This window comes from Pseudomonas sp. SR18, from assembly GCF_023701505.1.
Classification (GTDB): domain Bacteria; phylum Pseudomonadota; class Gammaproteobacteria; order Pseudomonadales; family Pseudomonadaceae; genus Aquipseudomonas; species Aquipseudomonas cyclaminis.
The window spans coordinates 115343-228491 of record NZ_JAMQAU010000004.1 but is presented as its reverse complement, the minus strand read 5'-3'; the positions used below and the strand labels follow the sequence as shown (position 1 = coordinate 228491).

Here is a 113149-nt window from a genome sequence, read left to right as displayed (position 1 = left end):
ATCCACGGCGAACCGGCTGCCTGGCCTTTGATCTGCGCATCAATGCGCTGCGCCTCAAGCAACAGCTGCGCCCAGCGTTGCGCTGTGTGCCGTTGCAGGGCCTTGCTCATCAGGGGTTTGCGCTTGTCCCACACCGGCGGCCGGGCCTGGCTGAAACATTTGTCCAGCGGTGTGCCCTGGCTGTATTGCAGGGCAATATTGGCCAAGACCCGCAGCTCACGGGCCAGGGCCCAGAGAATCACCGGCGGCTCCACCCCTTCGCCGCGCAGACCTTCGAGCATGCGCAAGGCGTGGGCGGGTTCGCCGTTGAGGATTGCATCCACCAGTCCAAACACGTCAAAACGCGCGCTGTCTGCCACGGCACCTTGAACGGTCTCGACAGTGATCTGTCCGTCTTCGGCCATCAGCTTGAGTTTTTCGATCTCCTGGGCGGCGGCAAGCAAGTTGCCTTCGACCCGAGCGGCGATCAACTCTACGGCGTCTTGCGTTGCAGACAACCCTGATTGAGACAGGCGCTGGCGAATCCACTGTGGCAACTGATTGCTGTCCACCGGCCAGATCTGGATGAACTGGGTCTGAGCCCCTTCTACCAGGGCCTTGCCCCACTTAGTCTTCTGCGCACTGCCGTCGAGTTTGGGCAGGCTGATCAGCAAGACCGTGTCCTCAGCGGGCCGCGAGCAGTATTCCATCAACGCCGCAGCGCCCTTGTCGCCGGGCTTGCCCGAGGGCAGGCGCAGTTCCAGCAGGCGTTTTTCGGCGAACAGCGACATGCTCGCACCGGCTTGCAGCAGCGTGCCCCAGTCAAAGCTGGCGTCGGCACTGAAGACCTGGCGTTCATCAAAGCCCTGCTGGCGCGCGGCGGTACGGATGGCGTCGGCAGCTTCCTGGCACAGCAACGGGTCATCACCGCTGACGATGTAGACAGGCGCAAGGCTACCTTGCAGGTGTTTGGCGAGTTGGGCGGGGGCGAGTTTCATAGGCAGGTAGAGCGGGGCGCCTGGGGCGCCCCGTCCGGCTTACTCGGCAGGCACTTCAACAGGCGACTGTTTCGGCGTGTTGTCTTCGTACTCTTTTGCGGCTTTAAGTGCGTCGGCGTCAGCCTTGGCCTTGTTGTCAGCGGCTTGCTGCAAGGTTTCCAGCTGTTGCGGGGTCAGCATCGACAGGCGCAGGACCATGCGTTGCACCAGATCCCGACGCATTTCCTGGCGCACCTGGGTGATTTCGGCGTCCGAACCTACCAGGTTGTTGCCGTCGTGGCTGACGATTTTCTGCACCTGGATGTTGTCACCCATCAATGGCAGGTGATCACGGCCCTGGACTTCAAAGCTCAGTACGGTGCTCAGTTCGATATCGGACGCACGGCCGGCGCTGGCGTAGCTCAGGTTGCGCTGGGTTTCTTTCTCGTTCGCCAGGAACAGCTTGTAGGTTGCGCCGGTGTAGACGTGTACGCCGTTGTTTTCCAGGACCTGGCGCAGCTGGGTCACGGTTTCGCTGTAAGCGTCGCGTGCGCTGACATCCAGTTCCTTGATCGTCAGTTCATTGGTTCCGGTGCCGCGCAGCTGGAAGCCGCAAGCGCTCAGTAGCACGGCAAGGCCCATAACCAGCAGATTGCGTTTGATCATTTTGTTGCTCCCCTTGAAACCATGTGGGCCTTATCGAGGCCCTGAAGGCTTTGTTCGGCGCAGGGCTCAAGCCCTGCGCCCGATCCGATTAGCTAGCGACGATATTGACCAGTTTGCCAGGCACCACGATCACTTTGCGGATCGTCAGGCCTTCGGTAAAGCGCAGCACGTTCTCGTTGACGCGTGCGGCGGCTTCGACTTCTTCACGGCTGGCAGTGGCCGGCATGTCGATCTGGCCACGCAGTTTGCCGTTGACCTGGATCACCAGTTGCAGCGTGTCCTGTACCAGCGCGCTGTCATCCTGCACCGGCCAGCGCGCATCGATGACAGCGTCGCTGTGGCCCAGACGGCTCCACAGGTCGTGGCTGATGTGCGGGGTGATCGGCGCGAGCAGCAGGGTGACTGTTTCCAGGCCTTCCTGTACCAGGGCGCGGTCCTGTTCGGTCACTTGCGGGGCTTTTTCCAGCACGTTCATCAGCGTCATCACCTGGGCGATGGCGGTGTTGAACTTGTGGTTCTGGCCCACATCCTGGCTGGCTTGCTTGATGGCCAGGTGGGTGCTACGGCGGATGAGTTTCTGCTCGTCGCTCAAGGATGCCACGTCCAGCTTGCCCGGCAGGCCTTGGCTGACATGGGCGTGAGCCAGGCGCCAGACACGCTTGAGGAAGCGGTGCGAGCCTTCGACGCCGGAGTCGGACCATTCGGCGCTCATGTCAGGCGGCGAGGCGAACATCATGAACAAACGGCAGGTGTCGGCGCCGAACTGGTCGATCATCGACTGTGGGTCGACGCCGTTGTTCTTCGACTTGGCCATTTTCTCGGTACCGCCGATTTCCACCGGCAGGCCGTCGGCGATCAGCTTGGCGCTGATGACCTTGGCTTTGCTGTCACGCTCAAGCTCGACGTCAGCCGGGTTGAACCAGGTGTAGGCGCCATTGGCTTCGCGGCGATAGTAAGTCTCGGCGATCACCATGCCCTGGGTCAGCAGGTTCTTGAACGGCTCGTTGGAACTCACCAGGCCTTCGTCGCGCATCAGCTTGTGGAAGAAGCGCGCATACAGCAGGTGAAGAATGGCGTGTTCGATACCGCCAATGTACTGATCCACCGGCAACCAGTGGTCGGCTGCGGATTTTTCCACCAGGCCGCCCTCGTAGTGAGGCGAGGCGTAGCGGGCGTAGTACCACGAGGACTCGACGAAGGTGTCCATGGTGTCGGTTTCACGCTTGGCCTGGGCGCCGCATTTCGGGCAGCTGCACGCGTAGAACTCGGGCATGCGCGCCAGCGGCGAACCGGCGCCATCCGGCACCACGTCTTCGGGCAGTACGACCGGCAGTTGGTCTTCCGGTACCGGCACGTCACCGCAGGTATCGCAGTGGATGATCGGGATCGGGCAGCCCCAGTAGCGCTGGCGGCTGATGCCCCAGTCGCGCAGGCGGAACTGCGTGCGCGAGGCGCCGAGGTTCTTCTTGATCAGTGCGACTTCGATGGCGTCGAAGGCGCCCTGGAAGTCCAGGCCGTCGAATTCACCGGAATTGATCAGTGTGCCGTGTTCGTTGTAAGCGTCCTGCCAAGGCGTCGGGGTGGTGTCACCGGCGCTGGTACGCACGACGGGCTTGATCGGCAGGTTGTATTTGACGGCGAACTCGAAATCGCGCTCGTCGTGGGCCGGCACAGCCATTACCGCGCCGTCGCCGTAATGCATCAGCACATAGTTGGCGACCCACACCGGCAGTTTTTCGCCGGTCAGCGGGTGCTCGACGAACAGCGAGGTCGGCAGGCCTTTTTTCTCTTGGGTGGCGACGTCGGCTTCGGCCACGCTGCCGCCTTTGCATTCGGCGATGAACGCCTGCAGTTCAGGATTGTTCTGTGCGGCCAGGGTAGCCAGCGGGTGTTCGGCGGCCACGGCGACGTAAGTCGCTCCCATTAAAGTGTCCGGACGGGTGGTGAAGACTTTGAGCGCGCCCGCTTCGCCGATGGAATCGACGTTGTACGGGAACTGCACTTCCATGCCCTTGGACTTGCCGATCCAGTTGCGCTGCATTGTCTTGACCTGTTCAGGCCAGCCCGGCAGATCGTCGAGGCTCGACAGGAGCTCATCCGCGTAGGCGGTGATCTTGAAGTAGTACATCGGGATCTGGCGCTTTTCGATCACCGCGCCGGAACGCCAGCCGCGACCGTCGATGACTTGTTCGTTGGCCAGCACGGTCTGGTCGACCGGGTCCCAGTTCACGGTACCGTTCTTGCGGTAGATCACGCCTTTTTCGAACAGGCGAGTGAACAGCCATTGTTCCCAGCGGTAGTAATCCGGCTTGCAGGTGGTCACTTCGCGGGACCAGTCCACCGCCAGGCCCAGGCTGCGCAGCTGGGTCTTCATGTAGGCGATGTTTTCGTAGGTCCACTTGGCGGGAGCCACGTTGTTTTTCATCGCGGCGTTTTCTGCCGGCATGCCGAAGGCGTCCCAACCCATGGGTTGCAGAACGTTTTTGCCGAGCATGCGCTGGTAGCGGGAAATCACGTCGCCGATGGTGTAGTTGCGCACATGCCCCATGTGTAGCTTGCCGCTGGGGTAAGGGAACATCGACAGGCAGTAGAAAGTTTCCTTGCCCGGCTGTTCACTGACTTCAAAGGACTTTTGCTCGTCCCAGAAGGTTTGGGCGGCATTTTCTATTTCACGGGGCTGATATTGTTCGTGCATGGCTACTTTTGAACTGGATAGGGGTGGCCTAATCCTCTTCGGTGCAACGTTCAGGTTGTTCGACACCAAAAAGCGGCGCGTCCGTGCCCAAACCCTGCGGGAAGTGGAGTTACAGGAAGCGCCGTAGCATACATGACCCCACTCTATCGAGGGAAACCCTGATTGCGCAGCCGAGGCCGTCTGTCGCGGCGCCGGGCAGGCGTAGCTACGGGGGCTACGCTGTTTATTGGGGAGCAAGTCTTTCTTCAATGAGGTGAGGGGATGGTTGAATCGCAGCGAATCGCAACGAAACCGGAAGTCTACGAAGGACTGATCGACCGATTGGGTCGTGCATTGGATGCAGCGAGAACAGCGGGCCGATTGCGTGATGAACGGCCTGTCGAGTTGGAACTGCGCGGGTTGAGCCGTGCAGAGCTGGAACTGATCAAGGCTTATTTGGAACGCAACAAGCGCAGTGCGCCCCCTTGGGTGGCAACCCCGCCAGCCCAGGAGCCTACGCACTCTGCCAAGGTGGTGTGGCTCAAGGACTTGCCGGCCGGTCGTGGCCCGGAAACATTCCGGTCCGCCCGCTACAAGTAGTTCACTCCCCGCAGAACCACACCACTGCGCTATGTCACTGTAGAGATTGTCGCTAAACCCCGTTACACCTTAGGCTTCGGGCATCTATGGAGATGCCCGATGCCTATTCGTTATTTCATCAAACAACTGCTCCTGCCTCCCGGCATTCTTTTGCTGCTGCTAGCCCTTGCCTGGTGGTTTCGTCGCAGCCGTCCACGTTTGGCCGGATGTTGCTTCGCCTTGGGCCTGGGCGGCATGTGGTTGATCAGCCTGCCGGTGGCGGTGGAGTGGGGCGCGCGCGCTCTGGAAACCTCACCGCCCTTGGCTCGTGAAGACTGGTCGACGTTGGCCCAGCGCGCCGATGCCATCGTGGTACTGGGCTCGGGGCGTGAGCGCGGGGACCCCGCATGGGGCACTGACCAGCCTACCGGTGTCGGCCTGGAGCGCCAGCGGTATGCCGCCCGATTGGCCAAGGCGTCCGGCCTGCCGGTGCTCACCACCGGTGGATTGCACTACGGCACGCCGCCCAGCGAAGCTGAGCTGATGGCGGTGTCGATGCAGGATGATTTCGGCGTGACGGTACGCTGGAAGGAAGAGCGCAGCCGCACCACCTGGGAAAATGCGCAAATGAGTGCCGAGATTCTACTGCCCGAGGGGATCAAGCGCGTGGTCGTGGTGACCCAGGCCTGGCACATGCCGCGTTCAGTGTGGAGTTTTGAAAAGGCCGGTTTTACCGTGGTGCCGGCGCCCGTGGGCTTCCTTGGCGTGGACAACGCCCGGCCACTGGGCGGCTGGATGCCGGAGTTCAAGTCGGTGTGGCAAAGCGGGCAGTTGATCAATGAAGCGGTGGGGCAGGTGGGGTATCGGCTGTTCTATCAATAACACCATAAGTCAAAAATGTGGGAGGGGGCTTGTCCCCTCCCACATTTGTTTCGGTGTTGGTCTGTTAGACGGTTTTCGACATGCGGGCCGCGAGCAACGCCCAACCAAACAGCATCAGGCACACGATGATCAGCGGCCACGAGCGCCATTGCAGGTACGGCGTGAGGTTATGCATCGGCACCACTTCCCCGTAGAGAATGCCGCGTTCGAATTGCGGGATCTGCACGGTGATCTGGCCATACGGATTAATCAGCCCGGTCACGCCATTGTTGGTGGCGCGGATCATCCAGCGCCCCGCTTCCAGCGCGCGCATCTGCGCCATTTGCAGGTGCTGCAACGGGCCGATGGAGCGGCCAAACCAGGTGTCATTGCTGATGGTCAGCAGCAGATCGCTCCGGGCCGACAGGCCGGCGGCAAATTCCGGGTACACCACTTCGTAGCAAATAAACGGCGCTATCTGATAGCCCTTGGCCTGCAACATCGCCTGGTCGGCGGGGCCGCGGGCGAAGTCCGACATCGGCAGGTCGAAGAAGGCAATCAGTCCGCGCAGCACGTCTTGCAGCGGAACGTACTCGCCAAAGGGCACGAGCTTCTGCTTGAGGTAAGTCCCATCACCTTCGCCCACCACGGTAATCCCGTTGAAGTAGCGCTTCTGGTGGTGCACTTCCTGGCGAATCGGTACGCCGGTGATCAGCGCGGTGTGCCGGTCGGCCGCGAACTTGCCCATCATGCCCAGGTAACCCTCGACGGATTCCTTGAGCACCGGCACCGCCGTTTCCGGCCACACCAGTAAATCGACGGGCTTGGAGTTGAAACTCATGTCACGGTACAGCGCCAACTGCGCGGTGAGCTGCTCCGGATCCCATTTCATGCTTTGTTCGATGTTGCCCTGGATGGCGGCCACGGTCAGCGGCGCGCCGGACGGAGCCGTCCAGGCGTGATGCTTGAGCGCCAGTCCGATGGCCCAGGGGGCGACCAGCAACACCAGCCCTGCGCCGATAAAGGCATTGCGCTTGCCCGCCAACAGGCGCGGCAGGTTGCACAACAGGGCTGCAGTCAGCGCAAGCGCGAAGGAAATCAGCCACATCCCGCCGATGGGCGCCAGGCCTGTCAGGGGGCCATCGAGCTGGCTGTAACCGGAGTACAGCCACGGGAAACCGGTGAGGAACCATCCGCGAAAGGCTTCCTGGCCGACCCACAATGCGGCAAACGTGAGTGCGTCCGCCAACGGCGCTTCATTGCGGCGCAGCCAGCGCGCCCACAGCCAGGCGGGCAGGGCGAAGAACCAGGCAATGGCGGCGGTGAACAGCAGCATCAAGAACCCCGCCAGCAGCACCGAAGCGCCGCCGAAGTGGTGGATGCTGTAGTAAATCCAGCTGGTCCCCGCGCCGAACAGACCGAAACCGAAACACCAGCCACGGCCCAGGGCCTGGCGGGGTGTCAGTTCCCGCAGGCCGATATAAAACACTGCGACTGCGACCAGTGCAAACGGCCACAGATCGAACGGCGCCAGCGCCAGGGTGGTGATGGCGCCGGCCACCACGGCCAGCAAGTTACCGGGCCAGCCGGGTGCGATCAAACGGCGCATGTCAGTCCTTAGCGGGCAATCGGAGTCAGGCGGATCAAGTGGATACGACGGCTGTCCGCATTCAGGATGCGGAAGCGATACGCGCCGATCTCAGTGGTCTCGTTACGTTTTGGCAGGTGACCAAACGCACTCATCACCAGGCCGCCAACGGTATCGAACTCATCATCGGAGAATTCGCTGTCGAAGAACTCGTTGAAGTTCTCGATCGGTGTCAGGGCCTTGACCAGGAAGTCACCGCTCGGCAGCGGCTTGATGTAGCTGTCTTCTTCGACGTCGTGCTCGTCTTCGATGTCGCCGACGATCTGTTCCAGCACGTCCTCGATGGTCACCAGGCCAGCCACGCCGCCGTATTCGTCGATCACAATGGCCATGTGGTTGTGGTTGGCGCGAAACTCGCGCAGCAGCACATTCAGGCGCTTGGATTCGGGCACGAAGGTGGCCGGACGCAGCAGGTCCTTGATGTTGAAGCTGTCGCCGTTCTCCTTGAGGATCAGCGGCAGCAGGTCCTTGGCCAGCAGGACGCCCATGACGTCGTCATGGCTTTCACCGATGACCGGGTAGCGCGAGTGCGCCGAGTCGATCACGGCCGGGAGGAATTCCCGTGGGGTCTGGGTCGCCTTGATGCTGATCATCTGCGAGCGCGGGACCATGATGTCCCGGACTTGCAGGTCAGCCACCTGGATAGCGCCTTCGACGATGGCCAGCGCTTCGCTGTCCAGCAACTTGTTCTGGTGGGCCTCGCGCAGCAGCTCCAGCAGCTCCTGGCGGTTTTTCGGCTCGTGGGCAAAAGCCTGGGTCAGTTTACCCAGCCATGACTTTTGCCCGTTGCTCGATCGGTCTTCGCTCATAGCGATTACTCTAAATCCTTTGTTGTGTCAGTTAGGTTTCGTCGTCTGCATACGGATCAGGGTGACCCAATTCGGCAAGCAACGTTTGTTCCAGTGTTTCCATTTCCTCGGCTTCGTCATCGTCTATATGGTCGTAACCCAAGAGATGCAAGCAGCCGTGGATGACTAGATGAGCCCAGTGGGCTTCAAGTTCCTTGCTTTGTTCCTTCGCCTCGCGCTCAACCACCTCGACGCAGATCACCAGATCGCCCAGCAACGGGATATCCAGCAGCTCGTCGGGGACGTCGGCGGGGAAGGACAGCACGTTGGTCGCGTAGTCTTTCTGGCGCCAGGTGTGGTTCAGTTCGCGGCCTTCTGGCTCGTCCACCAGACGGATGGTCAGTTCCGAGTCGGCAGTGCGCTGGCGCAGGGCCAGGGCGCACCATCGGCGGAACTGGTCTTCGCTGGGGGCAGGCGCGTCGGTGGCCAGTTGCAGGTCAAGCTCAAGCATCGCGGCGAACGTCCTTTGACAGTCCATCGTCGCGGTGTTCGAAGCGCTCGTAGGCTTCGACAATGCGCTGCACCAGCGGGTGGCGCACCACGTCCTTGGGCATGAAGTGCGTGAAGCTGATGCCCGGCACGTCCTTGAGTACCTCGATCACCTGGCCCAGGCCGGACTTGGTGCCCTTGGGCAGGTCGACCTGGGTGATGTCGCCGGTGATTACGGCGGTAGAGCCGAAACCAATACGGGTGAGGAACATCTTCATCTGCTCGACGGTGGTGTTCTGGCTTTCGTCGAGGATGATGAAACTGTTGTTCAAGGTGCGACCGCGCATGTAGGCCAGCGGGGCGATCTCGATCACCTGGCGCTCGATCAGCTTGGCCACGTATTCAAAACCAAGCATCTCGTACAGCGCGTCATACAGCGGGCGCAGGTACGGATCGATCTTCTGGGCCAGGTCGCCGGGCAGGAAGCCGAGTTTTTCACCCGCTTCAACCGCCGGGCGCACCAGCAGGATGCGGCGCACTTGCTCGCGCTCCAGGGCGTCGACCGCACAGGCCACGGCCAGGTAGGTCTTGCCGGTGCCGGCCGGGCCGATGCCGAAGTTGATGTCGTTGCCGAGGATTTCCTTGACGTACTTCTGCTGATTCAGGCCGCGTGGGCGAATCATGCCTTTTTTGGTACGCAAGGCCACGCTGGCTTCGGCCACAGGGTTGTTGGCCAGGTCTTCTACAGCGGACTCTTGCAAGTACAGGTGCACCGTTTCCGGTGACAGTTCACTGCCCTTGGTCTCGCGATAGAGGCGACGCAGCAGGTTTTCTGCAGACGTGGTGTGTTGGGGTTCACCAATAAGCTCGAACTGATTGCCGCGATTGCGGATTTCGATGCTCAGGCGTTGTTCGATCAGGCGCAGGTGCTCGTCGAACTGTCCGCACAGATTGGCGAAACGGCGAGCCTCAAAGGGCTCAAGGATAAAACGATGGGGTTCTACTATGGGTGCGTTCAAGGTCGCTTTTAGCCGCCCTTTGGCAATTGAGGTGAAAGAGAGAATAACGCCAGTGACCTGTGTGCGAAAGCACTTACGTTATCGGAATGTGCACGTTTCAAATGTGGGAGGGGGCTTGCCCCCCGATGGCGGAGTGTCAGAAACAGGTGGGCCATCTGATCCACTGCCATCGGGGGCAAGCCCCCTCCCACATTTTGAGCGGTGCTGATCTGAAAATTATTGGATCAGCGAGCCACGCAACGAGTGCGGTTGCGCCGCATCGATGTGCACATCGGCAAACTGGCCGATCAGGGTCGGGTTGTCGCAACGGAAGTTGACGATTCGGTTGTTCTCGGTACGGCCTTGCAGCTCGCCCGGGTCTTTCTTCGAATAGTCGGTGACCAGGATGCGCTGGGTCGAGCCGACCATTTGTCGGCTGATTTCGAAACCCTGCTGATTCAGGCGGTGCTGCAGCGCGTTCAAGCGTTCTTTTTTCAGCGCTTCCGGGGTTTCGTCCACGAGGTCAGCGGCCGGTGTGCCGGGGCGCTGGCTGTAGACGAACGAGTAGGAAAAGTCGAAACCAACGTCTTCAATCAGCTTCATGGTCTGCTGGAAGTCTTTTTCGGTCTCGCCGGGGAAACCCACGATAAAGTCCGAGCTGATGCAGATGCCCGGCACCGCTGCGCGCAATTTGCGCAGTTTGGATTTGTACTCCAGGGCGGTGTGGTTGCGCTTCATGGCCGACAGGATGCGGTCCGAGCCCGATTGCACCGGCAAGTGCAGGTGTTTGACCAGCTCCGGCACGTCGGCGTGGGCCTGGATCAGGCTGTCGGAGAATTCCAGCGGGTGCGAGGTGGTGTAGCGGATGCGCTCGATACCGTCCACAGCCGCCACCACGCGGATCAACTCCGCCAGGTCCGCGAGGCGGCCGTCTTCGGTCAGGCCGCGATAGCCGTTGACGTTCTGGCCCAGCAGGGTCACTTCGCGTACGCCGTTTTCGGCCAGGTGGATGATTTCCGCCAGCACGTCGTCGAATGGCCGGCTGACTTCTTCACCGCGGGTGTAGGGCACCACGCAGAAGGTGCAGTACTTGCTGCAGCCTTCCATCACCGACACATAGGCGCTTGGGCCGTCGATACGCGGCTCGGGCAAGTGGTCGAATTTTTCAATTTCCGGGAACGAGACGTCTACCTGAGGCAGCTTGGTGACACGGGCGGCGTCGATCATTTCCGGCAAGCGGTGCAGGGTTTGCGGGCCGAAGACCACATCGACATAGGGCGCGCGGTCGCGAATCGCGGCGCCTTCCTGGCTGGCCACGCAACCGCCGACGGCGATGACCATGTCCGGGTTGGCCAGTTTCAATTCACGCCAGCGGCCCAGCTGCGAGTACACGCGGTCCTGGGCCCGTTCGCGGATCGAACAGGTATTGAGCAGGATTACGTCGGCATCTTCGGCGCGGGCGGTGACTTCCAGGGCCTGGTGTTCGCCCAGCAGATCGACCATGCGCGAGCTGTCGTACTCGTTCATCTGGCAACCGTGGGTTTCGATATAAAGCTTCTTGGCCATGGGAATCGTCAACTGGTGGTAAAGAACCGCGCATTATAGGGGGCATGCCCATTGGTTCCTAGCGTTGTGCATCGGGTGCCATGCTATAGTTCGCGCCCTCTTTTATATCCCCGATGTGTTGCTCGCCCACCATGACCAAACGTGAAGCTCCAATCTACAAGGTGATTTTCCTTAACCAGGGCCAGGTGTTCGAAATGTACGCCAAGCAGATCTATCAAAGTGATCTGTGGGGTTTCCTGGAAGTGGAAGAGTTCGTCTTTGGCGAGCGCACCCAATTGGTCGTCGACCCGGGCGAAGAAAAGCTCAAGGCTCAGTTCGAAGGCGTGGTGCGCAGTTTTGTGCCGATGCATTCGATCGTGCGCATCGATGAAGTCGAGCGCCTGGGCACGCCCAAGATCAGCGAGGCGCGGGGCGTGAGCAATGTGATGCCGTTTCCGATGCCTATGCCTGAAAAGTAAGGCGGCTGTCAGGGCAGGGGGGAGAAGGGCGAGCGCCCATCGGCACTCTGCAATTCCTGAAGATAGTTGCGGAAAATCTGGCCCAGCACCTGGGTGGCCACTTCCAGTTCATCGCGCTGCATGTGCTCGGCGACTTCGTCGGCGGTGTCCAGCGCGTCTTCGGCGCCGTTGACCGCGGCCATTTTCAGCACGATATACGCCTGAACGTTATTGGCCGGCACGCCTTCGCCTTTGAAGAACATGGTGCCGAGCTGAAATTGTGCCTGGGCGTGGCCCTGCAACGAAGCTTTCTCGAAGTAGCTCAAGGCTTTGTTGAGGTCGCGTGCCGGGTTTTTACTGTCGTGGAAGTACTCGCCCAACTCGTATTGCGCCTGCGCATCCCCGTCGTCGGCCTGTTTCTGGCACGCGCTCAGGGATTCGGCCTGGCTGTCTGGCTGGGTATTGAGGGTGCAACGACCCATCGCTGGAATTAACAACGAGTTGCCGCCTGCCTGGGCATGTGCCAGCAGCGGCTGAAGGAGCAACAGGCAGCCCAGTACCAGGGTGCGGCCGGTGCGTTTCATGGGAATCGACTTACCTCTGACGGGGCGCGCGGACCCTCACGGGATCCAATAAGCGCGCATTATGAAATAAGCAGGCCTCTGCTTACAAAGTCTTTACTCGTTTTTCTGCTGCTTGGGCAAGTTATCTGCCGGATTGCAGGTAAATTCTCGAAAAAATAAGGAAAGCTCTGTCAGAAAAGTAGCAAATCTGACGCCACCTATGGCGACGCCAGATTTTTGCGACCGTTTATTTCAGGGCAGCGAATGCGCGCTCGGCGGCGTCCAGGGTCAGTTGCAACTCGGTTTCGCCATGGGCAATCGACGTGAAACCCGCTTCAAAGGCACTCGGGGCAAGGTAGACCCCGCCTTCCAGCATCAGGTGGAAGAAGCGCTTGAACAGATCGGCGTCGCTGCCCATCACGTCATCAAAGGTGACGATATCGTCGGCACCGCTGAAATACAGGCCGAACATGCCGCCCGCCTGCGTGGTGACAAATGGGATGCCGGCCGCGTCGGCGCGCTGTTGCAGGCCATCCAGCAGACGCGTGGTGTAGTCGGTCAACTCGGCGTGGAAGCCGGGACGACTGATCAACCGCAGGGTAGTCAGGCCAGCGGCCATGGCCAACGGGTTACCGGACAACGTGCCAGCCTGGTACACCGGGCCCAGTGGTGCGATGTGTTGCATGATTTCGCGCTTGCCGCCAAAACAGCCCACTGGCATGCCGCCGCCGATGATTTTGCCGAAGGTGCTCAGGTCCGGCGTCACGCCGTAGTGCGCCTGGGCACCGCCGAGGGCGACGCGAAAGCCAGTCATCACTTCGTCGAAAATCAGCACCACGCCATGCTTGTCACACTGCTCGCGCAGGCCTTCGAGGAAGCCCGGCGCCGGCGGTACGCAGTTCATGTTGCCGGCCACGGGCTCGACGATGATGCACGCCACGTCTTGGCCGACTTCGCTGAGCATCTGCTCGACGGCAGCGATGTCGTTGAACGGCAGCGTCAGGGTGTGCCTGGCAAATGCCGCCGGCACACCGGCCGAGCTTGGCACGCCCTGGGTCAGCAGGCCGGAGCCGGCTTTGACCAGCAGGCTGTCGGAGTGGCCGTGGTAGCAGCCTTCGAACTTGATGATGCTGTCGCGGCCGGTGAAACCTCGGGCTAGGCGAATCGCGCTCATGGTGGCTTCGGTGCCGGAGCTGACCATGCGCACCATCTCCATCGACGGCACGATTGAGCACACCAGGTCCGCCATCTCGGTTTCCATGGCGGTTGGGGCGCCGTAGGACAACCCGTGCTCCAGCTGTTTACGCACGGCATCCAGCACGTCCGGGTGGCTGTGGCCCAGGATCATCGGGCCCCAGGAGCCCACGTAATCCACATAACGCTTGTCGTCTTCGTCGGTGACGTAGGCGCCTTCGGCATGCTTGAAGAACAACGGCGTGCCGCCCACGCTCTTGAACGCACGCACGGGGGAGTTCACACCGCCGGGGATGTGTTTCTGGGCATTGGCAAACAGGGTTTCGGAACGAGACATGGTGAGGGCTCTCTGAATTCAGGATGTGATTAAAGCGTTGAAGGCGCGGGCGCGGCGCGTAACTTCCTGGGTGCTGTCGGCGCCGAACAAACCGTGGACCACGGCCAGCAGATCGGCACCATGGGCCACCAGGGGCTCGGCGTTCTCCAGGGTGACACCGCCGATCACGCAGATCGGCAGGTGCAGGCGCTTGCGGGCCTCGGCCAGCATTTCGACGGTGGCGGCAGGTGCGCCGGGCTTGGTAGTGGAATTGAAGAAGCGACCGAAGGCGACGTAACTGGCGCCTTCCTTCGCGGCCTGTTCGGCCAGTTCGATCTGGCTGTGACAGGTGGCGCCGATGATGGCTCTGGAACCGAGCAGCGCACGGGCTGGCGTCAGTGGGCCGTCGGTCTGGCCCAGATGCACGCCGACGCCCAGGCGCGCGGCCAATTCGGCGTCATCGTTGATGATCAGTTGGGTCTTGTAGCGCGAGCACAGCTCCCGCAGCTTTTCGGCTTCGCGCAGGCGACGGGCTTCGTCGCTGCTTTTGTCGCGGTACTGCAACAGGGTCACGCCACCGTCCAATGCCGCTTCTACATAGGCGAGGAATTTGCCGGCCAGCAGTTGGCTGTCGGTGATGGCGTAAAGGCCACGTAGTTTCATCGGGCAGGCCTCTTGCTTCTAAGAGCAGAAAGTTACGAACAGAAATCCAGCGGCAAACGGCGCGGTACAAACTGACCCTGGCCGAGCTGTTCGGCGTCACGCAGGGTACGCCACGTGTAGTTGAGCGCCGATTGCACCGCGCTCACCAGCCCTTCGCCCTGGGCGATCCGCCCGGCCAGGGCGCTGGCCAAGGTGCAACCCGAACCGTGATAACTGCCGGGCAGGCGCTGGCAGGTAAAGGTCTGCTGGGTGCCGTCGCGGCTGTAGAGGCGATTGTGCACTTCATGCTCGTCGCCATGGCCGCCTGTGATCAACAGGTGCTTGATAAACGGCAGCAGCTTTTCGGCGCACTCGTCCGCCGTGCCTTCGGGCAACTCCGCAAGGATGCGCGCTTCGGGCAGGTTGGGCGTGGCAATCAGCGACAACGGCAACAGCCGCTCGCGCATGGCGTAGCCGACTTCGTCCTTGCCCAGGCTGCCGCCGCCGCCGGCACGCAGCACCGGGTCGCACACCACTGGCAGGTGCGGGTGCGCCTGCAGCAGTTCGACCACAGTGTCGACCATCGCGGTGGAGCCGAGCATACCCAGTTTGACCGCCGCCACTTCGGAATCGCCAAGCACGGCATTGGCCTGTGCCAGCACCCACTCGCGGTCGAGCACGCGGAAGTCGCTGACATTGACGGTGTTCTGCACGGTCAGGGCGGTGACGGCCGGAGCCGCATGGCACCCCTGGGCGAGCAGGGCTTCGATATCTGCCTGCAAGCCGGCGCCACCACTGGGATCATGGCCGGAGAGACAGAGGACAACAGGGCGAGAGCTGTAGATATTCATGGTGCGCGAGCTTACCACCAAACGCTTTTGGCGTGGCCGTCGGGCGATGGTTGAATTTTGTCCAAAGTGCGACGCTTTTTTGGCGCTTTTCTCTGCGCAAAAGTGCGCTGAAACGCTTGTTCTAGAGCCTTCAGGAAAATTATTTCAATGGTGTCCAATGGCCTTTAGCGGCTATGCTAAAGTGGATCCAAACAACTTAACTGTACCGCCGGTGTACGTCTTCTCAAAAGGAATGGGGAGCTTTTGACCTTACCGGACACGCCACGCTGGGGCTCTATGCGCTATTTGCTGATTTTATTGTTGTGCGGGCTGCCGATGCTCGCCAGCGCCATTGAGTTCAACCAGGACACCCGCAGCCTGGCGCTGGGCCGAGCTATGCAAGTGCTCGAAGACCCCACCGATTCGCTCACCATTGCCGACGTCAGCGCGCCTTCCGCCGCCCGGCAGTTCAAACCCCACGATAAAGACACCCTCAATGCCGGCTATTCACGTTCGGTGTTCTGGCTCAAGGTCAACCTGCATTACCTGCCCTACGGCCCCGAGGCCCAGCGCACCTGGCTGTTGGAGCTGGCCTACCCGCCGCTGGACCACCTCGACCTGTACCTGCCCGACAGCACCGGCAACTACCGTCTGGCCGGGCGCACCGGGGATGCGCTGCCGTTTTCCGCCCGTGAGATTCGCCAGAACAACTACCTGTTCAAGGTCGACTTCAATCCTGGAGAGGCGAAAACCGTCTACCTGCGTCTGCAAAGCGAAGGTTCGATCCAGGCCCCGCTGACACTCTGGTCCAGCACCGCCTACCTGGAGCAGCAGCCGCTGCGCCTGTATGTATTGGGCCTGATCTACGGCGTGTTGCTGGGGATGCTGGTCTACAACCTGTTTATCTACCTCAGTGTGCGCGATACCAGCTACCTCTATTACATCTTCTATATCGCTTCGTTCGGCATGTACCAACTGTCGGTCAACGGCGCGGCGGTGGAGTATTTCTGGCCGAACAACCCGTGGTGGGCGAATGCCGCGACGCCGTTCCTTATTGGCGCGGCGGCGTTGTTTGGCAGCCTGTTTGCGCGCAGTTTCCTGCACACCGCACTGCACAGTCGCTGGATCAACCGTTTTCTGCTGGCGCTGGTGGGCTGCGGCGCGGTGGTCATGTTGCTGTCGCTGATGACCAGCTACGCCCTGGCGCTGCGCCTGGCTACCGGCTTGGCGTTGGTGTTTACCGTGACCATCTTTGTCGCCGCCATCAAGGCCTGGTATTGCGGCCAGCGGGTGGCGCGCTATTTCATCATCGCCTGGTCGGCCTTCCTGCTGGGCGGGGTGGTGAATACGCTGATGGTGCTGGGCTACCTGCCCAATGTGTTCCTTACGATGTACGCCAGCCAGATCGGTTCGGCGATTGAAGTGGCGCTGTTGTCCCTGGCGTTGGCAGACCGCATCAATTCCATGCGTGAGCAACAGGCACAGATTCTCCTCGACGCCAGCCAGAAGCTCGAAGTGCTCAACCAGCAGCTTGCCCGCAGCAACCGGCTCAAGGATGAGTTCCTCGCCACACTGACCCACGAACTGCGTACCCCCATGAACGGCGTGATCGGCTCCCTTGAGCTGATGCAAACCGTGCCGCTGGACGACGACCTGGCGCAATACCAGCAAACCGCTGCCGGCTCGGCGCGAGACATGATGCGCATGGTCAATGGCATTCTCACCCTCACCGAACTTCAGGCTGGGCGCCTGAGTGCCCAGTCGCAGGTGTTCAGCCTGCGCGGGGTGCTCGACACCTTGCGCCAGCAGTTCAGTGTCAGCGCCCAAAGCAAGGGCCTGGCGTTTTCCATCGACGTGGCCGATGAACTGCCGGACCGGGTGGTGGGCGACGCCGACAAACTGATCCAGTGCCTGGATTGCCTGCTGGACAACGCATTCAAATTCACCCACGAAGGCGCCGTACGCCTGCGGGTGGTGGGCGTGCCCCACAGTGACGGTGGCTTGCGCCTGAGCTTTATTGTGACTGACACCGGTATTGGCTTCGCCTTCCTGGACGAGGCCACCCTGTACCAGCGGTTTTTCCAGCTGGATGGTTCCATGACTCGCGAATACGGCGGCCTGGGTATCGGCCTGGCGATCTGTCGGCAATTGATCGAGCTGCTGGGCGGGCGCCTTACCCATCATTCCGAGTTGCGCAAGGGCAGCCGCTTCCAATTGGAGGTGGAAGTCAGCCCGGTGGCGCCAGAAGCAAAACCAGCAGTGGACCGGCAGCGTGCGCCCCAAGACTGCGCGGTGCTGCTGGTGGATGACAACAGCGTCGGCCAACTGGCAGTGCGCGGCATGTTGCTCAAACTGGGTTACCGGGTAAAAAACGTGGACAGCGGCCCCAGCGCTCTAGCGGCCTTGCAGGGCGGCAATTTCGACGCAGTCGTGTTGGATCTACCTGAAGGCGGCTTCTCATTGTGCTGTCAGATCCGTGCTCTGCCGGGCTGCGGTGAGTTGCCGGTGATTGCCTTGAGCACGTCACTGAATGTGTCTGAACGCGAGCACTGTCATGGCATCGGCGTATCCGACCGCCTCGCCAAGCCCGTGCGTTTCGAGGCCTTGCAGGCGGTGTTGACACGCCGGGTGCTGTGTCCGCAAGAGGGTGAACGCGCCGGGTATTCGGCGGGTATGCCACTTTTTTAAGGCGGATGACGGTGCTTAACTGAAATTCAGGCCTCAACCCAACGGGGCTGTTTCCAGGAGGCCCGTCATGAATCTGCACCCATTCGCTGAAACCCACGACGTCACCAACCAGCCCCCATCCCTGGATGGCACTAACCTGTACCGCATCGACTTGCCTTTGCAAGAGTGGTCGCGCCGCTATGGCGCAGGCTGGGCAGAGGCGCGCATCGATGCCTACGGCGCGCTGGCCGGTGGGCCGTTGATGGCGGCCGGGTTCCTGGCGAACCAGAATAAACCGGTGTTCAACAGTCATGACCGTTATGGTCATCGCATCGACTTGGTGGAGTTTCACCCGGCCTACCACGAGCTGATGCGCACGGCCGTCGAACATGGCCTGCCGTCGTTGCCGTGGGCTCATCCGCAATCCGGCGCCCATGTGGCGCGGGCCGCGTTGACGTACCTTCACAGCCAGGCCGAAGCCGGCACCGGCTGCCCGCTGACCATGACCTTCGCCTGCGTCCCGGCCCTGCGCCTGCAACCCGACCTGGCGAAGACCTGGTTGCCGAAAATCCTCAGCACCGAATACGACCCGCGCAATGTCGGCATTGCCCACAAGGCCGGCGCCACCATCGGCATGGCCATGACCGAAAAACAGGGCGGCACCGATGTGCGGGCCAACACGACCCGTGCCTATGCCGTGGGCGCAGGCGGCCCGGGGCAGGCTTACGAACTGGTGGGGCATAAGTGGTTCTGCTCGGCGCCGATGTGCGATGGGTTCTTGACCCTGGCCCAGACTGACAAGGGCCTCACCTGTTTCCTTCTACCTCGGCACCGTCCAGATGACACGCGCAACGAGTTCTATATCCAACGCCTGAAAAACAAGCTCGGCAACTGCTCCAACGCCTCCAGCGAAGTAGAGTTCCGTGGTGCCCTGGCCTGGATGATCGGCGAAGAAGGCCGCGGCGTGCCGACCATCATCGAGATGGTTGCCATGACCCGCTTCGATTGCATGGTCGGCTCCAGCGCCTTGATGCGCCAGGCGCTGACCCAGGCCAGCCATCATTGCGCCCACCGCTTGGTGGGTGGCCGCGTTCTCAGTGAGCAACCGCTGATGCAAAACGTGCTGGCCGACCTGGCCTTGGAAAGCGAGGCCGCCTTGGCCTTGAGCCTGCGCATGGGCCGCGCCCTGGATCACCTGGGCGATGAGCAGCAAGCCAAATTCGCCCGGCTGGTGACGGCGGTGGGCAAGTATTGGATCTGCAAGCGCGCGCCGGCGATGATCAACGAAGCGGCCGAATGCATGGGCGGTGCCGGGTATGTCGAGGACAGCATCCTCCCGCGCCTCTACCGTGAGGCGCCGGTGAACTCGACGTGGGAAGGTTCCGGCAATGTGCAGTGCCTGGATGTGCTGCGCGCATTGTCCAAGGAGCCGGGTGTATTGGAAGCGCTGTTTGTCGAGCTGGGCGATGGCCAGGGTGACAAGCAACTGGCGCGGCACATCGAGCGCCTGAAGTCGGCGTTCATGGACACCCAGGACATCCAGTACCGCGCACGCCAGCTGACCGAGGATATTGCTGTCGCCTTGCAGGCCAAGCTGTTGCTGGAGGCGGGGAATGCGGCGGTCAGTGATGGCTTTATCGCCAGCCGGTTGGGTGAGTCGTCGGGTCGGGTGTATGGCTCCTTGCCACGCGGCATTGATGTGGCGGCGATTGTCCAGCGAGCCACACCCCATCCCCCCAAGTAAACACGGGCCAAGGGAGGGCAAGCCCCCTCCCGCATTTTAAAATGCATTCCAAACCACCTGTTTCAGTGAAGCCGGGATACAGGCAAGATAAAGGCCTGCACGTCAGAACACAGGATGCTTACCGTGACCGAAGCTTTTGTTGTCGTTCAAACCGCCGAAGAAGCCGTGGACCGGCTGGCGGCTCTGCATGAGCGTGCTACCGGCGCGCTCAACCAGGCCCTCAAGCAATACCTCAAGGACCGCGTCGAACCCGACGCCGCACAACGCGCTCTGTTTCGCTATCCGGAACTGCGCCTGACCTACCACTGCCACGGCGAAGTCCCACAGACCACCCGGGCATATGCCAAGGTTCAGTTGCCGGGGACCTACAGCGTCACCGTCACCCATCCGTCGGCATTCCGTAAATACCTGCTGGAGCAACTGGTGCCGTTGATGCACGACTTCACCGTGACGGTGGAAGTGGGCGTCAGCCAGCAGAATATTCCTTACCCGTACGTGGTGGAGCAGGGCGACGAGTTGGCCGGTTCCGGCGTGACCGCTGCGACCCTGGCCCGGGTGTTCCCGAGCACCGACTTGTCGGCCGCCACCGATGGCATTGCCGATGGCCTCTACGACTGGGAAAACACCGACCCGCTGCCCCTGGCACTGTTCGATGCGGCCCGTGTGGACTTCTCTCTGCGCCGTCTGGTGCATTACACCGGCAGCGACTGGCGACATGTGCAGCCGTGGATCCTGCTGACCAACTATCACCGTTACGTCGACCAGTTCATCCTGCATGGCCTGGAGCAATTGCGCAGCGACCCACGCTTTATCCGCATGGTGCTGCCGGGCAACGTGGTGATCGATAAGAGCATGGACCATGGCGAAGCGTCAGCCATCGCTGCGGGCGTGGTTTGGCACCGTTACCAGATGCCGGCATACCACCTGCAGGCCACTGATGGCCACGGCGTGACATTGGTGAATATCGGCGTGGGCCCATCCAACGCCAAGAACATCACCGACCACCTTGCTGTGCTGCGTCCGCATTGCTGGCTGATGATCGGCCACTGCGGCGGCCTGCGCCAATCCCAGACCATCGGCGACTACGTACTGGCCCACGCCTACATGCGCCGCGACGGGATTCTGGACCGCGTGGTGCCGCCGAACATCCCGATTCCGGCCCTGGCCGAAGTGCAGATGGCCTTGCAGCAAGCCGCTGCCAATGTCACCGGCGAAAAAGGCGAAGAGCTTAAAAAACGCCTGCGCACCGGCACCGTGCTGACCTACGACGACCGTAACTGGGAACTGCGCTGGGCTCAGGAACGGCCGCTGATCAACCTGTCCCGCGCCGTGGCGGTGGACATGGAAAGCGGCACCATCGCTGCCCAAGGCTACCGTTTGCGAGTGCCGTACGGCACCTTGCTGTGTGTCTCGGATAAACCGCTGCACAGCGAGATCAAACTGCCCGGTTCGGCCAACGCGTTCTATGAACGTGCGGTCAGCCAGCACTTGAAGATCGGCATCGAGGCGGTGGACCTGTTGCGCACCGAACTCAACTCGCTGCACTCGCGCAAACTGCGCAGCTTCGACGAACCGCCGTTCCGCTAAGCGGTTGGGATGGTCATTTAGCGGTCAGGCCACTAGCATTGTCGGTCCTGACCGTTAGATGTTCCTTTTGCCATGTCCCGTCCTACTCGCCCCGATTCGCGCCGCCCTGGTGTGAAACCTCCGCATTCCGCCGCTCGTCGTGTCGCCAAGGCGCCACCGGCCGAGCCGAAGTTAATCCTGTTCAATAAGCCATTCGACGTGCTGACCCAGTTCAGCGACGAAGGCGGACGGGCGACCCTCAAGGATTTTATCGACATCCCCGGCATCTACCCGGCGGGCCGACTGGACCGCGACAGCGAAGGCCTGTTGCTGCTGACCAACGATGGTCAGTTGCAGGCGCGTATTGCCGATCCCAAGCACAAGTTGGCGAAAACCTACTGGGTTCAGGTGGAAGGCGAGCCGACGCAAGAACAACTGCAGCAACTGCGCGACGGTGTCGAGCTTAACGACGGCAAGACCTTGCCCGCCGAAGCGCGACAACTGGAAGAACCGGAGTTATGGCCGCGCAACCCGCCGGTGCGGTTTCGCAAAAGCGTGCCGACCCACTGGCTGGAGCTGGTGATTCGTGAGGGGCGTAACCGCCAGGTACGGCGTATGACCGCAGCGGTAGGCTTGCCGACCTTGCGCCTGGTGCGCGTGCGCATTGGCGACTGGTCTATCGAAGGCCTCGACCAAGGCCAGTGGAAGGAAGTGCCGGCGCGCTTATAAGGCGCCGGACTCGATCAGGCCGATCACCACGCTCTTGATGATGAACGCGGCCACGCCCAGGCCCAGCACGAAAAACAGGATGAACGAGCCAAAGCGCCCGGCTTTGGATTTCTTCGCCAGGTCCCAGACGATAAAGCCCATGAAAATGATCAGGATGGTGACGAGGCCGGTCATCATCCATTCTTCGAAGAGGGCGGGGTCGATGTTGTTCATGGGGCTCTTCCGTGGGGCGGGCGGCAAGTATAAGGCAGCGCTACAGGCGCAACATTGACCTGAGTCCAAGCGCAATCCAAATGTGGGAGGGGGATTGCTCCCTCCCACATTTGACCTTCACTGATCTCAGGTGCGCAGGTGGGTCAATGGCAGCTCGGTGCTGTTCAATACCTGGTTGAGCACAAAACTCGACCGCACACTGGTCACGCCTTCGATCCGGGTCAGGTGCCCCAGCAGCAATTTCTGATAGTGATCCATATCCGGCACCACCACTTTCAACTGGTAGTCCGCATCCATCCCCGTCACAAGGCTGCATTCGAGCACTTGCGGCAAGGTGCGGATGGCCGCTTCGAAGTTCTCGAAACGCTCGGGCGTGTGACGGTCCATGCCGATCAGCACGTAGGCCGTGAGGCTCAGGCCGAGCATCTTGCGGTCGAGCAGGGCGACCTGGCGCGAGATGTACCCATCGTCCTCCAACTGCTTGACCCGGCGCGAGCACGGCGAAGGCGACAAGCCGATGCGCTCGGCCAACTCCTGGTTGGAGATCCTCGCGTCACGCTGCAATTCCGCCAAAATACTCAGGTCGTATCGGTCAAGCTTGCTCATTGGGTTGGCCTTTGTCGTAACTATTGCGGTGAATTATCCATGAAGGGTTAAAAATTGCGCAAGCACTGTTTATTGACGCAATCTTCGCAATCATCTGGCGGGCGCGGGCCTGTATCTTTATCAACAGAATCACCGCCTGGACAACAGTCCACAGCAGCGAGCCCAATCAGGCCTGCTGCGGCCGCCACCCCAGCAGGGTTGAGCCGGCCTCCAGGCTGCACACTGTCTACAAGACGGCGTGAGGTGAGCCAACGCCAAAAGCGTTGAGCCAGGACGAAGTTCTCAAGGGGTGGCCGACGGGTCACCCCTTTTCTTTTGCCTGCTGATAACCTGTGCCAGAACCGGGCCCCTCTTTTCCAGTCTCATGGACAGGCCCTAATCCGCAGTGAGGAATAGCATGAAGCGCATCTGGCGTATGGCAGGTGTTGGTTTGCTGGTGGTCAGTGTCGGCACGCAAGTCGTGGCCGATGAGCGCGATAACTCACCGAATCAAGGGCTGCGGCCGCAAGGCGGTGGAGGGCAGCATGAGCGGGGTCCTGAAGGCGGGCGGCCAGAAAACAATCCGCCACGACCCGAGAACAATCAGCCACGTCCGCAGAATCAGCATTTTGAACGTGGCGGCCCTAACGGCGGCGGGCAATGGCAAAGTCGTCCGCAAAACAATGAGCAGCCTCGGCCGGCACCGCAACCCCAACCGGCAAACAACCTGCCGATCCAGGGCCGGCCCGATACCGTGCGCCAGACCCAGGAACCGCGCCAGGGTTACTACCGCGATATTCCCCGGCGCAACGACGACAACCGACATTGGGAGGCCGGCGGCCCAGGTTCCCGTCCGGGCGACAACGGACGTCCCAACGATAATCGCTGGCCAGGTCGCCCCGACGGCCATGGCAATGGCTGGGGCCCAGGCCCGCAGCATCGTCCCGGCTATATCATTGATCGTTTTCCTGACCGCAACTACCGCGTGCCGTATCGCGGGCAGGACTACTTTTTCTCCGGCGGCTACTGGTATCGCCCACAGGGGCCGCGCTACGTCGTAGTGACGCCGCCGTATGGCATCCGGGTGCATTACCTGCCGGATTATGCGCGGGAAGTGTGGGTGGGGGGTTCACTGCTATTCCTTGCCGCTGGCGCCTACTACGCCTACGAGCAAAGCACCCAGCAATACGTGGTGGTCCAACCCCCGGCGCAAGTGCCTTCGCCGCAACCGGCGCCGCAGGGCAATGGCTATGACGTGGTCGCCTATCCCGCCAACGGCCAGTCACCGGCGCAAGTGCAGCAGGACGGTTATGACTGTTACCGCTGGGCGGTGCAGCAAAGCGGCTTCGACCCGCAGGCCGTCACCTACGCCCCTGACCCGGCGGTGGTGCAAGCCTACCGTCAGGCCCAGGGCAACTGCTTGAGCAGTCGCGGTTACCAGGTCCAGTATTAGGCCTTGGCGCCCGTGACCACTTCCTGCGGGTCGGCGTGCACCAGCACTTCGGCGCGCGGGTAGACGTGGTGAATGGCATCGGCGGCCTGATCGCTGATGCCGTGGGCCACTGACAGGGTCAACTCCCCCGGCAGCTCCAGGTGCAACTGCACAAACCAGTGGTTGCCCGACACCCGCGTGCGCAGGTCATGGGCCCCCAGTACCCCGGGCACCCCACGGGCGAGTTCGAGCATGTGCTGGCTCACGTCCGGCGGCAGTTCTTCATCCATCAGCACCGCAAAGCTTTCGCGGGCGATCTGGATCGCGCTCCACAAGATGTAGGCGGCAATCCCCAGCCCGAACCAGGCATCGACCTGATGGAAACCGAAGCCCGCCAGCACCAGCGCCACCAGGATGCTGCCGTTGAGCATCAGGTCGGAGCGGTAATGCAGCGAATCGGCGCGCACGGCATTGGAGCCGGTTTCGCGAATCACCCGGTGTTGCAGCATCAGCAGCGCCACCGTCAGCGCCAGCGAAAATACGATCACCCCGATGCTCAACCATGGCGCCCCCACGGGCTCGGGATGCTGCAAGCGCGTATAGGCCTGCAGCGCGATCAACACCGCACTGCCGCCGATAAACAGCGCCTGAGCCATACCCGCCAGCGACTCCGCCTTGCCATGGCCGTAACGGTGATCGTCATCGGCCGGGCGCAAGGCGTAATGCACCGCCAGCAGGTTCAACAGTGACGTCACGCCATCGAGCAACGAGTCCGTCAGCCCGGCGAGCATGCTCACCGAGCCGCTGAACCACCAGGCAATCGCCTTGGTAACAATCAGCACACAGGCCACGCCAACGGAGGCGCGGGTGGCCAGGCGCAGAAGCCTGGCGTGTTCGGGGCTGCTGGTCATGGGCAGTCCTTATGCGGCGGGTTGCAGGCCCAGGCTGGCGAGTTGCTGCACGCTGCCCTTGAACTGGATCATGCGCGGATCGTCCAGCGGCAAGGTACGGCCGGTTTCTTTCTGGATGATGCTTTGCAGCTTGGCATTGTCGACCTTGCCGTCGGCGCCAATGGCTTCGTGGAGTTTTTCCGGGGACACCTGGGCGGTCTTGCCCGGTTCGAAGTAAATGGCGCCGGTGGCGAAATCGACGCCAAACGCGATCAGGCCAGGGATCACGTAGAACAGCAGGCCGATGGCGTCGAGCGCAGCGATGGCCGGGTCGATCTTGCCATCGATCTGGCCACGGCGGTCCGGGTAGAAAATCGAACCGCAGGCCGTCAGTTGGCTCAGCAGTGTGACGGCGAGGACACCGCCGATGACACGGGAAGCGATACGCATGAAGACTCTCCTGAACACAGTTGATACGGGACTATATAGCACTGCCATTGAGACCAGCGTCGGCATCCGGCAGTTCGCCGTTATACTCGCCGCTCTGCTTTGGAGCCAGTATGAATTCGTTGCCAATCGATGATGTTTTACCCGCCCTGCGTGACGCCTTGGCGAATCGCCATGAAGCCGTGCTGGAAGCGCCGCCCGGTGCCGGTAAAACCACCCGTGTGCCCTTGGCCTTATTAAACGAGCCCTGGCTGGCCGGGCAGACCATCTTGATGCTCGAACCACGCCGCCTGGCCGCACGCGCCGCTGCCGAACGCCTGGCCAGTGAGCTGGGTGAAAAGGTCGGCGAAACCGTCGGCTACCGCATCCGCCTCGACAGTAAAGTCGGCCCCAACACTCGCATCGAAGTGGTTACCGAGGGCATCCTCACCCGTCGCCTGCAGGACGACCCGGCGCTGGACGGCGTGGGCCTGCTGATCTTTGACGAGTTCCACGAACGCAGCCTCGACGCCGACCTGGCGCTGGCCCTGAGCCTCAACGGCCGCGAGCTGTTTCGCGACGAACAGCCGCTGAAAATCCTGCTGATGTCCGCGACCCTGGAAGGTGAGCGCCTGGCCAGCCTGCTGGATGACGCGCCGATCCTGCGCAGTGAGGGGCGCATGTTCCCGGTGCAGATGCGCTGGGGCCGGCCGTACCAGGCTGGCGAATTTATCGAGCCGCGGGTGGTGCAGACCGTCCTCGAAGCGGTGCATGACGAGACCGGCAGCGTGCTGGTGTTTCTGCCGGGGCAGGCCGAGATTCGCCGGGTCCACCAGCAACTGGCCGACGCGCTGGGTGATCGCCCGGATGTGCTGTTGTGCCCGCTGCATGGCGAGTTGGACTTGAACGCCCAGCGCGCCGCCATCGACCCGGCACCTGCAGGTAAACGCAAAATCGTACTGGCCACCAACATCGCCGAGACCAGCCTCACCATCAACGGCGTGCGCGTGGTGATCGACGCCGGGTTGGCGCGGGTGCCGCGTTTCGACCCCGGCAGCGGCATGACCCGCCTCGACACCCAGCGCATTTCCCGCGCCAGCGCCACCCAGCGCGCCGGCCGGGCAGGGCGCCTGGAACCGGGCGTGTGTTATCGGTTGTGGTCCGAGGACCAGCATGAAGGCCTGGCCGCGTATGGCAGTGCGGAAATCCTCGCGGCTGACCTCGCCGGCCTGGCCTTGCAACTGGCGCGCTGGGGTGTCACGCCCACGCAGTTGGTGTGGCTGGACGTGCCGCCGACCGCCGCCTATGCCCAGGCCCAGGATCTGTTGCAACGCCTCGGCGCATTAAACGAAGACACACTCACCGCCCATGGCCAGAAAATGGCCGAATTGCCGGCTCACCCGCGCATCGCCCATTTGCTGCTGCGCGGGCAGGATCTGGGGCTGGCGGCCACCGCGTGTGATGTTGCCGCCTTGCTGGGTGAGCGCGATATCTTGCGCGGCGGCGGCGCGGATGTGCACAGTCGTCTGGCGTTGCTCTCCGGCGAAGAACGGGCGCGGGGCACCCAAGGCGGCGTACAACGGGCCAGGCAATTGGCGCGGCAATATCGCGGGTATTTGCGAGGCAAGGCGACGCAACCGGTGGCCGATCCCGAGCATCCACGTTGGCTCGGCGCCTTGCTGGCCCTTGCCTACCCGGACCGCGTCGCCCAGCAACGCCGCCCCGGCGGCGCCGAATACCGCCTGGCCAACGGCCGCGCTGCGCTGTTCGCCGAAGCCGACAGCCTGATGAAACAACCCTGGCTGGTCATCGCCGACCTGGGCAGCCGCCAGGGCCAGCGCGAAGAACGCATCTACCTGGCAGCGGATTTTGATCCAGCGCTGTTCGAGTCGGTACTCGCCGAGCAAGTGCGCAATGTTGACCAGTTGGACTGGGACGAGCGCGAAGGCGTGTTGCGCGCCGAACGCCAGCGCAAAGTCGGTGAACTGGTGCTCAGCCGCGAACCGCTGACCGGCCTCGACGAATCTGCACGCAGCCAGGCGCTGGTCAATCTGGTGCGGCGCAAAGGCCTGGAACTGTTGCCCTGGACGCCCGAGCTGCGCCAATGGCAGGCCCGCGTGATGCTACTGCGCCAGTTGGACACCGGCAAAACCAGCGAATGGCCCGACATCAGCGACAAGGCCTTGCTCGCCGGTTTGGAGCACTGGCTGATGCCCTACCTGGGCAAAGTCTCACGCCTGAGCCATTTTGCCAGCCTGGATATCTCCAGCTACCTGCACAACCTGCTGCCCTGGCCGCTGCCCCAGCGCCTCGACGAACTGGCGCCGCAGCATATAAAAGTGCCGTCTGGCTCGTCGGTGCGCCTGGACTACAGCGAACAGCCGCCGATCCTGGCGGTGCGTTTGCAGGAGCTGTTCGGGCTGGCGGATACGCCACGCATCGCGGGTGGGCGCCAGGTGGTCAAGCTGCACCTGTTGTCCCCGGCACGGCGGCCGGTGCAGGTGACGCAGGACCTGGCGAATTTCTGGCGCAGTACCTACGCCGAGGTGAAGAAGGATTTGAAGGGGCGTTATCCGAAACACTATTGGCCGGATGATCCGTTGATCGCCGAGCCGACGGCCCGGATCAAGCCGCGCAAGTAAGCGTTACGGAGATCCAAATGTGGGAGGGGGCTTGCCCCCGATAGCAGTAGGTCAGTGAAAGGTATTTCAACTGATACACCGCCATCGGGGGCAAGCCCCCTCCCACATTTGGATCTTTAGCGTTAGTTATTGCGCGGCGGGCAGTAGGAACCGTGCAATCACCGGCAGATGATTTGAGATACGCAACGTATCCTCCTGTCGCACCTTCGCCTCCACCCGCTTGATCCGCGAGCTATAGAACAGGTAATCCACCGTGCGATCCGGCCCGTCCAGGCTTGGGTCATTGGGGAAATACGTCAGCCATTTTTCACGGTTTATCCCGCTGGATTGGCTGTTGCTCGGGATCATCGGGTATTTGTCCCACAACAAATGCAGTTCGCTGTCCGGCGAATACTGCCCGCGCTTGCCAGCATCCAACCGTAGGAATTGCCCCAGTGGCAGCAGGTTGAAGTCGCCGCCGATCAGCCACGGGGTGCCGCGGCCTTCGAATTTATCCAGTAATTTCACGGTGGCTTGCACTTGCTCCTGCACGGCACTGCGCCCAGGTGCGTCGTCGTCCAGGCGGGTGTTGAGCACCGCCAGTTGGCCGCCGTCGCTCAGGGGCAGGTAGGTCAGCAGCAAGGCCGGTTTTGGCTGGAATTGGCGACGGATGATGTTGGCGTCCGGCGCCGGCAGTTGCAGGCGTTCGGCGTGTTCGATCTGGTAGCGGCTGAGGGTCGCGAGTTTGCGGCCGACGCTGCCGAAGATATGCAGGTCGGGCACAAAGTCGGCCTTCCAGTCGAAGGCCTGGGCGCTGCACGGGTAGAGGTCGACCAGGCGTTCCTGCAACAGCGCGAACTGGTCCTGGTAATGGGAGGGCTTGGCGTTTTCGTCGAGTTCCTGCAACAGCAGGATGTCGGGCTGTTCGTCGCGAATCACCCGCGCCACTTCGTCCAGGCTCACGGCCATGTCTTCCACGGTGGGGCGGTCGTCCGGGCCGTTGCCGTCGGGGGTGTCGTACCAGAACACGTAGTTCTTGCCGGCCAGGTATTGCACGTTCCACGTCATGACCTTGAGCGCCTGCCCCGGCAGCAGCGTCGGCGCACGGGGCGCGACGCAGCTCACTGGCAAGGTTTCCTTGGGCGCGGGGCGCCAGGTCAGGCTGTAGATCAGGGCGGTGAGCACGCCTGCGAGAATCAGCAGGCCCAGCAAGGTGATGCGCAATAAACGGGTCATCGGCTCGGCTTATAGCGTTTCAGGAATGGCACGGAGCATATCACCGCGCGTCGGCATCGCCACCGATCAGCATGAATAAACGGAACAGCACCACACTGGTGAACAATTGCAGGAAGCTGTGGGCACTGTCCATCAACAGCCCCAGCAACGGCGCCGGGTTGGGATACGCCGCCACGCTGGCGCCTTTGAGCAGCCACAGCGGGGTCATGACGCACAGCAGGCACACCAGGATCCGCCAGAAATGCCCACGGGTCAGACGCAAGCTTTCCTTCATCGCCTCCAGTGCCGGCATGCCGCGCAGTACCAGCAGGTACTCGGCGAAGGCCAGCACCACCATCAGCCACAGGCCCGGCAGGAAATACAGCGACAGGCCCAGCAGGATCAGCAGCGTGCTCATGGCGGTCAACAGCGCGAAACGCGGCCACAAGGCTAGCGCCATCGCCCACACATCCTTGGTGCGCGGCGACTCGCCACGGGTGCGCGCATCGAGGAACAGGATCAGCGCGCCGGTGTACAGCGGGTACACCAATAACCCCACCACCACGCTGTAGCCGGCAAACGCATCCGCGCCCAGCGTGTGGTCCAGTATCTGTTGCAGCAAGGCTTCGAGAATCACCAGCGGTAGGCACAACTGGACGATGGCGCCCAGGTTGCTGCGGGTAAAACGGAGGGAGTCGCGCAAGACGTCTAACGGATTCATCAGGTTCATCGCAGGCCTGGAAACAAGGGCGACACTTTAACCGATCACGGTCAGAGGGGCACAAACGTAAACCTTGAGTAAAGACCATTGAAACAACTCGTAACACCCCCATAACTGGAAAGCCCCCGACCTGATCACAGGCGGGACCAGAATTTCTACCGGCAATCTAACGAGGTCGCCATGAACAGCGAAGAGCAAACCCTGATCGATGGACTGTTTTCACGGTTGCAGCAAGCCGAAACGGACTCAGCCCCCCGCGACGCCCAGGCCGAAGCGCGGATCAAGGAGCACATGACTCGCCAACCGGCCGCCGGGTACTACATGACCCAGTCGATTCTGGTGCAGGAACACGCACTCAAGAGTCTCGACGCGCAGAACAAACAGCAGGCGCAACAGATCCAGCAATTGCAGGACGAGTTGCAGCGGGCCAAATCCACGCAGCCGGCGGCGTCGAGCGGCGGTGGTTTCTTGTCGAGCATCTTTGGCGGCGGCGGTTCCCGTGACGCGCAGCCGGCGCCGAGCGCGCCGAGCAGTTCGGGCGGCGGCTGGCGTGAGCCAACGCGGCCTTCGTTCGGCGGCCAGCCCGCGCCGCAGCAAAACTATCAACAGCCCCAACAACCGGCCGCCGCCGCGCCAATGGGCAGTGGCTTCCTCGGTGGCGCGATGAAAACCGCCGCCGGCGTGGCCGGTGGTGTATTGCTGGCCGAAGGCATCAGCAGCCTGTTCCATCACAACCAGCAACCGCAGGTAGTGGAAGAAATCATCGAGCAACCGGCACCGGCCAGCGATCAAGGCGGCTGGGGCAATGATGACCAGAAATTTGCCGGCAATGACAACTGGGGCGGCAACAACGCAGACAGTTTTGCCGACAGCGATTATTCCGACGATTCCTCTTCCTTTGGCGACGACGATTCCTTCGTCTGACATACCTAGTCCGGGGCGCTGCGGCGTCCCGGTCTGATTTTTTCCGGAAACTTTCTCGCGGCTGGCATACTGGCACCCTTTCCGGGCTCTGGCGCCTGGCTGTCATGAGGAAGTGCGGTGAAGAAAATTGCAGTGTTCGCCGATGTACAAAACCTCTACTACACCGTCCGCCAGGCGTACGGCTGCCACTTCAACTACGCCGCCCTCTGGGCAGACATCGGCTCCCGCGGGCAGATCGTCGAGGCGTACGCCTACGCCATCGACCGTGGCGACAGCAAGCAGCAGCAATTCCAGCAGATCCTGCGCAACCTGGGCTTTACGGTGAAACTCAAACCGTACATCCAGCGCAGTGACGGCTCGGCCAAGGGCGACTGGGACGTGGGCATCACCCTCGACATCATGGACGCCGCCGATCACGTCGACGAAGTGGTGCTGGCCTCCGGCGACGGTGATTTCGACATGCTGCTCGAACGCATCATCCAAAAGCATGGGGTTGAAGCTGTGGCCTACGGCGTACCGGGGCTGACGGCCAATTCACTGATACGCGCCGCCAGCCGCTACGTGCCGATCGAAGGCGCGCTGCTGCTCAAATAAATGCTCAGACGGAGTTGGAACAGGTTTGGAACGTATAGCGGTCATCGACTTTGAAACCACCGGCATCACGCCGAGCAGCCACTGCCGGGCCACGGAAATTGCCGTGGTCATCCTTGAGCGTGGCCAGATCGTGGACCGCTACCAGAGCCTGATGAATGCCGGCGTGCGCGTGCCGGGCTTTATCGAACAACTCACCGGCATCAGCAACGCCATGCTGCGCAGCGCACCGCCGGCGGAGCGGGTGATGAACGAGGTCAACGAATTCGTCGGCACCACGCCGCTGATGGCGCACAACGCCGCGTTCGACCAGAAGTTCTGGGACTTTGAACTCGGCCTGATCCGCCGCACCCGCCTGCAAAAATTCGCCTGCTCCCTGCTGCTGGCCCGCCGATTGATGCCGGCTGCGCCGAACCACAAGCTCGGCACGTTGAACTCATTCGCAAAACTGCCCCACACCGGCCAGGCTCACCGGGCGCTGGCGGATGCGGAAATGGCGGCCAACCTTACGGCGCACCTGGCCCAGGAACTGCGGCGTACCCACGGCTTGCGCGAGCTGTCCCACGACTTTCTGTGCACCCTGCAGAAAGTGCCGGCGGCGAAGATCAATGAGCATCTGAAAAAACATCGCGGGTTCTGACAGAACAACGCCGCTCAAAATGTGGGAGGGGGCTTGCCCCCGATAGCGGTGTGTCAGTCGTTTTTCTGTAACTGACCCGCCGCTATCGGGGGCAAGCCCCCTCCCACATGGGTTATGCGGTGTTCATCGCGGCTGTACACACTCCAACGCCCGATCCACCACGCCCTTCGCCATCTCCACCAAATGCATCACTGCCCGCTGCTGCACAGCCATCGCCTCGCCCGACGAGTGAGCAGTGCCCACCGCGCAATGCAGCAAATCTGCCGCATGGGCGAGGGCGTCTTCGAGGCTCAGGTTGTCGTTCAGGATGAAGGGCGGGGCATCTGGGGCGCAGGTTTTGAGGTAGTAGTCGATGGCTCGGCGATTGAGCAGGGCGTCTTCGCTGAGGAAACTGGGTGGATCGGGGGTGACTTTGACCATGGTGAAACTCCTCTTGTTAAGCAGGAGCTGCGTCTATTCGCTTGCACGCGATTAGGGTGGCAGCGGCACGCGGGTGTGCAAGACCGGGACAAAAGGCAAACCCAGTAGATCCGAAGATCTCCCGCGTACAGCTGCCATAACAGACCAGCGCCATCTCGCAATAAATGGGCGCTGATTTTGCGGGCATCTATAAAGCCTATGTTTGGTCGGACTTGCACGTCCGGCCACCGAACATTCGATGACTGGATGAGACTAGCTACCTGATCCGACGGAAACAAGGCTGTGGGATTCTCTCGGAAACGTCCCGCAAATGAAAGGGATCGGTCTTGCTGGCCATTGAAACAACAGTTTTTTTTGGGCTTTTATCTGCTTTCTGAATAGTCAGTAGGCTTAGCCCTGCTGTCATGTCGGACCTTTCTGGATTTTCCCTTCTCCCGTCTATAGCCCTTTGCTGCGACCTAAGATCCCGGCTGTCATTTACGTACAGGGACTACGTCATGCAGGAAAGCGATCTTCACACAGCAATCATGCGAAGCCAGTTTGAGCTCCAAGGCAACGGCATCGATTTCGGCTCAACTTCAAGCATGGCGTTTCATTTGGGAAACACGATGACAAGTTGCCCGGCAGTCATGGTGTTACCTAATTCGCCAGGCTGGACCCATGGCGCCAGTTACCAGTTACTCAAACCCGTTCATGCTGATTCCTCTGTGCCGAGCACCACGTTTGACGAACTCTGGAAATGTACACAGCAACACTATGGCTTGACGGCCGCAACGGTTCTAACTGGCGCCGCAGGCATACCTATAAGCAAAGTTGCTGTGGGCACATGGGTTCACGTTGGCTCCAGCAAAACGACGAATCTGGCGAGCCTCATTGGAATGCGCTTTTTCCCTCGTACCTTGATCAGGCAGCCCACGGTGGCCAGAATGGCGAAAGCAACGTTTGGCACAGTCCGTGTGTTTGGCATTATCGGACGAGGCATTCCTTTCGTTGCTGCCGGGCTTGCAGTCTTTGATCTAGTGAGTATTGGTAAATGTGCTTATGAGGCGAGAAATGGAAGGTAATCCGACCAGAGCCGAAATCAGCGAGAAGGTAGTTCAGCTATTCGTCGATATCATCGGCTTCATCGACCCAAGCCAGGTCACGGAGCAAACGGACTTCATCCATGATTTCAAGATTATTGATGAGGATTTGACCTGCTTTGTCATGCAGATCAAGTGGCAATTCAACCTGCAAGCGACGCAGGAGGATTGGGATCGCATCACGACCATCCAGCAGATAGTCGACTTGATTGTTGAACGCTCGAATTTGCAGTGCGGCCACTGACGTCATCGGGGGCAAGCCCCCTCCCACAGTGTTATGTGTAAGCCTTTGAGAGTTGTGTAGATACCCATGCCCCGATGACGGTAGATCAGTCACCATCATTTCCCATTAACGGCCAACTGCCCCAACGGCACCCGCCGCTCTATCGCGCTCGACAAGATGATCGAAGTCTTGCTGAAGCCAAACTTCGCCACCCGATTAATCAAGTTCTCCAACTGCGGCATTGACCCCACCGCAGCCTGCATGATCACGCACGGATCGCCGGTCACCCGGTGGCATTCGGTCAGCTCGGGGATTTCGGCCAGTGCGTCGTACACCTTCTGGCTCCCATGATTGGTCAGCCTCAGCTCAATCACACACTGGATCGGCAAACCGACCTTCGACATATCCACCTTGGCCTGGTAACCGGTGATCACCCCGCTGGCTTCCAGCTTGGCCACGCGCTCGGCCACGGCGGGGGCGGAGAGGTTTACCGTGCGCGCGAGTTGCGCGTAGGACGCGCGGCCGTCTTCGAGCAGGGCGCTGAGGAGCATGCGGTCGTATTTGTCCATGATAAGGCTCCAGTAGCGGGTGGCTTTCGAAAGCATGGGTTATAGCCTTCATAACCATGGTTTGAAAAGTGTATGGGCGGTTTAAACAGGTTTTGTAACTTATGTTTAACGACCTGCCTTTTTAGAATAAGCGTCTCTTATATCTGCCTTCGAGCCGCCCCATGCCTGGCACACGTCGCTTTCCCTTACCGTTGATCGCTGCCTTTTTTGCGTTGTATGTGATCTGGGGGTCTACCTATCTGGTGATCCGCATCGGCGTCGAATACTGGCCGCCGCTGATGCTGGGCGGGATCCGCTTTCTGCTGGCGGGGGCGGCGATGTATGGCTTCCTGCGCTGGCGCGGGGCGCCGGCGCCGACCTGGGAGCAGTGGAAGGCGGCCGCGAAGATCGGCATTTTGCTGCTCACCTTCGGTAACGGTGCGGTGAGCGTGGCCGAGCACACGGGAGTGTCGTCCGGTGTGGCTGCGCTGGCGGTGGCGACGGTGCCGCTGTTCACCTTGCTGTGCGGGTATTTCTGGGGCGCACGCAATACCCGCTTGGAATGGGCGGGCGTGATCCTGGGGATGGTCGGCATTGCCATGCTCAATATGGGCAGCACGTTGCAGTCGAGCCCGATGGGCGCGGCATTGCTGCTGTTTGCAGCGGCGTCGTGGGCGTTTGGTTCGGTGTGGAGCCGGCGCCTGCCGCTGCCGCCGGGTGCCATGGCCAGTGCCGCAGAAATGCTGGTAGCCGGCGTGACGCTGTTGATCGCCAGTGCGCTCACCGGCGAACACCTGCAAGCCATGCCGCCGCTGGAAGGCTGGCTGGCCCTGGCGTACCTGGCCGTGTTCGGCTCGATCATCGCGTTCAACGCCTACATGTACCTGCTCAAACACGTCCGCCCGGCGGCGGCCACCAGTTATGCCTACGTCAACCCGGCGGTGGCGGTGTTGCTGGGGATTGTGTTCATTGGCGAGACCATCGGCCTGGAAGAAGCCTTGGCGATGCTGGTGATCATCAGCGCGGTGCTGTTGATCAGTCTGCCCCAGTGGCGAAAGCCCAAGCCGGAAATAAGGTAAACTGCCGCGCATTACGCCCTTGCGCTGAATTTTTCCTACGGTAAACACATGACTTTCGCCACACTTGGCCTGATCGAACCCTTGCTGCGCGCCCTTGAGACGCTTGGCTACCAGACCCCGACGCCGGTGCAGGCGCAAGCCATTCCGGCAGTGCTGGCCGGTCGCGACCTGATGGCTGCGGCCCAGACCGGCACCGGCAAGACCGCCGGTTTTGCCTTGCCGCTGCTGCAACTGCTGACGATGGAAGGGCCGAAAGTCGCCGCCAACTCGGCGCGTGCGCTGATCCTGTGCCCGACCCGCGAACTGGCCGAGCAGGTACACGCCAGCGTCGCCGAATACGCGCAAAACCTGCCGTTGACCACCTACGCGGTGTACGGCGGCGTGAGCATCAACCCGCAGATGATGAAGCTGCGCAAGGGCGTCGACATCCTGGTCGCCACCCCTGGCCGCCTGATCGACCTGTTCCGCCAGAACGCGCTGAAGCTCAATCAGCTGCAAACCCTGGTGCTGGACGAAGCCGACCGCATGCTCGACCTGGGCTTCTCCGAAGAGCTGGCGAACATCTACCGCATGTTGCCGAAAAAGCGCCAGACCTTGCTGTTCTCCGCGACTTTCTCCGATGAGATCCGCACGCTGGCCGGGCAGATGCTCAACGACCCGCTGAGTATCGAAGTCAGCCCGCGCAACGTCGCCGCCAACACCGTCAAGCAGTGGGTGGTGCCGGTGGACAAGAAGCGCAAGGCCGAGCTGTTTGTGCACCTGATGCGCAAAGGCCGCTGGAAGCAGGTGCTGGTGTTCGCCAAGACCCGCAACGGCGTGGATGCGCTGGTGGATAAGTTGCAGGGCCTGGGCATCAATGCCGACGGCATCCATGGCGACAAGCCGCAAGCCACTCGCCAGCGCGCGCTGGATCGCTTCAAGAGCAGCGAAGTGCAGATACTGGTCGCCACCGATGTGGCGGCCCGTGGCCTGGATATCGAAGACCTGCCGATGGTGGTCAACTTCGACCTGCCGATCGTGGCTGAGGACTACATCCACCGTATCGGCCGTACCGGGCGTGCGGGCAACACCGGCGAGGCGATTTCCCTGGTGTGCGCCGATGAAGTGAACATGCTGTCGGCCATCGAGATGCTGACCCGTCAGACCCTGACCCGCAAGATGGAGCCCGACTTCGAACCGGAACACCGCGTGCCAGACACCGATGCCAGCGGGCAAGTGGTGAAGAAACCGAAAAAACCGAAGAAGCCTAAAAACTCGGGTGGCGGCGGCGGTAAGCGCAACCTGGGCAAGTGGGTGGACAGCGGGGAATCGGCGCCGGTGGAGCCGTCGATCAAGCCGGTGCGCAAGGTGCCGGTGTTTAATACCGGGCCGCGTAAGAAGAAGTGATTTTGCGGTTTGGCTGATGGCCCTATAGGGGGCAAGCCCCTCCCACATTTTGATTTGTGAATACATTCAACATTGTGGGAGGGGGCTTGCCCCCGATGGCGGCTTTGAACTCAGCAAAAATCTCAGCGCTCAAGCCACTCCAAAACCCCCCGCCCAGCCGCTCTGCCACTGGCAAAACACCCCGTCAGCAAATACCCGCCCGTCGGCGCTTCCCAATCCAGCATCTCCCCCGCACAAAACACCCCCGGCAATTGCTTGAGCATCAGTCGCTCATCCAACGCCTCAAACGGCACGCCGCCAGCGGTGCTGATGGCCTCATCAATGGGCCGCGTCTTCACCAGCCTCAACGGCAAGGCCTTGATATCCACCGCCAGTTGCGCCGGATCATTGAAGTGATCGGCTGGCGCCAACTCACGCAACAGCGCCGCCTTGACCCCATCCAGCCCCAACTGACTGTGCAAATGTTTGCTCATAGAGCGTGAACCGCGTGGCTTGGCCAGCGCCGCCTGCACCTTATCCAGTGGCTTGCTCGGCAGCAGATCGATATGCACCGTGGCTGAGCCACCGCGGTTGATCGCCTCGCGGATCGGCGCCGACAGCGCATAGATCAGGCTGCCCTCGATACCGGTGGCGGTGATCACACATTCGCCGAGCCGGGGTTTGTCATCCCCCAGCCCAATGGCGACGTTTTTCAACGGGGCGCCCGCGAATTTGCTGACCAGTAATTCGCTCCAGGCCGACACATCAAAGCCGCAGTTGCTCGGCTGCAGTGGCACATAAGGCACGCCTTTGTCTTCCAGCAAATTGAGCCATGCACCGTCGGAACCCAGCCGCGACCAGCTGCCGCCGCCAAGGGCCAACAGCACGGCGTCGCTGTGGACAACCTTCTCACCTTCCGGGCTGTGGATAAGTAAATCGCCCTCGGCATTCCAGCCGGTCCAGCGATGCCGGGTGTGGATAACCACGCCTTGTTCGCGCAGGCGCTTGAGCCAGGCACGCAGCAGGGGAGCAGCTTTCATGTCTGTAGGAAACACCCGGCCGGAGGTACCGACAAAGGTCTCAATACCCAGGCCATGAATCCATTCGCACAAGGCGTCGGCACCAAATCCACGCAGCAACGGCGCCATCTGCGGTGCACGTTCGGCGTAGCGCGAAAGGAAGGCCGGGTAAGCCTCGGAGTGGGTGATGTTCATACCGCCCACACCCGCCAGCAGGAATTTTCGCCCCACGGACGGCATGCCGTCATACAGATCTACGCGCACCCCGGCTTGACTCAAGACTTCGGCGGCCATCAGCCCGGCAGGGCCGCCGCCGATAATGGTGACGTGGTGAGGTACGGTCTGAGGCATGGGCAGGGCTACGGTGACGTGAATAGGCCGAGCATTCTACCCGACGTCGGCCTAACTGCCTGATCAAAAAATGTACACTTTCCTACAGGCCTTATGGCTTCTGGCTTTCAGCCGCTTACGCTCAAGTTATCCACAGGCCGCTCCACAGCCATTGTGGGTAACACCCACCACTCAATGACAACCTGATGACGTCCACACCCGTTGTGCACTGTGGTGCAGGATGCCGTGGCGGCGAGCGAGGGCCGGGCGGTCTTTGCTGTAGCCGCCGCCGATCACGCCCATTAACGGTATGTCCCGGCCCAGGCAGTGGCGCATCACGCTTTCATCGCGGGCGGCTACGCCTTCGTCTGTCAGCTTGAGGTAACCGAGGGCGTCATCCTTATGCACATCGACGCCAGCGTCGTAGAGCACCAGGTCGGGCTGGTAGAGCGGCAGCAGGTAATTGAGGGCGTCGTCGACTACGCGCAGGTAATCGGCATCGCCCATGCCCATGGGCAGCGGGATGTCCCAGTCGCTCTGGGCCTTGCGCGCCGGGAAGTTCTTTTCGCAGTGCAACGACACGGTGATGGCATCCGGCGTGTCATGCAGGATGCGTGCGGTGCCATCGCCCTGGTGAACGTCGCAGTCGAAGATCAATACGCGGTTCACTCGACCGCTGGCCAGCAGGTATTGGCTGATCACTGCGAGGTCATTGAAGATGCAAAAGCCCGCTGGATAGTCGTAATGGGCGTGGTGGGTGCCGCCTGCCAGGTGACAGGCGAGGCCGTGCTCCAGCGCTTGCTCCGCCGCCAGGATCGAACCGCCTACCGCCCGCACTGTGCGCCGGGCCAGGTCTTCGCTCCAGGGCAGGCCGAGGCGACGTTGGTCTTCGCGGGACAATTCGCCGCTCATGTAGCGTTCGATATACCCAGGTTCATGGGCCAGGGCCAGGATCTCCGGTGGGCATAGCTCGGGGCGCAGCAACAGGCTGTCTTCGGTCAGCCCCGTGGACACCAGGTGGTCGCGCAACAGGCGGAATTTGTCCATGGGGAACCGGTGGTCCGCCGGGAACTCGGGGCTGTAGTCATCGTGGTAGATCAATGGCAAAGGCATGGGATTTTCTGACGGGAACCTGCGAAGGATCTTACCAGCGCTGTACACTCACGCACATGGCAAGGGGAGGGGACCCATGGAGCCGATACTCGAATTGGAAAGTGCACGTCTGGTGATGCGCCAATGGCGCGACACGGACCTGCCGGACTTTGCGCGCATGTGCGCTGACCCGCAGGTGATGCGCTATTTCCCGGCCAGGCTGAGCCATCTGGAAAGCGCCGCGCTGATCGGGCGGATTCGCGGCCATTTTGCCGAGTACGGCTTTGGTTTCTGGGCGTTGCAACGCAAAGATACCGGCGCCTTCATCGGCCTGACCGGGCTGCAGCATGTCGGCTTTGACGCGGGGTTTACCCCAGCAGTGGAAATCGGCTGGCGCCTGGCCCGTGAGCATTGGGGCCTGGGTTATGCCAGCGAGGCGGCGTGGACCGCGCTGCGCTGTGGGTTCGACCGTTTGCAATTGGATGAAATCGTCGCCTTCACCACCGAAGCCAATCTGCCATCACAAAAAGTCATGCAGGCCATCGGTATGCATTACGATCCCCAGGCCGATTTTGAACACCCCAAGGTCGCAGCCGATGACCCGCTGCGCCCACATGTTTTGTACCGCATCACCCGCGCCCAATGGTTGGACACGCTGCACGGATAGCAGCCCGGAATGCCCCATAGATTGTAGGAGTTGCTCTATGAGCCAAGTATTGGAAGATCTGGTGAACCTGCTGACCCTGGAGCCGATCGAGGAAAACCTCTTTCGCGGCCGCAGCCAGGACCTGGGTTTTCGCCAACTGTTCGGCGGCCAGGTGCTCGGCCAGTCGCTGTCGGCCGCCAGCCAGACCGTTGAAGAAGCGCGCCACGTGCATTCCCTGCACGGTTATTTCCTGCGCCCCGGCGATGCCGCATTGCCGGTGGTGTATTCGGTCGACCGCGTGCGTGATGGCGGCAGTTTCAGCACGCGCCGCGTGACCGCGATCCAGAAGGGCCATCCGATTTTCACCTGCACCACCTCGTTCCAGTACGACGAAGAAGGCTTCGAGCACCAGACCACCATGCCCGTGGTGGTCGGCCCGGAGAACCTGCCCTCGGAACTGGAGCTGACCCAGCAGCGCGCGCACCTGATCCCCGAGCACATGCGCGAGAAGCTGCTGTGCCCCAAGCCGATTGAAGTGCGCCCGGTCACCGAAAAAGACCCGTTCAACCCGCAGCCGTCCGATCCGGTCAAGTACGTATGGTTTCGTGCCGACGGTGCTTTGGCCGACACCCCGGCGCTGCATAAATACCTGCTGGCCTACGCTTCAGACTTCGGCCTGCTGACCACTTCGCTGCTGCCCCATGGCAAGACTGTGTGGCAGAAAGACATGCAGGTCGCCAGCCTTGACCACGCGCTGTGGTTCCACGCCGACCTGCGTGCCGACGACTGGTTGCTCTACGCCATGGACAGCCCTTGGGCCGGCAATTCCCGTGGGTTCTCCCGTGGCAGCGTGTACAACCGCGCCGGGCAACTGGTGGCCTCGGTGACCCAGGAAGGCTTGATCCGCCACCGCAAGGATTGGGCATGAGCCTGAGCAACATTAAGCACTGGGTGTTCGACATGGACGGCACCCTCACCGTGGCCGTGCATGACTTTGCGGCCATTCGCGTGGCGCTGGAAATCCCGCCCGAGGACGACATTCTCACGCACCTGGCGGCGTTGCCGGCGGATATCGCGGCGGCCAAACATGCGTGGTTGCTGGAGCACGAGCGCGAGTTGGCGCTGGGTTCGGTCGCCGCTGAAGGCGCGGTGGAGCTGGTGCGTGAGTTGGCCGGGCGCGGTTATCGCCTGGGCATCCTGACCCGTAATGCCCAAGAGCTGGCTCATGTGACGCTGCAAGCGATTGGCCTGGCGGACTGTTTTGCCATTGAAGATGTGCTGGGCCGTGATGACGCGCCACCCAAGCCGGATCCAGGCGGCCTGCTGAAGCTGGCGGCGGCCTGGGATGTGTCGCCGAGCGCGATGGTGATGGTCGGCGATTATCGCTTCGACCTGGATTGCGGTCGGGCGGCGGGGACCAAGACGGTATTGGTTAACCTGCCGGAGAACCCGTGGCCGGAGTTGGCGGATTGGCATGCGCAGGATTGCGCGGTCTTGCGGCAAATGATCCAGTCCAGACATTTTGAGCCAGTTTCTTCAGGTATTACTGAGTAAACAACACCTTTTGCCCCTCGGGCGACGTAAACATCCCATCCCCGTTATGCCCCACTCCTGGCACTTCTACCAGCGTCTGGCGCAACTGCGGATGACGTTGCTTGAGGTAGTCAAAATAGTTGTGCCCACGTATCAGTCGATACGCGCCCTGCGTCTCGGCCTCACAGCTTTTATCCAGCGCCGGGTGGTTCGGGTCGGTGTCTTGCTGGCCCAGCAGGTAGGTGATGTCCCGTGACACATAGGCCTGTTCCAGCTGTTCGGCGCTCTGGCCCTTGGCATAAGCCGGCAGGTGTTGCAGACCGTATTTCCAGTCGTTGAAACCGGGGCAGTTGGCGGTGTCGAACGGCACTGGCCGCTGCGGGCTGAAGTAGGCGTAGGACGAAGGATTGGCCACCACATACCGCAGGCTGATACCTTCGTTTTGCAGGGTGGGATGATCATGGCCCGTGAGGGCGAAGCGCTGCACCACTTGGCCACCGCCGGAATGACCAGCGACGACGATGTCCTTCAAGCCCGGAAACAGTGTGCGGTTGCCCAGGTGCTTGATGATCTGGTCGAGGGCGCCGTACGAGCTGACCTGGCCGGGACCGGTGGAAGGCTCGCCGGCCATCCAGTCGTTGCCATTCCAGCGCAGGACTTGCCCGTCCAAATGGTTGCGCTTCACATCAGAAGCATTCAGAAACTGCGGCGCAATCACCAGCGTGTTCGCGCCCACACCTGCATGCTCGGCGGCATCGACACCACTTTGCAGGTAGGTCTGCGCATTGCGCAGCCGGCCATGCACGATGATCAACACGCGGGACACGTTGGGCAGCGGCTGGCGCCAGTCCTGGCTTACGCCGAGGCTGAGGTCGCCGGCGTCCAGGTGGAAACGATCGGGGCTGACGATTTTGACGCCGTGTTCCGCCGCCAGGGCGGAGCACGACACGACTAGACCCAGCAGCAAACCCAATCGTTTATTCATTTAAAGGCTCTTGGCGGTGAAGGTGTCGCACTGCGTGATCTGGCCCTGGGCGAAGCCCGTCTTGAACCAGCGAACCCGCTGCGCCGAGGTGCCGTGGGTAAACGAGTCCGGCACCACGCGGCCCTGACCCTGTTGCTGCAAACGGTCATCGCCGATGGCGTTGGCGGCGTTCAGGGCTTCTTCAATGTCGCCGGGTTCCAGCCAGTTCAGGCGTTTTTGCGCACGGTTGGCCCACACGCCGGCAAAACAGTCGGCTTGCAGTTCCTGGCGTACCAGCAGGCCACCGTCGCCTTGCATCTGCCGGCCCTGTTGGCGTGCGGCCTGGATCTTCGAGGAAATCCCGAGCAACGTCTGCACATGGTGCCCAACTTCGTGGGCGATCACGTAGGCCTGGGCGAAATCGCCGGCGGCCTGGAAGCGTTGGGACATTTCCCGGAAGAAATCCAGGTCCAGATAGACCTGCTGGTCCGCCGGGCAATAGAACGGACCGCTGGCCGAGGTGGCACCGCCACAGGCGGAATTGACCCGGCCACGGAACAGGATCAGTTTCGGGTTCTTGTAGGTCAGGCCGTTTTCCTGGAACACCTGGCCCCAGGTGTCTTCGGTATCGCCGAGCACGGCGCGGACGAAATCGGCCTGTTCATCATTGGCCGGTGGCGCCTGGCGCGACTGTGTGCTGACCGACGGTGCCTGTTCCATCTGGCCGGTCAATTGGCCGAGGATCTGCATCGGGTCCTGGCCGGTCAGCCAGCCAATGCCGACGATCAGCACAATCGCCGTCAGACTCAGGCCCTTGCCACCGCCAAAGCGCATGCCGCCACCGCCGCCGCCACTGTCATCGCGGGCATCCACCACGTTGTCGCTGCGTCGGCCTTTTTTCCATAGCATGGGGGCAATCCTCTTGATGAACGGTCCTACAAAGATGTGGGTTGAGTATGGCCGGTATTAGCGGCAATACCCTTCGCCGGTGTCGACGATCAGGCAGTCTTTTTTATCTGCCAGCCATTTCAAACCAGTGGCTTCACCGTCGCCGGCACGCAGCAATTGCGGGCCGTCCGGGCGGGTGAAAGCGATGCCGTCTTCGGAGGCCTCACCCTTGAAGGTGCCGGAATCGTCCGCATCCAGGCCGTATTGCATGGTGAGCACGTAGTGACCACGGCCGATGGCGTCGTCCTTGGCGATGGTCAGGTTCAGACCTTCGACGCCGATCCACTTGCCGACCCATTTGTCGGTCGGTGGCGTCTCCGGCACCAGGGTGGCCTGCACGGAGGCGGGTGCGGGTTTAGGTGTGTCCTGGGCTTGTTGGTTGCAGGCGGTGAGCAGGGCAAGGGTGGAAAGAGTAAAGAGGGTTTTTTTCATAGCAGCAGGCCTTGGTTGAAAAGTGTGCAGCACGGGGGCGAGCGTGCAGGGTTGGACTCGATTCCCATGATTTAGTGCGCTGTTCGCCCGGTGTTTGGTTATGCTCTTGGGGCAGACTCCGACCCGGCTGCTAGATTACCGGGTTGAGCGCTATTTCGTTCAGTGCTCGGTGTTCCGTCCGCCACGCAAGAGAATTCCATGACTGTCAGTACCCCGCTGTCCGGCGTCAACCATCCCTTCAAAGGCATTGTGCTGATTGTGGCGGCGACGTTCCTGTTCTCCAGCCACGACGCCTTGTCCAAATACCTGGCCGGGTTCTACCCGATTGTGATGGTGGTGTGGGCGCGCTACGTGGTGCACACCGTGTTGATGGCCGGGATTTTCCTGCCGCAATCGGGGCTGCGCGTGCTGCGCAGCAAGCGGCCCGGCATGCAGATGGTGCGGGCCCTGTGCCTATTGGGCACCAGCCTGTTTTTTACCTCGGCGCTGCATTACATCCCATTGGCGGAAGCCACGGCGGTGAACTTCCTGGCGCCGATCCTGGTAACCGCGCTGTCGTTGCCGCTGCTGGGTGAGCACGTCACGCGTGGCCAGTGGCTGGCAGTGATCTGCGGGTTTGTCGGCGTGCTGGTGATCATCCATCCCGGCGGTGAACTCTTCACCCCGGCGGTGTTGCTGCCGCTGTGCTCGGCGCTGTTTTTCTGCTTCTACCAGTTGCTCACCCGAATCCTCAGCCAGTACGACACACCGACCACCAGCAATTTCTTCGCCGGGCTGTGCAATACCTTGGTGATGAGCGCAATGGTGCCGTTCTTCTGGCAGATCCCGACGCTGTGGCACGGGGTGATGATGCTGGCGCTGGGCACGTGCGGGATGACCGCGCACCTGATGCTGACCCAGGCGTTCCGCTTTGCGGCGCCGGCCTTGCTGGCGCCATTCGGCTATTGCCAGATCGTGTTTGCGGGGTTGTTGGGTTGGCTGGTGTTCAGTCATACCCCCGATATGACCACGGTGGTCGGTATCGGGGTGATCTGCATGAGCGGGTTGGCCGCTGCCTGGCAGCAGCGGCGTCGATAGGTCAGGGGATAGCTCTGGGGGATGGCTCAGACGTCTACGGTAGGAATCCTGCGCGGCGCCATGAAGTACATCCAGGTCAGCGCAATGAAGTACATCGCCGGGATCAAGGTGAACAACACGGTGTAGTTGTTGTTGGTCACGGTGAGGATATGGCCGACGATCTGGGTCATGAACATGCCGCCGATGGCCGCGCACATGCCGCCGAAGCCGAACACGGTGCTCATCATGTGCTTGGGCGTGTAGTCCATCACCAGGCTCCAGATATTCGCGGTCCAGGCCTGGTGCGCGCCGATGGCCAGGGAGATGGCAAATACCGCGACCCACAATTCGCTGGAACCGGCCGCCATGATCACGCCGACGATGCAGCAGGCAAACAGCAGCATCGACAGCAACCGCGCCTTGATCGAGTTCATCCCGCGGCCGATCAGGAATGACGACAGGATGCCCCCGCCCACGCTGCCGAAGTCGGCGGTCAGGTAGATGATGATCAGCGGGATGCCCATCTGGGTCACGTTGATGCCCAGGTTGTATTGCTGGTTCAAAAACGGCGGCAGCCAATACAGGTAGAACCAGAACACCGGCGCGGTCAGCGCGTAGGCAATCGCAAAAGCCCAGGTGCCGCGCATGCGCAGGATGCGGCTGAACGGTACGCCAGGCTGTTGCGGCTCGACTTCCCGTTGCACGTAGTCCAATTCGGATTGTTTAACGCTCGGATGATCTTCCGGGTTGTAGTACTTCAAACCCCAGAACACCAGCCAGATCGCGCCCAGCGACGCCATGCACAGGAAGGCAGCCTGCCAGCCCCACACATGCAGGATCAGCGGCAGCAGCATCGGCGTCATCATGGCGCCCACGTTGGTGCCGGCGTTGAAGATCCCGGTGGCCACTGCACGTTCACCCGCAGGGAACCACAACCGCGTGGTCTTGACGCAAGCCGGGTAGTTGGCGGCTTCGGTCAGCCCGAGGATAAAACGGCAGACCATAAAGCCGACGGCCGAGGTCGCCAGGCCGTGGGCGCCGGTGGCCAGGCTCCAGAGCAGTACCGCGCAGAAGAACACGCGCTTCACGCCGACTTTGTCGATCAAGCGGCCTTGCAACACAAAGCCAATTGCGTAGCCCACCTGAAACCAGAAGTTGATGTTGGCGTAGTCCATCGCCGTCCAGCTCATCTCTTTGGCGAGGATCGGTTGCATCACACCGAGGGCGGCGCGGTCGATGTAATTGAGGGTGGTGGCGAAGAACACCAGGGCCAACATGCCCCAGCGGGTTTTCCCGACGGCCATGGCGCCGCGGATCTTGTCGCCGATGCCGGCGTGCGGGGTGCCGGGGCGCGAGGCCAGGGCGGAGTTTTGCGAAGGCATGTGGTTGTACCCGTTTTTTGAAATTTTTATGGTGTGTTCTGGGTCTTTTGTAAACGTTTGTAGCGGGATCGATGGTGCGCAGCGGCTAAAAAATCGTCAATTCGCCAAAGAGGCTTAGTGTTCGATAATCGCACCAAAAACTAACCGGTTCGTACATTTTAATTGCTGCGTGTAGGCTGGGGGCGAATAATTTGCCACAAACAACAATTGCCGGGAGTCGTCCATGCAACGTTCCATTGCCACCGTTTCATTGAGCGGCACCCTGCCGGAAAAACTCGAAGCCATTGCCGCCGCCGGGTTCGACGGGGTTGAGATCTTCGAGAACGACCTGTTGTATTACGACGGCAGCCCCCGTGAAGTCAGGCAGATGTGCGCGGACCTCGGCATTGCCATCACCTTGTTTCAGCCCTTTCGTGACTTTGAAGGCTGCCGCCGCGACCGCCTGGCGCGCAACCTGGAGCGGGCCGAGCGCAAATTCGATCTGATGCAGGAGCTGGGCACCGACCTGGTGCTGGTGTGCAGTAATGCCTCGGCCGATTGCGTCGGCGATCAACAGATTTTGCTCGATGACCTGAGCCTGCTGGCCGAACATGCCGGCCGTCGTGGCTTGCGCATCGGTTATGAAGCGCTGGCCTGGGGCAAGCACGTGAACACCTGGCAACACGTGTGGAACCTGGTGCGTCAGGTCGATCACCCAAGCCTCGGCGTGTTGCTCGACAGCTTCCATACCCTGTCGCTCAAGGGCGACCCAAGTGCCATTGCCGAGATCCCCGGCGACAAGATCTTCTTCGTGCAAATGGCCGACGCGCCGATCCTGGCCATGGACGTGTTGGAGTGGAGCCGGCATTTCCGTTGCTTCCCCGGCCAGGGCGAGTTTGATCTGGCGGGCTTTCTGGCACCGATCATCAAGAGTGGCTATACCGGGCCGTTGTCCCTGGAAATTTTCAACGATGGTTTCCGCGCTGCGCCAACCCGTGCCAATGCCGCCGATGGCCTGCGTTCGCTGCTGTACCTGGAAGAGAAAACCCGCCAGCGCCTGGCCGAAGAAGCGCCTGCCACACCGGTCGATATCCTCTTCGAAACCCCGGCGGCGAGTGAGTATGACGGCATTGAGTTCCTCGAATTTGCCGTGGATGAAAACCTCGGCGCCAAGCTGACGAACTGGCTGGAACGCCTGGGGTTCGTCAAGGCCGGGCAGCACCGCTCCAAGAGCGTGAGCCTGCTGCGTCAGGGTGATATCAACCTGATCCTCAACTGCGAACCCTATTCCTTCGCCCATAATTTTTTCGAAGCCCATGGTCCGTCCTTGTGCGCCACGGCGATCCGGGTCAAGGACAGCGCCAAGGCCCTGGAGCGAGCGGTCGCCTATAAAGGCCAACCCTATCGCGGCCTGGTCGGCCCCAACGAGCTGGAACTGGCGGCCGTGCGCGCACCGGATGGCAGCTTGATCTACCTGGTGGACCCAAGCGAAGGCGGGCTGTATGACACCGACTTCAACCTGCAAACTGCCTCGACCGACGCCGGCGGTTTGCTGCGCATCGACCATATGGCCATGGCCCTGCCGGCCGACAGCCTCGACAGCTGGGTGCTGTTCTACAAGAGCCTGCTGGACTTTGAAGCCGATGACGAAGTGGTGCTGCCCGACCCTTACGGCCTGGTCAAAAGCCGCGCCTTGCGCAGCCGCTGCAGCTCGATCCGCCTGCCGCTGAACATCTCCGAAAACCGCAATACCGCCATTTCCCACGCGCTATCGAGCTACCGGGGCTCCGGCGTGCACCACATTGCCTTCGACTGTGCGGATATTTTCGCCGAAGTGCGCCGTGCCAAAGAGGCCGGCGTGCCGCTGCTGGATATTCCGCTCAACTACTACGACGACCTGGCCGCACGTTTCGATTTCGACGACGAGTTCCTCAGCGAGCTGGCGTACTACAACGTGTTGTACGACCGCGACGCCCAGGGCGGTGAGTTGTTTCATGTGTACACCGAACCCTTCGAGGGGCGGTTTTTCTTCGAGATCATCCAGCGCAAGAATGGCTATGCCGGCTACGGCGCGGCCAACGTGGCGGTGCGTCTGGCGGCAATGGCCAAGTCCCGCAGCGGTGCGGTGCGCCAGGCACGTTTATAAGGGGTTGTCGGGTGCTTCCTTCGGGGAGCACCGAGGCCCATAATCGCGGCCTGCACAATAAAAATGGCCGTGAGCGCACCATGACCTCAAGTCCCGAACTCCCCGAGGTGCAAGCCGCACCGCGCAAGAGTCGTAAGAACAACCCGGAAAAGACCCGCGAAAACATCCTTCAGGAAGCCATTGTGGAGTTTGTCCAACAGGGCCTGTCCGGCGCGCGCGTGGACGCCATCGCCGAGCGCATCCACACCTCCAAACGCATGATCTATTACTACTTCGGCAGTAAGGAGCAGTTGTACGTCGAGGTATTGGAGAAGCTCTACGGCGATATCCGCAACACCGAAACGCGCATGAACCTGACCGAGCTGGAGCCGCGAGAGGCGATTCGTCGGCTGGTGGAGTTCACCTTTGATCACCACGATCAGAACGTGGACTTTGTGCGGATCGTCAGCATCGAAAATATCCACAATGCCGAGTACGTGAAACGCACCGACACGATCAAGGCGATGAACAGCAAGATCCTTGAGGGGTTGGGCGCGACCTTGCGCCGGGGCGCGGAAATGGGCCTGTTCCGTGAGGGCCTGGAACCACTGGATGTGCACTTGCTGATCAACTCATTCAGCTTTTACCGGGTGTCCAACCGCCATACGTTCAGTGAGATTTTTCAGATCGAACTGTCGGATGACGTGGTTAAACAGCGCCATCGCGAGATGATCTGTGAGTCGGTGTTGCGGTATCTGCAGGCTTGAGTGACCCGATTGGAATGCATTCCAATGTAGGAGGGCAAACAAGCCCGCTCACCACAATGTTATGTGTAAGCCTTTGAGAGTTGTATGGATACCAATGGCCATCGGGGGCAAGCTCCCTCCCACATTTCAGGTATTCATGCTCTTGAAGTGCGCCAGCATCCGCTGTGCATCCGCCACCTCGCCACTGAACAACTCAAACGCCTTCACCGCCTGAAACACTGCCATGTTGCCGCCATCCAGTGTGCGGCAACCCAAGGCGCGGGCATCGCGCAGCAGTTCGGTTTCCAGCGGGAAATACACGATTTCAGCCACCCATAGTTCGGCTCTCAGCAGTGCCGCAGGTACGGGAGTGCCGGGCAGTTTGGCCATGCCCATCGGCGTGGTGTTGACCAGGCCATCGGCCTCGGCCATCGAGTTTTCCAAATCCTGACCCACTTGTGCACGGCCGTTGCCGAAACGCTGGGCGAGGTTATCCACAAGGTCACGGGCGCGGCTGACGTCTACGTCGAAAATACTCAAGTGCTCCACACCTTCTGCCAATAACGCATGCGCTACCGCGGCGCCCGCACCACCGGCGCCCATCTGCACCACGCGCTGGCGCGGTACATCATTCAGGTTGCGCCGGAAACCTTCGGCGAAGCCCAGGCAATCGGTGTTGTGGCCAATGCGTTTGCCGTTCTTGAACACCACCGTATTCACCGCGCCGATGCCCCTGGCTTCGTCGGACAGTTCATCGAGCAACGGTAGGATCGCCTGCTTGCACGGGTAGGTAATGTTCAGCCCGTTAAAGTGCATCAACTCGGCAGCCTCCAGCAGATCGGGCAGGGCGTTGATGTCCAGGTGCAGGGGCTCAAGGTCAATCAGGCGATACAAATACCGCAGCCCTTGGGCGTCGCCTTCCTGCTCATGCATGGCGGGGGTGCGGGAAGCCTGGATACCGGCGCCGATCAGGCCAGCGAGGATGCGCGGTTTCATTGAGCCGATCCTTTCAGCAACTGGCTGAAGTGCTCCAGTGCCAGGTGATAGCCGTGGCTGCCAAACCCGGCGAGCACCGCTTTGGCGATGGGCGACACAAAGGAGTGATGACGAAACGCTTCACGGGCATGCACGTTGGATAAATGCACTTCGATCACTGGCACTTCACTGGCCACCAGCGCGTCACGAATCGCCACCGAGGTGTGGGTCCAGGCCGCCGGGTTGATCACGATACCGGCGCAACGATTACGGGCGCTGTGGATCCAGTCCAGCAGTTCGCCTTCGTGGTTGGTCTGGCGAAATTCGATTTTCAGCCCGAGCTTGTCCGCGCTGCGTCCGCACAGGGCGGCGACGTCGGCCAGGGTTTCGTGGCCATAGGTGGCAGGCTCGCGGGTGCCGAGCAGGTTGAGGTTGGGGCCGTTGAGCACCAGCACGATAGGCGGCATTGGGGGTATCTCCACAGTTCTTGTTCGTTGTGTGGATAAAATGTACTGGTTAGTTAATTTGGTCAATTGATGGCAACGGATGTGTTCGATTACCGAACTTTTATTCAGGCGTGTCCTACGGCTGAATCAGATTAGATATCAATTGAAAATCATTCTCGACAACGCTTAAGATGCCCGCGTGTTTCCTTTACATTCCAGGGAGTCGGTTTGTCGGACGTGGATCTCAAGGGCCTGTTTCTCAAGCACGCCGATACCCTGCGCGGGTATCTGGCCCGCAAGGTACGGGACCCGCAGTTGGCGGCCGACCTGGTGCAGGAGAGTTTCCTGCGCCTGGCGGAAAAACCGGCCGGCGAGCGCATCGACAATTCCCAGGGCTATCTCTATCGAACGGCGAGCAATCTGCTGATCGACCATATTCGCCAGGAAGCACGGCGCAAGACCGATTCCGTGCCCCATGAGGCGTTGGCCGAGATTGAAGATGACGTGGCCGGGTTGGAGGCTCAGGCAATGGCGCAGCAACAGCGGCAGGCATTGAAGCAGGCATTGGCGCAGCTGCCGGAACGAACCCAGCAGATCTTCCGTCTGAACCGTATGGAGGGCATGACCCACGCCCAGGTTGCCCGGCACCTGGACATCTCCGACAGTTCCGTGCAAAAGCACCTGGCCAAGGCATTGGCGTACGTGATGCAGCGCTTGCAGGACGGTGAGGTGACGCCATCCGACGAATGAATTACGGAAAATTGCCAGGTCAGACGTCACAGCGTTATATAACGAAAAATTCGAGATTCACACGTGAATAGCCAGGGTCCGCAGCAGCACAGCATTACCGAGGCGGCCGCCGATTGGGCGGTGCGCCTGCACGCCGGTGCCCTGACCGACCAGGAGCAGGCCGAGCTGCGCCAATGGATCGCCTGCGACAGCCGCCATGAAGGGGCATTGCGTTATGCCGAGCGGACCTGGGCGGCGTTGGGCGAGGTGCATAAGGACGAACCGGCGCATCGCCAGCGTCCGTCGTCGGCGATGCCGCCGACGCGCCGAACCCCGCGACGCAGGCCGTGGCAACGTGCGGCAGCGGTGGCGCTGGTTGTGGTGGTGGCCGGCGTGGGCTGGGTGCGCGGGCCGGACGCCTGGCTGCGCATGCAGGCCGATTACGTCACCCAAAAAGGTGAAGTGCGCACCGTGCACCTGGCCGATGGCAGCACGGTGGAGCTGGATTCCGCCAGCGCCATCCGCCTGGACTACGACGGCGTGCAGCGGCGCATCAGCCTGATCCAGGGTTCGGCGATTTTTGACGTGGCGCCGATGGTGGGTAAGGAAACCCGGCCTTTTGTGGTGCAGAGCGCCGGCGGGCAGACGCAGGCGTTGGGCACGCGGTTTGTGGTGCAGCGCGAGGACGACCGCCACGGCTGGGTCGGCGTGTTGCAACACAGCGTTGAAGTCTCCCTGCACGCCACACCGAAAAAAGGCCCGAGCGATCATGTGCTCAAGCAGGGCCAGGCCGCGCGCTTCAGCCCCGAACAGGGCATCGTGCCCCTGGATCAATTTGATGTCGACCGTGCCACCAGTTGGCGGCGCGGCGTGTTGATCTTTGATCGCCAGCCGCTGGCCAAGGTCATTGAACAACTCAACCGCTACCGGCCCGGCCAGGTGGTGTTGACCCATTCCGACCTGGGCGAGCGTGAAGTCAGCGGTGTGTTCCGCCTCGACATGCTCGACACGGCCCTCGGCACCCTGACTCGGGAACTCCAGGTGCAACGCTTGGACCTGGCAGGCCTCAGCCTCATCTACTGATGACCCGGTGGGAGTCGCGCTCTCACCCGCTTGAAACCCCTCGCACAAAAACTTTTAAAAAAACCTTACTGACTTCCTGCGCCTCGTACGTCTTGCTATGTGAGAAGCATTCGCATAAACAAAAATACGATCAGCGTAGGGAAAGCCAGAAATGTCAGCACTCACCAAGGGGCGTATCACCGGTAGCCGGTTAGCCCTGGCCATCCACTTGGGCCTGTTCGCCGCAACGTCATCCGTGTACGCGGCGGCGCCTCAAGTGGGCGCGGCCCAGCCCGCCGTGCTGACGTTCGATATTCCTGCGCAGTCCTTGGGCAGTGCCGTATTGGCCTTTGCCGACCAGGCCGGTTTGCAGGTGCTGTTCGACAGCCCGCGCCTGCAAGGTTTGAGCAGCACCGCGCTCAAAGGCAGCTTCAGTGTTCAGGAAGGCCTGGGCCGTTTGCTCGGCGCCGCGCCGGTGGAATATCGCTTTACCAGCGAGCGCCAGGTGACCCTCAACCGCGTCAGCGATGATCACGACGGCGCCATGACCGTTGGCACCACCACCATCACCGGCAACACCAACGGCCAGGCCAGTGACTGGGTGTACCAGACCCCAAAGTCCGTGGCCGTGATCAGCCGTGACATGATCGATAAACGCCCGCCCCGTCACGCCGCCGACATGCTTGAAGAAACCGCCGGCGTCTACACCGCAGTGAACCAGCGCGACCCCGGCCTCTCGGTGAACATTCGCGGCGTGCAGGACTACGGCCGCGTGAACATGAACATCGACGGCATGCGCCAGAACTTCAACGTCAATGGCCACCAGCAACGTAACGGCACCATGCTGATCGACCCGGAGTTCATCTCCAGCATCGAGATCGACAAGGGCAGCCAGTCGGGGCAGGGCGGGGCAGCGGTGTTGGGCGGAATTGCCTCGTTCAAGACTTTGGATGCCAGTGAGTTTCTCAAAGACGGCAAGGAGTACGGCGGCCGCCTGCGTGCCGGCAGCGGCATTGGTGAGCTGGGCAACGGCACCGACTTCAACGGCAGCGGCGTATTCGCCTTTGGCGATGAGCGCGGCGATGTGTTGCTGGGCTACAGCGAGCGGCATTTTGGCAACTACCGCGCCGGCAAGCACAACGACGACAACCTGGGCACCAACCTGCGGGCCCGAAAGTACGCCCCGGCGGCCTTCGACGACTGGTTGAACAGCGAAGTCGGTGACACCGGCAGCGTGACCCGCTCGCAGATCGTCAAGTTCGGCCTGAACTTGCCCAACGACCAGCGTGTGCAGTTGAGCTACCTGGAAAGCGACACCGACAGTAACGATGCCTGGGGCTATATCGCCGATGACCTTCAAAGCACCTATTACGTGCGCGCCAGCAAAAACAATCTCAATGCGAAAAACATTGCGCTGGACTACAGCTACAGCCCGGACAACGCGCTGATCGATCTCAAGGCCAAGCTCTATTACGTCACCACCCAGATGGATCGCGGCAATAGCCCCAACCAGTCGTCGCCAGGCACCGGTAACTACGTCGGTGCCTACACCGATCACTTCCAGACCGACACCTGGGGCCTGCAGGGTGACAACACCTCGCGGTTTGATTTCGGCGAGCGAGGGCATGTCACCTGGAACTACGGTGTGGAGCTGTATCAGGACGAGTTCAAGCCACGCACCAACAAAGTTGAAGCCACCAACAACCTGGGCTTGTTGCCTTACGCAGAGGGCAGTACTCCAGGAGGCAAACGCACCATCGCCAGCCTGTTCAACAACGCGCAGTACGAATATGGCGGCTGGCTGACCCTGGATGCGGGCCTGCGTTATGACCGCTATCGGCTTGAAGGCGAAACCGGCATGACGCTGTACCGGCGTGATCGCTTCTACAACAGCCTCGTCGGCGCCAGGCGTGTCGCGGAAGTGATTGAGGTTGACCGTGAAGAAGGCCAGTTTTCCCCCACCTTCGGTCTCGCGGTGAAACCGGGCGTGGACTGGCTGCAACTCTATACCCGTTGGGGCAAGGGCTGGCGGCCACCGGCGGTCACCGAAACCTTCATGACCGGCCGCCCCCATGGCGGCGGTTCGGGAGAGCGCGTCTTCCCCAACCCGTACCTCAAGCCTGAAGAATCGCGGGATTGGGAAGTGGGCATGAATGTCTTCAAGGAAGGCTTGTTCTTCAGTGACGATCGCCTCGGCATGAAAGTGGCTTACTTCGATACCCGGATTGAAAACTTCTCTTTCCTCAACACCAGCGTCAGCTTGCCGGAAACCCAGGTGGGTGGATTTCTCGGGACCATGGCGTACGTCAATAACACCAACCCGACGCGCTTTCGCGGGGTCGAATACCAGCTCAATTACGACATGGGGCGCGCATACGCCAACCTCAGCTACACCCACATGATCGGCAGCAATGAGTTCTGCTCGAAGAACTACTACATGGGCGGCGCCAAGACCACCGGGCCCAGAACCACGCGCCTGGAGCGTTTCACACTGCCGGATGGGCGCATCAGCATACGGCCGGTCACCACTTATGAAGTGCTGGATGACGACGTCGCCAACAACCAGGAAAGCTGCGGGCGAATCATGGGGAACGCCACGTACATGCCTGCCGATCGCGGCTCGCTGACGCTGGGTGCGCGCTTTCTGGAAAAACGCCTGGATACCGGTGTACGTGTGCGCTACAGCTCGGGCAACGGCGAAAACCTCAATCAGCAGGGCTACGAACTGATGGATCAGGCGATGTGGCCCAAGTACACGCTCTATGACCTGTACGCCAGTTACTGGATGACGGATCAACTGAACATTGCCCTGGCGTTGGAAAACGCCACCGATGAAGCCTATTTCGTTGCCATGGGCGACGCCAACAACCTCAGCCTGGCACGCGGGCGAACCCTGAGCGGAATGTTGGAATACAAATTCTGATCAGCGTGCGCGGGCAGCTGATTAACGGTTTTGCCCATGGGTGGGCAAAAAGGCACGCCGCACCGGCGTGTTCATCAAAAACGTTGTTTAACGAGGTTCAGTGATGACTATTTCTGTTAGCTACGATTCGGGCCTGGGTTCTCTGTCGGTATCGGACTACCTGAGTGCCTGGGCGGTGGGGTTCAACACCGCAGGTCACGGCACCAGTAACACGGGTGGTTTCAGCAACGGCACCCTCAGCGGCGATCAGTATTCGACCCACGGCGCCAACAACTCCGAATACGCGTTCATCGCCGACAGCGACACCAGCAATGGCCTGCACTATGTGTTCAACCCGTCGCTGCCTGCCAGCAGCAACCTGAACCACTACCTGTGGGGCGACCTGGATAATGTGCAACTGGGCACAGGCCTGGGCGGCGGCAGTGGCAGCGACTTCAGCCTGAGCGACTTCAAAGTCGCGTTCAACGGCCTCGACCTGAGCGCCGCCGAGGCTGCAGGCCGGGCGGGCAACGAGGTCCAAAGCGTGATCTACGGTTTGATGCAGGGCAATACCGCCGCGCTGGAAACCGTACTCAACAACCTGCTCGACGACTTTGGCCTGTCCACTGCCAGCACCTTCGACGAAGTGTCTGCGGGCCTGGCGGCACACGCCAGCGCAGTGTCCAGCGACGTTGCCCTGGTGGGTGTACAAGACGTGGCCCAGGACTGGGCACTCGCCGCCTGAACCGGCTGCTGCAGGAAAAAAGCGAATGGAAGATCGCTCTCCCATTCGCCACATGACACACCGCCGTCGCCCAAGCCTTCTAACTCTTCCGGCGACGGCGGTGCCGAATTCTGCGCAGCGTCGTATCGCCTGTCAACGCGGCGACGCTGCACGCTTAACCCCACGAGAACCTCCAGATGCGCCACGCCGGCAACGAAACCCTGGCCGCCCTCACGGCCTATAAAAGTGGCTTCTTCAACATCGGCCTGTTCTCGGCGGTGATCAACCTGCTGATGCTCGCCCCGGCGCTGTACATGTTGCAGGTGTATGACCGGGTGCTCGCCTCCGGCAATCAGATGACCCTGTTGATGCTGACGCTGATGATCCTCGGCCTGTTCGGGCTGATGGGCGCGTTGGAGTGGGTGCGCAGCCAGGTGGTGATCCGCCTCGGCACGCAGATGGACATGCGCTTGAACCAGCGCGTATACGACGCCGCGTTCGAGGCGCAACTCAAGGGCGGCAGCCAGGCGTCGGGGCAGGCGGCGGGGCAGGCGCTGCATGACCTGACCACGCTGCGCCAGTTCGCGACCGGCCAGGCGTTATTCGCGTTCTTCGATGCGCCGTGGTTCCCGGTGTACCTGCTGGTGATCTTCCTGTTCCATCCCTGGCTCGGCATGCTGGCCCTGGGCGGCGCGGTGATTTTGATTGCCCTGGCGTGGATCAATCACCATGTCAGCCAGGCACCGATGGCCCAGGCCAGCCAACTGTCCATCAGCACCAGCCAGCAGGCCACCGCGAACCTGCGCAATGCCGACACCATCGAAGCCATGGGCATGCTTGCCACCTTGCGCGGGCGTTGGTTCAGCCAGCACCAGGCATTTCTCGCGCAGCAGAACCTGGCCAGTGAAAAGACCGCCGCCGTCAGTGCCTGGTCCAAGGGCGTGCGCCTGGCGTTGCAGTCCCTGGTGCTGGGCCTGGGCGCGTTGCTGGCGGTGCAGGGCGACATCACGCCAGGCATGATGATCGCCGGTTCGATCCTGATGGGCCGGGTGCTCACGCCCATCGACCAAATGATCGGCGTGTGGAAGCAATGGGGCTCGGCGCGCCTGGCCTTTGAGCGGCTCTCGAAGATCTTGGCGGACAACCCTGCGCGGCCGGCACGCATGAGCCTGCCGGTGCCCAAGGGGCAGTTGAGCGTCGAGCAGGTCAGCGCCTGGGCCCCTGGCAGCCGTCGGCCGGCGCTGGCCAACCTTGGCTTTAATCTGCCAGCGGGTGAAGTGCTGGGTGTGATCGGGCCGTCGGGCTGCGGCAAGTCCACCCTGGCGCGGGTGCTGGTGGGCGCCTGGGCACCGCTGGCCGGCAAGGTGCGGCTGGACGGTGCCGACCTGACCCAGTGGGACAAGCAGCAACTCGGCCCGCACATCGGCTATCTGCCCCAGGACATCCAACTGTTTGCCGGCAGCATCGCCGACAACATTGCCAGGTTTGCCGAGCTGGATGCCGACAACGTCCTTGCCGCCGCGCAAATGGCCGGCGTGCATGAACTGATCCTGCAACTGCCCCAAGGCTACGACACGGTGTTGGGGGAGGGCGGCGCAGGCCTGTCCGGCGGGCAGAAACAACGGGTGGCGCTGGCACGTGCCGTGTATGGCTTGCCCGCGCTGATCGTGCTGGATGAACCCAACGCCAACCTCGACGAAGTGGGCGAGCAGGCCTTGCTCCAGGCCATCGCCCAGCTCAAGCAGCAGCGTCGCACCGTGATTCTGATCACCCACAAAGCCAATGTGCTGAGCCTGACCGACCAACTGCTGATCCTCAAGGACGGCCAATTGCAGGCCTTCGGCCCCACGGCGCGGGTGCTGGAAGCGCGGCACAAACCCGCAGCCAGCAAACCGGTGTCGGCCATGAGCATGAGTTACCGCCTCGGTGAAGGAAAACAGGCATGAACATGAATAAACCGGTGTTGGTCAGCGACGCGGCCAATAACGTGCTGGCGCTGGACGACAAACAATATTCGCGCCTGGGTTGGCTGCTGGTGCTCGGCGGATTTGTCGGGTTTGTCGGCTGGGCGGCGTTGGCGCCGCTGGACAAGGGTGTGGCGGTGTCCGGCAAGGTGATGGTTTCGGGCCATCGCAAAACCGTGCAGCACCCTACCGGCGGCATCGTCGAGCGTATCGAAGTGCGCGACGGTGAGGTGGTCAACGCCGGTCAAGTGTTGCTGCGCTTGAAGGAAACCCCGTTGCGCGGGCAGATGCAGTCGCTGCGCAGCCAGTACCTGGCGTCGTTGGCCAGCGAAGCGCGGTTGAGCGCGGAAAGCGAAGGGTTGCCTGCGATCACCTTCGGCCCTGAACTGCTGAACGAACCGGAGGCGGCCGACACCCTCAAGCTGCAACGGCAACTGTTCAACAGCCGCGCCCAGTCGCTGGCCACCGAGCAGCAAGGCCTGCGCGAGACCATCGCCGGGGCTGAAGCGCAGTTGCGCGGCACGCGCGATTCCCAGGCGAGCAAGTTGCAGCAACGGGCGGCGCTCAATGAGCAACTGCAAGGCCTGCGCGAACTGGCGCGCGACGGCTACATCCCGCGCAATCGCCTGCTCGACAGCGAGCGCCTGTACGCCCAGGTAGACGGCACCATCGCCGAAGACTACGGCCGCATCGGCCAGTTGCAGCGCCAGGTGCTTGAACTGCGCTTGCGCATCCGCCAGCTCGGCGAAGACTTCCAGAAAGACCTGCGCGGCCAGTTGGCCGACACCCGCACCCGCAGCGACGACCTGCGCAATCGCCTGGCCTCGGCCGAATTCGAGCTGGCCAACAGCCTGGTACGCGCGCCCGCGTCCGGCGTGGTGGTGGGGCTGGACGTGTACACCGAAGGTGGCGTGATCAAGCCCGGCCAGGCGCTGATGGACATCGTGCCCCAGGGCGAGCCGCTGCTGGTGGAAGCACGGGTGCCGGTGCAGATGGTCGACAAAGTGCACCCCGGTTTGCCGGTGGAGTTGCTGTTCTCGGCCTTCAATCAGGCCACCACGCCACGGGTGGCGGGCGAGGTGACCTTGGTATCCGCCGACCGCCAGGTCGATGAGCGCACGGACGAGCCTTACTACACATTGCGTGCCCAGGTCAGTGCGGCGGGCATGCAACAACTCGACGGCGTACAGATCCGCCCCGGCATGCCGGTGGAAACCTTCGTCAAGACCGGTGAGCGCTCGATGCTCAATTACCTGTTCAAGCCCTTGCTGGACCGCACCCATATGGCCCTGGTGGAAGAATGAAGGCGCTGCTGTTTACCCTGTGCTTGGGCTGTACACCCGCGGCGCAGGCGCTGGGTTTGCTGGATGCGTACGATCTGGCCTTGCGCAATGACCCGACCTTTCAGGCCGCCATTCAGGAGCGTGAGGCCGGTGAAGAGAATCGCGTGATCGGCCGGGCGGCGTTGCTGCCGAATCTGTCGTGGAGCTACAACAACTCTCGCAACGAATCTGAAGTGACGGCGGGTGATGTCACCAGCGACCGCGACTACCGCAGCTATGCTTCGACCCTGACCTTGCAACAACCACTGCTGGATTACGAAGCCTATGCGCGGTTTCGCCAAGGCACGGCCCAGGCGCTGATGGCGGATGAGCGCTTTCGTGGCAAGAGCCAGGAACTGGCGGTGCGGGTACTCAGCGCCTACAGCCAGGCGTTGCTGGCCCAGGAACGTATCGAACTGAGCCGCGCCCAGAAGCGCGCATTTGCCGAACGCCTGCAACTCAACGACCGCCTGCTTAAAGGTGGCGAAGGCACGCGCACCGATGTGCTGGAAACCCAGGCGCGCCTGAGCCTGGCCCAGGCCGAAGAAATCGAATCCCTGGACGCCCAGGACAGTGCCCTGCGTGAGTTGGAAGCCATTGTCGGCCAACCGCTGCAGATCGAGGCGCTGGCGCCGCTGACCCGTCAATTCGACATTCCGCCCCTGGAGCCGAACCGTTTCGAGACCTGGCGGGAAATGGCCATGGTCAACAACCCCGAGCTCAAATCCCAGCATCACGCGCTGGACGTGGCGGCCTACGAAGTGGAGCGCAAACGTGCCGGGCACCTGCCCAAGGTCAGCCTGTACGCCAGCAGCCGGCAGACCAGCTCCGATTCGGAAAGCAGCTACAACCAGAAGTACGACACCAACAGCGTCGGCATCCAGGTCAGCTTGCCGCTGTTCGCCGGTGGTTCGGTGTCGGCGTCTACCCGTCAGGCAGGCAATCAGTTGAGCCAGGCCCAGTACGAACTGGACGCGCAAACCTCGGCCACCCTGGTGGAGTTGCGCAAACAGTTCAACCTCAACACCAGTGGCGCGGCGAAAGTGCGCGCCTATGAAATGGCCGTCAGCTCCGCCACGGCATTGGTCACCGCGACGAAGAAAAGCGTCAGTGGCGGCGAGCGCGTCAACCTCGACGTGCTCGACGCCGAACAACAACTGTTCACCGCCCGCCGTGACCTGGCGAATGCGCGGCATGCGTATTTGCTTGCGAGGATTCAGTTGAAGTATTACGCGGGGTTACTCAGCGAGCAGGACTTGCGGGCGTTGGCGGGGTATTTCCAGCCCTCGGCATGAGTGGTTACAACCCGGCATTCGCCGGGTTTTTTATCGTCACTAGTCTGTGAAAAAGCTCCGGGAGTTGGGAGCCGGTTGTCGGGTGCCACTGGGAAAACTGTTACCTGACGGAAAATAACCTAACGGATGGGTTACGCTGAGAGTAGCGGCTTACAAGGGATATGTAATTTCGGTCTTTCTCAGGGATGAGCATTGCCCGCCTCATGTGCATGTCAGGGGCAAGGGCTGGGATGCACGCTTTCGTTTCAGTTTTCTGAATGGGGATGTGGAGCTGTGGGATGTTGAGCCTGACCGGAGGCGGCCGCCCACGGCGGTTCTGAACGAGATACGCGAGGCAATGATGCAGCGGCATTACTTGGCGCGGGCCCGCAGGATGTGGTGGGAAAACCTGCAAACGGTCTGCCTGGAAAATCATTCCTGGGACTGGGACGCGGGTGAAGTGCTTCCTGGGTTGATCATTCGGCCTGGTGTCTATGTCATCGCAAACGCCTGGCATGACGTAATCGAGCAACGGACAATCTTGAATCTGGTAAGAGCACCGGATTGCGTGGGGATTAATTTATGAAAATCATAAAAGCCAAAGTCATACCTTATGTACCGCTCACCGAAGCTGATGTCGACAAGGCAATCGCCCGTGGGCGCAAGCTCAAGCGTCTGCACGCCAACGCCAGCAATGTGCGTTACGAAGACAACTGCATCTCCATTGGCTTCAGCGACGGCAGTCGCGTCGTGCTGCCTGTGGCTGGTCTGCCGGAGTTCAAGGGGTTTTGCTTGGAGGATTTTCAGCAGTTGGAGGTCGGCTTTGGTGGCAAGGCGCTTTGCTGTGAAGCCCGGGATCTGGATGTCTCGATCACTGGCCTGATTGCCACAAGCAAGCCGTTGATGGACTTGGCCACCAGCCTGGTAGCGTCCCGCAACGGTCGCAAAAGCAGTGCTGCCAAATCCGCCGCCGCCCGAGCCAATGGCAAGAAGGGCGGCCGACCGCGCAAGAAAGAACCCGAGGACGTGGAATTACCGCCGGGTCAGTAACACCCCGGACTCCATATGGTGTGTCCACGGGAACTGGTCAAACATTGCACATTGGGTGATCCGGTGCGTGTCATGCAGTTGCGCGATATTCGCTGCGAGTGTCTCCGGGTTGCAGGAGATGTACAGGATGTTGTCGAAGCGACGGGTCAGTTCGCAGGTGTCCGGGTCCATGCCGGCGCGGGGCGGGTCGACGAAGACGCTGCCGAATTCGTAGCTCTTCAGATCGATGCCGTGCAGGCGACGGAACGGGCGCACTTCGTTCAGTGCCTGGGTGAGCTCTTCGGCAGAGAGGCGCACCAGGGTGACGTTACCCACCGCGTTTTCATCGAGGTTGCTCAGGGCTGCATTCACCGAGGTCTTGCTGATTTCGGTGGCCAGCACTTTGCGTACGCGGGTGGCTAGCGGCAGGGTGAAGTTGCCGTTGCCGCAGTACAGCTCCAGCAGGTCATCCGGACGATCGCCCAGTGCTTCGTATGCCCAATTGAGCATCTTCTGGTTCACTGTGCCGTTGGGCTGGGTGAAGGCGCCTTCGGGTTGGCGGTAGCTGAAGGTGCGCCCGCCCACGTCGAGTTTTTCCACCACGTAGTCGTGGTCGATCACATCGCGCTTGCCCTTGGAGCGGCCGATGATGCTCACGTTCAGGTCAGTTGCCAGCTTGTTCGCAGCCGTTTGCCAGTGCTCGTCCAGTGGGCGGTGATAGCACAGCGTGATCATCGCATCGCCGGCCAGAGTGGTGAGGAACTCCACCTGGAACAGCTTGTGGCTCAGGGCGGCACTGGCTTGCCAGGCGGCCTTGAGCTGCGGCATCAACTGGTTGATGCGTTGGCTGGCAATCGGGAATTCTTCGATCAGGATCGGCGTGCGCTTGTCGTCCTGGGAGAACATTGCGTAGTGGCGATCCCCGCCTTCGCGCCACAGGCGGAACTCCGCCCGAAGGCGGAAGTTCTGCAGCGGTGAGTCGAAGACCTGCGGCTCGGGCGCGTCGAACGGCGCCAGCAGGTCACGCAAGCGCGTGACCTTGTCTTGCAGTTGAGCGGTGTAGCTTGCGGCGTCAAAAGTCATGCGTTGAACCAGCCCAGCTTGATCACGAACAGAATCGACAGAATCACCAGCGCTGGGTTCAGCTCACGGTAGCGGCCCGAAAGCAGCTTGATGGCGGTCCAGGCGATGAAGCCGAAGGCGATGCCGTTGGCGATGGAGTATGTGAAGGGCATCGCCAGGGCGGTGATGACCACCGGCGCTGCAACGGTAATGTCATCCCAGTCGATTTCCGCCAGGCCCGAGGTCATCAGCACCGCGACGAACAGCAGCGCCGGCGCGGTGGCGTAGGCCGGAACGCTGGCAGCCAGTGGCGAGAAGAACAAGGCCAGCAGGAACAGGATCGCTACCACGATGGCGGTCAAGCCGGTACGGCCACCGGCGCTCACGCCTGCGGCCGATTCGATGTAGCTGGTGGTGGTCGAGGTACCCAGCAGCGAGCCGGCCATGGCGGCCGTGCTGTCGGCGATCAGGGCGCGGCCCATTTTCGGCATGTGGCCGTCCTTGCCCATCAGGCCGGCGCGCTTGGCGACGCCGATCAGGGTGCCGGAGTTATCGAACAGGTCCACGAACAGGAAGGCGAAGATCACGCTGACCAGGCCGATATCCAGCGCACCTTTGATATCCAGTTGCAGGAATGTCGGGGCCAGGGACGGTGGCATCGAGGTCACGCCAATGAACGGGGTGAAGCCCAGCACGATGGAGGCGATGGTGACTGCCAGGATGCCGATCAGCACTGCGCCGCGTACGGCCAGGGCTTCCAGCGCAACAATCAGTACGAAGCCCAGCGTGGCGAGGATCGGTGCCGGTTGTTTCAGGTCACCCAAGCCAACCATGGTGGCCGGGTTGCTCACTACGATGCCGGCGTTGTGCAGCGCGATCAGCGCCAGGAACAGGCCGATACCGGCGGCAATCGCCGAGCGCAGGGGCAGGGGAATGGCGTTGATGATCCACTCGCGGATGCGGAAGATCGACAGCAGGAAGAACAGCACCGCCGAAATAAACACCGCACCCAGCGCCACTTGCCAGGTATGGCCCATGTGCAGCACGACGGTGTAGGTAAAGAAGGCGTTGAGGCCCATGCCCGGCGCAAGCGCAATCGGGTAGTTGGCGATCAGGCCCATGACGGTCGAACCGATGGCGGCCGCCAGGCAGGTTGCGACGAACACCGCGCCCTTGTCCATGCCGGTTTCGCCGAGGATGCTCGGGTTCACGAACAGGATGTAGGCCATGGCCAGGAATGTCGTGATGCCCGCGAGAATCTCGGTGCGCACGTTCGTGTTGTGTGCCTTGAGTTGAAACAGCTTTTCCAGCATGCCTGCTCCCTGTGACGCTATCTTGCGTCGTGATTTGTTGACCTCTAAGTCAAAGCACAAACTGCGCCAAGCGCCTTTGGTTTCAGAGAGGATCGGAAAAAGCGGCGCATCATACCAGCAGCCGAGGCTGTATGGCGCATGGCCTTGAGGCATACTGCGCCGACGTTCAATACCGGGTCATCGACAGCATGAAAAAAGCCACCGCGTGGAGTCTAGCTCTGATCCCTTGTCTCGGCCTGTGGCTGGGCGCGGCACCGGTGTGGGGCGCGACTGCACCGGCCTTGAGCGAAGTGCGCGTATTCAAGGTCGAGTCGGCCAAGTGCACCGAAACCATCCCGGAGCGCACCAGCACCACGCAGATGTGCGCGCACCGTGGGCCAACCAAGGTGTCGGTGATGGAAGTGGGCCTGGGCAACAACCCTGTCGGCCTGTTCAACGGCGCGGTGCTCAATGGCCAGCGCACGCCGGTGTGCCAGGTCGGCAACGTCAGCGAGACCTGCAATGGCGCGGGCACCTTGATGGGCTACATCTATGTATTCGACCTGAATGTCGAGGCCCAAGGCTGGTTCGAATACAGCAACTCCTCGATCAATCCCCCGCGCAATACCCTGAAAACCCTGCTCAATATCCGCTGATCAATCCGCTTGAACGCTCAAAACCCCGGGAAGTCGTACCCCTGAGACGGCGACTTTCCTGAACGCCGCGGATGTACACCAACCCGTGAGGTGTTTATGAGCGCGACCCCCAATGGCGCGGCGGCCCAACCGTTCGTCGCCCACTCCATACGCTTGACCTTGAATGGTCACGATCGCCAACTGGACGTGTTGCCCTGGACCACATTGCTGGACCTGCTGCGCGAACAACTCGACCTGGTCGGCAGCAAAAAAGGCTGCGACCACGGCCAATGCGGCGCCTGCACGGTGTTGCGCGATGGCAAACGCATTAACGCGTGCCTGACCCTGGCGGTGATGTGCGACGGTGCCGAACTGACCACCATCGAAGGCCTGGCCAACGGCGACCAGTTGCACCCCATGCAGCAAGCCTTCATCAAACACGATGCTTTCCAGTGCGGCTATTGCACCCCCGGCCAGATCTGCTCCGCCGTCGGCCTGGCCAATGAAGGCCGTGCCCACGACACCGCACAGATCCAGGAGCTGATGAGCGGCAACCTGTGTCGCTGCGGCGCCTATACCCATATTCGCGATGCCATCAAAGACGGCCTGGGAGGTGAGCAATGAACCCCTTCCACTACAGCAAACCAGCCGACGTCCATGAGGCCGTGTACCTGGCCAGCGGCGCATCGCGCTTTATTGCGGGTGGCACCAACCTGCTGGACCTGATGAAAGAAAACATCAGCCGCCCCGAGCACCTGATCGATATCACCGGCCTGCCGCTGCATGAGATTGAAGAAACCGCCGACGGCGGCCTGCTGATCGGCGCGCTGGTGAGCAACGCCGACCTGGCCTGGCACCCGCTGATCGAAGCGCGCTACCCGCTGCTGTCCCAAGCCATTCTCGCAGGCGCTTCGCCGCAGTTGCGCAACATGGCCAGTACCGGTGGCAATCTGCTGCAACGCACCCGTTGCTACTACTTCTACGACGCCACGGTGCCGTGTAATAAACGCGAACCCGGCAGCGGCTGCCCGGCGCGTACCGGCCTGAACCGTATCCACGCCATTCTCGGCGCCAGCGCGCAGTGCGTGGCCACGCATCCGTCGGACATGTGCGTCGCCTTGGCCGCGTTGCAAGCGCGGGTGCATGTCGAAGGCCGTGGCGGCGCACGCGTCATCGAGTTCGCGGATTTCCATCGGCTGCCCGGCGATACCCCGCAGCGCGACAACCTGCTGGCTGACGATGAGCTGATCACGGCGATTGAATTGCCCGCCGACCACCTGGCGCGTCACAGCCATTATCTGAAGATTCGTGATCGTGCGTCGTACGCCTTTGCCTTGGTGTCTGTCGCCGCCGCCCTTGAATTGGACGGCGACACCATCGTCGACGCTCGTCTGGCCCTGGGTGGCGTGGCCCACAAACCCTGGCGTGACCGTGCGGTAGAAACCGCGCTGATCGGCCAGGCCGTCAGCCGCGAAACCTTCAGCAACGCCGCCGACGCGCTGCTGCAAGACGCCGAGCCACTGGAACACAACGGCTTCAAAATCAAGCTGGCGCGCCGCGCAATTATTCGTGCGCTCAGCGACGCCGCCGTCGCAGGAGAACAGCCATGACCGCTATCGGAAAACCCCTGGACCGTGTCGACGGTCTGCTCAAGGTCACGGGCCAGGCGCGGTACGCCGGTGAGTTTCGCGAGGAAGGCCTGCTGCATGGCAGCGTGGTGTCCAGCACTATCGCCAAGGGCCGGGTTATCAGCATCGACGCGTCCAAGGCCTTAGCGCTGCCGGGCGTGGTGGACGTGATCCATCACCTCAACCGCCCGAAAATCGCCAGTTACGACGATGCCTTCGCGGATGCTGATGCGGCGGACGGCTCGCCATTTCGCCCGCTGTATAACGACCGCGTGCTCTACAGCGGTCAGCCCTTGGCCTTGGTCATCGCCGATAACCTGGAGTTGGCGCGGCACGCCGGCTCGCTGGTGCACATCGACTACGCGCGCGAGGACTTCGAGACCGATCTGCTCGCCCAGCAGGAACTGGCCCATCCCTCGCCGCAAACCCCGCCCAAACCCCGCGGCAACTTCCAGGCCGAATGGTCCGGCGCGTCCATCAGCCTCGATCTGCACTACAGCACGCCCATCGAACACCACAACCCGATGGAACCCCACGCCAGCACTGTGCTGTATCAGCCGGATGGCACCCTGCATATCCACGACAAGACCCAGGGGCCGCAGAACTGCCAGGCCTATGTGCAAAAAGTTTTCGGCCTGGATAAAAGCCAGGTGCGTATCTTTGCTGCATTCGTCGGTGGTGCCTTTGGCTCCGGCCTGCGCCCGCAATACCAACTGCCCTTGGCGGTGATGGCGTCCCTGGCGCTCAAGCGCTCGGTGCGGGTTACGCTGACCCGCCAGCAGATGTTCACCTTCGGCTACCGCCCGCGCACCCTGCAGCGCTTGCAGATGGGCGCCGCCGCCAACGGCCGCTTGCTGGCGCTGGGGCATACCGCGATTGGCCAGACCTCACGTTTCGAGGACTTCAGTGAACACGTGGTGGAATGGAGCGGCATGCTCTATCACTGCGACAACGTGCAGCTGACCTACAAGTTGGTGCCGCTGGATGTGTTCACGCCCCTGGACATGCGCGCGCCGGGCGCCGCGTTGGGCGTGATCGGCCTGGAATGCGCGATGGATGAACTGGCCTGCGCGCTGGGCATGGACCCGGTGCAACTGCGCTTGATCAACTACGCCGAACGCAATCAGAACGAAGACAAGCCCTGGTCGAGCAAAGCCCTGCGCGAGTGCTACCACGAAGGCGCCGAGCGTTTTGGCTGGAAGCAGCGCAACCCGGAGCCGCGCAGCATGCGCGACGGCCGCCAACTGATCGGCTGGGGCATGGCCGGTGGCGTGTGGGAGGCCATGCAAATGAAGGCCAGTGCCAAAGCGCGCATCGATGCGCAGGGCAAATTGACGGTCAGCAGTGCCACCACCGACATCGGCACCGGTACCTACACGGTGATGACCCAGATCGCGGCCCAGGCCAGCGGTGTGGCGGTCGAGGATGTGGTTTTTCTGCTCGGCGACTCTTCACTGCCTACCGCGCCGCTGCAGGGCGGCTCGTTTACCGTGTCCTCGGTGGGCACTGCCGTGCAACAAGCCTGCGAAGCGCTGACCGCCAGACTGCTGAGCATCGCCCGCCAGACTTACCCGGTATTCAAGGACGCCGAGTCCGTGCGCTTTGAGGACGGTCACCTGCACACGGGGGACGTAAGTGTGTCGCTGGCGCAGTTGGTGAAGGACAGTGGCGAAGACGCATTGGAGGTTCAGGTCGACAGCGAGCCCGACAAAAAACGCGAGGGTTACGCCACCGCGACCCATTCGGCGGTGTTCGTCGAGGTCCAGGTGGACGAAGACTTGGGCACGATCAAAGTTCGGCGTGTCGTCAGCGCGATTGCCGCCGGGCGTGTGGTCAACCCGAAAATGGCGCGCAGCCAGATTCTCGGCGGGGTGGTGTGGGGGATCGGCATGGCCCTGCATGAAGAAACCCAGATCGACCATCAACTGGGGCGCTACATGAACCACAGCCTGGCCGAATACCACATCCCGGTGAATGCCGATATCGGCGAGATTGACGTGGTGTTCGTCGAAGAACACGACGAGATCGTCAACGCCCTCGGTTCCAAGGGCGTTGGCGAGATCGGCATTGTCGGGGTGGCGGCGGCGGTGGCGAACGCGATTTACCACGCCACCGGCAAGCGAGTTCGGGAGTTTCCGATCACTCTGGACAAGGTGCTCTAAAACACACCGCATAACCCATGTGGGAGGGGGCTTGCCCCTCCCACATTGACCTTATTGCCACATCGGATCATGTGGCGGGCTTGATGCTTTCTTCCACCGGCACATGCATCCGATCCCGATTGGCCAGCGTCGGGAACAGCTTGATCCACACCCCAGTCACCACCAGCGTACCGATCCCGCCCATCACAACGGCAGGCACGGTGCCGAACCAGTGCGCCGTGATGCCGGACTCGAACTCACCCAATTGATTGGATGCGCCGATAAACAACCCGTTGACCGCACTCACCCGCCCGCGCATTTCATCCGGCGTCTCCAACTGCACGAAGGAGGCGCGGATGACCATGCTGATCATGTCCGCCGCGCCCAGCACCACCAGCACCGCCAGGGAAAACCAGAACGAGGTGGACAGGCCGAACGCGATGGTGGCGACGCCGAACACGCCGACGGCGGTGAACATCACGCGGCCAACCTTGCGGTCCACCGAAAAGCGCGCCAGCCACAACGACATCAACAACGCGCCCACCGCCGGTGCCGAACGCAACAGGCCCAGGCCCCATGCGCCGGTCAGCAGGATGTCCTTGGCGAACACCGGCAACAATGCCGTGGCGCCGCCCAGCAGCACGGCGAACAGGTCCAGGGAGATGGCGCCGAGGATGTCCGGGCGGCTGCGGATAAAGCGGATGCCGGCCAGCAGCGAATCCAGGGTGGCCTTGCCTTTGTTCAGCGGGGTCTGGCGGGCGGGCAGGTTGAGGGTCAGCACGCAGGCGATGATGTACAGCACCACCGTGGGCCCATACACCCAGACACTGCCGAACGCATAGAGCAAACCGCCGAGCGCCGGGGCGACGATGGTGGCCAGTTGCTGGGCCGACTGTGAAGACGCCACCGCACGGGGGAATAGCGCGCTGGGCACGATGCTCGGCAGCAGCGCCTGGGTGGTCGGCATTTCAAAGGAACGCGCCGCACCGAGCAGGAAGGCGAGGATAAAAATCATCTCGCGGGTCACGTTGCCGGTCAGGCCGCCAATGGCGAGGGACAAGGCAATCAGCGCCTGCACGGTCTGGCAGATCGCCGCGACCTTGCGCCGCTCATAGCGGTCGGCCACGTGCCCGGTGTGCAGCATGAACAGTACGCGCGGCACGAACTCCACCAGCCCGACCAATCCCAGATCCAGCACGTTGCCGGTCAGTTGGTAGAGGTTCCAGCCGATGGCCACGGTGAGCATCTGGAAGCCGCTGGCGGTGAAAATCCGTGCCAGCCAGAACGCGATGAAAGGGCGGTGATGACGCAACAGCAACACGGGTTCACTAGGCATCGGGAATTCGGGTCGAGGCGGGAGGGAGCGTCGAGATTATCATCAAGCTGTAACAAATAGTTGCAAGATCTGGGCTGAGGCAAGCTGTCACGCGGCAAAAGACCACATAACTGGACACAGAAAATGGGACTACTCTTTGAGCAATGCTTGACCCAGATCAAAACCTGCGTGGGGATTGATCTGGCGGCCGCAAGGCCAGAATCCCTACGTGGCTGGTTAAAAAAAGAAACGAATTGAAATTCGCCACACTCCATATCCGTGGGGGCAGTGGGTGCAGGCTCCCGCCAGCAGCCGGTATTACCTGACAGAGGAAGACTTATGTTCGGTTTGGAGGCGCTAGATCTCGCCCGAATTCAATTTGCGTTCACCATCTCATTCCACATCCTGTTCCCGGCGATCACCATCGGCCTGGCCAGTTACCTTGCGGTGCTGGAGGGCTTGTGGCTCAAGACCCACAACGACACCTACCGTGACCTCTACCATTTCTGGTCGAAGATCTTTGCCGTCAACTTCGGCATGGGCGTGGTCTCGGGCCTGGTCATGGCTTATCAGTTCGGCACCAACTGGAGCCGCTTCTCGGACTTCGCCGGTGCTGTCACAGGGCCACTTCTGACATACGAAGTGCTTACGGCCTTCTTCCTCGAAGCCGGTTTCCTTGGCGTGATGCTGTTCGGTTGGAACAAGGTGGGGCGCAAGCTGCACTTCTTCTCCACCGTTATGGTGGCCGTCGGTACGTTGATTTCGACGTTCTGGATCCTCGCGTCCAACAGTTGGATGCAGACGCCCCAGGGTTTTGAAATCATCGACGGCCGCGTGATTCCGACCGACTGGCTGGCGGTGATCTTCAACCCCTCGTTCCCTTACCGCCTGATGCACATGGCCACTGCAGCCTTTGTGGCGACCGCGTTCTTCGTCGGTTCTTCGGCGGCCTGGCACTTGCTGCGCGGCAAGGACAACCCGGCGATCCGCAAGATGCTCTCGATGGCCATGTGGATGGCCCTGATTGTCGCGCCTATCCAGGCGGTGATCGGTGACTTCCACGGGCTCAATACCCTGGAGCACCAGCCGGCAAAAATTGCCGCGATTGAGGGCCACTGGGAAAACAAAGGCAATGAGCCAACCCCGCTGATCCTGTTTGGCTGGCCCGACATGAAGGCCGAAAAAACCAAATACGCGGTGGAAATCCCGTACCTGGGCAGCCTGATCCTGACCCACTCGTTGGACAAACAAGTGCCGGCCCTCAAGGAGTTTCCGCCCGAGGACCGCCCCAATTCGACCATCGTGTTCTGGTCGTTCCGGGTCATGGTCGGCCTGGGCTTCCTGATGATCTTCACCGGTCTGTTCAGCCTGTGGCTGCGTCGCGGCGACAAGATGTACACGTCCAGGCCGTTCCTATACCTGGCGCTGTGGATGGGGCCGTCCGGCCTGATCGCGATTCTCGCCGGTTGGTTCACCACCGAAATCGGCCGCCAGCCGTGGGTGGTCTACGGCTTGATGCGCACGGCGGATGCCTCATCCGGGCATAGCCTGGCGCAGATGACGATTACCCTGGTGTTGTTCGTGGTGGTGTACTTCGCGCTGTTCGGCGCCGGGTTGGGCTACATGATGCGCCTGGTGCGCAAAGGGCCTCAGACCCACGAAGGCAGCGAACCGACCCATGGCGGTCCTGGCCAGAAACGCACACCGGCACGTCCGTTGTCGGCCGCCGATGACAGTGGCGATGACGACCACGCCCACATCCAGCACAAGGGGAATTGAGATGGGTATTGATCTTCCGCTGATCTGGGCCGTGATCATCATCTTCGGCATCATGATGTACGTGGTCATGGACGGTTTCGACCTGGGCATCGGCATCCTCTTTCCGTTTATCCCCGGCAAAGTCGACCGTGACGTGATGATGAACACCGTCGCCCCGGTCTGGGACGGTAACGAAACCTGGCTGGTACTCGGCGGCGCGGCGTTGTTCGGCGCGTTTCCGCTGGCCTATTCGGTGGTGTTGTCGGCGCTGTACCTGCCGTTGATCCTGATGCTGATCGGGCTGATCTTCCGTGGCGTGGCCTTCGAGTTCCGCTTCAAGGCCAAGGACCACAAGCGTCACCTGTGGGACAAGGCATTCATCGGCGGCTCGCTGGCGGCGACATTCTTCCAGGGCGTGGCGCTGGGCGCGTTTATCGACGGGATTCCGGTGGTCAATCGCCAGTTTGCCGGCGGCTCATTGGATTGGCTCACGCCCTTCACGATGTTCTGCGGCGTGGCGTTGATCGTTGCTTACGCACTGTTGGGCTGCACCTGGCTGATCATGAAGACCGAAGGCACCTTGCAGGAGAAGATGCACAACCTGGCGCGTCCATTGGCGTTTGTGGTGTTGGCGGTGATTGGCATCGTCAGTATCTGGACGCCGCTGTCGCACCCGGAAATCGCTTCGCGCTGGTTCACCCTGCCAAACCTGTTCTGGTTCCTGCCGGTGCCGATCCTGGTGCTGGTGACCATGTACGGGCTGATCCGCGCCGTGGCGCGTAACGCGCACTACACGCCGTTCCTGTTGACGCTGGTGCTGATCTTCCTCGGCTACAGCGGCCTCGGGATCAGCCTGTGGCCAAATATCATCCCGCCATCCGTGTCGATCTGGGACGCCGCCGCACCGCCGCAGAGCCAGGGCTTCATGCTGGTGGGCACGTTGTTCATCATCCCGTTCATCCTGGGCTACACCTTCTGGAGCTACTACGTGTTCCGCGGCAAGGTCACCCACGAAGACGGTTACCACTAGGAGGGGCGTTGCATGTCCGGCAAACCTACGTTGCACGAGATCGAACAGGCCGAGAAACAGCCGTTGTGGCGGCGCCTGGGGTGGCTGGCGATGATCTGGACGGGCAGTGTGCTGGCCTTGTTCATCGTGGCCAGCCTGATGCGCATGTTCATGAATGCGGCTGGCCTGACCACTCACTGACATCCCGATCCGGGCTTTGCGGCCCGCTGCCTGCTGACTTGAGAGGCAAGCCCTGTTCTTCTTCTGGAAGGGCGGGGCTTTTTTTATTTGCGCGCTTTGAGGATGACGAATTTCGGGGTGGCGGCCACTTGCTCGACGCCTCGGAACAGTCGCGCCAATTTGCTGTGATAACCCAGGTGACGGTTGCCGACGATATACAGCGCGCCGCCCACCACCAGCGCTTCCCGCGCTTGCTGGAACATGCGCCAGGCCAGGAAGTCACCGACCACTTGCTGTTGGTGGAACGGTGGGTTGCACAGCACCACATCCAGGGAATCGGGCTCCTGGCCGGCCAGGCCATCGGCGGCACGCACGGTCACCTTGCGCTCGCCGAGGGCGGCTTGCCAGTTCTCAAGGGCCGATTGCACGGCCATGTACGACTCGTCGACCAAGGTGTATTGCGCGTCGGGGTTTTGCAGCGCGCTGGCAATCGCCAGTACGCCGTTGCCGCAGCCCAGGTCCGCCACGCGTGCACTGCCCAAGCCTTTAGGCAGGTGCGGCAGGAAGGCGCGGGTGCCGATGTCCAGGCCTTCACGGCAGAACACGTTGGCGTGGTTGAGCAATTCGATAGCGGGTGTTTCAAGGTGATAGCGGGTGGGGTAGGGCGAGACCGCCGCAGGACGTTCTTGCGCAGTGGCAATCAGCAGCCGCGCCTTCTTGACCGCGAGGGAGGCGTGCATCGGCCCGATGTAACGCTCCAGCAACTCGCCGGCCGCACGGGGCAGGTGCTTGACCATTGCCCCCGCGATGACCTCGGCGCCCGGAGCGAGTTGGCCTTGCAGGCGAATCAGTTGTTCTTCCAGCAGTGCCAGGCTCTTGGGCACGCGGATCAGGACTCGGTCAAAAGGGCCGGTCGGCAGTTGGTTGGCAGGTACAAAAGTCACTGCATCAAACGCCTTGCCATTGCGCACCAGGTTTTTCTCCAGGCCTTGGGCGGCGAGAAACGAGTCGCCGCTGGAGGTCACCTGCACCTGGCTTTCAAGGCTGGCGGCCAGGGCACCGAAGCTGTCATTGAGCACCAGCACACGCGTCGCGGCGCTCGGCTGTTGTTCGGCCAGGTGGCTGAGCAGGTACTCGTCGGCGGCATCAAAGGCTTGCAGCGGATCGTTGTGTTGTTCTGGCTGGCGGATCAGATCGAGCTGGGCGAAGGGGCTGTCGAGCAGGGGCATGGCGGGGGAGGCTCTGTAATCGGTGGGGTTCGGCAGTGATCTGCGCAACCATCTGAGTGAACAACGGGCGGCACCCTTGGGGGCTGCTCAGCACTCAGAATTGGCCGTAAATGTTACGTTTTTTCCACGGGGATTACATGGGGTGTTTCACGGTCGGTTAAAACAGCCCCGCTTTCGAGGCACAGAGCACGGCGGCGATCTTGTTGTTGACCCCCAGTTTTTTGAAGCAACTGCAGATATGAAAGCCCACCGTACGTTCGGACAGGCACAGGATGGCGGCAATGTCTGCGGCCGTCTTGCCCATGGCAGACCACTTGAGGATTTCGGTTTCGCGCGGAGTCAATTTGCTAGCAGGGTTGAGGCTGGGCCTGTCCGCGTAAGTCCGCGCCACGACTGCATGCATCGCATGGCACAGCCACAGGACCTGGCCGGCTTTTTCGTAGAGTTCTTCCGGAGTGACTTCACCGGTGCTGCGGCCCAGGGTCAGCATGCTGAACACGCCCTGGAAATCATGCACAGCTTGGGTCCAGCCCCGATGCACGCCAAACGATTGGGCCAGAGACCACAAGTTGGGTGAGTCTTTAAAGGTTTTTTCCTCCCAGACAAGCGGTAATACACAGCGTTTGCAATGTGTCACCACGGGATCAATTTCAAAGAAGTGGGCCTGGTTGTACAGCTTGTTCCATTCATCTGGATAGTTGTTGATTTGAATGGGCTTCGTTTGGTTGTTTGGTAGCTGTGAACTCATCGTAAAGGAACAGTATTGGAAGCCAAGTGCGTAGGTGTGATTGACGGCCATTTCGAAAAGACTGGTGGCCTCGCTCTCGCCTTGCAGCTTGGCAAGTCGTGTGTTGCGCCAGTTAACCATTGGTAACTCTCCATGGATTCTGTGTGACATGGGATACGTCCTGATTCCCAAAGCTGCACGGAAGGAAGTGTAGGACAAGAGCTACAGCGCAAGAGGAAATTTTCGCTCTTGCATGACGGCGTTTAAGAAGTTTTCATCCATGGCCTTGAATGAGTCGTTTAACTGATTAGTTGGTTTTTTTCGATTTTTTAGTGAGTTAAAGCGCGTGTGCCAAATCAACTTAGAGTGTGCTTGCAGCCAGGGCAAAGGGCTTAATAGCTAATTGATTAGATAGCTATTAAATTGCCATTACTTGGTCGCTGGGCGATGCCACTACAAACCACCGGTGTTTCCGTGCGCGAGTTTGAGGGACACTAGGGCACCTGTAGAACGGAGCCCCCCATGACGGCCAGCGCTGAGAAATTTACCCGCCAGACCTTACTCGATGTGCAATCGCTGACCCCCAGCCTGTTTACGCTGCGCACCACCCGTGATCCGGGGTTCCGTTTTACGGCAGGTCAGTTCGTGCGCCTGGGCGTGACCAAGGCGGATGGCAGCACGGTATGGCGCGCCTATTCGGTGGTCTCCTCGCCGTTTGACGAGCACCTCGATTTCTTCTCGATTGTCGTCCCCGGCGGCGAGTTCACCAGTGAGCTGAGCCGCCTGCGTGTGGGCGATACCTTGATGGTGGAGCGCCAGGCGACGGGGTTCTTGACCCTGAACCGGTTCGTCGATGGCCGTGACCTGTGGATGTTGGCGACGGGGACTGGGGTCGCGCCGTTTTTGTCGATCCTGCAGGACTTCGAAGTCTGGGAGAAATTTGAGCGGATCGTACTGGTGTACAGCGCGCGGGAGGCCAAGGAGCTGGCCTATCAGTCGCTGATCAAGGAGCTGGGTGAGCGCGAGTACCTCGCCGAGTACACCCACAAACTGACCTACGTTCCCATCGTGACCCGCGAGCATTATTCGGGCGCATTGAGTGGGCGTATTACCACCTCGATTGAAAACGGTGAGCTGGAGCGCGCCGCCGGCGTCGAGCTGAGCCCGGAGCATTCGCGGGTGCTGATTTGCGGCAACCCGCAGATGGTCGACGACACCCGCCAGTTGCTCAAGCTGCGCGACATGCAACTGAGCCTGAGCCGCCGGCCAGGCCAGGTGGCGGTGGAAAACTACTGGTAATAAAAAAGGCGCCTCAAGCAGGCGCCTTTTTTCCAAGCGGGGCCGGGTTAGAGCTGCTTGTTGTCGTTCTGTGCCTTGAGCAGATCGCGGATCTCGCCCAGCAACAGCTCTTCCTTGGTTGGCGTCGGCGGCAGGCTCGGTGCTACGGCCTCTTCGCGCTTGAGGCGGTTGATGGCCTTCACGCCCATGAAGATCGCAAATGCGACGATCACGAAGTCGATTACGCTCTGGATAAACTTGCCGTAGGCCAGGACGACGGCGGGTACATCGCCTTGAGCCGCCTTGAGGGTGATCGCCAGGTCGCCAAAATCCACACCACCGATCAACAGGCCAATGGGCGGCATCACCACATCGCCTACAAACGAGGAAACAATTTTGCCGAAAGCGGCGCCGATGATAATACCGACGGCCATGTCGACCACATTACCTTTGACCGCGAAGGCCTTGAACTCACTGATCACGCCCATAGGTTATTCCTTGTTACAGATTAGAAGGGTGGAACTGAGTGTAAGTCAGTCGCAGTGGGCTTGCGCGACACAACTGCTAACACTGTCTGTTTTAATCGACACATTAAAACGCAAATAGTTTGCAAAGTGCCATCAATCGCGCGCGAAATACTCGCTGTTTCAGCGGCTTACCACATTAATTTCTTAATCGCCCTGGTGGGGTTTTTCTATTTATCTTCTGACTCCCGGGTCACTAGCCTCTGGCAAGCACAACTGAATGTGCATAAAAAAACCAGAGGAAACCTTGATGAAAATTTCGATGAGCCGCAGGCCAGTGCTGGCGCGACACGCGCTGGTGCTGGCGACTGCCAGCCTGCTTTCCCTGTCGGTGCAGGCCGCCAACCTGACCCGCGATAACGGCGCTGCCGTCGGTGACAACCAGAACTCGCAAACCGCTGGCGCCAATGGCCCGGTGCTGCTGCAAGATGTACAGCTGATCCAGAAGCTGCAGCGCTTCGACCGTGAACGCATCCCCGAGCGCGTGGTGCATGCCCGTGGCACAGGTGCCCACGGTACCTTCACCGTAACCGACAACCTCAGCGACCTGACCAAGGCCAAAGTCTTCGCCGCGGGTGAAGCCACCCCGGTATTTGTGCGCTTCTCGGCCGTGGTTCACGGCAACCACTCCCCGGAAACCCTGCGTGACCCCCGCGGTTTCGCCACCAAGTTCTACACCGCTGACGGTAACTGGGACCTGGTGGGCAATAACTTCCCCACGTTCTTCATCCGTGACGCCATCAAGTTCCCGGACATGGTGCACGCGTTCAAGCCGGACCCGCGCACCAACCTGGATGACGACTCCCGTCGCTTTGACTTCTTCTCCCATGTTCCAGAGGCCACGCGCACGCTGACCGAGTTGTACTCGGACTCCGGCACGCCAGCCAGTTACCGGGAAATGGACGGTAATGGCGTACATGCCTACAAGTTGATCAACGCCAAGGGCGAAGTGCACTACGTCAAGTTCCACTGGAAGAGCCTGCAAGGCATCAAGAACCTTGATCCCAAGCAAGTCACTGAAGTGCAGGGGCGTGATTACAGTCATATGACTAACGACTTGGTCACCCATATCAACAAGGGCGACTTCCCCAAGTGGGACCTGTATGTGCAAGTGCTCAAGCCCGAAGACTTGGCCAAGTTTGATTTCGACCCATTGGACGCCACCAAAATCTGGCCGGACGTGGCCGAGCGCAAAGTCGGGCAAATGGTGCTGAACCGCAATCCGGCGAACGTGTTCCAGGAGACCGAGCAAGTGGCCATGGCCCCGGCCAACCTGGTGCCGGGCATCGAACCGTCGGAAGACCGCCTGCTGCAAGGCCGGGTGTTCTCCTACGCCGATACCCAGATGTACCGCCTGGGCGCCAATGCGTTGCAACTGCCGATCAATGCCCCACGGGTCACCGTCAACAACGGTAACCAGGATGGCGCGATGAACTTCGGCAAGAGCACCAGCGGCGTGAACTACCAGCCAAGCCGCCTGATGCCACGGGAAGAGCCGCAAACCGCGCGCTATAGCCAGTCGGCGCTGGTGGGCAGCACCCAGCAGGCGAAGATCCAGCGTGAGCAGAACTTCAAGCAGGCCGGTGATCTGTATCGCTCCTACACCAAGAAAGAGCAGCAGGACTTGATCGACAACTTCGGCGGCTCCCTGGCCACTACCGATGACGAGAGCAAGCACATCATCCTGTCGTTCCTCTACAAAGCGGACCCGGCGTACGGCACGGGCGTGGCCAAGGTCGCCAAGGGTGACCTGACCCGCGTGAAGGCGCTGGCTGAAAAACTGACTGACTGACGTTGGTAACGGTCGACGCGCTGGTTGGGGCGTCGACCCTTGGCAGGAGAATCCCATGCGTATTTCTATCGGTTTACTGATGGCCATGCTGGCCTTTGTTGCCCATGCCGAATCCCCCGAGCCGGCAGCACTCAAGGCCCAGTTGCAGGATTATTACTTCGACGCCGCCCGCCGTGGCGACCTCGATATGCTCAACACCTTTATCGACTCCGGCTACAGCCTCAACACCCAGGACGACAAGGGCTACACCGCGCTGATTCTCGCCGCCTACCACGGCCAGGGCCCGTTTGTGGCGCGCTTGCTCGATGCGGGGGCCGACGCCTGTGTGCAGGACAAACGTGGCAACACCGCGCTGATGGGCGCGATCTTCAAGGGCGAGCTTAAAATCGCCCAGCGCCTGCTGGCCACCGACTGCAACCCCGACCAACGCAACGGCGCCGGGCAGACGGCCGCCATGTATGCCGGCCTGTTCAAGCGCGTCGAGTTGCTGGATGAGTTGAAAGCCAAAGGCGCGGACCTCAACGCCGAAGACCCGATCGGCAACAGTGCGTCGCGATTGGCCAGCGGTGAAATCCGGACCCCGGCGCCGCGCTGAGCTATCATCGCGGTTTTTCGGTTGGAGGTTCTCAAATGGCAAAGGCCAAGCGCATGTACGGCTGCACCGAGTGCGGCGCGACCTTTCCCAAGTGGGCCGGCCAGTGCGGCGAATGCGGTGCGTGGAACACCCTGACTGAAACCATGATCGAGAGCGGCGGTGCTGCTGCGCCCACTGGTCGTGCTGGCTGGACCGGGCAGCAGGCACAGATCAAGACCCTGGCCGAAGTCAGTGTCGAAGAAATTCCGCGTTTCTCTACTGCCTCGGGCGAGCTGGACCGGGTGCTCGGCGGCGGCCTGGTGGACGGCTCGGTGGTGCTGATCGGCGGCGACCCCGGCATCGGCAAATCCACCATCCTGCTGCAAACCCTGTGCAGCATCGCCAGCCGCATGCCGGCGCTGTACGTCACCGGCGAAGAATCCCAGCAACAAGTGGCCATGCGCGCCCGGCGCCTTGGCTTGCCCCAGGATCAGTTGCGGGTCATGACCGAGACTTGCATCGAAAGCATCATCGCCACGGCCCGTATCGAAAAGCCCAAGGTGATGGTGATCGACTCGATCCAGACGATTTTCACCGAGCAACTGCAATCGGCGCCGGGCGGCGTGTCCCAGGTGCGCGAGAGCGCGGCGCTGCTGGTGCGGTATGCCAAGCAGAGCGGCACGGCGATTTTCCTGGTCGGCCACGTGACCAAAGAGGGGGCACTGGCGGGGCCGCGTGTGTTGGAGCATATGGTCGACACCGTGCTGTATTTCGAGGGCGAATCCGATGGCCGCCTGCGCTTGCTGCGAGCGGTGAAAAACCGGTTTGGCGCGGTGAATGAACTGGGTGTGTTCGCCATGACGGACCGGGGATTGAAAGAAGTCTCCAACCCATCGGCGATTTTTCTGACGCGCGCCCAGGAAGAAGTTCCTGGCAGCGTGGTGATGGCAACGTGGGAAGGCACTCGGCCAATGCTGGTGGAAGTCCAGGCGTTGGTGGATGACAGCCATCTGGCCAACCCGCGCCGGGTCACGCTGGGACTGGATCAGAACCGCCTGGCGATGTTGCTGGCGGTATTGCACCGCCATGGTGGCATTCCGACCCACGACCAGGACGTGTTCCTCAACGTAGTGGGCGGGGTCAAGGTGCTGGAGACTGCATCCGACTTGGCGTTGATGGCGGCGGTGATGTCCAGCCTGCGCAACCGGCCATTGCCTCACGACCTGTTGGTGTTTGGTGAAGTCGGCCTGTCCGGTGAAGTGCGCCCGGTGCCGAGCGGCCAGGAGCGCTTGAAGGAAGCGGCCAAGCATGGCTTCAAGCGCGCCATCGTGCCCAAGGGCAATGCGCCGAAGGAATCGCCGCCGGGGATCACGATTATTGGAGTCACGCGTTTGGAACAGGCGTTGGATGCGTTGTTCGAATAACCAGCACCGCCCCACATTTGATGTGTGGTGCTTTCAGGTTTCCAGCAGCGCCGCCAACTCCCGGTGGAGTTCTTCCTCGTCACCCAGATTCAATTCGATCAGCCGCCGCAAGTGGCTGATCGAATCCAGGTCGATGTCCTTGCACTCAAATCCCAACTGATCATGATCTTCATGGGTCAGGCGTACGTGCATCTTTATATGGGCTTTTGGGTCCAGCCGTATGTCGACGTCGAACGGCAGCGCCTTGTTCCCTTTCCAGTCTTCGGGGCGCTGCACCAGCAGCCCCTTGAGCGATAAATCCACCAATTTCACTGGCCATTCGTTGCCGTTTTGCCGAAGTTCGGTCTTGGCATCAAAAGCAATCCGGCGAAAACGACGGCGGTCAGACGCTTGCTCGGTCATGGTGAAACCCTCTGTGGATAAAAGGATTGTAGCCCTGCGCCATCATCGGGCCTTTTTTTCTGCTTTTTTCGTCGCTGCAAGGCTCTAGACCAACGTAGGGGGGTGGCCTTTAAGGCCAACAGCGCTAAACTCCGGATGGCTGTCCTTTCTGTCCACCCTGGCTGGAATATAAAAATGAAAAATAATAATAGCCTGCTACGCCACTTACCCTGGCTGGTGCTGGCAATCGTAGGAGCGTGCGCCCTTGGCGTAGTGGCCTTGCGCCGCGGCGAGGCGATCAACGCCTTGTGGATTGTGGTCGCGGCTGTGGCCATCTACCTGGTTGCTTATCGCTACTACAGCCTGTTCATCGCTAATAACGTGATGCAACTCGATCCACGGCGGGCCACCCCCGCAGTGATCAACAACGACGGTCTGGACTATGTGCCGACCAACAAACACATCCTTTTCGGTCACCACTTTGCGGCCATTGCCGGCGCGGGCCCTTTGGTCGGTCCAGTATTGGCTGCGCAAATGGGCTACCTGCCCGGCACGCTCTGGCTGATTGCCGGCGTGGTGCTGGCCGGTGCGGTGCAGGACTTCATGGTGCTGTTCCTGTCGACCCGTCGCAACGGCCGTTCCCTGGGGGACATGGTTCGCGAAGAGATGGGCCGTATTCCGGGGACCATCGCGCTGTTTGGCTGCTTCCTGATCATGATCATCATCCTTGCGGTGCTGGCGCTGATCGTGGTCAAGGCCCTGGCCGAGAGCCCATGGGGCATCTTCACCGTAATGGCGACCATCCCGATCGCGATGTTCATGGGCATCTACATGCGCTACATCCGCCCGGGCCGCATCGGCGAAATCTCGATCATCGGCGTGGCGTTGCTGCTGGGCTCGATCTGGCTGGGCGGGCAGATTGCTGCTGATCCGGTCTGGGCCAAGGCCTTCACCTTCACCGGGATCCAGATCACCTGGATGCTGATCGGCTATGGCTTCGTTGCCGCAGTCCTGCCGGTGTGGCTGATCCTGGCGCCGCGCGACTACCTGTCTACGTTCCTGAAAATCGGCACCATCATTGCCCTGGCAATCGGCATCCTGGTCACCATGCCAGACCTGAAAATGCCGGCGCTGACCCAGTTCATCGATGGCACCGGTCCGGTGTGGAAGGGCGGTCTGTTCCCGTTCCTGTTCATCACCATCGCCTGTGGCGCGGTTTCGGGTTTCCACGCGCTGATCTCCTCGGGCACCACGCCCAAGTTGTTGGCCAATGAAAGCCACGCCCGTTACATCGGTTACGGCGGCATGTTGATGGAATCGTTCGTGGCGATCATGGCCATGGTTGCGGCTTCGGTGATTGAGCCTGGCGTGTACTTCGCCATGAACAGCCCGGCAGCGATCGTCGGCACTGACGTGGTGACTGTCGCGCAAACCGTCAGCAGCTGGGGTTTTGCAATTACCCCTGAAGCGCTGTCGGCCGTGGCCCATGACATCGGTGAAACCACCATCCTGGCGCGTGCCGGCGGTGCACCGACGCTCGCGGTGGGTATCGCGCAGATCCTGCACAGTGTGTTGCCGGGTGAAAACACCATGGCGTTCTGGTACCACTTTGCAATCCTGTTCGAAGCGCTGTTCATCCTGACGGCGGTAGACGCCGGTACCCGTGCCGGTCGCTTCATGCTCCAGGATTTGCTCGGTTCCTTCGTGCCGGCGCTCAAACGTACCGAATCCTGGACCGCCAACCTGATCGCGACCGCCGGTTGCGTGGCGATGTGGGGTTACCTGTTGTACCAGGGCGTGATCGACCCACTGGGCGGTATCAACACCTTGTGGCCGCTGTTCGGTATCTCCAACCAGATGCTGGCGGGTATCGCGCTGATGCTGGCGACAGTCGTGCTGATCAAAATGAAACGCCAACGCTACATCTGGGTGACCATGCTGCCGGCTGTCTGGCTGCTGATCTGCACCACCACGGCGGGCTTCATCAAGCTGTTCGACGCCAACCCGGCGATCGGCTTCCTGGCGCTGGCCAAGAAATACAGTGATGCCCTGGCCAACGGCCAGATTCTGGCCCCGGCCAAGAGCATCGACCAGATGCAACACGTGATCTACAACGCCTACACCAACGCAACGCTGACGGTGTTGTTCCTGTTCGTGGTGTTCAGCATCCTGTTCTACGCGCTCAAGGTCGGTGTCGCCGCCTGGGGCAACAAAGAACGTACGGATAAAGAAGCCCCGTTCCAGGCTGTACCGGACGCATGATCGAGGATTGCAACCATGTTCAATGACATCAGTCGCCTCGGTAAATACCTCGGTCAGGCCGCGCGCCTGATGGTCGGCATGCCCGACTACGACACTTACGTCGAGCATATGCAAACCAAGCACCCGGACAAACCGATGATGGACTACAAGGCGTTCTTCCGAGAACGCCAGGAAGCACGTTACGGTGGCAAGGGTGGGCCCAAGTGCTGTTGATTTAATGTAACTCCCCTGTGGGAGGGGGCTTGCTCCCGATAGCGGTGAATCAGTGACACATCAGTGCCTGACACTCTGCTATCGGGGGCAAGCCCCCTCCCACATTTGTTTCAGTGTTTCTTCAAGGAGAATTTCTTTTGTCCTCTCCCATTCCAGTGACCGTCCTCAGCGGCTTCCTCGGCGCCGGCAAGACCACCTTGCTGCGCCATCTGCTCAAAGCCGAACACGGCCTGAAAATCGCCGTGATCGAAAACGAATTCAGTGACGCCGGTATCGACACCCAGCTTTTGGGCGAAGAGCCGGTGCAAGTCATGACCCTGTCCAACGGCTGTGTGTGCTGCACCATCCACACCGACCTGACCAAAGCCCTCTACCTGCTGCTGGAACGCCTGGACAGCGGCGAGATCGCCTTCGACCGCCTGGTGATCGAGTGCACCGGCCTGGCTGATCCGGCGCCGGTGGCCCAGACCTTCTTCATTGATGAAGAACTGCGCGAGCGCTACATCCTCGACGGCATCATCACCTTGGTGGACGCGGCCCACGCCGAGCATCACCTGACCCAGACCATCGCCCAGGCCCAGATCGGTTTTGCCGACCGCCTGCTGGTGAGCAAACGTGATCTGGTGGACGACGCCACCTTTGATGCCCTCAGCGAACGCCTCACCCGCATCAACCGCCGAGCGCCGATTCGCGTGGTGGAACACGGCAAGATTGACCTGGCGCAATTGCTCGACGTGCGCGGTTTCAACCTCAACGCCGGCATGAGCCTGCGCCCAGTGAGCAAGGCGCCGTCCATCGACCGCATCTCCAGCCTGGTGCTGCGCACCGATCAGCCACTGGACATCGACCGCCTCAGCGAGTTTATGAATGAGCTGTTGGAAGACCATGGCAAGCAACTGCTGCGCTACAAGGGCGTGCTGAACATCGCCGGGGAAGACCGGCGCATGGTGTTTCAGGGCGTGCTGAAGCTCTACGGCTTCGATTGGGACACCGAGTGGGCCGAAGGCGAGGCGCGGGAAAGTGTGATTGTGTTTATTGCCGATGAGTTGCCGGAGGACAAGATCCGCGAAGGTTTTGCTCGGATCTACCATCTGTGACCTGAAATGAGATCAGGCATAAAAAAGCCCGGCTCAAGAGCCGGGCTTCTTATTCAAGCAACTGCAATCAAGCGCCGTATACCGGCAGCTTCTTGCAGATGGCCTTGACCTTCTCACGGACCGCGTCGATCACGGTTTCGTTGTTCAGGTCGGCCAGGATGTCGCAGATCCAGCCAGCCAGTTCCTTGCACTCTGCTTCTTTAAAGCCACGAGTGGTCACAGCCGGGGTGCCGAAGCGCAGGCCCGAAGTGACGAACGGCGAACGTGGGTCGTTCGGTACGGAGTTTTTGTTCACGGTAATGAAGGCTTTGCCCAAGGCAGCGTCAGCATCTTTACCGGAAATGTCCTGCTTGATCAGCGACAGCAGGAACAGGTGGTTTTCAGTACCGCCGGACACTACATCAAAGCCGCGCTCGATAAACACGCTGGCCATAGTCTGGGCGTTCTTGACCACTTGTTGCTGGTAGGTCTTGAACTCAGGCTGCAGCGCTTCCTTGAAGCAGATCGCTTTGGCGGCGATCACGTGTTCCAGCGGGCCACCCTGGGCGCCTGGGAAAACGGCGGAGTTCAGCTTCTTCTCGATCTCGGCGTTGGCGCGAGCCAGGATCAGGCCGCCACGTGGACCGCGCAGGGTCTTGTGGGTGGTGGTGGTGACCACGTCAGCGAAGGGAACCGGGTTCGGGTAGACACCAGCGGCGACCAGGCCAGCCACGTGAGCCATGTCCACGAACAGGTAAGCGCCCACTTTGTCGGCGATGGCGCGGAAACGTGGGAAGTCCAGGATCTGCGAGTAGGCAGAGAAACCGGCCACGATCATTTTTGGCTTGTGTTCAACCGCCAGGCGCTCGACTTCGTCGTAGTCGATCAGGCCGTTGGCATCGATACCGTATTGAACGGCGTTGTACAGCTTGCCGGAGGAGGAAACGCTGGCGCCGTGGGTCAGGTGACCGCCGTGGGCCAGGCTCATGCCCAGGATGGTGTCGCCGCCTTGCAGCAGGGCCAGGTACACGGCGCTGTTGGCTTGGGAACCGGCGTGCGGCTGGACGTTGGCGTAATCGGCGCCGAACAGCTCTTTTGCACGGTCGATGGCCAACTGCTCAACCACGTCGACGTACTCGCAACCGCCGTAGTAACGCTTGCCTGGGTAGCCTTCGGCGTACTTGTTGGTCAGAACCGAACCTTGAGCCTCCATGACCGCAGGGCTGGTGTAGTTTTCCGAAGCGATCAGCTCAATGTGCTCTTCCTGGCGCACGGCTTCTTGCTCCATGGCGGCGAAGAGATCGGCGTCGTACTTGGCAATGGTCAAATCACGGCTGAACATGGCGGTCCTCAAGGATCGGGGGCAGAAAAGGAGGGCATTCTAACCCAATGGGTTTTAGATGGCATATGAAAGGACATCATGTCGCGGACAAGCGGGATTCACTTGGGCATGAGTGGTGGCTTTGGAGGCCTCATCGGGGCAAGCCCCCCCACACTTGAATGTGTTCACAGATCAAAATGTGGGAGGGGGCTTGCCCCCGATGGGGCCAGTAGCCTCACCACCTGATCTCAATCAAACATGAACAGCGCATCATTACTGAACTGCACCTCAAACCGATTGGCCGGCATCGGCCGTCCGAACAGATAACCCTGCACCTCATCGCAGCCATGCTCGCGCAGGAAGTCCAGTTGCTCATGGGTTTCCACGCCCTCGGCGATTACCGCCAGGTTGAGGCTGTGGGCCATGGCAATAATCGCCCGGGCGATCTGCGCGTCCTGCTCTCCGGACGGCAGGCCGTCGACAAAGGTGCGGTCGATCTTCAACACATCGATAGGGAATTGCTTGAGGTAGTTGAGCGAGGAATAGCCCGTGCCGAAATCGTCCACCGCAATACTCAGGCCCAGGTTTTTCAGGCTGTCGAGGATGTGCAGTGCCTCGTTGACTTCGCGCATCAGGATGCTTTCGGTCAGCTCCAGCTCCAGGCACGCCGGCGGCAGGCCGGTGTCCTTGAGGATGGTGGCAATGCGGGTGCCCAGTTGGCCGTCGGAGAACTGCCGCGCCGAGATGTTCACCGAGACTTTTGGCACGCGCACCTTGTTCTGGTGCCAGGTCTTGAGCTGGCGACAGGCTTCGCTGATCACCCAGTCACCCACATCCACCACCAGGCCCAACTCTTCCAGCACCGGAATGAAGTCCCCTGGCGGCACCAGCCCGCGACGCGGATGGCGCCAGCGCAGCAGGGCTTCGGCGCCGGTCAGGCGTTTGCCATCGCCGCTGAACTGCGGCTGGTAATACAGCACGAATTCGTTCTGTTCCAGGGCGTGGCGCAGGTCGCTTTCCAGCTCCAGGCGTTCCAGGGCGCTGGCGTTCATGTCGGCCTGGTAGAACTGGAAGTTGTTCTTGCCACGTTCCTTGGCGTGATACATCGCCGTGTCGGCGTTTTTCATCAGTTGGCTCAGCTCGTTACCGTCCTGCGGGCTGAGGGCGATGCCGATACTGGCGGTCACAAAAAACTCGCGACCCTCCAGTACAAAGGGTTTCACCAGGCTGGCAAGGATCTGCTCGGCCACGTGAATCGCACGGTTCAGCGCCATCTCACGGCTGACCCGTGGTTGCAGGAGCAAGGTGAACTCATCACCGCCCATGCGCGCCACGGTGTCGTCTTCGGCCACGCAGCCGAGCAGGCGGGTGGCCATTTCCTTGAGCATGCGGTCGCCAGCGGCGTGGCCGAGGGAGTCGTTGATCGGCTTGAAGCGGTCCAGATCGAGGAACATCAGCACCACCCACGACTTCTGCCGCTCCGCCGACTGCAACGCAGTGTGCAGGCGGTCCTGGAACAGCGTGCGGTTGGGCAGGTGGGTCAGGGCGTCGTAATAGGCCAGGCGGTGGATGCGCTGTTCGCTGGCCTTGCGCTCGCTGATATCACTGAAGAAGCACACATAGCTGGCCAGGTCGCCTTCGTCGTCGAACACGGCGGTAATGCCGACCCACGCCGGGTAATGTTCGCCATTGCGGCGCTTGAGCCACACTTCGCCTTCCCACGTGCTGTGCTGGTGCAATTGCTTGAGCACGTAGCGCAGGTGGGCTTCCTGCTGTTCATCGACGGTGAGCATGTTCGGCAACTGGTCGAGTACATCCGCGACGGCATACCCGCTGACCCGGCTGAACGCCTCGTTAGCCTGCACGATATAGCCCGCCGGGTCGGTGATCAGGATCGCCGAGGTGGAGTGCTCGAATACCGTGGCCGCCATGCGCAGGTCTTTCTCGGCGCGGCGTTGTTGGCTGATATCGCGGCCGACGCCGAGAATGCCTTCGAAGGCGCCATGCTCGTCCCACACCAGGACCAGGCGCAGCTCGATCGGCACCTTACGGCCGTCGGCGCGCAGGCAGTCAAACAGGAACAGCTGGGTCTGCACTTCATCGCGCAGCTTGTTCAGCACCTCGACATCACCCAGTGCGCGGCTGACCTGTTCCACCAGGCTGTAGATACCGGCCAATTGCGCCGGATTGGCGATGATCGACTGCCAGCCGTTCTTGAACACCCAGTCCACGTCGTACCCGAGCACCGCGCTGACCGACGGGCTGATGTAGTTGAGGGCCAGTTTGCTGTCTGTGGAGCAGATCACGTCGCTTATGCTTTCGGCCAGCATGCGGTAGCGTTTTTCGCTGTCGCGCAGGGATTCGCTGGCTTCGATCTGGTCGGTAATGTCCTTGGCCACGCCAATGATGCGGGTGACCTGGCTGGTTTTATCGCGGGCCAGGGCCTGCTCACGAATGTCAAAGCGCCGCCATTGGTTGTTGCGATGGCGGAAGCGCAATTGGCAATGCAACTGCGTTGCGTAGCCGGCCTGGCGTTGCTGCAGGCGCAAGTCGTGGTAATGCTCGGCGTCGTCGGGGTGCAGCAGGATTTCCCAGAAGTACTCGCCCATTTGCTGCAGTTCGGCCTTTGTGTAGCCGAGGGTGTGGCCCAGGTGGTGGTTGCTGAAGATCATGCGCTGGCTGATCACGTCCTGCACATACAGATGATCAGGCACCGTGCGCACCACGTCCGACCAGAAACTCTCACGCTCCACCAGCGACAGCTCGATCAGCTTGCGGCTGGTGATGTCGCTGATACTGAGGATCACCGCCTTGAAATCGTCCTTCTGCTCCGGCAGGCGCATCACCAGCCACAGGTATTGCTCGTTACCAGCCACATCGTTGAGCTGGATTTCCAGTTCAAGCTGGTTCTGCTGGGTCAGCACGGCTTCGAGTATCTGATGGCCAATGGACGTGCTGTTGCTTGGGCAGTCATCGATCAGCCGTTCCCAAGCCTCCTCGCACGAGTCCACGTTCAGCAGGCGCACCGCTACCTGGTTGATCTCGGTGATGCGCAGCTCGGCGAGCAACTGCCTGCTTTCTTCGGGCTTGTGTTGCAGCCAGGCGTGCAGTTGCTCGCGGGTCTGCACGTGCGTCCTGGCAAAAAACGCATTCAGGCCTGACAGGTCAAGCACGCACAAGGCCACGCCGGTACCTTCGAAAATATCCTGATAACGCCGTCGGCCTTCATGCACCTGGCGCTGACGGCGACGCATATTCAGCAGCACGATCACCGGGATCAACGAGAACGCCAGGCCCAGCAGGCATTTGCCGATAAACGCCGGCAGCAGTTGTTCCAGCACAGCGGCGCGGTCGAACATGCCACGCAACTGCCAGTCGCTTTTGCTCAGAGGCGTGACCAGTACGCTTTTATTCAAGTCATCCGGCGTCAGGGCGCCGGACCATTGCGCCGGCGAGCCATTGTCACGGCTGACCACGCGGTGGTTCAGGCGGTTTTCGATGGCCCACATCGGGCGCGTGCCCTGGCTGTCCTGGCGGGTGAGGTTAACCAGGTAACCGGGCGCCAGGCGCAGCGCCCAGTACATCCTTGAATCGCCGCTGGGCTGGTGCAGCAGCAGGTAGATGATGGTGCCGTCGTTGTTGTTGCTCAGGTAATAGGACTGGCCGTGACTGCGTTGCACCAATTCTTCCAGCCAGGCGCTGTCCTCGCTGTCATTGGCGCTGTCGCTGATCATCGCGCCGCTGGGGGCCAGCAGGGCGAAACTGCGCAGCTCCGGCAGGGAACGCTGCAAGGTGCGCATCAAGGCCTGTTGCTGTTCGCTGTCGCGGGGCGGTTCGACGATCGGTAGCAGGTTGAGGGCAATTTTTGCGCTCAGGGCCATGTTCAGGCTGAACTCTTCAGCCAGGTCGGCGCTGTAGTCGATGGTGTATTGCTGCTGGTTTTTCTGGTTTTGCTGCAACTGGTCCAGCAGCTGCCAGAACAATAACGCGAGCAGCATGAGGACGAGCGTCGCCAATGCGCCTTTAAGGGTGCCGTGCAGGGGCGCTCCCGGCGCTATATGAGCGGCGCGTAAAGGCGTTGGCGGCGTGACTTTGGACAAGCTGTGATCCTGCGGTTTGGCTGGATTGGCGCGCGACGTGCACTATAAGCCGGACGCCCGGAGGGCGGCTAGCATGCCTTGACTTGTGGCAAAGTGCCAGCCCCGCTTGGCTGGACTGACCAAGCGCATTCAGGTAGCTTTGCCGGTTACGCGGGGGCGTTCCAGCCCCAGAGACTCAGGCTTTTTCCGCTCGCTGGCATTGATGATAGTCAACGGCCCGCGCGGCGCATGGTCTGGCACGGGCTTCGCCCGCTTAATTCATCAGTCACTGACGCTAGGTTCACCATGGCTCAATACGTCTTCACCATGCATCGGCTGGGAAAAGTTGTTCCGCCGAAGCGGGAAATCCTGAAAAACATTTCGCTGTCCTTCTTCCCCGGCGCCAAGATCGGCGTGCTCGGCCTGAACGGTTCGGGTAAGTCCACGTTGCTGAAAATCATGGCTGGCGTCGACACCGAGTTCGAAGGCGAAGCCCGCCCGATGCCGGAACTGAACATCGGTTACCTGCCGCAAGAGCCAATCCTCGATCCGACCAAAACCGTGCGCGAAGTGGTCGAAGAAGCCGTCGCCGTGATCAAGAACGCCCAGGCGCGCCTGGACGAGGTCTACGCGGCTTACGCTGAAGAAGACGCCGACTTCGACAAACTCGCCGCCGAACAGGCCAAGCTCGAAGCCATCCTGCAGGCCGGCGACGGTCACAACCTGGAGCGCCAGCTGGAAGTCGCCGCCGATGCGCTGCGCCTGCCGGCGTGGGACGCCAAGGTCGAATTCCTGTCCGGTGGTGAAAAACGTCGCGTGGCCTTGTGCCGCCTGCTGCTGTCGGCCCCCGACATGCTGCTGCTCGATGAACCCACCAACCACTTGGACGCCGATTCCGTCGCCTGGTTGGAACACTTCCTTCACGATTTCCCGGGCACCGTGGTTGCGATCACGCACGACCGGTACTTCCTGGACAACGTCGCCGGCTGGATCCTGGAGCTCGACCGCGGCGCCGGCATCCCTTACGAGGGCAACTACTCCGGTTGGCTGGAAGCCAAGTCCGACCGTCTGGCCGCCGAATCCAAGCAGCAATCGGCCCACGAAAAAGCCATGAAGGAAGAACTGGAGTGGGTGCGCAAAGGCGCCAAGGCCCGCCAGTCCAAATCCAAGGCGCGTCTGCAACGCTTTGAAGAAATGCAGTCGCAGGAATTCCAGAAGCGCAGTGAAACCAACGAGATCTACATCCCGGCCGGTCCACGCTTGGGTGACAAGGTCATCGAGTTCAAGAACGTTTCCAAAGGCTATGGCGACCGCGTGCTGATCGATAATCTGTCGTTCTCCATGCCAAAAGGCGCGATCGTCGGCGTAATTGGTGGTAACGGTGCGGGTAAATCCACGCTGTTCCGCATGCTGATGGGCAAGGAAACGCCGGATTCGGGCACCATCGAAGTCGGCGAAACCGTGCAACTGGCCTGTGTGGACCAGAGCCGTGATGACCTGGATGGCAGCAAGACGGTGTTCCAGCAGATTTCCGACGGCTCCGACCAGATCCGCATCGGCAACTATGAAATCCCGTCGCGCACCTACGTCGGTCGTTTCAACTTCAAGGGCGGCGACCAGCAGAAGTTCGTCAAGGACCTGTCCGGTGGTGAGCGTGGCCGCTTGCACCTGGCCCTGACCCTGAAAGAGGGCGGCAACGTGTTGCTGCTCGACGAACCGTCCAACGACCTCGACGTAGAAACCCTGCGTTCCCTGGAAGAAGCCCTGCTGGACTTCCCGGGCGCCGCCATTGTGATCTCTCACGATCGGTGGTTCCTTGACCGCGTCGCGACCCACATCCTGGCGTACGAAGACGACTCGCAAGCCGTGTTCTTCGAAGGCAACTACACCGAGTACGAAGCCGACCGTAAAAAGCGCTTGGGCGATGCTGCTGCCCAGCCGCACCGTGTACGCCACAAAAAACTCGCCTGATCCGGCGGGTTTGAAAAAAAGCGGAGCCCTCGGGGCTCCGCTTTTTTTTGCGCATTTTTCCTGACCCACACTGATCAAATATGGGAAGGGGCTTGCCCCCGATAGCCATTTATCTGTTGGTGCATGTGCGTGATTTGAAATCCCCTTTTAAGTGCATAAAACACGGTAAAACTGGATACAGTTATATCCAATGCACCATTTAAATTCACAAAGGCGACATTTTGCCCTGTCGCAGTGCGACATGAATTGATAAAGTCCGGCCCAATCTCCCTTAAAAACAATCAATTTGCCGAGACTTTTCATGATCGAATCCGTCGAATCCTTCCTTGCCCGCCTGAAAAAACGCGACCCAGACCAGCCAGAATTTCACCAGGCTGTAGAAGAAGTCCTACGCAGTCTGTGGCCGTTTCTTGAAGCCAATCCTCACTACCTGAACTCGGGCATCCTGGAACGCATCTGCGAGCCGGAGCGTGCGATTACGTTCCGGGTGTCATGGGTCGATGATCACGGCAAGGTCCAGGTCAATCGCGGTTTCCGTATCCAGATGAACAGCGCCATCGGCCCTTACAAAGGCGGCCTGCGCTTCCATCCGTCGGTCAACCTGGGGGTGCTGAAATTCCTCGCCTTCGAACAGACCTTCAAGAATTCCCTGACTTCGCTGCCCATGGGCGGCGGTAAGGGCGGCTCGGACTTTGATCCAAAAGGTAAGAGCGACGCAGAAGTCATGCGCTTCTGCCAGGCATTCATGAGCGAGCTGTACCGCCATATCGGCGCGGATGTGGATGTGCCGGCTGGCGATATCGGCGTGGGCGCCCGTGAGATCGGTTTCCTGTTTGGCCAGTACAAGCGCCTGAGCAACCAGTTCACCTCCGTGTTGACCGGCAAGGGCATGACCTACGGCGGCAGCCTGATCCGCCCGGAAGCCACCGGTTTTGGCTGTGTGTACTTCGCTGAAGAAATGCTCAAGCGCGACGGCCAACGGGTTGAAGGCAAGCGCGTGGCGGTGTCCGGCTCCGGCAACGTGGCGCAATACGCGGCACGCAAAGTCATGGACCTGGGCGGCAAGGTGGTCTCCCTGTCCGACTCCGAGGGCACCCTGTACGCCGAAAGCGGTTTGACCGAAGAGCAATGGTCAGCCCTGTTGGAGCTGAAAAACGTTCAGCGCGGCCGCATCAGCGAATTGGCCGAGCGTTTCGGCCTGGAGTTCCGCAAGGGCCAGACGCCTTGGGAGCTGGCCTGCGATATCGCCCTGCCATGCGCCACCCAGAACGAACTGGACGCCGCAGCCGCCCGCACCTTGCTGCGCAACGGCTGCATCTGCGTGGCCGAAGGCGCCAACATGCCGACCACGCTTGAGGCGGTGGATATCTTTATCGAGGCAGGCATTCTGTTTGCACCGGGCAAGGCATCCAACGCCGGTGGCGTAGCGGTGAGTGGCTTGGAGATGTCGCAGAACGCCATGCGCCTGCTGTGGACCGCCGGTGAGGTGGACAGCAAGCTGCACAACATCATGCAGTCGATCCACCACGCGTGTGTGCACTACGGCGAAGAAAACGGCCGGATCAACTACGTGAAGGGCGCGAACATCGCTGGCTTCGTGAAAGTCGCCGACGCGATGCTGGCCCAAGGCATCGTCTAAGTCTCGGCTTCGATACGCAGCACCTCGATCAACTGATCGCCGACGGGGCGCTTCCACAGCACCTCGTCGCCGATCTGGGCGCCCAGCAATGCGCGACCCAGAGGTGAACCCCAGTTGATCAGGCCTGCAGTCGCGTCGGCCTGGTCTTCACCGACCAACTGGATGCGCTGCTGCTCGTCCTGTTCATTGGCGAACGTGACCCAACTGCCGATCTGTACCTTGTCGGTGGAAGTGGCTGATGCCACTACTTGGGCGCTCTGCACCCGCTGGTTGAAATAGCGCAAATCCCGCTCAAGATCGGCCTGGCGCTGCGTATCGGCCTGTTCGCCCTTGGTGGACTCGGCGCTGTATTCGGCCTGTAGTTGCGCAACCTTGGCCTGTAACTGCGCCAACCCATGCGCGGTCACGCGATTGGGCTGCTCGCTGACCTGCCGCTCCACCGGCTGATCAGCCTGGGCGGCGGCGCTGTCTTCATTCACAAAAGCTCGGCTCATGGTGTTCTCCCTCTATGAAGCTTGGGCCATGGTCGCCGTGCTTTAGTTTCGATGGATGTCTGAAAGCGACCTATTGCGAGTGATAGGCCCTGGCGGCATCGCGATCCTTTTCCTGCTGCCAGGCGCGCTCACGGTCGTCCCAGTGATTGTCCTTGTAGTCGCGCAGTTCTTCGTTCTCGCGCATGGCCTTGCACTGGCGAAAACCGTCTTCCCAGCCTTCGGCGTACTCCCGGTCTTTCAGATAGCGCGGCACGTTCTTGCGAAATGTCCCCGTGATCACCCCGGCCGCCTGGCGACCGCTGCTGCAGCCGTCGTCAAAGCCATCGGCAAAAGCCGGTGGATAGCCTTTGGCCAACAACTCCTGGTGAGTCGATTGACAACCCGCCAGCCACACCATCGCACACAGCATTACCGCATACCGCCACATGGCGTACTCCCTGGCCGTTTCACGGCTGATAGGGGAAGTCTAGAAGGGGATTCGTCGGGGGGATGTGAAAGGCGTGTGAGAAATCTGTAGACCGCTATGGGCTGTGCAGCAGCCACAATACCGGCAATGGAGATTATCCAGAAAAATTGCGGTGCCTGGTTTCGGGGCTGCTGCGCAGCCCAACGGGAGCAAGCTCCCTCGCCACAGGGGGTATCATCCGCCCCTAGTCGTAATAACCCACTGTCTTTTTCAATTGATCCGCATACTCGTAAATCTCATCAATGGACGAAATCGCATGTCGGGTTTCATTTTTTTCCTCGTCGAATATCCCGAGGTACTTCTGACTGCGGTTGAAGTGGAGGCGACAAATCGGCTTGCGATTGTTGTCGTCCAGCAAAATTCCAAAATAGCTTTGAGTATCTCGCTGAACAATTCGCTTGGCATCTACTACCGATCTCACTACTGCCCTGACGATGTGATAACCCTCTAACTCTTCAAGTGTCGTCAGGATCTTGTCTTCTGATTCATCGCGGTCCTGCGTATCAGAATTCGCGCTGTTTGCCACTGGCATCGAGGCGATAGTCGGTTGAATTACGCCGCTCATGGCTGACTTGAGTCGATCATTGATTTGATCATTCAGAAATTGCGCTAGCGCTTTTCGAGTCAGTTCAAAAAACTGTTCACGCACTTTCTGCGTGATGACGCCGTCATAAACGCGGGATGCAAAAAATTTCACGAATTCGTCTTCGGGTTTACTGACCTGAGCGCCGATAATTTTCTTGAGTTGGCTGACGTACTTCAGCTCTCCTGCAGCATTGATGATCGAATCTACGTCGAAAGCCGACTTAGTAAGCTTGATCAATTCCGGCACGGAATATTCGTCAATGTCCAGCAAGTCCAGTTCCAGGAATGGCTTTTCGTCCATTTTGTTGGGGGCGTCCAGGTCGGTAAAAAACCTGTAGACCTGGCCGTTTGTGAGAATGGAGATTCTCGCGCTTGTCACATGGAAGTATCGAAAAAGCTGAGAGGCGTGATTAATGCTCAGTGACTCACCGATTTTTTTGCATTCGATGAGAATTTGAACCTCACCGTTTTTCATGATTGCGTAGTCGATCTTTTCGCCTTTTTTAGTCCCCACATCGCATACGAACTCAGGCGTCACTTCCTGGGGATCAAACACGTCATAACCCAGGACAGTGTTTATGAAAGGCATTACGAAAGCATTTTTTGTAGCTTCTTCCGTTTGAATGGCAGGGCCTTGTAACCGAACTTTTGCTGCCAGACTGGTAAGCTTTTCAAAAAAATCCATAGTCAGCCTCTACCTATTCAGATCCGTGGATAGACTTGGTGGCAATTTGATTGCTATCCGAGACTAGCCACAAATTCTCATAAAGCGAGGGCAGTAACAGCAAGTTGGTATCAATTAGAAAAAGCTAAAAAATAGGCTGAGGTTTCCTGCTTATTAATCAGTGGCTTGAAGATGCCTAAAGGATTTCTATATCAGCGAATAAATTTGCCAATTTTTACCCCGCTCGACCGCGTGCCGCATGCTCAGCCAACTCTTGCTCAATAAACGCCGAAATCATTGCGCGATAGACCTGCTCGGTGACTTCTGGATTGGCGCCCAGCGTGTGCGCCAAGCCCCGCACCTTGGCGATCACCTGTTCAACCCGTTGTGGTGCCTTGACCGCATCTGCATCCTTTTTAAAGCGGGCTGCCTGGGATACGTAGGCGCCACGTTCAGCCAGTAGGCTGACAATTTGCTGGTCGAGGCGGTCGATGTTGTCACGGACTTCTTCGAGAGTGTTGCAGTTAACTGCCATGTTGATTGGAACTCCCTGAGATGGAAACTGAATAAATACGGGCAAATGTGGGAGGGGCAAGCCCCCTCCCACATTTTGATTTTCGCCAGGCTGGGTCAGTAGTGATACCACTTTACTTCGAGCATCACTTCATTGACCGGTGTCGACAAGTGGCTGTATTCGCGCTGTGCACTCAGGCGCAGCCCCAGGTTGCGCGACAGTTCCCACTGTTGGTTGAGGCTGATGCTGCGACGCACTTCACCATTGGTGAAGAAATCGCCCTTGGCCTCCAGGCTCAAATTGCCCAGCGGGTTTTTCCACAGTACGCCGGTGTTAAAGCCGGCCGCGGGGGAGATGGCTTCGTTGAAGTCGTTGTTGTGTTCCACACGCACGGTGCCGAGGGCGAAGCCGAGCATGTCGTCGCGCAGTTGCCAGGTGCCGCCGGCGCCGCCGTTGACGTGGGCGACCAGGGTTTCATCGTCGTGCTTGCCCGGCACGCGTTCCAGGCCGCCGGTGACTTGCCATGACCACGGCTGCAGCAGGGCGTTGCGCGGGGTCAGGGAGCGGATGGTGGCCAGGTCCAGTTGCTGCAGTTGCCAGTGGTTGCCTTCGTACTGGCGCAGTTTCATTTGCAGGATTTCGATCTGCGCGCCGAGGGGGAAGCCTTCGGCATTGTCGTTGAGGTCGTGGTAGGCCATGCGCAGGCCGTATTCACCGAAGGCCTTGTCGCCACGAGTGCCGAGGCCGGCTTGCCAGGTGCGCGATTCGTGACCGTTTTCCGGCAGGCCGGGCGGCGTGATCTTCAGGTCGGGCGCGGGGTTCTGGTTGATGGCGCGCAGCAATTCGAAACTGCGTTGGGAGCGTGCAGTGTCGCGTTCCAGGCCGTTGGCGCGGTAGCGGCCCAGGCGATAGGCGGCGTCGATGATCAGGGCCTGGCGGTCGCGGGGCAATGCTTTAAAGGCCGGCGCCTGCAATTGTTGCTGGTCATCGCTGACCTTGAGCACCCATTGCTGTTCGTCGCTGTCCAGCGGCTTGGCGCGTTCCAGCAACTCGCGCTCGCGGGATGGCCTGTAATCGATTTTCTCGACCAGGCCTGCGTCCTTCACTGCCTTGACGGTGTCGGTAGGAATGGCCGTCAGCGGGAATTGCTCGGTCAGGCGCAGGCCGGGGCGGGCCACTTGCAGCAGTTCCAGCAGGCGATAGGAGCAGTTTTCGTCGAAGAAGAAGTAGTCGAACTGGATCTGCTTGAGCTCCCACACGTGCTCGACCATGCGCTCGGTCTCGACCTGGGTGAGGTTGAGCCGGTATTCCCACAGGTCGCGGTTTTCGAGGCTACGGTACTCGGAGAGTTTTTCCTGGTAGGGCACCAGTGCGAACAGGCCGGGGTAGCCGCCCATCAGGCCTTTCCAGGCGTAGAGGATGCTGTTATCCGAGCCTTCTATGTAGGCGCCGAAGTTGATCGCGTAGCTGAGCAGCGCGGTCTTGTTGCTCTGCACGTCAGCCTGGTCGATACGCAGCAGGGTGTGGCCGAACATCGACGACGGGCTGTTGAGGTAGGCCGCCGGGAAGATCATCACCGCGCTGTGAGGGGCGACATCCTTGAACCATTGCTTGAATTCGGTGCAGTCCACGGCGGGCAGGTCGGTCAGGTTCAACTGAGCCTTGAGCCAGCGGGTACGTGCGGGGTAGACACATTGGGCGTGTTTTTCGCCCAGGCTGGCCGGAGCATAGAGTGCTTCAACGGTGGCCTTGAGTTCGGCATCCGGGTGGTGGGCGCCATCGGCGGCCAGGAAGAATTTCTTTTCACTGACATAACTGCGCCAGCCGCTGATTTTCCCGGCTTCGTAATGGCCCAGCGAAAGCCAGAACGGATCGTTGGCCAGTTGCTGCAAACGTTGATCATCAAGGTGCGGTGCCGCGTACAGCGGGGCGCAGGCTAGGAGTGCCATCCAGGCAAAGCGTTTGAGCATAGGGGCAACTTAAGTCGGAAATTAGAGAGACCCAAAGGGGAGGCGGGTCCAAAAATAAAACCCGCGCCTGGGGAGGCGCGGGCAGGTCGAGCTTAAGCCTGGGTAGCGTATTTCGCCAGACGGGCATCGCCTTTCAGTACAGCCAGGGTGTTGTTGTGCACGTCTTCAGCGGTCACATCGGCCTTGCTGAAGATTTGTTGGAAGTGTTCGTGAGCCACGGCTGCGAAGTGGTCACGATCTTCTGGCGCAACGCCCAGTACCACGGCGTAGGTGGTCAGTGCTTCGCCATTACCCTTGGCCATGTCTTCGGACAGCTCGTTCATCATGCCATTCATGGCAATCCAGGACTTGCCGCCGTAGGTCAGCGCGCTGTTGGTGCTGCAACCGTTGGTGCCCGAGGTCATGCCGAAGGTGGCGTTGCCCGAGGTGCCGTTGGTGGTGGAAGCCAGGAAGTGGGCTGGAGTACCGCGCTGGCCTTCGAACAACATGTTGCCCCAACCGCAGTTCGGGCCACCTGGTGCTTCTGCCATTGCATTGAGGGAGACGACGGTGAAGAGAGTACCGAGAAGGATCCGTTTCATAGCTTTGTTCTCTTTGTGTGCAAACCAATGGACAAGGGTTCAGGCACTTCATAGCGCCCTAGGGATCGGTTATTAGTCCAACCCGCGCAGTTTGGAGTTTAGGCACGTTCCAAGGGTTCCGTGTGTTTTTATAAAACAATCAGAGATGTCGCGATTTTTTTGTAGGACGCATTCCGTGTCTACGCTTTCCCACAGGCTCGCCTTGCCAGAGCGCGCAACGGAGAGCCAGAATGCCGTCATCTGCCCCGCCTGATGTAAGGAAGCCCGATGCCTGATCCTGTTGCTGCCAGCCTGCGTCTAGCGCCCGAAGCGCTGACTCGCCCTTTCTCCGCTGAACAGTTCAGCTTCTCGACCACCAATGATTTGGAGCCCTTTCGCGGTGTGCTTGGCCAGGAACGCGCAGTTGAAGCGTTGCAGTTCGGTGTGGCCATGCCACGTCCCGGTTACAACGTATTTGTCATGGGCGAGCCGGGTACCGGCCGTTTTTCGTTCGTCAAACGCTACCTGAAAGCTGAAGGCAAGCGCCTGCAGACCCCGTCGGACTGGGTCTATGTGAATAATTTCGACGAGCCGCGCGAACCCCGTGCCCTGGAATTGCCAGGCGGTGCGGCGGCAGCCTTCATTGCCGATATCAATGGCTTGGTCGATAACCTGGTGGCCACCTTCCCGGCGGTCTTCGAGCACCCGACTTATCAACAGCGCAAAAGCGCCATCGACCGCGCCTTCAACCAGCGTTACGACAAGGCCCTGGACGTGATCGAGCGTCTGGCCCTGGAAAAGGACGTGGCGCTGTACCGCGACAGCACCAACATTGCATTCACGCCGATGCTCGACGGCAAGGCGCTGGACGAAGCCGAGTTTTCGCAGCTGCCGGAAGTGGATCGCGAGCGTTTCCATACGGATATTTCCGAGCTGGAAGAGCGCCTCAACGAAGAGTTGGCCAGCCTGCCGCAGTGGAAGCGTGAGTCCAACAACCAACTGCGTCAGTTCAACGAAGAAACCATCACCCTGGCCCTGCAACCTTTGCTGGCGCCACTGTCGGAAAAATACGCCGAGAACGCAGCTGTCTGCGGTTATCTGCAGGCCATGCAGGTGTACCTGCTCAAAACTGTGGTCGAGCAATTGGTCGACGACGCCAAGACCGACGCCCAGGCCCGCAAGCTGCTCGAAGAGCAATATTGCCCGAGCCTGGTGGTGGGTCACCCCGTCAACGGTGGCGCACCGGTGGTATTTGAGCCGCACCCGACTTACGACAACCTGTTCGGCCGTATCGAGTACAGCACCGACCAGGGCGCGCTCTACACCACGTATCGCCAACTGCGGCCGGGCGCCTTGCACCGTGCCAATGGCGGGTTCCTGATCCTTGAAGCCGAAAAAATGCTCAGCGAGCCGTTCGTGTGGGACGCCCTCAAGCGTTCCCTGCAATCGCGCAAGCTGAAGATGGAATCGCCCCTGGGCGAGCTGGGCCGCCTGGCGACGGTGACCCTGAACCCGCAGATGATCCCGTTGCAGGTCAAGGTGATCATCATCGGCTCGCGCCAGTTGTACTACGCGTTGCAGGACGCTGATCCGGACTTCCAGGAGATGTTCCGGGTGCTGGTGGATTTCGACGAAGACATCCCAATGGTCGATGAGAGCCTGGAGCAGTTCGCCCAGTTGCTCAAAACCCGCACATCGGAAGAAGGCATGGCGCCGCTGACCTCGGACGCGGTGGCGCGGCTGGCGACGTACAGCGCACGGCTGGCGGAGCATCAGGGCCGTTTGTCGGCGCGTATTGGTGACTTGTTCCAGCTGGTCAGCGAGGCGGACTTTATCCGTCACCTGGCGGGCGATGAGATGACCGACGCTGGCCATATCGAGCGCGCGCTCAAGGCCAAGGCCACCCGCACCGGCCGCGTGTCGGCACGGATTCTCGACGACATGCTCGCCGGGGTGATCCTGATCGACACCGCGGGTGCGGCCGTGGGCAAGTGCAACGGGCTGACGGTGCTGGAAGTCGGTGACTCGGCGTTCGGCGTGCCGGCGCGGATTTCCGCCACGGTGTACCCGGGCGGCAGCGGCATTGTCGACATTGAGCGTGAGGTCAACCTTGGCCAGCCGATTCACTCCAAAGGCGTGATGATCCTGACCGGTTACCTGGGCAGCCGTTATGCCCAGGAATTCCCGCTGGCGATTTCGGCGAGCATCGCGCTGGAGCAATCCTACGGTTATGTAGACGGCGATAGTGCGTCCCTCGGCGAGGCGTGCACCTTGATCTCGGCGCTGTCGAAAACCCCGCTCAAGCAATGCTTTGCCATCACCGGCTCGATCAACCAGTTTGGTGAAGTGCAGGCGGTGGGCGGGGTCAACGAGAAGATCGAAGGCTTCTTCCGCCTCTGCGAAGCGCGCGGTTTGACCGGTGAGCAAGGGGCGATCATTCCCCAGGCCAACGTCGCCACGTTGATGCTTGATGAGAAGGTGCTGCAGGCCGTACGCGCCGGGCAGTTCCATATCTACGCGGTGCGCCAGGCCGATGAGGCGTTGAGCCTGTTGGTGGGCGAGGACGCGGGTGAGCCGGACGCCGAAGGGCAATTCCCGGAAGGCACGGTGAATGCGCGGGTGGTCGAGCGTTTGCGGGCGATTGCCGAGATGATCAGCGAGGAAGACTTGAAGGAGGCGGAAAAGGAATTGGCGCAGCAGGCGTTGGCTGAAGCGAAACCTGTGAGCTGACGGGTCTCTGTGATGGGCCAGCGTTCTGATGAGCGAACTCTTGTGGTGAACGGACTCTCGTGGTGAGTGGGCATTTGTGGTGAGCAGGCTCATGTGGTGAGCGGGCTTTTGTGGTGAGCGGGCTTGCCCCGCGCTGGGCTGCGCAGCAGCCCCAATAAGGTCACCGCAGAGTGCCAGAATCAATCGCGGTGAAGGTTTTGGGGCCGCTTCGCGGCCCAGCGCGGGCAAGCCCGCTCACCACAAGGACTGCTCACCACAGGGACTGCTCACCACAGGGGATCACCTAACACACGGATTTGCTCGCCACAGATTTGGTGAGGTTGCCAATAAACTGACTCAACCATAGGCGCCCACCACCGTTGGTCTCTACAACCTTGGTTTGTAGCGGTTTTCTTCTATTCTCTGCTTTAGGGATATCCACAGGAGTCGCTGGATAGAAACAGCCTCGCCCCAGGCCGGGCTGAACACCGATCTACCGAGGGTCGCCGCCATGCCGCGCAACCTTTGCCTTACCCGCCAGTGCTTCGGCCTGGTCACCCGTATCGAATGCTCCATTCGCCCTCTCGCGGGGGATAACGGGATGTGGACCGTATTGTTTGCCGCCGGAATGTCCGGTGAACAGCCGTCCACCATCAAGTCCCAGGGCCCGTTTCCTGGACCTTCTGCGGCGCAAACCATTCTGGAGTCCATTGTGGACAGCCTGACCCAGCACGGCTATGAGGTGGCGGGCGACCCGCAGATCTGGTGCCTGCACATGCAGGCCCACCTGCGACAGCTCAATGGCAACCGTGAACCGCTTGCGCTGTAGCGGTGGTCATTTGCTGTCAGGTTTGTCCAGCTTGACCTCGAAGCCGTATTGCACGGTGTTCAGGTCGGTGCGTTGGTAGCTTTCCAGTGCGGTCGGTCGGCCGTAGAAATAATGCACGTCAAACATCGCCGTGCCGTATTCCTCGGCGCGGTGGCTGACCCCCAGAATTTCCTTGAGGTACTGGCCACTGGCGTCCTTGGCGTAGAAGCGCCAGCTGTCGGCGGGGAAGTCTTTTTGATCGACGACCAGCGCGTTGTCCTTGAGCGACAAGCCCTTGGGCAGCTTGGTCACGTCCAACTCGCCTTTCTCGATAGTCGCCAAAAACAGCGGGATCGAGCCCACCACGAACGCCGGGTTTTCCGGGAACAGGTTGAGGTCGTAGGTGAGGGCGCCACGGGCCGGGTTCAGCTCGAACGCTTCGGTCGGCAGCTCGATGGGGTCACCGCGCTCGCCTTTTTCGTCCGCCGTAAAAAAGGTAATCGGCGATACGCTGCTGTTGCGCTCGGCACCCACCAGGTCGTCGTTGAAGGTGAATGGGTGGTCGAACACCACATGCGCGGCACTGGCGTCCTCAACGGACTGGCTGATGCTGACGCTGTTTTTCAGCTGATCTTCGGTCATGGCTGCGTCTTTGAGCCAGCTGGCAGCGCTGTCGTCGTACACGGTGACCGGCATCGGCAAGGCTTGTACGGTCTTTTCCAGGCTGTTCTTGTCGAAGCGCAGCACTGGCAGTTCAAGGTCCTTGCGGGTGACGGACGCCGTAGAGAAGTCCATCACGTTGACCTGCAGGTTATCGATCAGGCCGTTGAAGTACACCTTGGCGTAATGACTGCCCTGTTTGTGTTCGAAGGCTTTCTGTTCATCCGTGAGCTGTTTTTCGAACCCTTGCGACCAGGCCTTCTGCTTTTGCATCTCAGCCAGTTGTTTCTCGTAGAACGCCACTTGCGCAGCGCTCTCGTTGATCGAGCCTGCGCGCGTGAGGAATTGGCCTGTACTGTCCCGCGCTTGCACCAGCAGAGGGTTCGGCGACTCGTCGCCGACTTGCGGTGCCAGCGGCGCGCTGTTGGTCAGCTCGATTTCCGCGTAGTTCTTCTCCAGCAGCAGCAAGTTGAGCGTAATAGTGCCTTCGGTGCGCTTGTGGCCCACGTCCTTTTTCGACAGATCAAACGTCAGCACCTTGCCCGGCGCGATGACTTCGACCGCGCCTTTGAGCGTGACGGGCTGCGGTTGGCTCTTGTTTTCCGTCTCGATACCGTCGATGAAGGGGTAGGTCACCGTCAGGTCATCGGGGTTGGTCAGGTTGGAGCTGCTGGGGCTTAACTGAATGCCGGGGTCGGTTTCCGACCATTCTGGCTGGAAGGGCACGACTTTGTTGTTGCTCAAGGTGACCGACTGCCACTCCAGACCATGGGGGAAGGGGAATTGGTCGGGCATGTTGAAACTGAACGGGAAGACCGGTTGCAGATCCGTCAGGTAATCGGAATGGGAGGTCTTGCGCAGCACGAACAGGCCATTGATGTAGGTGTCCACCAGCGCCTGGGGCGTTGGGTAGTGCTTGAGCAAGGCGAGGGTGTCTTCGCCGTACTCGGCTTCGATGGGCTTGGTGGCCAGCTTGACTCGCGCCCGTTCCAGCAATAACAGCGAACCGCCGAGGTCGGCGATGGCGTCGCGCAGTTTGGGGTCTTGGATGCTGTCGAGGGACTGCTCGAACGTGGCGGTTTTCTCTTCGAGCGTCGCCTGTTTCTGCTCGTCGCTGGGAGAGCAGCCGCTGGCCAGCAGCAATGCCGTGCACAGGCCGATGCTGGCCAAAGGGGATCGCACATCCATCATCTGAGTTTCTTCCTGTCCGACATCATCGAGCCGAGTTTAGGGGCTCGACACTAGCAGAAAAATTCTCTTACAGATGCCGCCTGGGTCAGTTTTCTCGTGCTTACAGGTGTCTTGTAGCGGCTGGTATACTCGCCGCCATTTTTAGCCAAGCTGTGTGAGATCCCATGGAACGCTTTATCGAAAACACTATGTACGCTTCACGCTGGCTGCTGGCGCCGATCTACCTGGGGCTGTCCCTGGGTTTATTGATCCTGGCGCTGAAATTCTTCCAGGAAATCATTCACGTGATTCCCAACATTTTTTCCATGCTGGAAGCGGAAGTGATCCTGCTGCTGCTGTCGTTGATCGACATGGCGCTGGTGGGTGGCTTGCTGGTGATGGTGATGATTTCCGGCTACGAGAACTTCGTGTCGCAGCTGGATATCGATGAAAACAAGGAAAAGCTCAACTGGCTGGGCACCATGGACTCTTCCTCGCTGAAGATGAAAGTGGCGGCGTCCATCGTGGCGATTTCCTCGATCCACCTGCTGCGCATCTTCATGGACGCCAAGAACGTCGATCCCGATCACCTGATGTGGTACGTGATCATCCATATGACCTTCGTGGTCTCGGCCTTTGCCATGGGCTATCTGGACAAGCTCACCAAGCACTGATCCCGCCGTGCGCTGGCCTTACTGCTCGATGAAGTAGTAAGGCTGGCGACCGATCTTCATCTCTTTGATCACCGTGACCTTCCCGCTCAGTTGGCGGGTGTTGTCCAGCAATGCAATGTTGCCGGGCTTGGCCGTGAGAAAGCTGTGTAACTGCGCTTCGGTTTGCAGGATCGGCAAGTAGGCCTGTAGATAGAACACGCTCGCCCCGGCAATGCGTTCATTGGGCTGGAACATCACCACATCCCTACCTTCGGTTTGAAACGCCCTGGCCTGACTGATCACCGGCACGAAAGACTCACGCTTGTCTGCTTTGGGGGCGAACCAGAACGCAGCCATCAGGTAGCTGGCAATTGCCAGGCTGAATGCACTGATGATCACGCCCCGGTGGTAGCGGTACAGCGCTGGCTTGTGTGCCTTGAGCCACTCCAACAGCACCCCTGCATATTCTGCGGCGAGCACCGCAGCGGCCGGGGTCAGAGCCATCAGGTAAACCGTGCGCTTGCTGGAAGCCAGGGTCAGCAGGGTGAACTGCGCCACCAGCCACACGCTGAAAAACAGACGATATCGGTTGTGTACCAGGCTTTTTCGAAAGTGCCACAGGCCCAGGTACACGAGGATATTCCAGGGTAGAAACGCCTCTGGCAGCTTCGCGATGTAGTAGTAGAACGGCTCGTAATGCCCGGCCTCGACAAACGAACCGCTGAAGCGCCCAACGCTGTTGGTCCACAACACTTCGCCGACCGCCTGCATCCCGCCACGTTGAAACAGAAACCCCAGCCAGATCAGCAGCGGCACCAAAGCCAGTAGCGTGAACAACGCCGGCTTAAGCCAGTCGCCGATGCGCAGGCGTTTATCCATCAGGCTGGTGCTGGCCAAGTACACAAAGATCACGATGCCCGGCAACGCCAGCCCCAACACGCCTTTGCTCAGGGTGGCGATCACCATGCCGGCGGTAAACAACGCCCAGGCCCACACACTGGAACCTTCGCGCTCGGGCCGCAGAGCCTGGTAAAACCCAAGCAATGCCATGGTCACGCCGAGGCTGAGCAGTGAATCCTCACCCACACCGCGCACATTGCCCCAATAACTGGCCATGGTCGCCAGGATCAGCGCGGCGCTGAACGCCAGCGTCTGCGGCCGCCCGAAGCGACGCAGCATCCCATACAGCAGCATCACGCTGAACAACCCGGCAAACGCCGAAGCCAGGCGCACCGCCCCGGTGCTGGCGCCGAACAAACGAATCGCGCCGGCGTCCAGCCACAGGCTCAGGGGAGGTTTTTCCAGGAAAGGCTCTTGAAACAGGCGCGGCACCACCCAGTCATTGTCCAGGTGCATCGCCATGGCAATTCCGGACACCCGGGCCTCGGTGGAGCCCTGCAGCTCGTGGTTGCCAAGGGCGAAAAAGAACAACAGACCAGCAAGCAAGAGCAGCAGGGGGGCGGGACGCGTCATGGAATCTGGCTACCGGGGCATGAGACCGATCGGGCGATCGGTCATGGGTAGTCAAGGAGTATACGAGCGCGATTCTTAACCTTTGGTGAATGGTTGTGGGGTTTTCTCGGGCGCATCAGGGCAGTTTCAACCTGGGCACTGCCGCTTTGCCTTGTTCGGTCAGCACCGGTTCCAACTGCTCCCAGGTGAAGGTCAGGTCGTTGTCGCAACCGTCACCATTGGCCGGCGTGGCGAGCCGCAGGCCCTGGGTGTTGAAGCTCAGGTCAAAGCTGGAGTAATCGGTAATCGCGGGGCAGCCCTCGTCGGTGCTGGTTTGCTTGGCCAGCCAGGTGCTGAAGGCGGCCGGCAGCTTCAAGTGCCCGGAATAGGCGTCGTACCACTGCTGATGGCCGCCGAACCAAGTCCAGGGGTCCACACTCTCGCCGGTTTGCAGATTCCAGGAGTGCAGCCCCCAACTGATGCCCCTGGCGCCTGTGCCCGCGGCCCAGCGGTAGAACCGCACGGTAATGAATTGCGACGACCAATAGCTAGGCTCAACCTCGATTTCACTGGTATAGGCCGAGCCGTTTCGACCCAGGTATTCACGCCGTTCATGAAAGTAGTCGGTTAGATCATCGTCATTGACGGCCAGAGCGGCGAGTTGCTGATTGATCTTCTGCACCGCCGGGCCGTCGCCCTCCAGCTTGAGCGTGACGCGGGGGCCCTGAGTCTTGAGTTGGTAGGCATGGTTTTCGAAAGTCTTCTTCTCGGTCTTGATAGGCAGCGGCGCGGCTTCCAGGGGCGCGTTATAGGCATCGCTGCCGCAGCCGTCCGTGGCAATGCGGCGTAAAGCCAGCGGCAGCGGCGTGCCGCCGGTGGTTTTACTCCAGGCACCAGAAAGGGCATCGCCTTGAGGTTTTTGCAGGGCCCAGAAACCGGTGTTGCCTTCCTCCACCCAGGGAGCGTTGTCGTTGGCCTGAGTCAATTGGATAGGGGTACGAATGCGCTGGTAGTAATAACTGCCATGCTCCCCGTCGGCACCGTTGAAACAGACGGTGATCGCGGACTTGCCCAAAGTACCTTGCCAAACCCCGGCCAGCTCGGCAGCGGTGGCGAGTAAGGGCATGACAGAGAGGGCGATGACGGCGAAGGGCTTGAGCACGGGTATCTGACTTCCGATTGTCTGATAAAGGCCGTCAGGGTAATGGGAAGTGTGAGGGGATGCCAGCGGGCGAGAAACGGTGAGGTGCCTCGCCCGGTTTCGTGTTTTAGGGTTGTGGCGGATGGGTAGTGAATGGCTGGGTGTTCAAGACTCGTTCGACCAGTAGCTCACCCAGAACGATCAATTGCTGAGCGGCGAGCAGCTTGTGGCGGTGCGCGCCTTCAAGCTCAAAAGCCAGGTCGGTGGTCATCGCGTTGAGAGAGGCGAGGGTTTCGCTGGCTTGGATTAGCAGGGTTTCGGGGTGGATATTTTCGGCGAGGGTGAAGAGGGTGGTTGGGGGATTGGGGGTGATTTTTTTCATGGCTGAAACTCCTTGATTGATGGAGTCGCCAGACATCGCTGCTAAACGAAAAGGGTGGCGACCGTACGCGGGTTAGCAGACCAGGAATCAAGGAACCCGGCGCACCCGAAAGTGCCCCACGCACAGCCGCCATGATACGAACCAGCGGATGCTGAAAGCATCGCTCGAACGGATGGTGGCTTTGCAGGCCTTGATATTAACCGAGCTGCTAAACCCGGTCGCTGATTTTGCAGCGACCGGGGGAGGCTAGGCTTGTTGGCTGGAGTGCGCTAGTTCATCAACAGCGCGGCATCTTGCGGGAAAATTCCGAAGCCCGGCCCTGTTGACCTCTCCCGTCGTCAGGTTCTGCTAAAAGCTCCAGTCCTCAGCCCGAACCAACTGGCAGAACGGCCCATTGAGCGTGGCGTTGTGATGAGCCACGATGGCCTCGGCTTTCATCAAGGGCGTATCAGAACAGGTATGACCGTCGGCGATAAGTACCGCATCGAAGCCAAGATCACGCGCGGCACGGCAGGTGCTGTCGACGCAGTATTGCGTTTTCATCCCCGTGACCACCACGCCGGTGGCGCCGCTGGAGCGCAGATTGTCAGCCAGGTCAGTCATCGAAAAAGCGTTAGGCCGACGCTTTTCGAACACCACTTCCCCACCTAGCAACTTCAGTTCCTGTGCAACCTGCGTAAGCGGGCTGCCAGGTTCGATCGGCGAGCCAGCGGGGCCGATATGACGCGCAAGAAAAATCGGCGCCCCTGCGCTGCGGGCCTTGTCCATCAGGGTGTTGAGCGTTTCCAACAGCTCGGCGCAGCGCCAGGGCTTTTCCGGGCCGTGGATGAGTCCGACTTGGATATCGAGTATCAACAGGGCGTACATGGGTGCATCTCCTTGCGTGTGAACCAGCGACACAAGGACACAAAAAAAGGCCCTGTCCATCGCTGGCGGGCCTTTGAAGTGTTCGTTGGTTATTGGCTCACGACACCTCGCACGCTCCGCTTGAAGCGGTCGTGGTGGTGGTGGTGGTTGTGGTGAGGCAATGGGTAGTCATGGGGTGACGCTAGCATTGTGGGTGGTGGAATGCTAGGCACAAAAAAAGACGTCCGTGGACGTCTTTAGATGAGCCGGGGTAATCTGAACAGGTAGAGTAAGTTGTTGATATTGAAATAAAATGACGGTTTTGTTTTTTGCCTGGAATGCCATTTGGAATGCCAATGACATTTGCTTGGTACCCTGGGGCGTCTTGATAGGGTGCGATTGCTATACCGCCCTCTCTGCTACTTATCAGGCTTTAGCTGGTAAGTGAAGCGCTGAGGCTGAGCAGGAAAGTCGCCCTCCGAGATTGTGTCATTTTCATTTCTCGGTGACTTGCAGCGGTATCCCTTCCAGTCATACCGCTGAGGGCTAAATGGACTAGATAGACGTTTCTTCTCACGTAAATATCTTCCTCAGGGTGAACGGCTTCCGCTGAGGTCGGTGCTTTCTTTTTCCGCCGCTCGAGTCGGACCTGTTAGCCATTTTTCATGGGGGCGGCTCCTATTTGATGCAAAGGCTATCTGGAGGTCAGATCCGTTTTCGCCAAGCCTCTCATTGATACATGTTATAACGTAACCTTTAACTCTAATTTTTTAATCTCGTGCATAACCGTGACAATCGCGCGCGATTCCCCATTGCTGTGCCGGCTTGCGCATGGAGCTCCCAGTCTGTGTTCTGGTTCTCTTTAGCTCAGCGAGGGGGATGTTTTCCAGCTACAGCTTACCCGCTAATCGCGGATTTTGATGAAGTAGCTCGGCTGAGCCCCAAACCCGCTCCTTACCTCAGGCTTCCAATACTCTTGTTCGCTGAACAGAGGAAGCTCCTTGATAGTGAGCGTTTCGCCGTTCTTCAGTTCAGGTTCTCCTCTTTTGAGCAGGATCGATTCTTGGAACCGGTAGCGGCCTCCTTCCTTGGCGATATGTCCCAGCTTGGTCAGCAGTTCAATGGCTGCCTCCAAACGCTCAGTATTGGCCCGTCCCCTGAGACTACTGGGGCCGTACTGTTTTACCTGGGTTAGTGTGAAAGTGGTTCGTTGCCCTGTCATCAGATCGTTAGGTGGCGTCGATGAGAGGCGCGTGTTGGGTGAGGGGTCGTTTCTGTTCCTGTTTGTAGGTCTGTCTGCGAGAGGGCTTTCTTTGTGGGCGGTTTTCAGTAGGTAGTGTGCCAGTTGGTTCGCATCCGTCACGAGCTGCGGCTCGTTGGCCAAGTGCTCGATGAAGTGCTTTGAGCAGTTCTGAGCGAACTTCCAGCAGAACTCCAGGGTAAGGTAGTCGATCTCGATATCGCTGTCTGAGGTGCGCTCGAACGTATGTAGGATGGCCGCCAGACGGCTCGTGTTTTCCAGCAACTTGGAAGCGTGATCCTTAGCGTAGTGGTATAGGCCGTTTTCCTGCATTTGTTGTTCGAGTTGCCGACTGTACTGATACCAGAGATTTGCGGCCGGCTCCGAGAAACGTAGTACTTGGCGATCAGGCGAAACGGAGGGGGCCAAGCATTCGCGGATGCGGGCATTGAAGGCCTGTAGGCGAGGCAGTTCAGATAGTTTTTGATCGGTACGTTGGCCAGCCATTGAGCGGGGCTTGGCGACCAGGAAGCGGGCGAGAAAGCCCGTGCCGCGAGCCTCCTCCCCGCGCCTGCCCATGAAGCGCGCGATCACGCTAGGTTGTGCCATTAGTGACAAGGTGAGGCGGGCATTTTGGAGAATGAAGCCTTCTCTGGAAATGCGATCGACGATAACGCTGCTGCCATCCCAGAGAGTATTGATTTTGTCGAGCTCACCCAAGGCCTTGCCGCTGAAAATACTGTTGGCTTCGCTAGTCAGCAGGCAGCCATTGGGCGTGTTTTCGTAAAGCATCTGCACAAGGGCCTGCGGGGTGGTGTCTTCATAAAGGAACTTGCCCGAGCGGGCTGATTGCGGTTGAGCTCTTACATGCTCAGCGACAGTCTCCAGGGCTGCGCGCGTGGCGGCGTCGTCGTCTTGGGCTGCGTATTTGCTGTACATACGCTCCAGGTGTCTCTTGCGCGTGCTCCATAGCTGCTGTTCGACCCGATGCTCCACTAAGGCGACCTCGTAGGCTCGATGCGCTACATCATTCAGGTCGTTAATCGCCTCGAAAAAATTGTTCTGTGTGGTGGTCTTGCGTTCACCGGAGTCCGCGATGGTCAGCAGCATCAGTGAGGTTGGCACTTGGTGTCCGGTTGGCATTCGTATATCGATACGTTTCTGGCAAGCGGTGGCCATGGCCCCGAAGGCGCACATCATTGCCATTTCTCGGGAAACCTGCAGCTCTCGGGCAGCCTCAGTTACAGCGGCCTCTACCAAGCTGTGCTCGCGGAAACAGGGCCAGCCGTTCTGGTAGGTAATTGGTTCACTGCCAATGGCTTCAAGTTCTTCATCATATGTATTGATCATTTTTACCCGCTATTTCCGCTAGCCTATAGCGAAAATAGCAGACTATTTGAATTACTTCCTTATCTGGTTTTAACGAGCATGAGGTGGGGCATGTATTTCCCCCAGCTCGATTGGGACGCGGATTGAATCGCGGCTCTGCGCGGTTTTTTTATACGTCCCCTGCACATCCTCTGAGCCACAGAGGAGCCTGCTCATGCGAATCATCCGTCTGAAGGAAGTCATCGACTCGACAGGTCTTGCCCGGTCGACCATCTACAAATACATCGCGGAAGGCACCTTCCCGAAACCGGTATCTCTGGGCGACCGCTGCGTCGGCTGGGTCGAGAGCGAGGTGCACGATTGGATCTTGGCAAGGATTGAGGAGCGTGATCTGACCGAGAGCTCTGCAGTGAGGTCTACAGGTCACCTGAGCATGGCCCGTTAAAAGCCAGCATAACCGCCATGACCAGTTATGGCTGGTCATGGCGATTATGCTAGGTAGGCTGAAGTCCCACGTCGGACGCCCCAGTAGGCCGAGCAAAGCGATGGTTTATTTCCGGAGTAGATACCCTGAAGAAATTCACGGAGTGGCCGTGAAAAGGCATTCCGCGATCACGGTGCAGTCGAGAACATCATCTGCGGCACGAGTATTATGCTTTTACTAGCTATTCCCACCGGTAGGGTGCACCGCGTTGCTGATGCGGGTTGCAGGCACTGACCACTGCATATCCAGCGAGGGATCAAGAGCACTAGGAGATAACGGTTAAAAATTCCACATGATGAAGATCGGTATGAAACTCACCCAGGAGTCATACCCATGCTTCGTCATCCAGGTAACACAAACCTCCACCTGTACCGCCAACCGACCTACCGTGGTCTGTCCTTGATGGTCGGCAAGGGGCCATTTGTAGAAGAGTAACTATTTCGTCTCCTGCGTGTTATCGAGCTGGCACTGGCCCAGTATCCGAGGGTCATGGCATTCAGGGTGGACCTAAACCTGCCGAAGGATATCGATCTGTCCAACTACGCAGATACCAACAAGGTCATCAGCAGATTCATCGAGTCCTTTGGCTCCAAGATCGAACACCACCGAAGTCAGCTGCGTGAGCAAAAGAAGGACACTCGTAGTTGCAGGGTCCGTTATGCCTGGGCAAGGGAGGTTGGAATGAAGGGAAGGCCGCACTACCACCTGGTATTCCTGCTGAATCATGATGCTTATCACAGGCCGGGGCGGCTGCAATCTACGAGGCGAAATCTCGTTGCGCGCCTGCAGGAGGCTTGGGCCAGCGCTTTGCGGCTATCGGTCGATCAAGTCGGTGGACTGGTGAATATCACCGACGATGCCACGTATAGAATCTACCGGGACGTCCCCGACGGCAAGATGGATGAGCTACCGGAGTTATTTCTGCGGTCCAGCTACCTATGCAAGGGAGCTACGAAGTCCTACGGGGATAATCATCATGGGTTCGGAAGCAGCAGGGGCTAATTGCCTACCCGTGAGGTCTGGCTCCATCGTATCAACACGTTACGGGAGGCTGCCTGCCAGTTACGGCGCTAGTAGGTTGCGGTACTACGAGCGCTGATGGCTGATCAAAGTAAGCGTCCGCCCAACTCACCTTGCGTAAGTCAGGCCGGCATCCACTGATGCGGTAGCAACTGCCCGATTTCACTGGCCCGCTGTGTCGGCAGTCGGTGAGGGATAACATCTAGCTCGACGTCAATGGAGGACTGAAATGGCAAGCGGGACTCGACCGATGCGAAAGCAGCTATGCAGGCTGACATTGCATGGGGCGAGCTGATGATCGAGTGGATGGAGAAGCAGGAAAGCCTGGTTGAAACGTGAGAGGCAACCCAAGGATCGTGAGCCGATGGGCTGCGGCATTACGATGCGCCGGGCCCATGAGCGATGACCGTCTTGTTTTGATGCCCAGCTCCATCTCTTAAGGTTAATGCGACCTCTCAGCCCACCTGCAGGAAATGGGCTGCCAGGCTTAACCCACGATCACCACCAGTGCGTGGCTACGAATGGACGGATATTTTCCAGTCTTGCCGGCAGCTCCCCATGGCATACCATGCCCAGGTAGGTGGCGGCCCGGGTAGCCCCGACATACAAGAAGCGTTCGAACAACCCCGGGTTAGCCTCAGCGAGGCCATCGACTCCGACGAAGAACACAGCTTCAAATTCGAGGCCCTTGATGTGCTGGACGTCGAATACCCGGATGTCTGACTGATTGCCCAAAGATTGGCCGTCCGCGCATGGAGTGGCTCGCAGGCTGATCTGTTCCAGCTTCTTGGTAAGCGTATCCGCCATCGGCCGGACGTGATCTTCTGAGGTGACCAGTACCGCGATGGTCGGAATGTTCTCACCTTTGGAACGCATCCGCGCATCGATCTCGATGATGCGATCCGCGACCCAAGTGGACGCGTCG

General features: G+C 60.5%; 102 protein-coding genes (2 of these 102 cut by a window edge). 52 read left to right on the top strand and 50 right to left on the bottom strand.

Going from position 1 to position 113149, the window contains the following annotated elements:
• From holA to leuS, 3 genes are all read right to left on the bottom strand, one after another.
• Positions 1-977 carry the 5' portion of a DNA polymerase III subunit delta gene (gene holA / locus NDJ82_RS08620; protein WP_099584678.1) on the bottom strand. 61 nt of this gene lie to the left of the window's left edge, so 977 of the gene's 1038 nt are visible here — the first part of the coding sequence; the start codon lies at positions 975-977; its stop codon lies beyond the left edge, outside the window.
• 39 nt (positions 978-1016) lie between these two features.
• Positions 1017-1622: an LPS-assembly lipoprotein LptE gene (locus NDJ82_RS08615; protein WP_099584679.1), complete on the bottom strand. Its 606-nt coding sequence runs from the start codon at positions 1620-1622 to the stop codon at positions 1017-1019.
• A gap of 88 nt (positions 1623-1710) precedes the next feature.
• The gene (leuS, locus tag NDJ82_RS08610) at positions 1711-4317 is read right to left on the bottom strand and encodes a leucine--tRNA ligase (protein ID WP_250925314.1); all 2607 of its coding nucleotides are present in this window, start codon (positions 4315-4317) and stop codon (positions 1711-1713) included.
• A 261-nt stretch (positions 4318-4578) separates the two neighbouring features.
• Between leuS and NDJ82_RS08605 the strand changes: the two genes are divergently transcribed.
• Both NDJ82_RS08605 and NDJ82_RS08600 read left to right on the top strand, forming a co-directional pair.
• Entirely contained in the window at positions 4579-4896 is a 318-nt protein-coding gene (locus NDJ82_RS08605; protein ID WP_099584681.1) for a hypothetical protein, read from the top strand.
• A gap of 99 nt (positions 4897-4995) precedes the next feature.
• Positions 4996-5757 carry a YdcF family protein gene (locus NDJ82_RS08600; protein WP_193862191.1) on the top strand — a complete coding sequence of 254 codons (762 nt, stop codon included), beginning with the start codon at positions 4996-4998 and terminating at the stop codon, positions 5755-5757.
• A gap of 64 nt (positions 5758-5821) precedes the next feature.
• On the opposite strand, the gene lnt is transcribed toward NDJ82_RS08600, so the two are convergent.
• The 5 genes from lnt to miaB all read right to left on the bottom strand — a co-directional run bounded on the left by lnt (position 5822) and on the right by miaB (position 11225).
• A complete protein-coding gene (gene lnt / locus NDJ82_RS08595; RefSeq protein WP_250925313.1) occupies positions 5822-7345 on the bottom strand; it encodes an apolipoprotein N-acyltransferase in 1524 nt (507 codons plus the stop codon).
• Between the two features lie 8 nt (positions 7346-7353).
• Entirely contained in the window at positions 7354-8193 is an 840-nt protein-coding gene (locus tag NDJ82_RS08590) for a CorC family transporter (RefSeq protein ID WP_005791724.1), read from the bottom strand.
• Between the two features lie 31 nt (positions 8194-8224).
• Positions 8225-8683: an rRNA maturation RNase YbeY gene (gene ybeY, locus NDJ82_RS08585; RefSeq protein WP_250925312.1), complete on the bottom strand. Its 459-nt coding sequence runs from the start codon at positions 8681-8683 to the stop codon at positions 8225-8227.
• Positions 8676-9680: a PhoH family protein gene (locus tag NDJ82_RS08580; protein WP_069673128.1), complete on the bottom strand. Its 1005-nt coding sequence runs from the start codon at positions 9678-9680 to the stop codon at positions 8676-8678. The genes ybeY and NDJ82_RS08580 overlap by 8 nt, the downstream gene beginning before the upstream one ends.
• Positions 9681-9896: 216 nt before the next feature.
• Positions 9897-11225 carry a tRNA (N6-isopentenyl adenosine(37)-C2)-methylthiotransferase MiaB gene (miaB, locus tag NDJ82_RS08575; protein ID WP_191959242.1) on the bottom strand — a complete coding sequence of 443 codons (1329 nt, stop codon included), beginning with the start codon at positions 11223-11225 and terminating at the stop codon, positions 9897-9899.
• A gap of 131 nt (positions 11226-11356) precedes the next feature.
• Between miaB and NDJ82_RS08570 the strand changes: the two genes are divergently transcribed.
• On the top strand, positions 11357-11683 hold the full coding sequence (locus NDJ82_RS08570) for a DUF1820 family protein (protein WP_003236992.1): 327 nt from the start codon (positions 11357-11359) through the stop codon (positions 11681-11683).
• An 8-nt stretch (positions 11684-11691) separates the two neighbouring features.
• Here NDJ82_RS08570 and NDJ82_RS08565 read toward each other — a convergent pair whose 3' ends face one another.
• The 4 genes from NDJ82_RS08565 to NDJ82_RS08550 all read right to left on the bottom strand — a co-directional run bounded on the left by NDJ82_RS08565 (position 11692) and on the right by NDJ82_RS08550 (position 15228).
• A complete protein-coding gene (locus NDJ82_RS08565; protein WP_099584686.1) occupies positions 11692-12246 on the bottom strand; it encodes a tetratricopeptide repeat protein in 555 nt (184 codons plus the stop codon).
• Between the two features lie 226 nt (positions 12247-12472).
• Positions 12473-13756 carry a glutamate-1-semialdehyde 2,1-aminomutase gene (gene hemL / locus NDJ82_RS08560; protein WP_250925311.1) on the bottom strand — a complete coding sequence of 428 codons (1284 nt, stop codon included), beginning with the start codon at positions 13754-13756 and terminating at the stop codon, positions 12473-12475.
• 18 nt (positions 13757-13774) lie between these two features.
• A complete protein-coding gene (gene thiE, locus NDJ82_RS08555; RefSeq protein WP_099584688.1) occupies positions 13775-14398 on the bottom strand; it encodes a thiamine phosphate synthase in 624 nt (207 codons plus the stop codon).
• A gap of 32 nt (positions 14399-14430) precedes the next feature.
• Positions 14431-15228: a hydroxymethylpyrimidine/phosphomethylpyrimidine kinase gene (locus NDJ82_RS08550; RefSeq protein ID WP_099584689.1), complete on the bottom strand. Its 798-nt coding sequence runs from the start codon at positions 15226-15228 to the stop codon at positions 14431-14433.
• 276 nt (positions 15229-15504) lie between these two features.
• On the opposite strand from NDJ82_RS08550, the gene NDJ82_RS08545 reads away from it, so the two are divergent.
• From NDJ82_RS08545 to NDJ82_RS08530, 4 genes are all read left to right on the top strand, one after another.
• The gene (locus NDJ82_RS08545; RefSeq protein WP_191947617.1) at positions 15505-17895 is read left to right on the top strand and encodes a hybrid sensor histidine kinase/response regulator; all 2391 of its coding nucleotides are present in this window, start codon (positions 15505-15507) and stop codon (positions 17893-17895) included.
• A 67-nt stretch (positions 17896-17962) separates the two neighbouring features.
• Positions 17963-19618, top strand: a complete 1656-nt coding sequence (locus NDJ82_RS08540; protein ID WP_250925310.1) for an acyl-CoA dehydrogenase family protein — start codon at positions 17963-17965, stop codon at positions 19616-19618.
• Positions 19619-19732: 114 nt separating this feature from the next.
• Positions 19733-21205, top strand: coding sequence for an AMP nucleosidase (gene amn / locus NDJ82_RS08535; RefSeq protein WP_003176267.1), 1473 nt, complete (start codon positions 19733-19735; stop codon positions 21203-21205).
• A 72-nt stretch (positions 21206-21277) separates the two neighbouring features.
• Positions 21278-21913: a pseudouridine synthase gene (locus NDJ82_RS08530; RefSeq protein ID WP_099584693.1), complete on the top strand. Its 636-nt coding sequence runs from the start codon at positions 21278-21280 to the stop codon at positions 21911-21913.
• Here the strand turns inward: NDJ82_RS08530 and NDJ82_RS08525 are convergent.
• Together NDJ82_RS08525 and NDJ82_RS08520 are read right to left on the bottom strand one after the other, a co-directional pair.
• Positions 21908-22117, bottom strand: coding sequence for a DUF2788 domain-containing protein (locus NDJ82_RS08525; RefSeq protein WP_025999909.1), 210 nt, complete (start codon positions 22115-22117; stop codon positions 21908-21910). The genes NDJ82_RS08530 and NDJ82_RS08525 overlap by 6 nt on opposite strands.
• A 135-nt stretch (positions 22118-22252) precedes the next feature.
• Positions 22253-22732, bottom strand: coding sequence for an Lrp/AsnC family transcriptional regulator (locus NDJ82_RS08520; RefSeq protein ID WP_003176264.1), 480 nt, complete (start codon positions 22730-22732; stop codon positions 22253-22255).
• Between the two features lie 397 nt (positions 22733-23129).
• Here NDJ82_RS08520 and NDJ82_RS08515 point away from each other — a divergent pair, with 397 nt between their 5' ends.
• Complete coding sequence (locus NDJ82_RS08515) at positions 23130-24164, top strand: DUF6515 family protein (RefSeq protein WP_250925309.1); 1035 nt, start codon at positions 23130-23132, stop codon at positions 24162-24164.
• On the opposite strand, the gene NDJ82_RS08510 is transcribed toward NDJ82_RS08515, so the two are convergent.
• Entirely contained in the window at positions 24161-25054 is an 894-nt protein-coding gene (locus NDJ82_RS08510; RefSeq protein WP_158878718.1) for a cation diffusion facilitator family transporter, read from the bottom strand. The genes NDJ82_RS08515 and NDJ82_RS08510 overlap by 4 nt on opposite strands.
• A gap of 9 nt (positions 25055-25063) precedes the next feature.
• The gene (pmcY, locus tag NDJ82_RS08505; protein ID WP_112196831.1) at positions 25064-25483 is read right to left on the bottom strand and encodes a periplasmic Zn2+ metallochaperone PmcY; all 420 of its coding nucleotides are present in this window, start codon (positions 25481-25483) and stop codon (positions 25064-25066) included.
• 110 nt (positions 25484-25593) lie between these two features.
• Between pmcY and hrpB the strand changes: the two genes are divergently transcribed.
• The gene (hrpB, locus tag NDJ82_RS08500; RefSeq protein ID WP_250925308.1) at positions 25594-28101 is read left to right on the top strand and encodes an ATP-dependent helicase HrpB; all 2508 of its coding nucleotides are present in this window, start codon (positions 25594-25596) and stop codon (positions 28099-28101) included.
• A gap of 126 nt (positions 28102-28227) precedes the next feature.
• Here hrpB and NDJ82_RS08495 read toward each other — a convergent pair whose 3' ends face one another.
• Positions 28228-29316, bottom strand: a complete 1089-nt coding sequence (locus NDJ82_RS08495; RefSeq protein ID WP_099584698.1) for an endonuclease/exonuclease/phosphatase family protein — start codon at positions 29314-29316, stop codon at positions 28228-28230.
• A gap of 40 nt (positions 29317-29356) precedes the next feature.
• Positions 29357-30016, bottom strand: a complete 660-nt coding sequence (locus NDJ82_RS08490; protein WP_099584828.1) for a DUF7847 domain-containing protein — start codon at positions 30014-30016, stop codon at positions 29357-29359.
• A 180-nt stretch (positions 30017-30196) separates the two neighbouring features.
• Here NDJ82_RS08490 and NDJ82_RS08485 point away from each other — a divergent pair, with 180 nt between their 5' ends.
• The 3 genes from NDJ82_RS08485 (at position 30197) to NDJ82_RS08475 (ending at position 32171) form a co-directional block, all read left to right on the top strand.
• A complete protein-coding gene (locus NDJ82_RS08485; RefSeq protein WP_250925307.1) occupies positions 30197-30940 on the top strand; it encodes a DUF2076 domain-containing protein in 744 nt (247 codons plus the stop codon).
• A gap of 117 nt (positions 30941-31057) precedes the next feature.
• Positions 31058-31534, top strand: coding sequence for a LabA-like NYN domain-containing protein (locus NDJ82_RS08480; protein WP_099584700.1), 477 nt, complete (start codon positions 31058-31060; stop codon positions 31532-31534).
• Between the two features lie 25 nt (positions 31535-31559).
• A complete protein-coding gene (locus NDJ82_RS08475; protein ID WP_099584701.1) occupies positions 31560-32171 on the top strand; it encodes a 3'-5' exonuclease in 612 nt (203 codons plus the stop codon).
• A gap of 123 nt (positions 32172-32294) precedes the next feature.
• Here the strand turns inward: NDJ82_RS08475 and NDJ82_RS08470 are convergent, their stop codons facing one another.
• The gene (locus tag NDJ82_RS08470; protein ID WP_112196827.1) at positions 32295-32591 is read right to left on the bottom strand and encodes a DUF6124 family protein; all 297 of its coding nucleotides are present in this window, start codon (positions 32589-32591) and stop codon (positions 32295-32297) included.
• Between the two features lie 497 nt (positions 32592-33088).
• Between NDJ82_RS08470 and NDJ82_RS08465 the strand changes: the two genes are divergently transcribed.
• Entirely contained in the window at positions 33089-33655 is a 567-nt protein-coding gene (locus NDJ82_RS08465) for a hypothetical protein (protein WP_099584702.1), read from the top strand.
• A complete protein-coding gene (locus NDJ82_RS08460) occupies positions 33645-33917 on the top strand; it encodes an acyl carrier protein (RefSeq protein WP_099584703.1) in 273 nt (90 codons plus the stop codon). Before NDJ82_RS08465 ends, NDJ82_RS08460 begins: the two co-directional genes overlap by 11 nt.
• Positions 33918-34012: 95 nt before the next feature.
• On the opposite strand, the gene NDJ82_RS08455 is transcribed toward NDJ82_RS08460, so the two are convergent.
• Complete coding sequence (locus NDJ82_RS08455; protein WP_099584704.1) at positions 34013-34465, bottom strand: Lrp/AsnC family transcriptional regulator; 453 nt, start codon at positions 34463-34465, stop codon at positions 34013-34015.
• A 161-nt stretch (positions 34466-34626) separates the two neighbouring features.
• On the opposite strand from NDJ82_RS08455, the gene yedA reads away from it, so the two are divergent.
• Positions 34627-35523, top strand: coding sequence for a drug/metabolite exporter YedA (yedA, locus tag NDJ82_RS08450; RefSeq protein WP_099584705.1), 897 nt, complete (start codon positions 34627-34629; stop codon positions 35521-35523).
• A 48-nt stretch (positions 35524-35571) separates the two neighbouring features.
• The gene (rhlE1, locus tag NDJ82_RS08445) at positions 35572-36909 is read left to right on the top strand and encodes an RNA helicase RhlE1 (RefSeq protein ID WP_099584706.1); all 1338 of its coding nucleotides are present in this window, start codon (positions 35572-35574) and stop codon (positions 36907-36909) included.
• 122 nt (positions 36910-37031) lie between these two features.
• Here the strand turns inward: rhlE1 and NDJ82_RS08440 are convergent, their stop codons facing one another.
• Entirely contained in the window at positions 37032-38258 is a 1227-nt protein-coding gene (locus NDJ82_RS08440; protein ID WP_250925306.1) for a TIGR03862 family flavoprotein, read from the bottom strand.
• Positions 38259-38429: 171 nt separating this feature from the next.
• The gene (locus NDJ82_RS08435) at positions 38430-39350 is read right to left on the bottom strand and encodes a histone deacetylase family protein (RefSeq protein WP_250925305.1); all 921 of its coding nucleotides are present in this window, start codon (positions 39348-39350) and stop codon (positions 38430-38432) included.
• 76 nt (positions 39351-39426) lie between these two features.
• Between NDJ82_RS08435 and NDJ82_RS08430 the strand changes: the two genes are divergently transcribed.
• The 3 genes from NDJ82_RS08430 to NDJ82_RS08420 are packed head-to-tail and all read left to right on the top strand — an operon-like array spanning position 39427 to position 41529.
• A complete protein-coding gene (locus NDJ82_RS08430; RefSeq protein WP_112196822.1) occupies positions 39427-39996 on the top strand; it encodes a GNAT family N-acetyltransferase in 570 nt (189 codons plus the stop codon).
• Positions 39997-40033: 37 nt separating this feature from the next.
• A complete protein-coding gene (tesB, locus tag NDJ82_RS08425; RefSeq protein WP_099584710.1) occupies positions 40034-40903 on the top strand; it encodes an acyl-CoA thioesterase II in 870 nt (289 codons plus the stop codon).
• Positions 40900-41529, top strand: coding sequence for an HAD family hydrolase (locus NDJ82_RS08420; RefSeq protein WP_099584711.1), 630 nt, complete (start codon positions 40900-40902; stop codon positions 41527-41529). The genes tesB and NDJ82_RS08420 overlap by 4 nt, the downstream gene beginning before the upstream one ends.
• Here the strand turns inward: NDJ82_RS08420 and NDJ82_RS08415 are convergent.
• Genes NDJ82_RS08415 through NDJ82_RS08405 form a run of 3 tightly spaced genes read right to left on the bottom strand, consistent with a single transcriptional unit; the run spans position 41519 to position 43852 of the window.
• Positions 41519-42493, bottom strand: coding sequence for an alpha/beta hydrolase (locus tag NDJ82_RS08415; RefSeq protein WP_250925304.1), 975 nt, complete (start codon positions 42491-42493; stop codon positions 41519-41521). The genes NDJ82_RS08420 and NDJ82_RS08415 overlap by 11 nt on opposite strands.
• A complete protein-coding gene (gene ypfJ / locus NDJ82_RS08410) occupies positions 42494-43381 on the bottom strand; it encodes a KPN_02809 family neutral zinc metallopeptidase (RefSeq protein WP_099584713.1) in 888 nt (295 codons plus the stop codon).
• A gap of 57 nt (positions 43382-43438) precedes the next feature.
• Positions 43439-43852, bottom strand: a complete 414-nt coding sequence (locus NDJ82_RS08405; RefSeq protein WP_250925303.1) for a membrane lipoprotein lipid attachment site-containing protein — start codon at positions 43850-43852, stop codon at positions 43439-43441.
• A gap of 198 nt (positions 43853-44050) precedes the next feature.
• On the opposite strand from NDJ82_RS08405, the gene NDJ82_RS08400 reads away from it, so the two are divergent.
• Positions 44051-44929 carry a DMT family transporter gene (locus tag NDJ82_RS08400; RefSeq protein WP_250925302.1) on the top strand — a complete coding sequence of 293 codons (879 nt, stop codon included), beginning with the start codon at positions 44051-44053 and terminating at the stop codon, positions 44927-44929.
• A 26-nt stretch (positions 44930-44955) separates the two neighbouring features.
• On the opposite strand, the gene NDJ82_RS08395 is transcribed toward NDJ82_RS08400, so the two are convergent.
• Complete coding sequence (locus NDJ82_RS08395; RefSeq protein ID WP_112196816.1) at positions 44956-46290, bottom strand: MFS transporter; 1335 nt, start codon at positions 46288-46290, stop codon at positions 44956-44958.
• Positions 46291-46513: 223 nt separating this feature from the next.
• Here NDJ82_RS08395 and quiC point away from each other — a divergent pair, with 223 nt between their 5' ends.
• Together quiC and NDJ82_RS08385 are read left to right on the top strand one after the other, a co-directional pair.
• Positions 46514-48415, top strand: coding sequence for a 3-dehydroshikimate dehydratase QuiC (quiC, locus tag NDJ82_RS08390; RefSeq protein WP_099584717.1), 1902 nt, complete (start codon positions 46514-46516; stop codon positions 48413-48415).
• Between the two features lie 80 nt (positions 48416-48495).
• Positions 48496-49161: a TetR/AcrR family transcriptional regulator gene (locus NDJ82_RS08385; RefSeq protein WP_112196814.1), complete on the top strand. Its 666-nt coding sequence runs from the start codon at positions 48496-48498 to the stop codon at positions 49159-49161.
• 126 nt (positions 49162-49287) lie between these two features.
• Here NDJ82_RS08385 and NDJ82_RS08380 read toward each other — a convergent pair whose 3' ends face one another.
• Positions 49288-50136: a shikimate dehydrogenase gene (locus NDJ82_RS08380; RefSeq protein ID WP_250925301.1), complete on the bottom strand. Its 849-nt coding sequence runs from the start codon at positions 50134-50136 to the stop codon at positions 49288-49290.
• Positions 50133-50582 carry a type II 3-dehydroquinate dehydratase gene (aroQ, locus tag NDJ82_RS08375; RefSeq protein WP_099584720.1) on the bottom strand — a complete coding sequence of 150 codons (450 nt, stop codon included), beginning with the start codon at positions 50580-50582 and terminating at the stop codon, positions 50133-50135. Before aroQ ends, NDJ82_RS08380 begins: the two co-directional genes overlap by 4 nt.
• A gap of 207 nt (positions 50583-50789) precedes the next feature.
• Here aroQ and NDJ82_RS08370 point away from each other — a divergent pair, with 207 nt between their 5' ends.
• The 9 genes from NDJ82_RS08370 (at position 50790) to NDJ82_RS08330 (ending at position 61588) form a co-directional block, all read left to right on the top strand.
• Entirely contained in the window at positions 50790-51311 is a 522-nt protein-coding gene (locus NDJ82_RS08370) for an RNA polymerase sigma factor (RefSeq protein ID WP_250925300.1), read from the top strand.
• 63 nt (positions 51312-51374) lie between these two features.
• Entirely contained in the window at positions 51375-52373 is a 999-nt protein-coding gene (locus NDJ82_RS08365) for a FecR family protein (protein WP_250925299.1), read from the top strand.
• Positions 52374-52524: 151 nt separating this feature from the next.
• The gene (locus NDJ82_RS08360; RefSeq protein ID WP_250925298.1) at positions 52525-55275 is read left to right on the top strand and encodes a TonB-dependent receptor; all 2751 of its coding nucleotides are present in this window, start codon (positions 52525-52527) and stop codon (positions 55273-55275) included.
• A gap of 103 nt (positions 55276-55378) precedes the next feature.
• The gene (locus tag NDJ82_RS08355) at positions 55379-55999 is read left to right on the top strand and encodes a heme acquisition protein HasA (RefSeq protein WP_250925297.1); all 621 of its coding nucleotides are present in this window, start codon (positions 55379-55381) and stop codon (positions 55997-55999) included.
• 176 nt (positions 56000-56175) lie between these two features.
• A complete protein-coding gene (locus NDJ82_RS08350; RefSeq protein WP_250925296.1) occupies positions 56176-57924 on the top strand; it encodes a type I secretion system permease/ATPase in 1749 nt (582 codons plus the stop codon).
• A gap of 2 nt (positions 57925-57926) precedes the next feature.
• The gene (locus tag NDJ82_RS08345) at positions 57927-59246 is read left to right on the top strand and encodes an HlyD family type I secretion periplasmic adaptor subunit (RefSeq protein WP_250925341.1); all 1320 of its coding nucleotides are present in this window, start codon (positions 57927-57929) and stop codon (positions 59244-59246) included.
• A complete protein-coding gene (locus tag NDJ82_RS08340) occupies positions 59243-60559 on the top strand; it encodes a TolC family outer membrane protein (protein ID WP_112196808.1) in 1317 nt (438 codons plus the stop codon). Before NDJ82_RS08345 ends, NDJ82_RS08340 begins: the two co-directional genes overlap by 4 nt.
• Before the next feature lie 136 nt (positions 60560-60695).
• On the top strand, positions 60696-61124 hold the full coding sequence (locus NDJ82_RS08335; RefSeq protein ID WP_112196807.1) for a DUF4160 domain-containing protein: 429 nt from the start codon (positions 60696-60698) through the stop codon (positions 61122-61124).
• The gene (locus tag NDJ82_RS08330; RefSeq protein WP_191959258.1) at positions 61121-61588 is read left to right on the top strand and encodes a DUF2442 domain-containing protein; all 468 of its coding nucleotides are present in this window, start codon (positions 61121-61123) and stop codon (positions 61586-61588) included. The genes NDJ82_RS08335 and NDJ82_RS08330 overlap by 4 nt, the downstream gene beginning before the upstream one ends.
• Here the strand turns inward: NDJ82_RS08330 and trmA are convergent.
• Both trmA and NDJ82_RS08320 read right to left on the bottom strand, forming a co-directional pair.
• Positions 61571-62650 (bottom strand): tRNA (uridine(54)-C5)-methyltransferase TrmA, encoded by a 1080-nt coding sequence (gene trmA / locus NDJ82_RS08325; protein WP_250925295.1) that lies wholly within the window; start codon positions 62648-62650, stop codon positions 61571-61573. The genes NDJ82_RS08330 and trmA overlap by 18 nt on opposite strands.
• Complete coding sequence (locus tag NDJ82_RS08320) at positions 62647-63942, bottom strand: NCS2 family permease (protein ID WP_099584731.1); 1296 nt, start codon at positions 63940-63942, stop codon at positions 62647-62649. The genes trmA and NDJ82_RS08320 overlap by 4 nt, the downstream gene beginning before the upstream one ends.
• A 188-nt stretch (positions 63943-64130) precedes the next feature.
• Here NDJ82_RS08320 and NDJ82_RS08315 point away from each other — a divergent pair, with 188 nt between their 5' ends.
• The 4 genes from NDJ82_RS08315 to NDJ82_RS08300 all read left to right on the top strand — a co-directional run bounded on the left by NDJ82_RS08315 (position 64131) and on the right by NDJ82_RS08300 (position 68346).
• A complete protein-coding gene (locus NDJ82_RS08315; protein ID WP_158877898.1) occupies positions 64131-64577 on the top strand; it encodes a DUF4879 domain-containing protein in 447 nt (148 codons plus the stop codon).
• 96 nt (positions 64578-64673) lie between these two features.
• Positions 64674-65180 (top strand): (2Fe-2S)-binding protein, encoded by a 507-nt coding sequence (locus NDJ82_RS08310; RefSeq protein ID WP_112196806.1) that lies wholly within the window; start codon positions 64674-64676, stop codon positions 65178-65180.
• A complete protein-coding gene (locus NDJ82_RS08305; RefSeq protein ID WP_250925294.1) occupies positions 65177-66166 on the top strand; it encodes an FAD binding domain-containing protein in 990 nt (329 codons plus the stop codon). Before NDJ82_RS08310 ends, NDJ82_RS08305 begins: the two co-directional genes overlap by 4 nt.
• A complete protein-coding gene (locus tag NDJ82_RS08300; protein ID WP_250925293.1) occupies positions 66163-68346 on the top strand; it encodes a xanthine dehydrogenase family protein molybdopterin-binding subunit in 2184 nt (727 codons plus the stop codon). The genes NDJ82_RS08305 and NDJ82_RS08300 overlap by 4 nt, the downstream gene beginning before the upstream one ends.
• A 67-nt stretch (positions 68347-68413) precedes the next feature.
• On the opposite strand, the gene NDJ82_RS08295 is transcribed toward NDJ82_RS08300, so the two are convergent.
• Positions 68414-69661: an MFS transporter gene (locus NDJ82_RS08295; RefSeq protein ID WP_112196804.1), complete on the bottom strand. Its 1248-nt coding sequence runs from the start codon at positions 69659-69661 to the stop codon at positions 68414-68416.
• A gap of 318 nt (positions 69662-69979) precedes the next feature.
• Between NDJ82_RS08295 and NDJ82_RS08290 the strand changes: the two genes are divergently transcribed.
• Genes NDJ82_RS08290 through NDJ82_RS08280 form a run of 3 tightly spaced genes read left to right on the top strand, consistent with a single transcriptional unit; the run spans position 69980 to position 72608 of the window.
• Entirely contained in the window at positions 69980-71419 is a 1440-nt protein-coding gene (locus NDJ82_RS08290) for a cytochrome ubiquinol oxidase subunit I (protein WP_099584737.1), read from the top strand.
• A 1-nt stretch (position 71420) separates the two neighbouring features.
• Entirely contained in the window at positions 71421-72428 is a 1008-nt protein-coding gene (gene cydB, locus NDJ82_RS08285) for a cytochrome d ubiquinol oxidase subunit II (protein WP_099584738.1), read from the top strand.
• A gap of 12 nt (positions 72429-72440) precedes the next feature.
• Positions 72441-72608 carry a DUF2474 domain-containing protein gene (locus tag NDJ82_RS08280; RefSeq protein WP_099584739.1) on the top strand — a complete coding sequence of 56 codons (168 nt, stop codon included), beginning with the start codon at positions 72441-72443 and terminating at the stop codon, positions 72606-72608.
• 83 nt (positions 72609-72691) lie between these two features.
• Here the strand turns inward: NDJ82_RS08280 and NDJ82_RS08275 are convergent, their stop codons facing one another.
• Positions 72692-73816 (bottom strand): methyltransferase, encoded by a 1125-nt coding sequence (locus tag NDJ82_RS08275; RefSeq protein WP_250925292.1) that lies wholly within the window; start codon positions 73814-73816, stop codon positions 72692-72694.
• 157 nt (positions 73817-73973) lie between these two features.
• Positions 73974-74684, bottom strand: coding sequence for a helix-turn-helix transcriptional regulator (locus tag NDJ82_RS08270; protein WP_250925291.1), 711 nt, complete (start codon positions 74682-74684; stop codon positions 73974-73976).
• Positions 74685-75065: 381 nt separating this feature from the next.
• Here NDJ82_RS08270 and NDJ82_RS08265 point away from each other — a divergent pair, with 381 nt between their 5' ends.
• Complete coding sequence (locus tag NDJ82_RS08265) at positions 75066-75842, top strand: ferredoxin--NADP reductase (protein ID WP_250925290.1); 777 nt, start codon at positions 75066-75068, stop codon at positions 75840-75842.
• Between the two features lie 47 nt (positions 75843-75889).
• On the opposite strand, the gene mscL is transcribed toward NDJ82_RS08265, so the two are convergent.
• Complete coding sequence (gene mscL, locus NDJ82_RS08260) at positions 75890-76309, bottom strand: large-conductance mechanosensitive channel protein MscL (protein ID WP_099584743.1); 420 nt, start codon at positions 76307-76309, stop codon at positions 75890-75892.
• A gap of 286 nt (positions 76310-76595) precedes the next feature.
• Between mscL and katB the strand changes: the two genes are divergently transcribed.
• From katB to radA, 3 genes are read left to right on the top strand one after another with little or no spacing between them, the layout of a single operon-like run.
• Positions 76596-78137 (top strand): catalase KatB, encoded by a 1542-nt coding sequence (gene katB, locus NDJ82_RS08255; protein WP_099584744.1) that lies wholly within the window; start codon positions 76596-76598, stop codon positions 78135-78137.
• Positions 78138-78192: 55 nt separating this feature from the next.
• Positions 78193-78732, top strand: a complete 540-nt coding sequence (locus NDJ82_RS08250) for an ankyrin repeat domain-containing protein (protein ID WP_112196800.1) — start codon at positions 78193-78195, stop codon at positions 78730-78732.
• A 35-nt stretch (positions 78733-78767) separates the two neighbouring features.
• On the top strand, positions 78768-80135 hold the full coding sequence (gene radA, locus NDJ82_RS08245; protein ID WP_099584746.1) for a DNA repair protein RadA: 1368 nt from the start codon (positions 78768-78770) through the stop codon (positions 80133-80135).
• Between the two features lie 33 nt (positions 80136-80168).
• On the opposite strand, the gene NDJ82_RS08240 is transcribed toward radA, so the two are convergent.
• Entirely contained in the window at positions 80169-80537 is a 369-nt protein-coding gene (locus NDJ82_RS08240; RefSeq protein WP_250925289.1) for a PilZ domain-containing protein, read from the bottom strand.
• 174 nt (positions 80538-80711) lie between these two features.
• On the opposite strand from NDJ82_RS08240, the gene NDJ82_RS08235 reads away from it, so the two are divergent.
• The 3 genes from NDJ82_RS08235 (at position 80712) to yjiA (ending at position 84088) form a co-directional block, all read left to right on the top strand.
• Positions 80712-82778 (top strand): carbon starvation CstA family protein, encoded by a 2067-nt coding sequence (locus tag NDJ82_RS08235; RefSeq protein WP_112196798.1) that lies wholly within the window; start codon positions 80712-80714, stop codon positions 82776-82778.
• Positions 82779-82793: 15 nt separating this feature from the next.
• Positions 82794-82991, top strand: a complete 198-nt coding sequence (locus NDJ82_RS08230) for a YbdD/YjiX family protein (RefSeq protein ID WP_003176208.1) — start codon at positions 82794-82796, stop codon at positions 82989-82991.
• Positions 82992-83128: 137 nt separating this feature from the next.
• Complete coding sequence (gene yjiA / locus NDJ82_RS08225) at positions 83129-84088, top strand: GTPase (protein ID WP_191959264.1); 960 nt, start codon at positions 83129-83131, stop codon at positions 84086-84088.
• Between the two features lie 67 nt (positions 84089-84155).
• On the opposite strand, the gene glyA is transcribed toward yjiA, so the two are convergent.
• The gene (gene glyA, locus NDJ82_RS08220) at positions 84156-85409 is read right to left on the bottom strand and encodes a serine hydroxymethyltransferase (protein ID WP_250925288.1); all 1254 of its coding nucleotides are present in this window, start codon (positions 85407-85409) and stop codon (positions 84156-84158) included.
• 227 nt (positions 85410-85636) lie between these two features.
• Positions 85637-89488: a sensor domain-containing protein gene (locus NDJ82_RS08215; RefSeq protein WP_284738571.1), complete on the bottom strand. Its 3852-nt coding sequence runs from the start codon at positions 89486-89488 to the stop codon at positions 85637-85639.
• A gap of 285 nt (positions 89489-89773) precedes the next feature.
• Here NDJ82_RS08215 and ettA point away from each other — a divergent pair, with 285 nt between their 5' ends.
• Together ettA and gdhA are read left to right on the top strand one after the other, a co-directional pair.
• Positions 89774-91438 carry an energy-dependent translational throttle protein EttA gene (ettA, locus tag NDJ82_RS08210; protein WP_099584751.1) on the top strand — a complete coding sequence of 555 codons (1665 nt, stop codon included), beginning with the start codon at positions 89774-89776 and terminating at the stop codon, positions 91436-91438.
• Between the two features lie 301 nt (positions 91439-91739).
• Positions 91740-93077, top strand: coding sequence for an NADP-specific glutamate dehydrogenase (gene gdhA / locus NDJ82_RS08205; protein ID WP_158877861.1), 1338 nt, complete (start codon positions 91740-91742; stop codon positions 93075-93077).
• Here gdhA and NDJ82_RS08200 read toward each other — a convergent pair.
• The 6 genes from NDJ82_RS08200 to NDJ82_RS08175 form a co-directional block, all read right to left on the bottom strand.
• Positions 93074-93571, bottom strand: a complete 498-nt coding sequence (locus NDJ82_RS08200; protein ID WP_250925287.1) for a GreA/GreB family elongation factor — start codon at positions 93569-93571, stop codon at positions 93074-93076. The genes gdhA and NDJ82_RS08200 overlap by 4 nt on opposite strands.
• 70 nt (positions 93572-93641) lie before the next feature.
• A complete protein-coding gene (locus NDJ82_RS08195) occupies positions 93642-93998 on the bottom strand; it encodes a hypothetical protein (RefSeq protein WP_158877863.1) in 357 nt (118 codons plus the stop codon).
• Between the two features lie 223 nt (positions 93999-94221).
• On the bottom strand, positions 94222-95307 hold the full coding sequence (locus NDJ82_RS08190; RefSeq protein ID WP_112196792.1) for a type I restriction endonuclease: 1086 nt from the start codon (positions 95305-95307) through the stop codon (positions 94222-94224).
• Positions 95308-95521: 214 nt separating this feature from the next.
• Positions 95522-95821 carry a chorismate mutase gene (locus tag NDJ82_RS08185; RefSeq protein WP_250925286.1) on the bottom strand — a complete coding sequence of 100 codons (300 nt, stop codon included), beginning with the start codon at positions 95819-95821 and terminating at the stop codon, positions 95522-95524.
• Positions 95822-95916: 95 nt separating this feature from the next.
• Positions 95917-97770 carry an Lnb N-terminal periplasmic domain-containing protein gene (locus tag NDJ82_RS08180; protein ID WP_112196790.1) on the bottom strand — a complete coding sequence of 618 codons (1854 nt, stop codon included), beginning with the start codon at positions 97768-97770 and terminating at the stop codon, positions 95917-95919.
• A gap of 92 nt (positions 97771-97862) precedes the next feature.
• The gene (locus NDJ82_RS08175) at positions 97863-98351 is read right to left on the bottom strand and encodes a DUF3015 domain-containing protein (protein ID WP_099584757.1); all 489 of its coding nucleotides are present in this window, start codon (positions 98349-98351) and stop codon (positions 97863-97865) included.
• 267 nt (positions 98352-98618) lie between these two features.
• On the opposite strand from NDJ82_RS08175, the gene NDJ82_RS08170 reads away from it, so the two are divergent.
• Entirely contained in the window at positions 98619-101060 is a 2442-nt protein-coding gene (locus NDJ82_RS08170) for a Lon protease family protein (protein ID WP_099584758.1), read from the top strand.
• A 490-nt stretch (positions 101061-101550) separates the two neighbouring features.
• A complete protein-coding gene (locus NDJ82_RS08165; RefSeq protein ID WP_191959269.1) occupies positions 101551-101868 on the top strand; it encodes a PA4575 family protein in 318 nt (105 codons plus the stop codon).
• Between the two features lie 6 nt (positions 101869-101874).
• Here the strand turns inward: NDJ82_RS08165 and NDJ82_RS08160 are convergent, their stop codons facing one another.
• Positions 101875-103698, bottom strand: coding sequence for a hypothetical protein (locus NDJ82_RS08160; protein WP_250925285.1), 1824 nt, complete (start codon positions 103696-103698; stop codon positions 101875-101877).
• Positions 103699-103862: 164 nt separating this feature from the next.
• Here NDJ82_RS08160 and NDJ82_RS08155 point away from each other — a divergent pair, with 164 nt between their 5' ends.
• Complete coding sequence (locus NDJ82_RS08155; RefSeq protein ID WP_099584761.1) at positions 103863-104351, top strand: TIGR00645 family protein; 489 nt, start codon at positions 103863-103865, stop codon at positions 104349-104351.
• A gap of 18 nt (positions 104352-104369) precedes the next feature.
• On the opposite strand, the gene NDJ82_RS08150 is transcribed toward NDJ82_RS08155, so the two are convergent.
• The 5 genes from NDJ82_RS08150 to NDJ82_RS08130 form a co-directional block, all read right to left on the bottom strand.
• Positions 104370-105803, bottom strand: coding sequence for an ArnT family glycosyltransferase (locus NDJ82_RS08150; RefSeq protein ID WP_158877866.1), 1434 nt, complete (start codon positions 105801-105803; stop codon positions 104370-104372).
• A gap of 115 nt (positions 105804-105918) precedes the next feature.
• Positions 105919-106944, bottom strand: a complete 1026-nt coding sequence (locus tag NDJ82_RS08145) for a hypothetical protein (RefSeq protein ID WP_250925284.1) — start codon at positions 106942-106944, stop codon at positions 105919-105921.
• Between the two features lie 106 nt (positions 106945-107050).
• Positions 107051-107305 carry a DUF6124 family protein gene (locus tag NDJ82_RS08140; protein WP_094774590.1) on the bottom strand — a complete coding sequence of 85 codons (255 nt, stop codon included), beginning with the start codon at positions 107303-107305 and terminating at the stop codon, positions 107051-107053.
• Between the two features lie 348 nt (positions 107306-107653).
• Entirely contained in the window at positions 107654-108172 is a 519-nt protein-coding gene (locus NDJ82_RS08135) for a cysteine hydrolase family protein (protein WP_250925283.1), read from the bottom strand.
• 883 nt (positions 108173-109055) lie between these two features.
• Entirely contained in the window at positions 109056-110741 is a 1686-nt protein-coding gene (locus tag NDJ82_RS08130) for a YfjI family protein (RefSeq protein WP_250925282.1), read from the bottom strand.
• A gap of 193 nt (positions 110742-110934) precedes the next feature.
• On the opposite strand from NDJ82_RS08130, the gene NDJ82_RS08125 reads away from it, so the two are divergent.
• Complete coding sequence (locus tag NDJ82_RS08125; RefSeq protein ID WP_143979032.1) at positions 110935-111165, top strand: helix-turn-helix transcriptional regulator; 231 nt, start codon at positions 110935-110937, stop codon at positions 111163-111165.
• A gap of 486 nt (positions 111166-111651) precedes the next feature.
• The gene (locus tag NDJ82_RS08120; protein WP_250925339.1) at positions 111652-112206 is read left to right on the top strand and encodes an inovirus Gp2 family protein; all 555 of its coding nucleotides are present in this window, start codon (positions 111652-111654) and stop codon (positions 112204-112206) included.
• 516 nt (positions 112207-112722) lie between these two features.
• On the opposite strand, the gene NDJ82_RS08115 is transcribed toward NDJ82_RS08120, so the two are convergent.
• A protein-coding gene (locus NDJ82_RS08115) for an ATP-binding domain-containing protein (protein ID WP_250925281.1) crosses the window boundary here: on the bottom strand, positions 112723-113149 show its 3' end. Its footprint extends 2237 nt past the window's final position; 427 of the gene's 2664 nt are visible here — the last part of the coding sequence; its start codon lies beyond the right edge, outside the window; it ends in the stop codon at positions 112723-112725.

What these genes read in the sequence shown, in the direction of transcription:
- NDJ82_RS08290 (WP_099584737.1), top strand. Translation starts at nt 69,980, where the DNA reads ATGTTCGGTTTGGAGGCGCTAGATCTCGCCCGAATTCAATTTGCGTTC.
- NDJ82_RS08190 (WP_112196792.1), bottom strand. Translation starts at nt 95,307, where the DNA reads ATGGATTTTTTTGAAAAGCTTACCAGTCTGGCAGCAAAAGTTCGGTTA.
- NDJ82_RS08200 (WP_250925287.1), bottom strand. Translation starts at nt 93,571, where the DNA reads ATGAGCCGAGCTTTTGTGAATGAAGACAGCGCCGCCGCCCAGGCTGAT.
- NDJ82_RS08155 (WP_099584761.1), top strand. Translation starts at nt 103,863, where the DNA reads ATGGAACGCTTTATCGAAAACACTATGTACGCTTCACGCTGGCTGCTG.
- NDJ82_RS08550 (WP_099584689.1), bottom strand. Translation starts at nt 15,228, where the DNA reads ATGAATATCTACAGCTCTCGCCCTGTTGTCCTCTGTCTCTCCGGCCAT.
- NDJ82_RS08350 (WP_250925296.1), top strand. Translation starts at nt 56,176, where the DNA reads ATGCGCCACGCCGGCAACGAAACCCTGGCCGCCCTCACGGCCTATAAA.
- quiC (WP_099584717.1), top strand. Translation starts at nt 46,514, where the DNA reads ATGCAACGTTCCATTGCCACCGTTTCATTGAGCGGCACCCTGCCGGAA.
- NDJ82_RS08600 (WP_193862191.1), top strand. Translation starts at nt 4,996, where the DNA reads ATGCCTATTCGTTATTTCATCAAACAACTGCTCCTGCCTCCCGGCATT.
- NDJ82_RS08405 (WP_250925303.1), bottom strand. Translation starts at nt 43,852, where the DNA reads ATGAAAAAAACCCTCTTTACTCTTTCCACCCTTGCCCTGCTCACCGCC.
- NDJ82_RS08605 (WP_099584681.1), top strand. Translation starts at nt 4,579, where the DNA reads ATGGTTGAATCGCAGCGAATCGCAACGAAACCGGAAGTCTACGAAGGA.
- NDJ82_RS08345 (WP_250925341.1), top strand. Translation starts at nt 57,927, where the DNA reads ATGAATAAACCGGTGTTGGTCAGCGACGCGGCCAATAACGTGCTGGCG.
- NDJ82_RS08320 (WP_099584731.1), bottom strand. Translation starts at nt 63,942, where the DNA reads ATGCTGGAAAAGCTGTTTCAACTCAAGGCACACAACACGAACGTGCGC.
- ybeY (WP_250925312.1), bottom strand. Translation starts at nt 8,683, where the DNA reads ATGCTTGAGCTTGACCTGCAACTGGCCACCGACGCGCCTGCCCCCAGC.
- NDJ82_RS08440 (WP_250925306.1), bottom strand. Translation starts at nt 38,258, where the DNA reads ATGCCTCAGACCGTACCTCACCACGTCACCATTATCGGCGGCGGCCCT.
- NDJ82_RS08415 (WP_250925304.1), bottom strand. Translation starts at nt 42,493, where the DNA reads ATGAATAAACGATTGGGTTTGCTGCTGGGTCTAGTCGTGTCGTGCTCC.
- hemL (WP_250925311.1), bottom strand. Translation starts at nt 13,756, where the DNA reads ATGTCTCGTTCCGAAACCCTGTTTGCCAATGCCCAGAAACACATCCCC.
- NDJ82_RS08240 (WP_250925289.1), bottom strand. Translation starts at nt 80,537, where the DNA reads ATGACCGAGCAAGCGTCTGACCGCCGTCGTTTTCGCCGGATTGCTTTT.
- gdhA (WP_158877861.1), top strand. Translation starts at nt 91,740, where the DNA reads ATGATCGAATCCGTCGAATCCTTCCTTGCCCGCCTGAAAAAACGCGAC.
- NDJ82_RS08165 (WP_191959269.1), top strand. Translation starts at nt 101,551, where the DNA reads ATGCCGCGCAACCTTTGCCTTACCCGCCAGTGCTTCGGCCTGGTCACC.
- NDJ82_RS08170 (WP_099584758.1), top strand. Translation starts at nt 98,619, where the DNA reads ATGCCTGATCCTGTTGCTGCCAGCCTGCGTCTAGCGCCCGAAGCGCTG.
- NDJ82_RS08400 (WP_250925302.1), top strand. Translation starts at nt 44,051, where the DNA reads ATGACTGTCAGTACCCCGCTGTCCGGCGTCAACCATCCCTTCAAAGGC.
- NDJ82_RS08195 (WP_158877863.1), bottom strand. Translation starts at nt 93,998, where the DNA reads ATGTGGCGGTATGCGGTAATGCTGTGTGCGATGGTGTGGCTGGCGGGT.
- NDJ82_RS08470 (WP_112196827.1), bottom strand. Translation starts at nt 32,591, where the DNA reads ATGGTCAAAGTCACCCCCGATCCACCCAGTTTCCTCAGCGAAGACGCC.
- NDJ82_RS08380 (WP_250925301.1), bottom strand. Translation starts at nt 50,136, where the DNA reads ATGAAACCGCGCATCCTCGCTGGCCTGATCGGCGCCGGTATCCAGGCT.
- miaB (WP_191959242.1), bottom strand. Translation starts at nt 11,225, where the DNA reads ATGGCCAAGAAGCTTTATATCGAAACCCACGGTTGCCAGATGAACGAG.
- NDJ82_RS08530 (WP_099584693.1), top strand. Translation starts at nt 21,278, where the DNA reads ATGTCCCGTCCTACTCGCCCCGATTCGCGCCGCCCTGGTGTGAAACCT.
- aroQ (WP_099584720.1), bottom strand. Translation starts at nt 50,582, where the DNA reads ATGCCGCCTATCGTGCTGGTGCTCAACGGCCCCAACCTCAACCTGCTC.
- yedA (WP_099584705.1), top strand. Translation starts at nt 34,627, where the DNA reads ATGCCTGGCACACGTCGCTTTCCCTTACCGTTGATCGCTGCCTTTTTT.
- NDJ82_RS08420 (WP_099584711.1), top strand. Translation starts at nt 40,900, where the DNA reads ATGAGCCTGAGCAACATTAAGCACTGGGTGTTCGACATGGACGGCACC.
- katB (WP_099584744.1), top strand. Translation starts at nt 76,596, where the DNA reads ATGAAAATTTCGATGAGCCGCAGGCCAGTGCTGGCGCGACACGCGCTG.
- NDJ82_RS08330 (WP_191959258.1), top strand. Translation starts at nt 61,121, where the DNA reads ATGAAAATCATAAAAGCCAAAGTCATACCTTATGTACCGCTCACCGAA.
- NDJ82_RS08305 (WP_250925294.1), top strand. Translation starts at nt 65,177, where the DNA reads ATGAACCCCTTCCACTACAGCAAACCAGCCGACGTCCATGAGGCCGTG.
- pmcY (WP_112196831.1), bottom strand. Translation starts at nt 25,483, where the DNA reads ATGCGTATCGCTTCCCGTGTCATCGGCGGTGTCCTCGCCGTCACACTG.
- lnt (WP_250925313.1), bottom strand. Translation starts at nt 7,345, where the DNA reads ATGCGCCGTTTGATCGCACCCGGCTGGCCCGGTAACTTGCTGGCCGTG.
- NDJ82_RS08460 (WP_099584703.1), top strand. Translation starts at nt 33,645, where the DNA reads ATGGAAGGTAATCCGACCAGAGCCGAAATCAGCGAGAAGGTAGTTCAG.
- NDJ82_RS08520 (WP_003176264.1), bottom strand. Translation starts at nt 22,732, where the DNA reads ATGAGCAAGCTTGACCGATACGACCTGAGTATTTTGGCGGAATTGCAG.
- NDJ82_RS08315 (WP_158877898.1), top strand. Translation starts at nt 64,131, where the DNA reads ATGAAAAAAGCCACCGCGTGGAGTCTAGCTCTGATCCCTTGTCTCGGC.
- NDJ82_RS08515 (WP_250925309.1), top strand. Translation starts at nt 23,130, where the DNA reads ATGAAGCGCATCTGGCGTATGGCAGGTGTTGGTTTGCTGGTGGTCAGT.
- NDJ82_RS08510 (WP_158878718.1), bottom strand. Translation starts at nt 25,054, where the DNA reads ATGACCAGCAGCCCCGAACACGCCAGGCTTCTGCGCCTGGCCACCCGC.
- NDJ82_RS08175 (WP_099584757.1), bottom strand. Translation starts at nt 98,351, where the DNA reads ATGAAACGGATCCTTCTCGGTACTCTCTTCACCGTCGTCTCCCTCAAT.
- ettA (WP_099584751.1), top strand. Translation starts at nt 89,774, where the DNA reads ATGGCTCAATACGTCTTCACCATGCATCGGCTGGGAAAAGTTGTTCCG.
- NDJ82_RS08455 (WP_099584704.1), bottom strand. Translation starts at nt 34,465, where the DNA reads ATGGACAAATACGACCGCATGCTCCTCAGCGCCCTGCTCGAAGACGGC.
- trmA (WP_250925295.1), bottom strand. Translation starts at nt 62,650, where the DNA reads ATGACTTTTGACGCCGCAAGCTACACCGCTCAACTGCAAGACAAGGTC.
- NDJ82_RS08185 (WP_250925286.1), bottom strand. Translation starts at nt 95,821, where the DNA reads ATGGCAGTTAACTGCAACACTCTCGAAGAAGTCCGTGACAACATCGAC.
- NDJ82_RS08280 (WP_099584739.1), top strand. Translation starts at nt 72,441, where the DNA reads ATGTCCGGCAAACCTACGTTGCACGAGATCGAACAGGCCGAGAAACAG.
- NDJ82_RS08355 (WP_250925297.1), top strand. Translation starts at nt 55,379, where the DNA reads ATGACTATTTCTGTTAGCTACGATTCGGGCCTGGGTTCTCTGTCGGTA.
- NDJ82_RS08235 (WP_112196798.1), top strand. Translation starts at nt 80,712, where the DNA reads ATGAAAAATAATAATAGCCTGCTACGCCACTTACCCTGGCTGGTGCTG.
- NDJ82_RS08230 (WP_003176208.1), top strand. Translation starts at nt 82,794, where the DNA reads ATGTTCAATGACATCAGTCGCCTCGGTAAATACCTCGGTCAGGCCGCG.
- NDJ82_RS08360 (WP_250925298.1), top strand. Translation starts at nt 52,525, where the DNA reads ATGTCAGCACTCACCAAGGGGCGTATCACCGGTAGCCGGTTAGCCCTG.
- NDJ82_RS08385 (WP_112196814.1), top strand. Translation starts at nt 48,496, where the DNA reads ATGACCTCAAGTCCCGAACTCCCCGAGGTGCAAGCCGCACCGCGCAAG.
- NDJ82_RS08615 (WP_099584679.1), bottom strand. Translation starts at nt 1,622, where the DNA reads ATGATCAAACGCAATCTGCTGGTTATGGGCCTTGCCGTGCTACTGAGC.
- NDJ82_RS08265 (WP_250925290.1), top strand. Translation starts at nt 75,066, where the DNA reads ATGACGGCCAGCGCTGAGAAATTTACCCGCCAGACCTTACTCGATGTG.
- NDJ82_RS08310 (WP_112196806.1), top strand. Translation starts at nt 64,674, where the DNA reads ATGAGCGCGACCCCCAATGGCGCGGCGGCCCAACCGTTCGTCGCCCAC.
- NDJ82_RS08270 (WP_250925291.1), bottom strand. Translation starts at nt 74,684, where the DNA reads ATGGTTAACTGGCGCAACACACGACTTGCCAAGCTGCAAGGCGAGAGC.
- NDJ82_RS08590 (WP_005791724.1), bottom strand. Translation starts at nt 8,193, where the DNA reads ATGAGCGAAGACCGATCGAGCAACGGGCAAAAGTCATGGCTGGGTAAA.
- ypfJ (WP_099584713.1), bottom strand. Translation starts at nt 43,381, where the DNA reads ATGCTATGGAAAAAAGGCCGACGCAGCGACAACGTGGTGGATGCCCGC.
- NDJ82_RS08160 (WP_250925285.1), bottom strand. Translation starts at nt 103,698, where the DNA reads ATGATGGATGTGCGATCCCCTTTGGCCAGCATCGGCCTGTGCACGGCA.
- NDJ82_RS08395 (WP_112196816.1), bottom strand. Translation starts at nt 46,290, where the DNA reads ATGCCTTCGCAAAACTCCGCCCTGGCCTCGCGCCCCGGCACCCCGCAC.
- radA (WP_099584746.1), top strand. Translation starts at nt 78,768, where the DNA reads ATGGCAAAGGCCAAGCGCATGTACGGCTGCACCGAGTGCGGCGCGACC.
- NDJ82_RS08540 (WP_250925310.1), top strand. Translation starts at nt 17,963, where the DNA reads ATGAATCTGCACCCATTCGCTGAAACCCACGACGTCACCAACCAGCCC.
- NDJ82_RS08565 (WP_099584686.1), bottom strand. Translation starts at nt 12,246, where the DNA reads ATGAAACGCACCGGCCGCACCCTGGTACTGGGCTGCCTGTTGCTCCTT.
- NDJ82_RS08570 (WP_003236992.1), top strand. Translation starts at nt 11,357, where the DNA reads ATGACCAAACGTGAAGCTCCAATCTACAAGGTGATTTTCCTTAACCAG.
- NDJ82_RS08275 (WP_250925292.1), bottom strand. Translation starts at nt 73,816, where the DNA reads ATGCCCCTGCTCGACAGCCCCTTCGCCCAGCTCGATCTGATCCGCCAG.
- NDJ82_RS08150 (WP_158877866.1), bottom strand. Translation starts at nt 105,803, where the DNA reads ATGACGCGTCCCGCCCCCCTGCTGCTCTTGCTTGCTGGTCTGTTGTTC.
- rhlE1 (WP_099584706.1), top strand. Translation starts at nt 35,572, where the DNA reads ATGACTTTCGCCACACTTGGCCTGATCGAACCCTTGCTGCGCGCCCTT.
- hrpB (WP_250925308.1), top strand. Translation starts at nt 25,594, where the DNA reads ATGAATTCGTTGCCAATCGATGATGTTTTACCCGCCCTGCGTGACGCC.
- mscL (WP_099584743.1), bottom strand. Translation starts at nt 76,309, where the DNA reads ATGGGCGTGATCAGTGAGTTCAAGGCCTTCGCGGTCAAAGGTAATGTG.
- NDJ82_RS08430 (WP_112196822.1), top strand. Translation starts at nt 39,427, where the DNA reads ATGGAGCCGATACTCGAATTGGAAAGTGCACGTCTGGTGATGCGCCAA.
- NDJ82_RS08495 (WP_099584698.1), bottom strand. Translation starts at nt 29,316, where the DNA reads ATGACCCGTTTATTGCGCATCACCTTGCTGGGCCTGCTGATTCTCGCA.
- leuS (WP_250925314.1), bottom strand. Translation starts at nt 4,317, where the DNA reads ATGCACGAACAATATCAGCCCCGTGAAATAGAAAATGCCGCCCAAACC.
- NDJ82_RS08295 (WP_112196804.1), bottom strand. Translation starts at nt 69,661, where the DNA reads ATGCCTAGTGAACCCGTGTTGCTGTTGCGTCATCACCGCCCTTTCATC.
- NDJ82_RS08130 (WP_250925282.1), bottom strand. Translation starts at nt 110,741, where the DNA reads ATGATCAATACATATGATGAAGAACTTGAAGCCATTGGCAGTGAACCA.
- glyA (WP_250925288.1), bottom strand. Translation starts at nt 85,409, where the DNA reads ATGTTCAGCCGTGATTTGACCATTGCCAAGTACGACGCCGATCTCTTC.
- thiE (WP_099584688.1), bottom strand. Translation starts at nt 14,398, where the DNA reads ATGAAACTACGTGGCCTTTACGCCATCACCGACAGCCAACTGCTGGCC.
- NDJ82_RS08180 (WP_112196790.1), bottom strand. Translation starts at nt 97,770, where the DNA reads ATGCTCAAACGCTTTGCCTGGATGGCACTCCTAGCCTGCGCCCCGCTG.
- NDJ82_RS08250 (WP_112196800.1), top strand. Translation starts at nt 78,193, where the DNA reads ATGCGTATTTCTATCGGTTTACTGATGGCCATGCTGGCCTTTGTTGCC.
- NDJ82_RS08490 (WP_099584828.1), bottom strand. Translation starts at nt 30,016, where the DNA reads ATGAATCCGTTAGACGTCTTGCGCGACTCCCTCCGTTTTACCCGCAGC.
- cydB (WP_099584738.1), top strand. Translation starts at nt 71,421, where the DNA reads ATGGGTATTGATCTTCCGCTGATCTGGGCCGTGATCATCATCTTCGGC.
- NDJ82_RS08545 (WP_191947617.1), top strand. Translation starts at nt 15,505, where the DNA reads ATGCGCTATTTGCTGATTTTATTGTTGTGCGGGCTGCCGATGCTCGCC.
- amn (WP_003176267.1), top strand. Translation starts at nt 19,733, where the DNA reads ATGCTTACCGTGACCGAAGCTTTTGTTGTCGTTCAAACCGCCGAAGAA.
- NDJ82_RS08135 (WP_250925283.1), bottom strand. Translation starts at nt 108,172, where the DNA reads ATGTACGCCCTGTTGATACTCGATATCCAAGTCGGACTCATCCACGGC.
- NDJ82_RS08140 (WP_094774590.1), bottom strand. Translation starts at nt 107,305, where the DNA reads ATGAAAAAAATCACCCCCAATCCCCCAACCACCCTCTTCACCCTCGCC.
- NDJ82_RS08465 (WP_099584702.1), top strand. Translation starts at nt 33,089, where the DNA reads ATGCAGGAAAGCGATCTTCACACAGCAATCATGCGAAGCCAGTTTGAG.
- NDJ82_RS08435 (WP_250925305.1), bottom strand. Translation starts at nt 39,350, where the DNA reads ATGCCTTTGCCATTGATCTACCACGATGACTACAGCCCCGAGTTCCCG.
- NDJ82_RS08125 (WP_143979032.1), top strand. Translation starts at nt 110,935, where the DNA reads ATGCGAATCATCCGTCTGAAGGAAGTCATCGACTCGACAGGTCTTGCC.
- NDJ82_RS08300 (WP_250925293.1), top strand. Translation starts at nt 66,163, where the DNA reads ATGACCGCTATCGGAAAACCCCTGGACCGTGTCGACGGTCTGCTCAAG.
- NDJ82_RS08340 (WP_112196808.1), top strand. Translation starts at nt 59,243, where the DNA reads ATGAAGGCGCTGCTGTTTACCCTGTGCTTGGGCTGTACACCCGCGGCG.
- NDJ82_RS08485 (WP_250925307.1), top strand. Translation starts at nt 30,197, where the DNA reads ATGAACAGCGAAGAGCAAACCCTGATCGATGGACTGTTTTCACGGTTG.
- tesB (WP_099584710.1), top strand. Translation starts at nt 40,034, where the DNA reads ATGAGCCAAGTATTGGAAGATCTGGTGAACCTGCTGACCCTGGAGCCG.